The following is a 112997-nucleotide window of genomic DNA, read 5'->3' on the forward strand; positions in this document are numbered from 1 at the left end:
CTTTGGCAACAGCGTTGCCAAAGTGGGAGCCATGACAGCTGCCACTCCCCTCCGCGTCGGCCTCGTCGGCTACGGCCTCGCCGGATCCGTCTTCCACGCCCCCCTGATCGCCGCCACCGAGGGCCTCGCCCTGGACACGGTGGTCACTTCGAACCCCGAGCGGCAGGCGCAGGCGAAGGCCGAATTCCCCGAGGTCCGTACCGTCGCCGCCCCCGACGAGCTGTTCGACCGGGCCGACGGCCTCGACCTGGTCGTCATCGCCTCGCCGAACAAGACGCACGTCCCGCTGGCGACGACCGCCCTCAAGGCGGGCCTGCCGGTCGTGGTCGACAAGCCGGTGGCCGGCACCGCGGCCGAGGCGCGCGAGCTGGCCGCCCTCGCCGAGGAACGCGGCCTGCTGCTCTCGGTCTTCCAGAACCGCCGCTGGGACAACGACTTCCTCACCCTGCGCAAGCTCCTGGCGGACGGCGAACTCGGCGACCCGTGGCGCTTCGAGTCGCGCTTCGAGCGCTGGCGTCCGCAGCCGAAGGGCGGCTGGCGCGAGTCCGGAGACCCGGCAGAGATCGGAGGTCTCCTCTACGACCTCGGCAGCCATGTCGTCGACCAGGCGCTGGTCCTCTTCGGCCCGGCCACCGAGGTGTACGCCGAGTCGGTGATCCGCCGGGCCGGCGCCGAGACCGACGACGACACCTTCATCGCCGTCACCCACGCGAGCGGCGTCCGCTCCCACCTCTACGCCTCGGCGACGGCGGCCCAGCTCGGCCCGCGCTTCCGGGTGCTGGGTTCGAAGGCGGGGTACGTCAAGTACGGCCTGGACCCGCAGGAGGCGGCGCTGCGCGAGGGCGAGCGGCCGGGCGCCGGCTGGGGCGTGGAGCCGGAGTCCCTGTACGGCAGGATCGGCGCCGGGGAGTCCCCGGTGACCGGCGGCGGCCGTGCCGTGACGACCCTGCCCGGTGACTACCCCGCGTACTACGCGGCCGTCGCCAGGGCCGTGCGGGGCGAGGGCCCCAACCCGGTGACCGCGCTGGAGGCGGCCGCCGCCCTGGACGTACTGGAAGCAGCCCGCCGCTCGGCGCGAGACAAGGTGACGGTGACCCTCTGATGCACCACCCGCAGATCACCCCCAGGTCCACCCCCGAACTCACCCCGTCGGTGGACGAGCTGGAGAAGCAGGAACGCGTCCTGGTCTTCCGGCAGTTCACCTACGACGACGCGTGGGCCCTCGGCTCCCTGCTGGTGGAGATGGCCCGGGAGCGGCAGGCCCCGGTGGCCATCGACATCCACCGCGGCGGCCAGCAGCTCTTCCACGCGGCCCTGCCCGGCTCCACCCCCGACAACGACGCCTGGATCACCCGCAAGCGCCGGGTGGTGGAACGCTACGGCGCCGCGTCCTACCTGGTGGGAGCCCGCTTCCGGGCCAAGGGCACGACGTTCGAGGAGTCCTCGCGCCTGGACCCCGACACCTACGCGGCCCACGGCGGCTCCTTCCCGATCACCGTGGAGAACGTGGGCGTGGTCGGCTCGGTGACGGTCTCCGGCCTGCCCCAACTCCAGGACCACCGCATGGTGGTGGAGGCCCTGGAGCGCTTCCTGGACCTCTGACACCGCCAGGGTGCAGCGCCCCGTGAGGGGCGCTGGGGGCACCCCCGGCCGAAGGCTGGGGGAGGAACGGCGCGAGCGACCACGACGGCGTCGCACGCGCCCGCGCAGAACCCCGCCTCCCGGCGGAGCGCCTACGCGTTCTTGAACTCCTGCCGCTGCCGGCCGAGCCCCGCGATCTCCAGCTCCACCACGTCGCCGCCCCGCAGGAACGGCTTCGGCTCCGGCGCCCCCAGCGCGACCCCCGCCGGGGTCCCCGTGTTGATGACGTCCCCGGGGTGGAGGACCATGAACCGGCTGACGTAGCGCACGACTTCGGCGACCGGGAAGATCTGCTCGGCGGTGGTCCCGTCCTGCTTCAGCTCGCCGTTGACCCAGAGCTTCAGCGACAGGCCCTGCGGGTCCCCGACCTCGTCCGCCGTGACCAGCCACGGCCCGAACGGGTTGAACGTCTCGCAGTTCTTCCCCTTGTCCCAGGTCCCGCCCCGCTCGATCTGGAACTCCCGCTCGGACACGTCGTGCGCGACGGCGTACCCGGCGACATACGCCAGCGGGTCCTCGTCGTCGGTCAGATAGCGGGCCGTACGCCCGATGACGACGGCGAGTTCGACCTCCCAGTCGGTCTTCACGGAGCCGCGCGGCACCAGCACCGTGTCGTCCGGACCGACGACCGTGTCCGCGGCCTTGAAGAAGATGACCGGCTCGGCCGGCGGCTCGGCCCCGGTCTCACGGGCGTGGTCGTGGTAGTTGAGCCCGATGCACACGATCTTGCCGATACGCCCCACCGGCGGCCCGATCCGCAGCCCGTCCGCATCGAGTGCGGGCAGTTCGCCGGCCTCGGCCGCGGCCCTGACCCGCCCGAGGGCGGGCCCGTCGGAGAGCAGGGCCCCGTCGATGTCGTCGACGATCCCCGACAGGTCGCGCAGGACCCCCTCGGCGTCGAGCAGAGCGGGCCGCTCCGCTCCCGCCGTACCGACTCGCAGCAGCTTCATGGTCGTCACCATCTCCCTTGACAGCAGTCGTCCGGCCGATGGGTGCAGCCATCGGAGGACTGGTCGATCCTCCAAGATCCCGGTGCAGCGGGCAATACCCTGTTCACCCACTGGACCGTAGGCAGCGGTGGCCTCACCCGTACAGCACCGCCCGCTCGACCGCGCTCCACGTCGTACTGGTGACCACGTACAGCGCGGCGGCCAGCGGCACCACGGCCACGGTGAACAGCGTGAGATACGACAGGTAGGGCGCGACCTTGGTGACCGCGCCCAGCCCAGGCAGTTGCTCGCCCTCGGCGCCGCTCACGGGCGGCAGCCCCGTCCACGCCTGCGCCGCAGCCCTCCTGGCGCGCAGCAGGTTGAAGGTGGCGACCGCGGCGACGAGGGCGAAGAGCGCCGCGTAGACGAGTCCGGCGCCCGCGGACCCGCTGCCGAGGACGTCGGCCCACCGTCCGCCGAGCGGGGCGCCCAGCAGCGCGTGGTCCAGCAGGCCGTTGTCGTGGCCGCCGATCGTGGAGCTCGAGAAGAGGTGGTAGAGCAGGAAGAACGCGGGCAGTTGCAGCAGCCCGGGCAGACAGCCGGACAGCGGGGACACCTTCTCGGCCGCGTGCAGTTCCAGCACGGCCTTCTGCAACGCCTCCTGGTTCCTGCCGTGCCTCTTCCTCAGCTCCGCGATTCTCGGCTGGAGCGCGGCCCGGGCCCGCCGGCCGCGGGCGGCGGCACGGGAGAGGGGATGCACGAGCAGTCGTACCGACGCGGTGAACAGGACGATCGCGGCGGCGGCCGCGGAGGCGTGGAAGAACGGGTGGAGCAGGCCGGCGAGTTGCTCGACCAGGGCAGCGAAAACTGACATGGGGTGGGAGCCCTCCGGGGTCTCGTCGTGCCGTGGGTGAGGAGGTGGGACGGCATGACGACCCGCGCGAGGACACCCGACGGGTGCGAGGGGTGTCCTACGCGGCGGTCGCCGGGAGGGCGTGGCCGGGGGCCCGGGGGCGGCTGCGGCCCCTGGCGTCCGGGTCCCGTTGCGGCAGGAAGGCCGTACGCCGGGCCCGGTCGCGTATCGCCGTGCGGACCCGGGCGGGTGGCACGGCCGGTGCGGAGCGGGCGGCACGGAAGGCGGCGGCCGCGAGGGCCGAGCCGGCGGCCGCGGTCGCGGCGAGCGCGAGGGTGGTGAAAAGGCTGCCGGAGTCGAGCAGCAGGAGGGTGAGCAGGAACAGCAGCAGGGGGGCGGCCGGACGGGAAAGCAGGGCCCAACGGCTCTTCATCCGCATGCCCGTTCCCCCCTCCCTGTGGTCATTGCCGTTTACACCTGACCGGTTTCCAGCGGCTCCAGGAGCCGCTTGGGCTTCAGGAGCGCCCGGCTGACCGGATCGGCCGGGTCCGGGTCGAGCCCCGGCCCCGGTGTGATGACAACGTCCGAGACGGGCACCACGGTTCCGCAGGCGGGACATTCGCCGTACGACCCGAGTTCGGTGCCGCAGTCCACGTGCCGGAAGTAGCGCAGCCGGCGGTCCGTGAGGTGATCGCGCCCCCAGACGGCGAGGGCGCGCAGGGCGGGCCACAGCTCGGTCCCGCGCTCGGTGATGACGTACTCGTCCCGGGGCGGCGACTCCTGGTAACGGCGCTTCTCCAGGATGCCCTCCTCTGTGAGCGTCCTGAGGCGGGCCGACAGGACGGCGCGCGGGATGCCGAGGTGAACGAGGAAGTCGTTGTAGCGCCGTACGCCGTAGAGCGCGTCGCGGATGACGAGCAGGGTCCAGCGCTCGCCGACGACCTCCAGCGCGCGGGCGATCGAGCACTCCTGCGTCACGTAGTCCTTGCCCAGTGCCATGGAGCCACCTTAGCCAGTTCCCCCAGTGTAGATTCAATCATTGAACCTACCGTGCTACGGTACCACCATGCCTGAGTTCAATGAACGAACCCTTACGGGGGTCGAAGCGCCGAGTGGCCGGCACGAGCCCGTGGCACCCACTCCCGACGCGACGCCTCGCGCCCGCGCCACCCTGGCCCTGACCAGCGCGGCCACCGCCGTGAGCCTGATGACGTACACCGCCCCCGTGGTCACCCTCCGCGACACCGCGGCCGACCTGCACACCCCGTTGTCCGCCCAGGCCTGGCTGATCAACGGCACCCCGCTCGGCCTGGCCGCCCTCCTCCTGGTGGCCGGCAGCCTCGCCGACGACTTCGGCCGCCGCCGGGTCTTCCTGCTCGGCACGCTGACCCTGGGCATCACCACCGCGCTCGGCGCGCTGACCGACTCCACCTGGCTGTTCACGCTGGCCCGTGTCGCCCAGGGCGCGGCCAGCGCGGCGATCCTGGCGAGCAGCCTCGGCCTGCTGGTGCACGCCTTCCCGAGCCCGCGCGGCCGGCTGCACGCCACGGGCGTGTGGGGTGCCTTCGTCAGCGGCGGTATCGCGGTGGGCCCGCTCCTGGCGGCAGCGCTGCCCAACTGGCGGGTGGCCTACGCCGTCCTGGCCGCGGCCACGCTGCTGGTGGCGGTCCTGTCACCACGGGCGCTCACCGAATCCCGCTCCCCGCGGGGCGGCCGCCCGGACATCCTGGGCGCCCTCACCTTCGGCCTGGCACTGGTCTGCCTGGTGGCCGCGCTCACCCTGGGCCGTGACGGCTGGCTGCGGGCCGAGGTGGGCCTGCTGTTCCTGGCCGCGGTGGTCCTCATAGCCCTCTTCGTCCTGGTGGAGCGCCGCACCGGCACCCCCATGATCGACCTGAGCCTGCTGCGCCGCCCGGGCTTCCTGGCCTCCTCCGCCGGCGGCCTGTTCACGGGCTTCGCGGTGATCGGCCTCTTCAGCTTCCTGCCGGTCCTCTTCCAGCAGGTGCTCGGCCTGACCCCGCTGGACACGGCGTGGCTGTTCCTGCTCTGGTCGGGTCTGTCCTTCACGGTGGCACTCCAGGCCAAGCGCCTGGCGGGCCGCGTCCCGCCCCGCCGGCAGCTGGCGCTCGGCTTCACCCTGCACGCGGCCGGTGTCCTGACCATGCTCGGCGCCGTCGACTCGGGCTCCTGGCAACGCCTGCTGCCGGGCCTGGTCCTGGGCGGCATCGGCAGCGGCCTCCTGAACGCCGCCCTGCCCCTGCTGTCGGTCGAGTCGGTCCCGGCCGCCCGCGCCGCCATGGGTTCCGGCGCCCAGCAGACCTTCCGCTACATCGGCTCCTGCGCGGGCGTCGCCCTGACGATCGCCATCGTGACCTCGTCGGCCGCAGGCCCGGGCCACGGCGCGAACATCGCCCTCGCGGTGTCGGCGGGACTGGCACTCGTGGCGGCGGGGGCGGTGCTGGGGCTGCGGGAGCGGAGCTGACCGGTCCCGCCGACGCGCCTCACTGAAGACTGACGCGGTGTCCGTGTGCGGGGTCCGCCGAGCAGACGAAGACGAGGAGCGAGCCGCCCCTGCCGACCACCACCCGCGTGGGGGTCCTGGCGGCAGCCGAACCCGTCGCGCCGGCAGGAGGTCACGTCGCCGGCCTTCCGGCCGCGCCGGCGCGGTGTCGTACTGTCAGGGGCTGCCCGAGGCGAGATACGCGCGCGTTCCGGCCAGACGAACCGCAGGAGCACGGAATGTGATCCCGGAACCCTCCGTCCCCAGGATCACGTCGAAAACGCCTCCGTGACGGACCGAGATATCCACCTGCCGGGCTTCGGCGGCCCCCCACCCGGTGACTCGAAGACCATCGACCCCGGTGAAGACGAGGGAGAACGCGAAGGCGTTGAAGCCGTTGACTGTCCATTCCTCAGGGGAATTCACGGGGAGGTGTCTCGTATCAAAACCCAGAGTCACCGAGTTTTCTCGCTCGTCGATGTGCACGTAGGTCAGATCGATACGGTCCGGGGTAGGCGGCACATCGCCGTACAGTTCTCCCAGAAGATTCGAGGCCGTGAGCATCCCTGTCCAGTCACCGCTCATAGAACGTCCTCTCATCGGTTGGCGGGAGGGATACGTGACGCCGGGCATCGATCTTGCTCACGAACAGGTGCCGCCCGTCGTCCGAGTCACCGTGCTGGATTTTGAACGCGCTCACATGACCGACCCGTACGGACTCGTTGCAGTCGAATCGAAGGGCGATCCCGGCACCGGTGACGGCCACTCGCATGCGCCTCTCCTCGCCCCACGGCTCGAGTGTGACGGTGCCGACGGCCGGCGGAACCCATTCGGTAAGGGACACGTTCTCCACGGCCAGGAACTGAAACTGGCACTGCACCGTGTCCACCCCCGCATCGATCCAGTCCTGAGGTGCGGATTCGGGGAACGACAGCAGGTCGCCTCGCAAGGTCACCGTAGGCCCGCGCCAGTTCAGATTGACCGAACGAATCCTGACCTCGCTGATGATCGGGGTGCTCCCGTAGAGCGACTGGAAGACTTCCGGATTCACCAGAAATCCTTCAACGGTCATAGTAATAGTGCTCCTCGCAGCCTGGGACCTGACCATTTCGAGTGTCCTCGAACGGTCTCACATGAACGTGCGGCCCCTGGTAGCCGGGTTCTCCCGGCTTCTGGTGTCCGAACCAGTGGTCCTGGAACACGACGAAGTCCTCGCCGTTGGGATGCTCATAGACTTCTTCCGTGTAGTAGATGGGCTGGTAGTCGTCCCCCATCAGTTGTTTCGAGCCCTGCCACTCGGGCGTCGTGGCAGGAACATGGTTGTTGACTTCGATGGGCGCGGCGCCCTCCGGAATCCCTGCGTCCCGCAACGCCTGAGCCTTCGCCTCCGCCAGAGTGCGCCCGACAGGTTCACCACATCCGGGGGCGAGGCCAAGCGGATCGATCCAGGTGTGCGGGTTGTGGACGTAGGCGACCGGGTTGGGAGCGGGCCCCAGACCAAGCGGGTCGAGGGTGAGATAGCGGGCCGTTTCGGGGTCGTACGTGCGGAAGTAGTTGTGGTGAAGGCCTGTTTCGGGGTCGTAGTACTGGCCTGGGAAACGGAGTGGCGTGTACGCGGTCGCATCGCTGTTCCAGGTGGTGGTGCCCCAGAGCGTCGCGCGGGTGCGCCAGGCGATGTCACCCTCTTCGCCGACGAGTTCGGTGGGCGTGCCGACGAGGTCGGTGACGATGGCGAAGAAACGCTGGTCGACGACGCGTTGCGGAGAGTCCATGGTGATGACGCGTTCCGTCTGGACCAGTGGACGTCGGCCTTGGTGGTCCCAGGTGAGGATGACACGGTGGGACTCGTTCACGGCCGCGGTGGACTGTTCGCACAGGACGTGCCCGTCCCAGGTGAACAGGGTCTCCTCGACAACGCTCTCACCGTCGCCGGCGAGGCGCTGTTTGGCGATACGGCGGCCCAGCGGGTCGTACTTGTAGCGCCAGCGGGTGCCGTCAGGGGTGACGACGGAGGTCAGACGGTCCTCGACGTCCCAGGTGTAGTCCCAGGTGTCGGGCTTGCGGGACAGGCGGGGTTTCTGGCGTCGCACGATGCGTCCTGCGTCATCCGACTCATAACGGACGCCTCCGGCACGGGTGATGCGAGTGCCTACGTAGGTGCGTTGCCCCGTGGACTCCTGTCCGGGGTGTCCGGCGGGCCAGCTCGCCGTGGTCATGTTGCCCGCGTCGTCGTAGGCGTAGGACTCGGTCCACTTCTCCGCACGCACCGCGGTCACCCGGCCACCGGTGTCGAGATCGTAACGCCGGGAACCGTTCAGCAAGTCGTCGAGACCGATCAGTGAGCCGTCCGCGCTGTAGGTGAAGGCGCGACGCTGAATCAGATCCGCGTCCGCGAGGACATTCTGGGTGGTGAGACGACCTCGTACGTCGAACGTGTGGGCCAGAGTGACTGTCTCGCCGAAGTGGCAGGCGATTTCCCGGCCGACTTCGTCCCGGTCGAAGCCGATGGAATGTCCTGCGGTGGCGAGTTCGGCCGGCCGGCCCGCGGCGTCGTACCGCCACGCGCTGGTCGCACCTCCCGGAGTGGTACGCCGGATCCTGCGCCCCAAAGCGTCGTACACGTTGTCGAGTGTGCGGCCGTTGACCGTCTCGGACGTGCGCAGACCCCGTTCGTCGAGTTCCAGCGAGAGCACGGCGTCCGGGCCGGCGGCCCCGACAAGGCGACCCGAAGGAGCGAAGTCGAACCTGGTGACGTGTCCCTCGGCGTCCTTGCGGACCATCTGCCCGAGAGCGTTGCGCTCGTACCGCACCGTCTCACCAAGGGCGTTGGTACGACAGCTCACACGGCCTGCGGCATCCAGGGTGTAGGCGCGGACCCTGCCGTCGAAGTCGGTTTCGGAGGCCAGACGACCGGCCGGATCGTATGCGTAGGTCCATCTCCGCCCGGCCGGGCCGAGAACCTGGACGAGGCGGAGCTCGGTGTCGTGGACGAACTCGTGGCGCACCCCGTCCGGACCGGTGCGTGCCGCCACGAGGTCGAAGTGGGTGTACTCGAACGACGTGACGGCCCCGGCCGGATCAATGTGGCTGAGGCAGTTGCCTTCACCGTCGTACGACCATGATTCGGACCCGCCGTCCGCGGTCGTACGGCGGAGCGGTCTGCCTTCGGCCGTCCATTCCAGTCGCGTGGTCGCGCCTGCCGCGTCGGTGACGGAGACCGGGCGCCCGAACAGGTCCCGCCGGTAGCGGGTGACCGCACCCAGAGAGTCCGTGACCTCCACGAGAACCCCGGCGCCGTTGCGGCGCAGCCGCGTGACGTGCCCGAGCGCGTCGGTGACGGAGACCAGATGCCCGGCCCCGTCGTAGGCAAAGCGCGTCACCGCACCTGCGGGATCCGTCACAGCGGTGCGATTGCCTCGCTCGTCGTGCACCTGCCGCCACACGGCACCGCCCGGCAACGTCACTGTGCTCGGCTGACCCGACCGGTCGTACTCGGTCCTGATCTCGTGACCGTCAGGGCGCGTGATCGCGACTGTGCGTCCGTTCTCGTCGAGTCTGTACCGGGTGGTGTGGCCCAACGGGTCGGTGACAGCCCTCAGCCGTTGGTCGTCGCCCCACTCCCGCACAGTGACATTGCCGAGTGGATCTGTCTCCTGGATCAGGCGCAGCGCCTCGTTGTGCTCGTAGACGCGGGTGTGGCCGAGGGAGTCGGTGACCCTGGTGGTGCGGGTGTCCTCGTCGTAGGTGAGAGCGGACGCGAGGGCGCCCCCGGTACCTCCGGTGGCGACGACTCGGCCCCGGTCGTCGTACCGGTACCAGTACGTGGTGTCGTTCCGGTCGGTCCAGGAGGTGATACGACCCTCGGCGTCGTACGTGTACCGCATCGGCAGGCCGGAGGAGTTGGTCTCCTCGGTCAGGTGGCCGTGCTCGTCGTAGCCGAAGGCGAGCAGGGTGGTACCGGGCCGGTCCGGCCGGGCGGGGTCGAGCAGCCGCAGGCCGGTGATCCGGGAGCGGGTCGAGTCGTGGTCGAGGGCGATGCGGTAGCCGCCGGAATGCACGACGGCTCCGGGGATGTCGCCTTCCTTGTACTCGACGGTGATGCGGTTGCCGTTGCGGTCGAGGATGTGCTGGAGGGGCAGGTCGACGGCGGTCTCCCCGGCCGCCGCGACCGGGGAGTGGAAGACGTGGACCAGGCCGGTGTCCGGGTCGGTGACGCGGACCGCGCCGTCGGTCTCCTCGTCCCAGGACAGGGTCAGCCGGGAGCCCGGCGTCAGCGGGTGCACCGGGCCCGGGTTCTCCGAGTCCAGCGGCGGGAAGCACAGGCGGGCGCCGTCCGCCGCCGCGTACACGAAGCCTTCGTCATCGGCCTGGACACGCTGGTCGAGAGTGGACGCCCAGGACGGCCCGAACCAGCCGCCGTGGCGGTACGACGAGAGGTGCGTGCGTTCCAGGACCAGCGGCAGCACACCCGGCAGGGACACGTCGGTGCGGGGCAGCACCATGTCACCGGTGGCCACGTCGATCGGGTCCCGCACGAACGTCTTGACCATGTTGCGGATCGAGGCGGGCAGCTTGTCGAACCCCGGGTTCAGCTTCAACCGCTCGAAGGCCGCGCAGTCCAGCCCCATCGACTTGCTGAGCCCGGCCAGCGCCGCCGGCCCCAGCGCCTTCAGTCCCTTGCCGAGCGCCTTGCCCAGCACCCCGAAGCCGACGCCCAGCACCGCACCCTCGGCGAGGATGCCGGCCAGCTTCTCCGGGTCCTTGAACGCGCCCGGATCCTCCAGCAGCGTGGTGAACGCGGTGAACGTCGCACCCTCCTTGGCCAGTTTGGCCACCGCCGCGACCCCACGGATCTCCTTCAGCGCCTTCAGCGCCCGCTCCACCCCCCGGATGACCTCCATGATCCCGCGCACCGCGGTCCCGAGAGCGGTCCCCTCCTCCTCGATCCGCCCGACCAGCGCCACCACCTTCAGCGCCCGCTCGCCGGCCATCAGCGTCGAGGCGACCTCCGAGGCCCCCGCCGTCAGCACCGACAGCGCCAGACCCGCGATCTCGAACTCGACGATCTCCGCCAGCATCACGCCGATCTCGGACAGCAACTCGTGTGCCTGGTCCGCGAAGTCGTCCAGCGCCTTCGCACCCTCCCGCAGCGCGTGCGCCATCTCGGTCGCCTGCCTACGGGCCGCCTTGGAACGCCTGCCGAACTCCCTGGCGGTCTTCCCCTCCCACTCCACGCCCCGCAACGACCGCTCCGCCGCCGTCGCCGCGTCGTCGAGCCCCGAGGCCAGCCCCCGCCACTTCTTCGCGATCTCCCGCACCCCGTCCGGGTCCACCGCCGGATCCGAGATGCCCAGGAACTCAAGACCACTGGCGACCGAGTCGCCGAACATGTGGTTGAACTTGCTGATGTAGTGCAGAGGATTGAGATCGACCACGCCCGGTTCAGCCCTTCCCGCCCCGAGCCGCCGACGCGATCAGCACGTCCAGCAGATCGAAGGCGTCGGACACCCCACCGATCAGCTTCGCCTCCGCGTCCCACTCCTCACCCAGCTGCCTGGTGAGCTTCGCCAGGGTGGCCATCCCCTGCTCTATCTCACCCTTCGCCCCCAGCAGCGAACCCAACGCCCCCAGCGCGCCCAGGTCATGGGACTGCGCCTCGAACTGCTGCAACGGTTTCGCCGTGTGCTGCCCCACGCCCCGCAGCCCCGAGGCCGCCTTGTGCATGGACGCCGCTTCCTTCTTCAGATCCGACATGCCACCACCCCCGTACTTCACTCTGTGCACATGCCAACCCCAGACCCTAGGGAGAGTGATTATGCGGAAGGTATGGGCAAATTCAAGGGACGGCAAAGACCACGAACGCGCTACCCCCGCGGCCGCATCGACACCAGCCTCCCCCACACCACCATCCGGTACCGCGAGGTGAACTCGGGCGTGCAGGTGGTGAGGGTGATGTAGTGGCCGGGCTCCTCGTATCCGTACGACGGCTTGACGATCGACCGCGGCACGGCCCTGATGACCCCCGAGTCGCGGGACGAGGTCCGCGGCAGGATCTGGTCCACGGCGTAGGTGTAGGTCGCCGCCTCCGTCTCGACCTCGACCGTGTCCTTGACCCGTAGACGCGGCAGGTAGCGGAAGGGTTCGCCGTGCGTGTTCCGGTGCCCGGCCAGCGCGAAGTTCCCGGCCTGCCCCGGCTGTTGGGTGCCGGGGTAGTGGCCGACGTACCCGTGGTTGAGCACGTTCGGCTTGCTCACGCCCTCCGCGACCGGGACCCGCAGCCCGAGCCGGGGGACGACGAGGATCGCGTACGCCTGGGAGGCGACGACCGGGGTGGGGTACGACGTCCGCCGCCGGCCGGAGCCGGAGGACCCGGAGGCCACGCCGGACGAAGAGGGCCCGGCCGTCGCCGCACCACCTGAACTCCCCGCACTCTCGGAGCCCCCGGAGCCGCCCCACTCCCGCTCCAGCGCCGCCACCTTCCGCTCCGCCCCCTGCTTCGCCTCCCGGTTGGTCCACCACAGCTGGTGCACGACGAGCAGCATCAGCACCACGCCCACCGTGACGAGGAGTTCGCCCCCGCTCCACAGCACCCGCCGCCGCCGAGCCCGCCACCGCCGGTCACCGTGCCCCACGACCCGTCGCACCGCACACCTCCCGCCGCCCGCCGCCCGCCGCCCGCCGCCGCCCGGTTGGGCACGCACGATAGGTCGGCCGCCGCCAAGTCACCAGAGCCGTACGGCCCCCCGCCACAGCACCTCCCCGTCCCCACTTCCTCCACGGGTTTTAGAAAGCGCTGTCGCAACCCTCGACAACCTCACGCACCACACCCGATGCTTCCTGTTGGCATGCGGGGGGACGAGTCAACGTCGTTACGGGGAACGGCGTTTGAGCCGCACGGAGAGGTTGAGAGACAGCCATGATCCGACGCAGAACACTCCTGGCCGCCGCGGGAGGCGGCCTCCTGGGCGGCGTCCTGGCCACCGGCACGGCCCGCGCCGACGCCACGATCACCGTCAGCCCGTCCACCTCGTACGGCACCTGGGAGGGCTGGGGCACCTCACTGGCCTGGTGGGCGAACGTCTTCGGCGCCCGTGACGACTTCGCAGACATCTTCTTCACCACCAAGTCCACCACCTACAACGGCACTTCACTCCCCGGCCTCGGCCTGAACATCGCCCGCTACAACCTGGGCGGATGCAGCTGGAACAGCGTGAACGGCGAATCGATGGCCGCCTCCGCGAACATCCCCGCGTTCAAGCAGATCGAGGGCTACTGGCAGGACTGGAACAACGAGGACCCCACGTCCTCGGCCTGGGACTGGACCGCGGACGCGATCCAGCGAGCCATGCTCACCAAAGCCGTCAACCGCGGCGCGACAGCCGAACTCTTCGCCAACTCCCCCATGTGGTGGATGTGTTACAACCACAACCCGTCCGGAGCCGCCGACGGCGGCAACAACCTCCAGTCCTGGAACTACCGCCAGCACGCCTCCCACCTGGCGGCCGTCGCCCTGTACGCCAAGAACCACTGGGGCGTGAACTTCGCGACGGTCGAGGCCTTCAACGAGCCCTCGTCCTCCTGGTGGACGGCGACCGGCACCCAGGAGGGCTGCCACATCGACGCCACGGTCCAGTCGGCCGTACTGCCCTACCTCCGCAGCGAGTTGAACACCCGGGGCCTGACGGGCACGAAGATCTCGGCCGCGGACGAGACCAGCTACGACCTGGCCCGCACCACCTGGAACTCCTACTCGTCCACCACCAAGGGGTACGTGGACCGCGTCAACGTCCACGGCTACCAGGGCTCCGGCGGCCGCCGCGACCTGCTCTACACGGACGTCGTCACCACGGCCGGCAAGGCCCTGTGGAACTCCGAGACCGGCGACAACGACGGCACCGGCTACACCCTCGCCTTCAACCTCCTCTACGACTTCCGCTGGCTGCACCCCACGGCCTGGGTCTACTGGCAGGTCATGGACCCGTCCACGAACTGGGCGATGATCGCGTACGACGCGGACACCCTGGCGGCGGGCGCCGTGACCACCAAGTACTACGTGATGGCCCAGTTCAGCCGGCACATCCGCCCCGGCATGAAGATCCTCGACACGGGCGTGAGCAACGCGGTGGCCGCCTACGACGCGTCGGCCAAGCGCCTGGTGATCGTGGCCTTGAACACCGCCACCTCCGCCCAGACCCTCACCTTCGACCTGTCCGGCTTCACCACGGTGACCGGCGGCACGGGCGGCCTGGTCCCCCGCTGGAACACGGTGACGACGGGCGGGGACGCGTACAGGGCGTACTCGGACACGTACGTCTCGGGAAAGACGGTGGCGGTGCCGGTCCCCGCGAAGGCGGTGCAGACCCTGCAGATAGACGGCGTGACGCTCTAGCCGTACCCGGGCGGCGCCGGGGCCCACCGCACCCCGGCGCCGCCCCTATGACAACCGAACCCGCATCTCCACACGCACCTCGTCCCCCGCCCCCAGCCCCTGCGGCCCGCGCACGGCGTTCTTCAGCGGCAGCAGATACCCGCCGTCCCGGGGAAACAAGGACGTCTCGAAGGCCACCCCACCGACCCTCGCCTCGACGGGAATCACGCCCCACCCGTACGAGGCCATGGCCGCGACGCCCCGGATCTCCTCGGACTCCTCCTCGGGCACCGGCACGAAGTAGTAGGGAGCGGGCCCCCGCCACTCGACGACCTGCCCTCCGAACACGAACTCCACGCAACGACTCCCCTCGCTAAGGACTGTCCTCCATCTCTATCTCTTCTTTGTCACCGACGGGCAGTACGGTGTCGTTCATGCGCCCCGACACGCCTGCCGAGAACGTCGACCACTCCGCCGAAGCGGCACGCCTGGAGCGGACCGCCGGCCTGTACCCGGAGGACGCGGAAGCACTGCTCCTGCAGGCCGCGGCCCACCTGGAACTGTCCGACGACCGCCCCGCCGCGACCGCGCTCTACGACCGCCTGCTCTCCACCCCGGACACCCTGGAGAACGCGCCGCTGGTCCGAGCCCTCAAGGCCTCGAACCTGTGGGAGTACGACCACGAGGCCGAGGCGCGCGCGATCATCGACGGCATCCGCGTCACGGCCCCCCGGGACCCGGCCCCCTGGGTGATCGTCGCCGAGTCCCTGGAGTCCCACGACGAGCTGGAGGCGGCGCACGACACGTTCACGGAGGCGGCCACCCTCCTCCTCGCGAACGTGACCGAACCCCCTCGCGCCACGCACCCGGTGCTGTTCGGCCGCCACCGGGTCCGCCGCATGCTGGGCCTGCCCCACGACGACTGGGACGCCCGCGCCGACACCCTCCACTCGTCCTCGGTCTCCCTGGACGAACTCCACGACCCGAAGCGCGTGTGGTCGCTGGGCTCCGACAACCCGCAGGAACTGGAAGCGGAGATCTCCCGCCTCCGAGCGGAGCTGGGCACCTACCGCGAGGCCCTCTCCCGCCCCTTCCCGGTGGCGGTCCTGCACTGGCCGGCCCAGGAACTGACGGAACTCCTCACCGCCTACCCGGACCTGTCCACGGAGTACCCGTCCCACCCCGAACACCTCGCGACCATAGAGTCGTCACTGCGCGAACTCTCCGCCTCCGGCACGGCGAACCTGGGCATCGTGACGGCCACGGTCCCCTCCTACGAGGCCTTCGCAGCCTCGGAGGGCTCGTCCCCGTCGGACATGACCCTCCTCCCCCAGTACGCGACGACACTGGCGGCCCGTGGACGGGCGGTGGCCTGGCCGCCGCAGCGGACGTCGGACTGCTGGTGCGGGGTGGGGCAGGCATACGCGGAGTGCCACGGAATTCCCACCGCCTGAGGCGACCTCCTCGCCGACGAGGTCAGGGGCGGCCGTCACCGGAGAAACGCAGACTCCGCAGAATGCCGGCGACGACCGGGGCGTAGCACTTCTCCCAGTGGGCGACCTGAGGCGTGGAGAAGGCCACCAGGCACATCTGCAGGCCCTCTCCACCCACCTCGGGCGGCGGAACCGGGATCATGGCGTGGAACTGCGCGGTGGGTACCTCCGCGCGCCCGGTACCGCCGTCCGAAGCGAGCGGAGCGGGGAGGACTTGGGTCCGGCCACCGGTGAAGACGGCGGCCGGACCGCACGGAGCATGGAAGACCCCGCCGCTCCAGCCCTCCCCCCTCGATTCGAGGACGGCCTGCACGGTTCCTCGTGCCGCCGTGGCGGCACTGTGCCCGTACGGATGGTCGACGACTGCGACGGCCAGCGACCCGAGCGAGGGTCGGCCCTCGACGGTGTGCAGGCAGTTGGCTGCGTACACCACGCCGACATCGCTCAGGAAACGCGAGATGCGCCGCAGGATCCGAGCCGTCTCGTTCGTCTGCCCCTCGCCCTCACCGGCCGTGGCGACCGCCTCCAGAGGGATCTCCTGGAACTCGGCGGGCAGCGTGAAGTCGACCCGTATCACCGCTCTATCCCCCCTGGCCGTAGTGGCTGGGAGGGAATCCGGGAGGCGGTGGCGGAGGCCCCACACCGCCGGCTCGCTGCTGGTCGTAGAGATCCACCAGCCGCCGGTTCTTCTCGTACCAACGCCTCGTCAGAGAGGGAACGAACGCCGCCAGGACCGCCAGGGCCACGGCGAACAGCGCCGCCAGCACCACAGCTGCGAAAGGTCCGTGGCGCAGCGCCCACGCGAGGACGAGGCAGCCCACGCTGAGCACGGCGACGAGGACGACCAGCCCGCGGATGCCGTTGCTCTCGTAGGCGGCGAGGCCCCGGCGTTTCGACGCCAGTTCGACGGCGGTGAGGGTGGTCTGCGGCGCCGCTTGCCCCTCGCCGGGCGCCTGAACCGCCCACGCCATGAGAAGCGGTCCTCCGGCACGGAGTCGGTCATGGGTCTGCACTGCCCGTTGACGAGCTGTCGGAGAGTCGTTCCGTACGAAGACCAGGCTCATCGTGCTCCTGCTCCGTACTTCGGTCCCCACGAGGTCGTAGCCGAACTCGAACCCGATCGCGGTGATCGTGTCGGACTGTCCCGCCTCCAGACCGCTCAGGCCGAACTCGACGCGGCCCCGCCCGTCGAAATGGCCCGGAATCTCCGCTTCCTTCATCGCGACGCCTGCTCCTTCTCCCGAGCCGCCCTGTCCTTCTCGCCACCGGCGTGCCAGGCGTTCTCGAAAGCCACCAGCAGCGCGCCACCGGGAACGACCACGTCCTCCGCGACCTGCCGCCCGCTCTCCGGAGCCCAGTATCCGAGTGCGGTCGGATCCCCCATGAATGCCGCAACGGTGTCCACGAGGCCGAAGTTGGCCGCTCCGACAGCCAGACGGCTTTCGGCGGCCACACGCGAGGCGCCTTTGAGAACGCCACCGAAGGGAAGCACACCCAGAGCGTCCTCGGCCAGCGTCCGGTTCGAGACCACGTCACCCCCACCGACGGCACGTGCCGCGCCGTGCACCGCCAGCGCACCGAGGGAGAAGCCGCCCGAGGCGAGCCCGAGCACCTCGGCCCCACCGAGAAGCAAAGGCGCCAGCGGGCCCGTCTCCGGAGCGGCGAAGGCAAAGCCGAGCGAGATCGCGCCGAGGGCCGCACTGACGGTCCCGAGTACGTCGCCGAGCGCGGCGATGGAGTTCGCATGCTCAGTGAGCCATTCGACGGCATCGCCCACGGCCGCGCTCACGGCATCGGCGGCGGCTCGATTCATCGAATCCAGAGCCTTTCCGATCCCGACGACCGCGTCTCCCAGCTTCTCGAACACACCGGGCTCGTCCGGGGCGATGTTCATCGCCTTGTCGAGGCGTCTCGCGACGGCCCGGCCTTCGAGGTCGAAGTCGACCGCGAGATTGCGTGCCTCGGCGAGCACCCGGTCGAAGTCTGCCCGGGCGGTCGCGATCGCGAGCTCCGCCGAGGCCCTGTCCTCCTCGTTCTTCTCCAGCTTGCCGCCCCCGGCGCCGTCCTCGGTCTTCGGCTCGACCAAAAACGAGGGCGGCAACCCTGCCAGCCGCTGCTCGGCCGTGTGCCGGGCATCCAGAGCGTCCTGCGCCCGCCGTTCCAGAACAGCCGCCTTGCGCTGCCACTCGGGCATGGCATTGGCCCAGCCGCTCAGCGCCGTCGCCGCCTTGCCGAACGATCGCCTCGCCCGGTCCACCCGGGGCCGGAAATCGGCGTCGAACCGCTCCCGGAAGGCCTCGGCGTGACGCCCCTTCCAGTCACCCTCCCCGGTGCCGTGCAGCACGTCGGACATCTCGTGCAGGGCGTCGGCCGTACGCCGCACGATGTCCGCCACGTGCAGCGCAGCATGTGGATCACCAGGACAGGGGACGAACCCGAGGGCCAGGAACTCACCCCGCAAGGGCGAGGACTGGGTAGGAGAGGTCCACGAGAAGAGGTCGCTCATACCGAGCCGACCTCCCGTGATCTCCGCAGTTCCTCGGCCACCCGGTCATCGAGGCCCTCGAAGGCCTTCCGTATCCCGTCGAGCGCTTTGACGGCTGCGTCGGAGAACTTCTCGATCTGTTTGATCCCGTACGACCACTCGTCGCCGAAGTCATTCATCCTCGTGGCCAGAACGAACACGCCCATGGCCGCGCCGTCGACCTCATCCATCTCCCGGCCGGGCCGCTGCATGATCTCGCCGATGCGCTGGATGTCGTGCCGAACGCGCTGAAGCACATCGAAGTCGACGAATATGTCACTACCGCCGCCGCTCATCCCCCTCCTCCGCCCCCTGCCGCGCCCCCTGGCCACCAATGAGACGCAGGACGACACGAGTGACTCGACGCCAGCGGCCCGGCAAGGTCCGACTCCAGCCGGATTTCCGTCAAGATCCACTCAACGTTTCGCATTCGCGGGAGTTTGCGCCGGCGTCACCACCAGCTCCGCCTGCGGTACTCGCGGGTGGCAAACACCGACCGTCCTCGCCTCGTAGTGCACTCAATCGCTCGCACCCAGCACTCATCTCGGGGCAGACGGCCGGCACGTCCACCAGTCCGTGGCCGGCCCCAACTGCACGCCACGCCTGTCACGGCCCACCACCACAGGCGCGCCCGGACCGCCGCCCAGCCACCCGGCGTGCCCCAACCCCGGCCGCGAGCCCACCCCAAGCACAATCCGGCAAGCCGCCCACTCTCCCCGGGCCGCCCGCTCGCTTCTACCCCATGCTGGAGCACCCTTGAGGCGGGACGCGGAGGCACGACACCAAGAAAGAAGCGGGCGACCCCTCTGGCAACGTCACCCACCCCAGTGGGGTGAGTTCTTCCCTGGCTACACGCAGGTCCGCCTACGCCGGCAAGATGATCCCGTGCCCAATCTCGCCCCCTCCTCTCTTGCCGTCTCCGCCCGCATGAGCAAGCAGGCGAGCAAAGACACGGAGGCCGAGCTGGCCGTACGACGGCTGTTGCACGCGGCCGGACTGCGTTATCGCGTGGAGTACCCCGTGCCGGGCATGCCCCGGCGACGCATCGACGTGGCCTTCACCCGGGCCAAGGTCGCGGTTCTCATCGACGGCTGCTTCTGGCACGGCTGTCCCCAGCACGCCACTCACCCCAAGGCCAATGCGGACTGGTGGCGCCGAAAGCTGGATCGGAACATGGCCCGCGACCGGGAGACGACCGAGCATCTGATCGCGGAAGGCTGGACGGTGCTGCGATTCTGGGAGCACGAGGCTCCTGGGAAAGTGGCCGTACGCGTGGCGGCGGCTGTGCAGCAGCGTCGGACGGAAGCGACCCGGGGGAGAAGAGTATGAGCGGACTGACCTTCGTCGATGTGTGCTCGGGGGCGGGAGGGCTCGCCCTCGGACTGGAGCGGGCGGGTTACGAGCCACGTCTGTTGCTGGACGAGGACATCCTCGCTGTCGACACCCTGCGGGCCAACCGACCGCACTGGAATGTGCTTCACGCCGACCTGATGGACTTCGACCCGGCGGAGCATCCCGAGAGCCTCGACGTGGACCTCCTCTCGGCCGGATTACCGCGGGTGAAGTCGAGTGCAACCGTCGGGCGCGCGGATTCGGGAGCCGAGGAGCACCTGCTGACGGCCACGGTCTACCTCGTTCATGCGATCAGGCCTCGCGCGGTGCTCATCGAGAACGTGCCCGGGCTCGCGCACTCGGACGCCTACCAGCAGTTTCGTGATTTCGCGCGAGCCGAACTGGCCCACCTGGGATACGAGTTCAGCTGGTTCGTCGTGAACGCGGTCGACTTCGGCGTGCCGCAGAACCGTAAGCAGGGCGTCCTCGTCGCCATCGAGCGGCAGTGGGCCGCGGCATTCCGGCCACCGGCACCGACCGTGCAGCAGCCCACGACGGTCGGTGCCGTTCTGGGACCGACCATGGCGTCACGAGGTTGGCCGGACGCCGCCCGCTGGGTCGCTCAGGCCGATCGACCGGCCCCCACTCTGGTCGGCGGCTCGAAGAACCGGGGCGGCGCGGATCTGGGACCTACGGGAGCCAAGCGGACCTGGGCGACCATGGGTGTCAACGGTCACACTGTGGGCGACGTTGTGCCCGACGCCGATTTCGTCTGGAACCCCGAGCTCGGCAAGGACAACATGGTGAAGATCACGGTTGAGCAGGCCGCGCTGCTACAGGGCTTTCCCGAGACGTGGGAGATCACAGGGCGCAAGACCGCCCGCTACCGCCAGGTCGGACACGCGACACCACCGCCGGTGGGAGAGGCACTGGGGAGGGCTGTCGCCGCAGCCCTGATTCGGGATCCAGCAGTCCCCGCTGCCGGCTAGACTTCGGCCACATGACCAGCACGGCGTCCCACAAGCCCATCCTCGACCAGCCTTTCGTCCTTGACCTCTTCGCAGGTCCCGGAGGGCTGGACGTCGCCGGTCACTCGCTCGACATCCCGAGTCTCGGTGTCGAGTGGGACAGAAACGCCTGCCTGACCCGGTACGCCGCCGGGCTGGACACCCTTCACGCCGACGTGAGCGCGGTACGCAGGGATGCCTTCGAGTCGTTGCCGCCGGAGATCAACGTGCTCGCCGGTGGCCCTCCGTGCCAGACGTACTCGGTGGCCGGGCACGGCGCCGGGCGCCAGGCCCTGGACAGGGTCAAGAAGTACATCGATCGTCTGATGCCAGGTGACTCCGACAACCAGATCGACGAAGAACTCAAGGATCTCCCCGATCCACGCACCGCCCTGGTCCTCGAACCTCTCCGATACGCGATTCAGGCAACGCGGAGTCCCAATCGTGAGAACCGCCCGTACGACGTGATCGTCCTGGAACAGGTCCCCGCAGTAGCTCCGCTCTGGGAGCACTACGCCAAGGTACTGGCCGAGACAGGACTCCCCGATGGGACCAGATACGAGGTTGTCGTCGGCGTTCTGGACACAGAGACCTACGGGGTACCGCAGACGCGCTCTCGCGCGGTGTTGATCGCTCGGCGCGAAGGGCTCGGCAAACCCTCACTCCCCTCTCCTACACACCGTTCCTATGATGCGAAGGAATGGAACCGGACCAACGGGACGAGCGCACCCGACCAGGACCTTCAGCCGACCCTTGATAAGGGCAGCGCGTCGAGCAGCAACAACAACGACGACAAGCTCCCCTGGCGGTCCATGCGTGATGCCCTCTCGGACCCGGTGGGCTCACATCCCGGACGTGTCATTCCCTTCTTGGTCCGCTCGAACTACGGCAGTTCGGGTCATCCGGGAAGGCGTGGGGTACGGACCGACCAGCAGCCCGCCACCACCGTCACCGGCCGCATCTCCCGCTTCGTGGTTTTCGAGCACCTGGACGAGAAGATCGTCTACGAAGGACCGCGGTTCAGTATGAACGAAGCGGGCATGCTTCAAAGCTTCCCGCCGGACTATCCGTGGTCCGGTACGGCGCAGGCTCAGCAGGTGGGCAACGCTGTACCGCCCCTGTTCGGTGCGCACCTGCTGAGTTCCGCTCTCGGTCTACCCAAGCCGGACCCGGAGGCGCTGAGGAAGCCGTGGCAGCCGGCCACCGAGGAACAGCGGGCCAAGCTTCGAAGCGATGGCTGCGGCGCGGCCGACCACTGCACCGGCAGGTGCCCGCAGGCCAAGGACCAGGTGCCGCCGCCTTCTTCCATGCGCCCACGCAAGAGCAAGAAGGCGGCGACGAAGTAGCCCGGCCGCCGCGCCAGGTCAATCCGCGGTCTTCCGGCCCCTGACCGGGGCGGTCTCAAACAGCTCTGCGAAGTAGCTGGTGAGCGCGTCCACAGACTCCTCCGGGACTGGGTCCTCGTCAGGACCCTTCGGGAGTTCGTACCGCTCGACCGGTGGTGCTGATTCCGCTTCTGCGATCCAGTCCCGCAGATGGACGGGGTTGCGGGAGTGATCCGGCGCGAGGATGTCATAGATCAGGGTTGCACCGGCCGCGTTGATCGCGACACTGAGGCCGTCGACCTCTCGCCCAGTGGTGACCAGTCCGCTCTTCAACAGGCGGATCATGGCCTGCGCAGTTGGACGGTGGTCAATCATCTCCTTCTTCAGAACGCTGTGGATGAGGTCCTGGTTTCCGCAGGCTGCCTCGACCGGCTCGTAGTCCGCCCCGTTCCTGAACAGCTCCGCCGCCCACCACAGACGTGAAAAGCACTGCCGATCGGCAGGCCCTCGGAAGCGCTCCGCGGCGACACGCCTTTCCGGCTTCTTCGCCGTCGGTTCCGAAAGGTGACGCCAGACCACATAGTCGGGGGCCACCGCCAACGCCAGGTGATTCCACAGGCGCTTGTCCGCCGCCTCTCGCCGTGTCAGGCGCAACGTGGCATGGAGCCGTGGCGCGAGCCATGCGTCGGCTCGGGTGCGGTCCTCCCGGAACTCGAACATGGCGTCTTCCACCAGGCTTCGGATCGGCTCGACCCACCATCTGGCGTCATCCTCGGGAAGCGGCTCGACGACCTTGGCGAGGTCGATGCCGCCGTGAATCTGCTCGCCTCTGAGCAGCTCTTCGGTGAGGAACGGATCGACCGCCGAGGTGGCGAGCAGCGCCAGGCGCTCCGGTACGTGGTTCGGTTGGGTGATCACGTCTCGCTCTCCCGGTTCATCTGTTCCAGACTGCGGATCACATAGGCAAGCGCCTTGGTGGCATCGGCACGGCGGACCGCCGCGTAATGGATACGAGTCTGCAGTTCGACCCAGCCCGATTCACCGGTACGCCGACGGTGCACCTGCCGTAGGGCCTCCTCGACGTGTACGCCGGGAACGACGTCCGGGAGCATCTCCCGGAGCACTTCACCCTGCCAGTCGGTGGGGAAGACGGGGCTCCCACCGGGTTCCACCTCCAGATCGCCGATGGCACCGTGGAACACCGCGGTCCAGACGTCGGTGGCCATCTGGGCGACCAAGAGGTCACGTACCTTGCTGTCCACTCCCGAGCCGTTGCTGTCCAGCAGCCCGATGACACCCTCGACGTCGGTGTTCACGAACACCGTGGGAACTCGGGCCGAGACGTCCACGATCCAGGGCGCGTCCGCGTAGGTCTGAAGCCACTCCCGGGAACTTCTCTTGAAGGATGCCGTCTGGACCTCCAGTTGGAGTCCACGGACCGGCTCGTCGGAGACCGTGTCGACGATCCAGCTCCGGTCGGTCTCGGCGATCGACCGTCCGCGCACTCCGTCCACCGTTCCGACGGCGTAGACGGCGAGGGAGGCCCGCCCCAAGTGGTCGTCGCGGAGCACCTCCAGTGATCCCGACCAGTCCCGTCCGCCCTCCGCGTCGAGCGTGAGATCCGCAGAGGTGCGGACGTTGGTCTCGCCGTCGGTCAGCACGGCGAGGACACGCAGATCGGACCAGGCCGCGTCCGGCGCGTTCGCCCCGGGTGGAAGCGTCGCCGAGAGGCCGATCGTGGCGCTCACCCAGTCGGTATGGCCCGCGATGCCGAGCGCGACGGACTGCTGCTGGGCCGAGTAAGCGGTGGTCTCCAGTTGGTCGCGGGTGCCGTCCGAAAGCTTGAGGGAGACCGAGGTCACTCTCAGAGTGACCGGCCGGTTGAGCCGCTTGTACGGGTAGATCTTCACGCGTCACTCCCCCTTTCCAGCACGGAGTTCGACGACGAGGCGGGTGAGCGTGGTCCTGACCGGGTGACTGTTCACATCGGTAAATCCTTGGAACTTCGCGCGACGCGCGCCGGGAGAGAAGCGCAGGGTCCCGCCCTCCACCTCGCAACCCTCGACAGCCACGAGTTCCGCCCACTCCAGCTTCGGACGGCCTCCGGACCGCACATCCAGTTGCGCGACCGGCACCATCGGGACGATCTCGTCGCCACGCGGGATGCTCACTTCCGCGGTGATCCGCCACTCTCCGTCGTCGCCGACTGTCGCCTCGAGCGTGTCCAGCACCGGAACCACCGGCCCGGCGGGTGCCTTGGCCTTGGGCCTCGATTTCACGGTCAACGCCTTGCGCACGGCCTCACCGCCCTCGCGGCTGCTGCTGCGCTTCGGACGCGCCACAAGTTCCCTGACGGCATTGTTCACCTCAGCCGTCAGCGCGCTGATCCGTCGATACGCGGACGGGGACCAGCGCAGAGTCAGTTCCTCCGTCTGTCCCCAGCGGTCATGCTCAGGCGGTTCCGCCGCGCGCAGGAATTCCTCGGCCTCCTTCGCGAAGGGAGCGGTTTCTCCGGCCGCCTCACCCACCAGTAGAACGGCCTGGAAGGGGTTGGTCCCGAGCGGCAGTCTCGGAACGCCGGCCCTCTTGACGGTCATGCGGTTGCCGCGCAGCGAGTGCACCTGGTTCTTTCCCCCGTCCCCGTCCCTGTCCCCGTCGGCCTCGGTGACGAGCAGGACCGCCTGGTGCGTGCCGAGCGTCCCATGGGAACCACCGGAGAGCGGCAGCTTCAGCGGGACGTTCCGCGCCGCGACCTGCCCGGCCTCGGTGAGGCGGTCCACTGTGGTGCCCTCGTAGTGCGCCCTGAGGGCACGAGTCCGGGTGGCCTGCTCGACAGACGGGTCGACCTGCTTCTCCGGCACGACCTCCTTGCCGTTCTGGAAGGCACGGACAGAGACTTCCAGGAGGGGAAGCCTGCTGCCGCCGCCGGTCATCGCGGCCCAGAAGTCACGTCCCAGCGCCTCCACCAGGCGGCCGTGCATCTTGCGGATGTCCCGCGTGTCCTCGTCGCCGTCCTCGACACTTCCGGCCTCCTCGTCGGCGTCGGACCTGCTCTCAAGGCTGGCGACGTCGTGCGCGCCGACGATGAGGAAGGAGGTACCGGGTTCGTCGCTCTCCCTGGTCAGATGCAGGCGTGCGACGGTCTCCTCGTCCGCCCACCAGGAACGGGCGACCAGCGCACCGGGCGAATCGGGATCGGGGCGCCCGAACCAGGCCGGGCCCGCGTACGGCTCGCCGTCCACTTCCCGCCACGGCAGTTCGAGACGGCCGATGACCCTTCGCTCGGTTCGTCCCTCGTGAGGCACGGACAGAGTGGAATTGATGAGTACGAGTCCGAGGGCGCTGGTGGCCCACAGCGTCGCCTTGCCCAGACCGTACGAACCACCCGCGCCGGGACCGGACTTGAGACTCTCCAGCTGGCGCCGGACAACGGCGGCGAACTTGCCGTCCGCGTAATCGTCGCCGATGAGCCCGGAAGCGTTGTAGTCGTCCACGCGCAGCAGGACCAAGCGGCCCTTCTCGTACATGTCGCGCACACCGGCGTCCACGACCCGGCCGACCTTCTGATTGGCGGCGGCCTCCGAGACGGCGGAGTAGTGCGGGAAGAGATCGTTCCAGAGAATCGCCTCGCGGAAGGAGTCCAGGGCTTCACCGGTGAGCTCATGCAGGGTGTAACGGACGCGGACCGGGCGACCGTTCTCCGTAAGACGCTCGTCCAGGCTGTTCTGACAAGTCTCGCGGGCGAGGACCTGCACGTCGGCGTCGAAGGCGAAGGCCGCGGCATTGCCCATGTCGCGGCCACCGTCGTGGTAGCCGGGGCGGTGGTACCAGGTGACCGGGAGGCCGGCCTGGGTGTCAGTGGTGCGGGTGTGAACCGTCCCCACGTCCGTGCCGAGCGCCTTGGCGATGTCCGTCATAACAGTGGGGCGAGGCGTCGATCGGCCCGTGATCCACGCGGACACGGCGGCCCGAGTCAGCTGGAGCTCGTCGGCCAGTTCGGCCTGCGTCTTCCCCGCGAGCTTGAGCTGTCGGGCCAACCAGGGCCCGAACTCCTCGCCTGTATCCACGTGCCACCTGCTCTTTCCCTGGAGCCGCGTACAGCTCGCATGCCGTAGACCAGGAGGCTAATTTGACGCATTGAACACTGTCAACCAGCAGTTGATCGAGCACTGACCTTCGCCAGCCCATACACATCGACAAACTTGTTCAAGGCAGTTCGGCTTCCATCAGCGCCTGAGCGAGCGTCTCCAGCAGTTACGGACACTCCAACTTCTCCGTCAGCATGCCCCGCGTCATTGCCTCGTGCCCAGCATCCGCGAGTATCAGCGCCGGGCAGCCGCCACCCGCAGGCCCGCTCGGCACGAACGTTCGTGATCACGGTGCCCGTTCCCGCGCCCACACCCCGCCGCCTGACCTGTACGGATACCTCAACGAGGTCAACTCTCCCACATCCGGGGCCAGTTGGTTGACTCCGAGATCGGCACCAGATAATATGAGTAACGGTGAAAAATTCGCCCCGCCGGTGAACCTGAATGCGAATTCAAGGAGATCGGGCGGCCGGGATACCCCCTTGTCCAAAATCGACCGAGGGTCAAAAGCCACAGGTCCATCCTAGCCCCGAACGAGCCTTTGCTCAATCAAAATTGAGGAACTGGTCACACGGGTTTGCAAGCTGCTACGCTCATTCGGCAAGAGTATTTCGCACGCCTAATTTTCCACGGGGGGCATTTGGGCTTCACTGCACCCCTGCGACAACGAAACCGACAGGGGTATCTTTCAATGGATGAGTACTACGGATATGACTTGGATTCGGACCGGGGGCGGCACCATCTCGAACTTGAAATTGCAATGGGGGAGGTGGAGATGAAGACTGCGGCGGACATTCTCAAGGGTCACCCGTGCGCAGATGATTTTGTCAATAGATTTCCTTGTATGGCTCAATACTTTCAGGAACCCCCCGACGGCACCACGCCCTCTGTCTGACCGCCCTACAACGTCACCTGTGGCCAGGAGCCTCTCGGACCCAAACCTGATTGCGCGCGCCCTCACCAGCAGAAACAGATTCGCAGGCCATCGCCGCCAGGCTCTTCGGACTCGCACGTCCACGGGCCGGCTGTTACGACATCGACAGCCGGCCCGTCACGGCACACATCTTCGTCCTACCGCTTGACACCTCAGGAGTGCTGGACAATGCCATCTTCTTTCCCTCCGGTCATTCAAACCGTGATTGAGCAGTCTTCGCGCGTCCTGCAAACTTATGCCGTAGACCCCGGGCTCGTAGCCGAACATGCCAATGGAGAGCGCCGCATCAGTCAGGGCGGGTATGGCGATCGCCAACTCTTTGAGCTTATTCAAAATGCCGCCGACGAAATCGCGGATGAACCCGGAGGTCGAATCCAAGTCGTCCTCACAGCGACACATCTTTACTGTGCGAACGAAGGAAATCCAGTCACTCCCGAGGGCGCGGAAACAATTCTTCGAATGAGTATGTCGAAGAAGCGTGGAGGCCAGATCGGAAGATTCGGAGTAGGCGTTAAGTCAGTCCTCGTGGTAACCGACGCTCCGGAGTTCTTCAGCAGCACCGGAAGTTTCGGGTTCGACCGCGCCTGGTCGTTCGAGCAAATCAAAAACGTGCCCGGCGTGGCCGCTCGTTACGGTCAGAAATTCGACGCCCCTGTGCTGCGGATGGCCCGTCCACTCGACATGCAGGCCGAGCGAACCGCCGACCCTGTCCTGCACGAGCTGCTGACCTGGGCAACCACCGTCGTACGCCTGCCCTTGCTGTCGAAGGCGGACCGACGGCTCGGGCTGGACATGCACGGCGGTCGCGCCAAGGAAAACGGCGAGCCGCGCGACGAGTTCCCCGTGGGCTTCCAGCTCTTCTCCCCGCATGTCGCTCGGGTCGTCCTTGAGGACCGTCGTCATCTCCCGTCAGCTCGCCGAATTCTGACGTCTCGACAGGTCGGCGACCTGCACACCGTGACCGAGGAGCGGAACGCGGCAACCAACACCATCCGCTGGCGGGTGTTCACCACCACCCATACTCCCGGTCCGGCGGCCCGGGAGGACGCCGGCGAGCTCCACGGCCGGCTCTCACTCGACCTTTCATGGGGTGTTCCGGCCTTGGAGAAGGATCCGGAAAGTGGCTTGTACATCAATTCGCGGACCCGAGGCCGCGGTACGTTCTGGTCCTTCTTCCCGACCAAGTACGAGATGTCGTTGAGCGGCATCCTCAACGGAGCCTGGAAGACGAACGAGGACAGGCAGAACCTCCTCGACTCCTCCCCGTTCAACCAGGAGATGATCCGGGTGGCGGCGCAGCTGGTCGTCGACTCCCTTCCTGCCCTGGCACCCGCCGAGGACCCCGCCGCTTACCTCCCCCTACTGCCCGGCCGTGTCAAGGAATCGATCAGCTGGGCCGACGAGTTTCTGACCCGGGAGATCTGGGCCCGCACCGCAGACCGGCCGTCCCTGCCCGACCAGGACGGCGTCCTGCGCGTCCCCACGCAACTGCGGATCCACCCGCGGCTCGACAGGGACCTGAAGAAACTGTCCAGTTGGCTGCGGATGTGGAACCAATGCCCCGGGCGCCCCTCGAACTGGCTGCACCCAAGCGTCGAAGCAGACGCACTACGTTCCGGAAAGGTCGAGCACATCATCGGCGCGGCCGGGCACGAGAGGACGCACGTCCGCGAGTGGCTGGAGGCCTTGGTCGAAAGCAAGACCCCCGAGTCGTCGGCGGTGGCTGTGCGAATCCTCGCGAACATGATCGAGGCTCGGTCCCCTTACGCCGAGGAAGCCCGCAAGTCCCACATCGTGCTCACCGAGGAGCACGGTCTCGTCGCCCCGGTGCCCGGCAGGGTGTTCCGCCGGGCCGACCAGGGTGGGCTGCGTGAGGCCTTGGTGTACGTGGTCGACGAGCTTGCCCAGGATCCGTCACTCGCTCATGCCCTCAACACCCTGGGCATCCGCGAGGCCGATGTCGAGGGCAGGTTCGTCAGTGTCCTCGACCAGGGCTTCGATCACTACAGCGACTCGGACTGGGAGCGCTTCTGGGAGTTGTTCCGCCAGGCGGGGGTCCGTCGGCTGGCCCACAAGGTCCTGGAGCGGGTGCCCGCTCCGCGCTCGACGCTCCGAGTGCAGACCTCCGATGGGCGGTTCCGGCCAGTCGAGGACTGCATGCTGCCGGGTGACGTCGTCGATGCGAAGCGTGACCCGAGCGTCGCCGTCGACATGAAGTTCCACTCCGACGACACCCCGTTCTTCCCCCAGGTCGGTCTACGGGAGCGACCGTCCGGTGGGGTGCAGCCCCAGGCGGGCGAAGAGTGGTTCGAGGAGTACCGCGAAGCCGTCCACTCCGGCTACCTGCGTGGGTTGGACAGTCGCGCCCCGCGCCCGACACTGAGTCGGATGAAGGTCGAGGGCGCGGCGATCGGTGGTCCGCTCCACCTCTTCCGCGCCCTCTCCGAAGAGTCCCGCGCGGCCTTCTTGAAGGTGTTGCCCGACGACGCAGTGGTGGACAACTGGATCCGCCAGATCGGCGCGCAGAGCAGCACCCGCCAGGCGGTAGCCTCGCCGATCCGGTGGATGTTGTGGAAGCACGGCACGGTCGCCACCTCCCAGGGGATCAAGCCGCTGAAGGAGGCCGTCGGCCCCCAGCTCGCCGATTACCGGGACGTGCTGCCGGTCGCCGACATCTCCCCTGAGAAGGCTCGCAGGCTGCGGCTTCCGACCACCGTCGACGAGGTCCCCGCCGACCGCTGGGACGCGCTCCTCGACGAAGTGACCCGTAGCGAGGACGACTCCTTCGTCGGCGCCACCTACGTGATGCTGACCCGGTTCGGCGCGGACTTCCCCGAGGACTCCCTGACGCGTTGCCGGATCGGCGACGTCTGGGGAACCCGTCCCGACGGCGAGATCACGATCGCCGTCGGAACCGCTCAATACCGGGCGCTCCGTGCCGAGCAGCTCCCCGCACTCCTCGTACCGACCGCCGAGGATGCCGAGCTGATGATCGAGAAGTGGGGGATGCTCCGCTATGCCGACGTGATCAGCCGAGAGACCCGGGAGGAACCGGAGGGTGACGCCGTTCCGCTCGTCGAGCTGTTCCCCGCCCTGCGGCAGCGCCTGAACAGCGGACAACGGAACAGCATGGTGCAACGGTGCACTGAGCTGGAAGAGGTCATCCGCACACCCAACGGCACGCATGCCTCCCCTCTGGACGCCGTGCGCCAGGACGGCACCGTCAAGGTCCGCATGCCGCTGGAGCCCGAGCCGATGCTGCTTCTCATCGATCGCGAACTCGGTCTCGGTCTCGGCGCCGCCGGTTGCCGCGCGGTCCTGGAGCACCAGGACCGCATGGCTCGTGACAGCGAGCTGAAGGCGGCACAGAATGCGGTGCGCGAGGCCGCGGACGTGGTGACCAAGATCGAGCTGCTGATCGGTGCCGACGCGCTCCGGGCCGGTCTCCCCGAGGGATTGATGGACGCCGAGATGCAGGCGACCGACGGCATGGAGCCGTCCGGGCGCCGCATCGCGCAGATGGCGTTCAACGCGCACGGTGACGGAGTACTCCAACAGCACGCCCGGGACATCCAGGCGCGCTTTCCCAATGCGCCTGTCGCGTACGGGGGTTCGTCGGCGGCCATCGCGTTCGTGTCGGAGATGAGGCTGCCCGTCTCGTTCGCCGGTTCGAAGACTCCCTCCCTGCCGCCGTTCGAGACAGTGGAGGGCCCGCGGGACTTCCCTCGCCTCCATGACTACCAGGAGGACCTGGTCCGGAACATCTCCACGATGCTCGACCGGCTGGCCCCGCAGCGCGGCATGCTGTCCCTTCCGACCGGTGCCGGCAAGACCCGGGTCACCGCCGAGGCCGTGATCCGTTGGGTGAAGCGGGTCGGAGACCTCAAGGGTCCACTGCTGTGGATCGCGCAGACCGAAGAGCTGTGCGAACAGGCCGTCCAGAGCTGGAAGTTCGTCTGGAGCAAGGTGGGGGCCGAACGCCCGCTCACCATCAGCCGGCTGTGGAGCACCAGCGAGGTCGGGAACGTAGTCGATCACCCGCACCTTGTCGTCGCCACCGATGCCAAGCTGGAACGGTGCCTGGCCACAGACCAGTACGCCTGGTTGCGCCAAGCCGCGTTGGTGATCGTGGACGAGGCGCACACCGCCATCTCCAAGCGGTACACCGAGATCCTGGGCCAGCTGGGACTCACCCAGTACGAGACCGGCCGGCATCTTCTCGGCCTGACCGCCACCCCGTTCCGGAACACCAATGAGGAGGAGACCCGCCGCCTGGTCAGCCGCTTCGGCAACCGGCGGCTCGACCAGGGAGTCTTCCCGTCGGGAGACCCGTATCGCGATCTCCAGGACTGGGGCATGCTCGCCCAGGTCGAGCACCGCACCCTTGAGGGCGGCCGTATCGAACTCACCAGGGACGAGAAAACACACGCCGATCGCATGGCGGTGCTCTCCCGTTCCGCCGAACAGCGGCTCGCCGACGACCACGCACGCAGTCGGCGCATCGTCGACTCTGTGGCCCAGCTACCCAACGACTGGCCGACTTTGCTCTTCGCCACCTCCGTCGACCACGCCAAATACCTGGCCGCCATGCTGAACGACCGTGGTGTCCCGTCCGCCGCCGTGGACTCGACGACCAGCACGCAAGACCGCCGTAATCGCATCGAGAGCTTCCGAAACGGACGCATCCGAGTCCTCACCAACTACGGTGTGCTCACCCAGGGATTCGATGCACCTGCCACTCGTGTCGTGGTCGTGGCCCGGCCGGTCTACAGCACCAACGTGTACCAGCAGATGATCGGTCGCGGACTGCGCGGACCACTCAACGGCGGCAAGGAAAGCTGCCTGATCCTCAACGTCAGCGACAACATCGCCAACTTCGACACGCACCTCGCCTTCACCCAGTTCGAGCACCTCTGGAGCCGGAAGTGACCGACGTCTACCAGGACAGCCCTCCGCTCACCGACGAGCAACTGGCCGTAGTCGAGCAGCCTTGGGATGCGCGCGTCCTGGTCACCGCGGGCGCCGGAGCGGGCAAGACGCACACCCTGGTGCGCCGGCTCGACTCACTGTGCGGCCACGAGGACTCAGAACAGGCGCTGGAGGCAGCCGAGATCCTGGTGCTCACCTTCTCGCGAGCGGCGGCCCGGGAATTGCGCGAACGAATCACCCGGCACGGCGAACGAGCCCACCGGGTACGCGCCCGTACCTTCGACGCGTGGGCCTACGAGGTGCTCCTTCAGGCGCACCCGGACGGCGAGTGGGGTGCGGTCGGCTTCGACGAGCGGATCGCCGCCGCGACCCGCGCGATCGAGAAGGGCGCGCTGGAAGTGGGCGATGCGGTGCCGCCGGCGCATGTCGTGATCGACGAGGTGCAGGACCTGCTGGGCGGGCGCCGTGAGCTGGTGGAGACGCTTCTCGACCGGTACCAGGACAGCTGCGGGTTCACCGTCGTCGGAGACGCCGCCCAGTCCGTGTACGGCTTCCAGATCGAGGACCTGGGCGAACGCGCAGACGAGACCGGTCGGTTCTTCGACTGGCTGCGCTGTTCCTACCCCGACGACTTGGTGGAACTGCGTCTCACCCGGAACTTCCGGGCCACCACCGCCGAGGCTCGGGTAGCACTGTCGCACGGCCCCCTTCTCCAGCAGGTCACCGACCCGGACGAGGCCGGGCGTCTCTACGACGAACTGCGCGATCTCCTGCTGGATCCGGCCAACGGCCTGGGCGACCTCGACGACGAGTTCACCCTGGACGGCCTGCGGGACCTCTCCGACACCTGCGCCGTCCTCACCCGCGACAACCAGCAGGCCCTCGTGGTCTCCAGCCTGCTGCACGCGCACGGCATCGACCACCGGCTGCGACGCCCGCTGGAGGAGCGTCCGGTGCCGTACTGGGTCGCCGAGTTGCTGCGGCGCACGGAGGCGACCGGCCTCACTGACGACCGGTTCCGTAGGCTCCTCTCGGAAATCCCTCTTCCCTACGAACCTGACGCCACCGCCCTGTGGACGGTTTTGCGTAGGGTCGCGCGCGGCGCGGGGCGCGGCGTGCTCGATCTGGACCGGCTGCGCCGCGCGGTTGCCGAAGGCAGGTTTCCGGACGAAGCGGCGGACCCGGAGAACGCCCGCATCGTCGTCTCGACGGTGCACCGGGCCAAGGGCCTGGAATTCGACCGGGTGATCGTCCTGACGCCGCCGCCCCTCGCCGAGCTCCACAAGCGGTACGAGGACGAGTTGGACCTTCCCGCCGAAGCCCGCGCCCTGTATGTGGCCATGACGCGCGCCCGCCAGGATCTGTACCACGTGGCCGCTCCTGAACTGCCGCTCTTCAGGAGGGCGGGGGGCCGGCAAGGCGGCCGCCGCTACCTCGGATCGTGGAGGTCGTACGACCGGTACGGGATCGTCGCCGAGTCGGGCGACGTGTGCCGGATCGACCCGCCAGACCATCAGGGGGACGCCATCGCCACCCAGACGTATCTACTGGAACAGGTACGCCCCGGCAACGAGGTGCTGCTGCGCAAGCGCCACGACCTGCCGATGAGCGAGGTCGAGAGCCCGCCGTACGCCCTGATGCACGACGGCAACGAGATCGGGGAGGCCTCGCAGCGGTTCCGCGAGGATCTTTTCCAGGTACAGAAGGTGAACCGCACCTGGGATCCTTGGTGGCCTGACGAGATCCACGACCTGCGGATCGACACCCTGGAGACAGTGACGGGCAGCACCGCCGCCGGCACGAACGCAGGACTCGGCGAGCGAGGCGTCTGGATAGCCCCGCGCATCACCGGCATCGGCCGGTACCGAAGAGCCGACAACTACGAGGAGCAGCGCGCATGACGCAGGTGCCAGGCCCACACTCCGAGCACTACCGCGTCCGGGACGACGAACTCCTGGTGGGGCTCCGCCGTGAACTTCTCGGCCCCGCCACGGATGCCGCGCCGGACGATCGGGGCGAGGTGCTCACCCAGGACGCACCGATCGACCGGTACCTGACCGGTGTGCTGTATCCGCGTGCCGCGGACAGGGCCGCGAAGGAACGGAAGGACGAGGACGCCGCCGAGCAGGAAGGCCTGGACGCCGCGCCTCTGCTGACCCGGGAAGACGTCGAGGAGTCCGGCACCGCGCAGGAGGTCGGTGCTTCGGGGGACAGGCGGCCTTCCTCGATGGGGCTCACCTTCGCGGTCCGCCCGACCATAAGCCGTGTGATCGTGATCTCTGCACGCGCGGCTGTCTACGAACCCACCGACGCCGACGGCAGGCTCGTGCCGCCCCGCCGCGCCGAAGCCCGTACTACCGCCTCCCAGCGGGAGCAGTGGCGGCGCAGGGAACTCGTGCTTCCTGACCAGCACGTCGACGTGACCGAACCCGATCCGAAGAAGACAATCGAGCTCACCCCGGAGGCCGCGTTGCACGTCAACGTCCGGCCTTTGGATCGGGTCAACAACACGGTCACCGTCACGGTCACCCTGATCAATACGCAGAAAATCGGCGAGCGGGACCTCCAGGACGCCTTCTCTCTGTTCCAGTGTGGTCTGACCGTCCGGGCCGCGGACGACTCCAGCGCGTTCGTCGAACGTCCAGCCCCCGCCGCCGCCCATGACCCGGAGATCGCCACGAGCCGGTTGCTGCACCGCCACGCCCCGACCTTCGTGGTCGGCCACGGATGCGCTGCCGAGTGGGACTGGACTCCCCAGCCGATCGGTATGACCGAAACCGTCACGCCCGCTGTCCCGGAGGTGCGAAGCCAGTTCGTGCCCACCGTGGAGGTGCTGCTCACCGACTCCAATCCGGAGATCGACAGCTCGGCGCTGTCCATGCTGGGGCTGGCCGAGCAGTCCGATGCCGAGGTCCTGGCCGCTCTGGAAGGGCTGGCCACGGGATACGAGCACTGGATCGCCCGTAAGTCGGCCGAAGCGAACGCTTTGACAGGCACCGTCCACGAGAAACCCGCACGGGACCAAGTGAAAGCCTGCCACGAGGCTCTCGACCGTATCCGTGAAGGCATCGGGCTGCTGCGGATCAAGCCCGACCTCATGCGTGCTTTCCGCCTCGCGAACCGCGCCATGGCGGACCAGCGGGCCCGGAGCAAGTGGGTGAAGGACGGACGGGTAGGCGCCCCCACCCCGGCCGCCGGCCGCTGGCGCCCCTTCCAGATCGCTTTTCTGCTGCTTTGTCTGGCCGGCATCGACGACCCTGAGCACGACGATCGGCAGGTTTCCGACCTGCTGTGGTTCCCCACCGGAGGTGGCAAGACGGAGGCCTACCTCGGGTTGATCGCCCTCACGTCGTTCTTGCGTCGCATCCGCAAGGGCGCGGACGGCGGCGGCGTCACCGTCCTCATGCGTTACACGCTGCGGCTGCTCACCCTCCAACAGTTCGAACGGGCGGCGATTCTGCTCTGCGCCATGGAGCACATGCGACGCCGGACGCCCGAGCTGGGTCATGAGGAGTTCTCCGTCGGCATGTGGGTGGGGCGTTCTGCGACCCCGAACACGCTGACCGCCGCCGGCATGAAGCTCGACGAACTGCAGAGGAACCTCGACAAGCGCCTCGCCACGGAGAATCCCGTCCAGATGCACGCCTGCCCCTGGTGCGGGACCCGCCTCGACGCACGCAACTACGAAGTCGACGAGGACGCCAAGAGGATGCATGTCCGATGCCCCGGCGTGGGCTGCGACTTCGCCGACGGCCTGCCCGTCCACCTGATCGACGAGGCAGTGTACGACGCGCGGCCGACCCTGGTGATCGCGACCGTGGACAAGTTCGCTTCGATGCCGTGGCGTCCGGCCACCTCCGCGCTCTTCAACCGAGACGACCCGACCGACGGCACTCCTCCCCCGGAGCTGATCGTCCAGGACGAACTGCACCTGATCTCCGGGCCGCTGGGAACTCTCACCGGCCTCTACGAGACCGCCGTGGACGCCCTCGCCGACCGGCCCAAGGTGATCGCCTCCACAGCGACCATCCGCCGCGCCGCCGACCAGGGACGCCACCTCTTCGCCCGCAAAGTACGGCAGTTCCCACCCGCCGGCCTGGATGCCCGCGACTCGTGGTTCGCCGTGGAGACGCCCCGCGAGGAAAAAGCCAGCCGACGCTACGTCGGCCTCCTGGCCCCCGGCACCAGCCAGTCCACCTTGCTGATTCGTACGTACGCCACCCTCCTGCATCGGACCAAGCAGGCGAAGACCGAGGACGAGGTGCGCGACGCGTACTGGAGTCTCGTCGGCTACTTCAACAGCCTCCGGCTGCTGTCCGCGGCCGAACTCCAGGTGCACGACGACGTGGTGGCCTACCTGGAGCTGCTCGCCGAGCGTGAGGGGGTGGAGGTCCGCTCGGTCGCCAACTACTCGGAGCTGACGAGCCGTGTCGACGCCAGCGAGATCCCCACCCGTCTCAAGCGCATCGAGAAGCGCTGGCCCGACGACGACGCCGTGGACGTCCTCCTGGCCACCAACATGATCGCGGTCGGCGTGGACGTGGACCGGCTCGGTCTCATGGCCGTGATGGGACAGCCCCAGACGACCGCCGAGTACATCCAGGCCACCAGCCGGGTAGGCCGCGCGCACCCCGGCCTGGTCGCGGTCATGCTCAACTCAACGCGATCCAGGGATCGTTCCCACTACGAGAGCTTCCAGCACTTCCACTCGGCCCTGTACCGCGAGGTCGAGTCCACCTCCGTCACCCCGTTCTCAGCCCGCGCCCGTGACCGGGGCCTGCACGCGGTGATCGTTGCCCTCGCCCGCATCATGATCCCCGCCGCACGACCCAACGAGGGCGCGGGCCAGGTCGAGTCCTATGAAGACGTGCTTCGCGGCCACATCAAGTCGATCCTCCTGGAACGCGTCGAGGCGGTCACCCCGGAGGAGAGCTACGCCGTGTCCCGGGCCTTCGACGAGTTCGTCGAGTGGTGGTGCGAAGAAGCCGACATCCACAGCGGCCTGCTGTTCGAACCCCAGAGGGGTCGCCGTACTCCTTCGTTGCTGAAGGCGTACGACGATGAGTCCGAAGACGTGGACGCGTGGTCCACGTTGTGGAGCCTGCGTGATGTCGACGCCGAGACCGCCCTGTTCATGGAGGGAACCCGATGACCCCGCCTCCCGCCCGCCGTCGCCGGACCAGTACGAACGGCGCCGCACCCGCCCACAGCTTTCCGCGGCGGGGCGCGGTCCGTCGCGCCCAGGCGATCACCACATACGGCGTCGGCTCGCTGATCGCCGTTGATCACGAGTCCTTCATCGTCTCGGGGCTCGACGAGGCCGAGCAGAGCTGGAGTCGTGACGAGTCCCCACGGATCCACGAACGGCGCCTGGCCCGCCTTCTCGACGTCGACTACTTCCGGCTGCCGCCCGCTTCCGACGACACCAGCAGGGACGGGCTACGGGTCCGACGGTTCCCGTTGATGCACTCCTGCCCCGAGTGCAACGACCTACAGCGGCATCGCGATTTCAACCCGCCTACCGGTAGAAGCGTCTGCGGCACCTGCGAGGTCGACCTGGTCCCCTCCCGTTTCGTCGTCGCCTGCGAGGCCGGACACCTCGGCGAGTTTCCGTACTGGCCGTGGGTGCACCGCTCCAAAGAACGTGGTGCCTCGCCGACGGCACAGTGCGGGGGAAAGCTCAAGCTGCGCACATCAGGGCACACTGCCTCGCTCCGCTCCATCCTGGTGTCCTGCACCTGTGGGCAAGCTCCCGAGGTCTCGATGGAGGGCTCCTTCCGCAGGAACGCGCTCAAGGACCTGGGCCTCAAGTGCCGAGGTCCCCGCCCATGGCTCGGTGCCTCCGCGCCCGCTCAGGAGTGCGGACTCCCGATGCGCACGTTGCAGCGCGGTTCTTCGGCGGTATGGCAACCGGTGCTGAAGTCGGCGCTCTCCATCCCTCCATGGAGCGACGGTCGCGCGGATCCGCTCGCCGAACACTGGGACGCGCTTCGTGAGTACGACGAGCGCGACCATGTCGAGATCTATCTCAAAGGTGTCTTCAAAGGAAATTCTCCCGTACCGCTTGACGAGGTGATGGCACTGCTCGACGCGGAGCGCGAGGAGGACCCCGACGGAGAGGTGGCTCCCACCTTCGACCACCGCTACCGCGCCCTGCGCAACAAGGAGTACGAGCGTCTCCGGGCGGGCAACGACGAGAGCGAGCACACCCGCGACGAGCAGTTCGTCTGCGAGACCCCGTTGGGCGACCAGAGCATGCTCGATCCACTTGGTGTCACGGGCCCGATGCTGGTCAAGAAGCTCCGCGAGGTGCGCGCCCTGAAGGCGTTCACCCGGCTCGTCGACGCCGATTCGACGACCGACACCAAGGAAATGCCACTGTCCGAACACACCCTGCGCTGGCTCCCGGCCATGGAGGTGCGTGGCGAGGGCGTCTTCCTCCGGCTGGACGAGGACCGGCTGGACGCCTGGGAGAAGGCCCCGGCGGTGGCAGCCCGGATCGAACGGATGCGTACCGCCCACCAGCGGGTGCTGGAGCAGCGGGCCGACGACCCGAGCCGTGTCATCACCTCCCCGGCCACCCCCCGCATGGTGCTGCTGCACACCCTGGCCCACGTCCTCATCAACGAGTGGAGCCTGGAAGCGGGCTACCCGGCCGCGTCCCTGCGCGAGCGTCTGTACTCCGCCGACGACATGGCGGGGGCGCTCATCTACACGGCGACTAGCGACTCCGCAGGCAGCCTGGGTGGTCTGGTCGCCCAAGGCGAACCCGAGATTCTCGCTCGCACGGTCCGTTCGGCCGTCCGCCGTGCCGAGTGGTGTTCCTCGGACCCGCTCTGTATGGAGACCGAGGCGTCCGGCGCCGGTGGAGTCAACCTGGCGGCCTGCCATGCCTGCGTGATGCTCCCGGAGACGAGTTGCGAGCACAACAACATCCTCCTGGACCGCGCGTTGCTCGTCGGAACCCCTTACGACCCCGAAGTGGGCTTCTTCGCCGGCATCCTGAATCCCTGACGTCCGCGCCGCCCTGGTGAAGACGCCGCCACGGATCGGCGTCTTCACCTGTTGCGCGAGTCAGAGAGCCTCCCGTCACCGTGCGGGTCGTAGCGTGTCCGCCTCGAACTGCATCTGGGCGCGGTCGAGCGCCTCATCGGCGTCATGGCCATGGGCTCGAAGCCAGTGGAGAAGATCGGCGATGACGTCGATCGCCAGCTCCTCCGCGGCGGTGGCGCTCAGCCTGCTCGATCCCGGCAAGGGGGTCAGCAGCCCGGCGTTGTAGAGCTGCAGGCAACTCGTGGCTCTGGAGACCCGGACGTCCTTGCTGTGGCCCTTCGTCTCTGGCAGGCCCGACGCGAGTTCCACCCACGTGATCTTGCGGTCGGGACGGAGCTGAACGCCCCAGCAATCGGACATCGCGGCCACAAGGGCCATACCGCGCCCCGCCTCGGCATCGCGGGCAGAGTCGAGCAGCCGCGGTAAGGTCCGGGTGTCGGGATCATGGACTTCGATCCGCAGACATGTACCGCTGACGGAGACCGCGAGGGTCGTCGGGGTACCGGGGCCCACGTGAGTGATCACGTTGGAGACGAGTTCGCTCAGGCAGAGCTGAGCCGGCTCCGTCAGCTCCGCCAGGCCCCAGAGGCCCAGACGAATCCCGAGCAAGCGTCGCAGCGCCGCGATTTCCGCCGGCTCGGCGGAAAATGAAAGATCCCATGGCCTTCTCGGCGTACATCCACTGCAATCCATGTTCCAGCCTCTTCGTCTCTGTCTCGTTGCGCTGCTCGGTGCGGCAGCGGCCTGTCGCCCTGGCGCAGGCCCCCCTCCCAGGGCAGGAGAGAACAGGGGGCATACGCGATGCGCTTCTGCTCGCTGTACGTGAGCGCCGCGATGTCCAAGCTAGAAGACGGCATGGCAAATTTGTCACTCTCTTCGGCAAATTAGCTCGATCGTGGCTTGCGAGCCGCCCAGCACGGCAGACTGCCGTCCGAGTTCGAAACGGAAGGATCGACATGTCCGCGAGGGCAGTACCGACGCAACGCCAGAGGCGCCTCGGTCACGAGTTGCGCAGGATGCGGGTGGCCGCAGGAGTGTCCGCGGAGCAGGCCGCGAACCTCCTCGGCGTGGACCGCGGAAAGATCTCCAACATGGAGTCCGGGGTCCGGGGCATCAGCGAGGAGCGTCTACGTGCCCTCGCCCACCACTGCCGTTGCGACGACGCGAAGTACGTGGCCGCCCTGGTCGAAATGTCCTCACCCAGCACCTCGGGCTGGTGGGAGCGGTATCGCGGAACTCTGCCTCAAGGCCTGCTGGACATCGCGGAGCTGGAGTGGCAGGCCATTCGTATGCGTACCGCATGCACGGTGCACATTCCCGGCCTGTTCCAGACGACCGACTACGCCCTCGCGGTCTTCCGCGCAGTCCTTCCGCAACTGCCCGAACATGAGGTGGCGTTGAGAACGGCACACCGCAACCACCGTCAGGAGGTACTCGTCTCCGAGGCCGCGCCCACCTTCACCGGAATCGTGCACGAGGCGGCGCTACGGATGCAGTTCGGAGGCCCCAGCGTCATTCGCGCGCAACTCGAACACCTACTGGACCAGTCCGAGCTCGACGCGCGAACGGTTCTGGTGGTCCCTTTCACCAGCGGAGCCTTCCCAGGTGCAGGACAGACCGTTCTGTACGCGGAAGGACCGACGGAACAGCTGGACACCGTGCAGATCGACAACTCCCACGGCCCGGATTTCCTCTACGGAGAGGCAGAATTGACCAAGTACCGCACTCACTTGGACCGGATGGAGGAACTGGCGCTGTCCCCCGACGACTCAAGAGCCTTCATCCACGCCATCGCACGCGAACTCTAGGAGACGTAATGCCGGAGATCCAGTGGGAAGAGCCGTTCTGCGGGGAAGGCAACTCGTGCTTCCGACTGGGCGTGGACGGCTCAGGCAATGCGTTCATAGCGGTGAACGGCCAGGAGGACCGTTTCATCACAGACAGCCGAGACGCTCTTAGGACCATGATTCTCGACATCAAGGCTGGTAAGGCGGACCACCTGCTGAGGTGAGTCCTCGGAGCGAACGCAGGCTTGTGGCGGTGGAATGACTCGCCCCTTGAGTACCAACTGCTGTTGGCAACACCCGCGTGCCCTGCGACAGTTGGTGACGACGGGCGAGCCGCAGGGGATGAGCGGGGGCTGTGGTGCAGAGGCGTCGGCAGGTCGTGCTGTGCGTGTGTGCTGTCGTACTCGCGGTCGTGGCACTCCTGTATCCGCGCGGCGCCGACGACGTCGTGGCCGCCACCCAGTTCAGCATCGCGTTCTTCGCCACGCTACTGACCGGCGAGGCCGTGATCTTCGCGCTCACCTTCTCGGCGGCCAGTTCCTGGCCCTCCTTGCAGGCGATAGACAGCCATATCGCCTTCCGGGAGTGGGTACTCATCGGCTGGTTCGCCGCGCTTTTCACCGCCTGTGGGTTGCTGGGCGACAACAGGGTCAGCGCGACCTACGGCGCGCTGCTGTTCCTGTTGGCCAACATCTTCGGGATCTTCTCCTTCGTCCAGCTCTTCGGCCTGGCCAGCGTCGGCGGGCGTAACCGGCTGCTGTGCCGGACGCTCGCCGGGGAGCTCGGACAGGCCGTTGCCGGAGGCGGCGCGTCGGGCGGCGACTTCGAGAACGGTTCCGTCGTCAACGCCTACCTCAGTGCCATCAGCCAGGCCGTGACCAGCAACGATCCGACGGCTGTACGGAATCTCGTGGACCAGTTGGTCGGGGCGGAGGTGAGTGTGGCGGCGGCCGAGCGTGCGATCACGCTTCATATCGACGTTCTGCACCGGCTCGCCCACGCCGCTCTCGTCAGCGGGGCCGATCCGATCCAGGCGACCGCCTGCGCCGACGTCCTGGTCGACTCCGTCGTCCGGCTGTGCCGGCGGCTGCCCGATCCGGCCTCACCGCTCGGCGCCCTCAGCCGCTATCTGGCCTGGCTGGCCAACACCGCGCTCCTGATGTCGGTCCGGGGCGTCGCCTCCAACAGATCCGCCCGTGAGCTGGTCGCGCTGAGCACGGACGCCCGGTCGCGGATCCTGCGTTGTGTCGACCCGGACCCGAAGTCGGCCAGTGGCCCGGACGAACTCGGGACCCTGCTCCCGAGGCCACTCCAGGTCCTGATGTGGAGCGCGGACTTCGCCGAGTTCCATGGCGCGCACCAGGCCGGTGCCTTGTACGGCGTGTACGAGATCCTCACCGGCACGAAGTTCATGGGGAACTACTGGGACGGTGCGTCGATCCTCACGCAGTTACGGCTGGCGCTGTTCGGGGGCGAGGACGCCGTGACGACGTCGGCGGCGGACGCTGCGCGTGCGGCCTTCGAGAGCGTCGAGGAGTACGACCACTTCTGGGCCCTGACCTCGGTGACCGCGCTCGCGACCCTGCGGGACTGCCGTGTTCCCCACCCTCCGGAGCTCGTGCGGCCCGAGTTCACTCCGGATCATCAGCTGCTGGGCGCCTACCTGCGGACGTTCGCGACTCACCGCTACTTCGGTACGGCCGATGAGGCGCGTACGGCCCTGCTCGGGCTCATCTCCCGTACGGCCGTGAGCGGATCGGCGAGTGAACGTGTGCACCATGGGCGGGTCGGCCGTGCCTACCGGGTGCCTGCCCCTCATGTGGAGCCGCAGCTCCGGCCGGCCGCCGTGATCCTGGCCGTCGCGTGTCGGCTGGCTCCGCTCGCGCCCGGCGGGGACGACACCGAACTGCGTGTTTTCCTCGCCGCGCTGCCCTCGGTCAGTCTGAGGATCACCGCCGGTCTGGCCGCCCGCGTCCTGCCCGGTGCGGCCGAGGTCACGCAGACGGATCCGGTCGAGGCCATCATCGTAGGCCTGAAAGTCCTGACGCTGGTCGGGTCTCACACCCGGGAGGGAGCATGACGGATCCGGCGATAGACCCGGCCGTCTGGCGTGAGCGCATCGCCGCGCTGGAGTCGGATGCGGTGACGGCCGCCGTGATCGTGCAGTGCGATCTGGCGTGGCTCCGGCCCGGTCTCCTCGGCGTGCGCAACGACGTCGACCAGGCCGTCATGAGGGCCCAGCTGTGTCGCGGCGATCGCCTCACCGTGAACCGCGTGGTCCTGCACAGTCTGCCGGTCGAATCCGCGGCCGCTGCGGGGGCGTTCGAGGAATGGCAACTCCGGATGTCGGCCGCCGCTCTGCTGCTCTGCGCGGACGGCCGGCCGGCGCCCAGGATCCACCGTCTCATCCTCGGGGGTGACCAGTCGTCCGCACCCATCCCGGATATGGTCGAAGTGCTGGACAACGGCGACTGGACCGACCGCCAGCGGGCCGGGCTGGCGCTGGACATCATCCATACGATCGGTGCGACCACGCCCCTCACTGGCTATGACATGGATCTGGACGGCCCTTTCGGCGACGCCGATCCCTCCATCTACATGTGAACGTGGTCGCGAGCCGCCCGCCAGAGACTTGGAGACCAGGTGCCCCTCTCCCCCGAGATCCCCGAGGACCACGCCTTTCTCGCGCAGGCCATCGAAATCTCCCGTCGTGCCCTGGAGGACGAGGGCAAGACTCCGTTCGGTGCCCTCGTCGTCATCGACGGCGAGGTCGTGGCCACCGGCACCAGTTCGGTCGTCGAACTCCGTGACCCGACCGCGCACGCCGAGGTCATGGCCCTCCGTGCCGCCGGCGGTAAACTCGGCCGGCACCTCATGGAGGACGCTGTGATGTACTCCAGCAGCGAGCCGTGCCCCATGTGTCTGGTGGCCTGCTACTGGGCGCGTGTCCCGCGTCTCGTCTATGCCGCGACCAGCCATGACGTCGCGCTCAGCGGGTTCGAGGACCTCCAGTACTACCGAGAACTCAGTGTCCCGAACGCGGGGCGGACCCTGCTTCAGGAGACCTCGGTCGGTGGTGAGACGCGGGAGGTCGCTGCGGCGGCTCTGGCCAGTTGGGCCGACAAGCTGCCCTTCCCCGTGGAACCCAAGCTCTGAAGTACGGTCCGGCGGGGCCTGTTTGAGCCGGCACGGTGAGGACCGAGCTGGTTCACGGCCGCGGGCCCACTCACCTCCCCCGCAACCCCCGGTCCGCGAAGTCGATCAGCCAGTCGAAGCTCTCGTCGATGTCCGTGCTCAACTGGAACGCGTTGCCCGCCTGCAGCATGGCGAAGCCGTGGCAGAGGCTGCGGAGGGTGCGCAGGGCGTGGTCCACGGCGGGCTCCGGGACGTCGTAGCCGCGCAGGACCGCCTGGAAGGCGTCGAGGAGGCGTCTGCCCGCGGCGGCCAGGGGGTCGTCGGGGGCGGACGGTTCCAGGCCGATCGTCGCGGCGTACCGGCCGGGGTGCTCCAGGACGAACGTGCGGAAGGCGCGGGCCGCGGCGGCCAGGGCGTCTCGGCCCGCGTAGCCCTGGATCGCGCCGCCGACCGCGTCGGCCGCCTCGTTCAGCGCCAGGACCGCGATGCGGCGGTTGAGGTCCTCCTGGCCGGCCACGTGCTTGTACAGGGACGGGGTGCGTACACCCACCCGTTCCGCCAGTAGCCCCATCGTCAGGTTGGCCAGGCCCACCTCGTCGGCGAGGGCGGCGGCGGCCGCGACCACGGAGGCCGGGTCCAGACCGGCCCTAGGCACGGGCCGCGTCCGACGGGAGGGATCGGAGGAAGGAGAGCATGAGGGTAACCACCTGGTCGGGGAACTGGTCGTGCGGGTAGTGCCCGGCGCCCTCGATCATCTCAAGGCTGCCGAGGCCGGACGGCAGGGCCGCGACGACCGCCGAGCCCTCGGCGTGCGGGTCGGCCCAGTCGGGGTCGAGTGTGCCCATCACGACCAGGACCGGGCAGCGGACGTTGCCGAGCTGTGCGCCGGCGTCGGCGGGGGTGGTGCGGCCCATGCCCTGGAGGGCCTTCATCCGGCCCGGCTCGTGCAGCAGGGCGTCGACACGGCCGAGCCGTTCGGTCCAGTCGGCGGGCCGCGTACCCGGGTAGGCCACGTCGAGGTAGGAGCGCCAGAGCCGCGCGCTGCCGAACACGCCCGTGCCGGCCAGCCGCAGCATGCCCTTCCGGAAGCGCTTGACGCGCAGGTCGCCGAGGCGCACCGACTGCTTGCGGGTGAACGGCGCCAGTTCGACGACCGCGCTGACCAGCGCGGGCTCCTGTGCCGCGGCGATGGTGGCCGCGCCGCCTGAGATCGAGTGGCCGACGAGCACGGCCGGGCCGCCCAGGTGGCGGATCACGGCGAGCAGATCGCCCGCGATGGCGGTGCGGTTCCAGGCCGGCCAGTCGGCGCCGGACTCGCCGCAGCCGCGCAGGTCGACGGCGGCGACCCGATGGCCCGCCGCCACCAGCCGCGGGATCACGGCACGGTACGCGGCACGGCTGTCGCCCATGCCGTGGGCGAGAACGATCAGCGGGCCCGACCCCGCCACCTCGTAAGCGATCGTGCCGCCGTCGACGGCAAGGTACTCGGTCATGTCATTCCTCCGGTTCGGTCCCACTGGCTAACGGTGTTAGCTAAAAGCTAATGGAATTAGCCTGCGCTGTCAAGGGCCGGGTTCGCGGCGCGGCCGGGAGGGCGCAGGGTGCGCGGGGTGTGCTCCCAAGTCACCTGTGCAGAACCGAGGTTGACTTGACCTGGCCTGGGGCGAGAGGGTCGCTGAGCCGTGCGCGTGCCGGCCGGTCGATGAACCGCCGACGACCCGGCGCGCACATCTCACATTCCGCCAAGACCATTTGATCCTCCGAGGTCCGGGGACCCTTTCATGAGTTCAAGCAATTCCAGACGCGGAGACGGCATGTCGAAGCGTCGCCGTCCTACCCTGCTGACCGCCGTCGCCGCGCTCGCCGTCGCGGGTGGGGCGGCCGTGCCGGTGCCGGCGCTGGCCGCCGCCGGAACCACGGACGAAACAACCACCCTGCAGGGGGACTTCGCCGCCGCCGCCGACGCGTACCACGTCCCGCGTCAGGTGCTGCTGGCCGTGGCGTACCAGGAGTCGGCCTGGGACACCCACAGCGGGCAGCACAGCACGGACGGCGGCTACGGCCCGATGCACCTGACGGACGTCACCCCGGCGATGATGGCCGGTGGCGACGCGGGTGCGGCGGGCCGCGGCGATCTGCGGCGGATGTCCGCCGCTCCGGCCCTGCACACCCTTCAGGCCGCCGCGAAGCTGACCGGTCTGCCGGCCGAGAAGCTGCGCAGTGATCCGTCGGCCAACATCCTCGGTGGCGCGGCCCTGCTCGCCTCCTACCAGAAGGCCGTGCACGGCTCCACCGTCACCGACCCGGGCAACTGGTACGGCGCCGTGGCCCGTTACAGCCAGGCCGACGACCGGCAGGGTGCCACGGCCTTCGCCGACCGCGTCTTCGCCACCGTCCGCAAGGGCGCCCACCGCACCACCGCCGACGGCGAGCACGTACGGCTGGCCGCCGACAGCGATGTCACCCCGGCCACCGGCCAGTTGGCCTCGCTCGGCCTCAAGGCCGCGGCGGACACCGCCACCGAGTGCCCGGCCACCGTCGCCTGCACCTTCGTACCGGCGGCGCCGTCCAACGGCCAGGTCTCCGACCGGCCCGCCAACGGCATCCGGATCGACAGCATCGTCATCCACGACACGGAGACGTCGTACGACACCGCCGTCAACCTCTTCCAGCAGCCCGGCGGCTCCGCCGCGCACTACGTCATGCGGTCCTCGGACGGCGCGGTGACGCAGATGGTGCCGACGAAGGACCTCGCCTTCCACGCGGGCAACTACTCCACCAACATGCACTCGATCGGCATCGAGCACGAGGGCTACGCCGCGCACGGAGCCACCTGGTACACCGAGGCGCAGTACGAGGCCACGGCCGAGTTGGTGAAGTACCTCGCCGCGCGCTTCGGCATACCGCTGGACCGGCAGCACATCGTCGGCCACGACAACGTCGCCGGGCCGAACTCGTCCCTCGTCTCCGGCATGCACTGGGACCCGGGCCCGTCCTGGGACTGGAACCACCTCATGAGCCTGCTCGGCGTGCGCGCCGGGCGGCACGGCGTCGGTCCCGTCGGCTCGGTGGTCACCATCGCCCCGCGCTTCGCCGACAACCAGCAGACCGTCCAGATCTGCCCCTCCGACGACCCGACCGGCGCCACCACCGCGTGCGCCGAGACGCGGCAGGCGTCGGACTTCCTCTACCTGCGCACCGGGCCCAGCGACAGCGCCCCGCTCTTCGGGGACCAGGCACTGCACCCCGGCGCGGCCGGCACCGACCGGATCAACGACTGGGGCGCCATGGCGGCGGCCGGACAGCAGTTCGTGGTCGCCGACAAGGACGGCGACTGGACGGCCGTCTGGTACGGCGGCTCGAAGGTGTGGTTCCACAACCCGCACGGCTGCAACACCGCGCCCGCCCACGGGGTGAAGGTGATCGGAGCGGCCGGCACCTCACCGGTGGCGGTGTACGGCTCCAGCTATCCGGACGCCGCCGAGTACCCCGCGGGCCTGTCGCCGTCCACGCAGGCCCCGCTGAGCATGTACTCCGTCCCGCCCGGCCAGGCCTACGTGGCCACCGTGGCGCCGTCCCTCACGGACGACTTCTTCCCCTCCAGCGGCAGGGTCGTCACCGGCGCCAAGGCGATGTACACCATCCAGTACAACCACCGGGTCGGCCTCGTGTACGCCTCGGACGTCACGGCCACGGACTCGTGACGATCCTCTGACCGCGGCACTCCGGAGGACGGGTGGTGCCCAGGAGCCCCGGGCTCCTGGGCACCACCCGTACGACGAGGGCATGGACAGGCACGACCGCGGTGCCAGGATGAGGACATGACGACGATCTACGGGGAAGCCGCGGCCGGGTTCGAGGGCGTACGGGAGGCGTTCCGCGCCAACTTCGAGCGGCGGGGCGATGTCGGGGCGGCCGTGTGCGTGTACCGGGACGGGCGGCCGGTGGTGGATCTGTGGGGCGGGGTCGCCGACCCGGAGACCGGGCGCGCGTGGGAGCGGGACACCTTGCAGCTCGTGTACTCCGCCACCAAGGGGGCCACCGCGACCCTCGCGCATCTGCTCGCCCAGCGCGGGGAGTTGGATCTCGACGCGCCGGTGGCCGCCTACTGGCCGGAGTTCGCCGCGAACGGCAAGGCGGAGATCCCGGTGCGATGGCTGCTCTCGCACCGGGCCGGGGTGGTGACCGTGGAGCCGCCCGTGCCGTTGGAGAAGGCGCTGGGGTGGGAGGCGATGGCCGCCGCCCTGGCCGCTCAGCGGCCCGACTGGGAGCCGGGGACCGCGCACGGATATCACGGGCGGACCTTCGGGTGGCTGGTCGGGGAGGTGATCCGGCGGGTTTCCGGGCGGACACCGGGGCGGTTCTTCGCGGAGGAGGTCGCCGGGACGCTCGGGCTCGACTTCTTCATCGGGCTGCCGGCCGCCGAGCGTGGCCGGGTCAGCCGGATGGTGTATCCGAAGCCGGAGTTCGACCTGGGCGCCCTACCTCCGGCGGCCGTTCCGCCGGAGCTCAGGGAGTTGGTGGCCGCGTTGCAGGATCCGGACTCGCTGAGCAACCGGGCGTTCGCCGTCACCGATCCCGCGGAGATCGACTTCAACTCGGCCGAGGTGCAGGCCGCGGAGCTGCCCGCGTCCAACGGGATCGGTACCGCGCGGGGGCTGGCGCGGATGTACGCCGCGTTGATCGGGGAGGTGGACGGGGTGCGGCTGTTCACGCCGGAGACGCTCGCCTCGGCCACCGCGGAGCAGGCCGCGGGGGTGGACAGGGTCATCATGATGCCGACCCGGTTCGGGTCCGGTTACATGCTGCCCGTCGAGACCAGCCCGCTCACCGGGCCCCGGGCGTTCGGGCATCCAGGGCGGGGCGGGTCGCTCGCCTTCGCCGATCCCGAGCACGGCGTCGCCTTCGGTTACGTCATGAACAGCATCGTCGAGGGAGGCGAGGACACCCGCGCGTCCTCGCTCGTCGAGGCGGTGCGGGAGGCACTGGCCCAGTGACCCGGCGCAGACGGCAATGAGGTTTCCCTGATAATGCTGTGAAACATTTCCCGGGGTCCACCGCATCAGTGAAGTGGAACGGCACAGCGCCGGGCACGGGACGGGGGAGAACGCGGATGGGGCAGCGGCCTGGGGAGGACTTCGCCGAGTTCGCCGCGGCGCGGGCCGGGCACATGTACCGGTCCGCCTGTCTGCTCACCGCCGGGGACACCCATCTCGCCGAGGACCTGGTGCAGGAGGCCCTCGGGCGGATCTACCTGCGGTGGAGCCGGGTCTCCCGGGTCGGGAATCCCGCCGGGTACGCGCAGACCGTGCTCACCCGGACGTTCCTCGCCCACCGGCGGCGGTTCAGCAGCGGCGAGCGGGTCAGGGACTCGCTCCCCGAGTCCGCCGACACCGGCACCGATCCCTCGCTGCGGCTGACCCTCCTCGACGCGCTCGCGCGGCTGCCCGCCAAGGACCGGGCCGTCGTTGTCCTGCGGTACTGGGAGGACCGGTCGGTGCACGAGACCGCGGACGCGCTCAACGTGACGTCGGCCGCCGTCCGTACGCGGTGCGTTCGCGCCCTCGCCCGGTTGCGTGAGCTGCTGGGCGAGGACCTCGCCGAGTACGCCCGCCCCTGACATCAAGCGCATCAACCTTGTGGAAACGGTGGTTCGTCATGCCCATCGACCGACAGAACTCAGAGGAACCGGACTTCGAACGGCGTCTCTCCGACGCCCTGCGCGACACCGGCGGTGCCTTCGACACGGACCGGGGCGGCCTCGCCGCTGCCGGTACGGCACGGGGACGGCGGCTGCGGCTGCGGCGCCGGGCCGCCGTGCTGGGTGGCGTGGCCGGCGTCGCGCTGGTGGGGGTGGGCGGCGCCCTGGTGGTGGCGGACGGCGGGTCCGCCGACCGGTCCCCCGCGTCCGTGGCCGGGTCGCCGAAGCCGACCGGCTCGTCCTCCTCCGCGGCAACCGCGCCCGTCACAGCGGACCAGATGATCCGTACCCTCGAAAAGCTGCTGCCGAAGGGCGGGTTCAGCAATGCGGTGGGGCGGGGGGTGGACAAGAAGGGTCCGCTCGTGGCGCCGTACGCGCAGGTCGTGTACGACGACGGTCATGGCGCCGCCGCCATCAGCGTCGCGGTGAACCGGGTGGCGCCCGGCGGGTACGACGCCCGGCAGGCCGTCCGCTGCCCCGACAAGGTCTACACCCCGTACGACAGTTGTGTGACCAGCCATCTGCCGGACGCGTCCGTCGTGACCGTCGTCAAGGGGTATGAGTATCCCGACCGGCGGGTGGACACCAAGCTCTGGACCGCGAACCTCGTCACCCCGGACGGCCACCATGTCTCGGTGAGCGAGTGGAACGCCGCCGCGGAGAAGGACGCGCCGATCAGCCGGAAACAACCGCCGCTGTCCGCGGCGCAGTTGAAGTCGCTCGCGGCCGCGAAGGCGTGGCGTGGGGTGGTCGACGCCATTCCGGAGGATCCTCGGCAGACCCAGGAACCGCCCCTTGCGCAGGGCGACGGCAAGGCGGTCCGGGGGACCCTCGCCTCGTTGATCCCCAAGGGGCTGAAGGTCGTGGCGCACGCGGCCGACGACGACGAGCAGTTCACCTACCTCGTTCTCGACGACGGCAAGGGCAGGAGTCTCGTCCAGGTCAACGTGCAGCCGGACATGTCCGATGTCAGGGAGCAGTTGTTCGGGGCCGGGTCCGAGACGCTCCCCGACGGGACCCAGGTCGCCGAGCGGAAGGGGCCCGGGGAGAAGGGTGGCGACGGGGTCGTCATGTGGACCGCGGACACCATGCGCACCGACGGGTTCCGAGTGGTGATCAGCGCCTTCAACTCCGGCTCCCAGCAGACCGCCGCGACCCGCAGCGCGCCGGCACTGACCATGAAGCAGCTGCGCGCCATCGCCCTCAGCCCCAGGTGGAGGTCCTGAAGGCCCCGGCCGTCTTCTTGGCCGTCTCCTCGAGGCACCAGGGTTGACACGGGTCGACTCAGGTTCGGTCGGTGTCGACGGCTTCGGGCTAGCCTCGAAGAATCCCGCCAAACGTGGCAGAAGGAGACAGGCATGGCCAGGGTTCCCAGTTCGGTGATCGCCGCGAGCGGGCTCGTCGGAGGGTACGGCGTGGCCCGGTGGACGAAGAAACGGCCGCTGGGCGGAGCCGTACTGGCCGTCGCCGGGGCCGCCGCCGCGCAGCAGTGGCGGCAGCATGCGGGTGGGAAGGCCGCCGGGGCGCTGTCCGTCGCGTACGTCGCCGCGTTCGCGGGGTCGCATCCGCTGGCCAAGAAGGTCGGCGCCTGGCCGTCCGTCTTCGCGGTGGCCGGTGCGGTGGCACTGGCGTCGTGGGCGGTCGCCGACCGGCGCGCCTGAACGGCATCCGGGGCGAGCGCTCCGCGGGCGGGGCCGCACCCGGGCCGTCGCCAGGCTGCGGCGCCGTCGTGGCTCTCGCGCAGTTCCCCGCGCCCCTTCCGGGCAGGACCAGCCGTCAACCCGCTGCGACACCGTCGTCGCTCGTCGCGCAGTTCCCCGCGCCCCTTCCGGGCAGGACCAGCCGTCAACCCGCTGCGACACCGTCGTCGCTCGTCGCGCAGTTCCCCGCGCCCCTTCCGGGCAGGACCAGCCGTCAACCCGCTGCGACACCGTCGTCGCTCGTCGCGCAGTTCCCCGCGCCCCTTCGGGGCGGGGTCTGGCGTGGGCCTCGTCAGGAGGCGCCTGCGCTGCGGAACGCTCGGCGGTATGCCTGCGGGCTCGTGCCGACCACCCTGCGGAAGCGTTCCCGGAAGGCCGTCGGGGAGCCGAAGCCCGACTGGGTCGCGATGCGTTCGACGGGGTGCGCGGTGGTCTCCAGCAGGTGCTGGGCCCTGCGTACCCGCGCCCGGTGCAGCCACTGCAGCGGGGTCGTGCCGGTCTGGTCACGGAAGCGGCGGTTGAGGGTGCGGGTGCTCATGCCGGCCCGGGCCGCGACCTCCTCCAGGGTGAGGTCACGGTCGCAGTTGTCCTCCAGCCAGGCCAGCAGCGGCTCCAGGGTGGCGCCCGCGGGGGCCGGCGGCTGGTCGTGGACGATGAACTGGGCCTGGCCGCCCTCCCGTTCCAGCGGCATGACCGACATCCGGGCCGTGTGCGCGGCGACCGCCGAGCCGTAGTCCGTGCGGACCATGTGCAGGCACATGTCCATGGCCGCGGCCGCGCCCGCCGAGGTCAGGAACTGGCCGTTGTCGACGTACAGGACGTTCGGGTCGACGTCGATGCCCGGGTACAGCGCGGCCAGGGTGTCGGCGGCGGCCCAGTGCGTGGTGGCACGCAGGCCGTCCAGCAGGCCGGTGGCCGCGAGGACGAACGCCCCGACACACACCGACGCGATCCGCGTGCCGTTCGCCGCCGCCGCGCGCAGCGCGTCGGCGACCTCGGCCGGGAGCACGTAGGCGGGATCCGCGACGCCCGGCACGATGATCGTGTCCGCCTCGGCCAGCGCGTCCAGCCCGTATGGTGCCTGCACCGTGAACGCGCCGCCGGCCGCGGTCACCTCGCCCCCCTGCCCGCACACCCGGACCCGGTAGGCGTCCCGGCCGTCGGGCAGCCGGGCCCACCCGAAGGTGTCGATCGGGACGGTGAAGTCGGAGGGGATGACCTGGTCCAGGACGAGTACGGCCACGGTGTGCATGGCAGAAAAGTAGTCCTTCGACGGGTTGTCGCCAAAGGAAGGTGGACATCCGCCGGAATTGGCACCCGGGGCTGGCGAGAATCTGTTGAGTAGTGGCACTGTCGCCGCTTCTGCAAGATCCTCCGGCCGCCTAGCGTCGAGGCCGTGACCAAGTTCCTCCTCGCCGTCCATGTCCTCGCGGCGATCGTCGCGATCGGTCCCGTCACCGTCGCCGCCAGCATGTTCCCGCCGGCCGCCCGCCGCGTCCTGGAAGCACCGGACGACGTCCGGGCCGCCGAGACCCTTCAGCTGCTGTACCGGATCTGCCGGGTGTACGCCGTCGTCGGCGTCGTCGTCCCCGTGTTCGGGTTCGCCACCGCGAGCAGCATGCATGTGCTGGGCAGCGCCTGGCTGATCACGTCGATCGCGCTCACCGCACTCGCGGCGGTCGTCCTCGCCCTACTGGTGCTGCCCCGGCAGGGCGCGCTGGTGGAGGGCGGCGGTACGGGGCGGGCCACCGCCCGACTCGCCATGTTCACGGGGGTGTTCAACCTGCTCTGGGCCGCCGTGACGGTCCTGATGATCATACGGCCGGGGTCGACGACCGGCGCCTGATCCCCTCTCCCTCCCGGTTTCCGGCGGAGCGGCCGCCGGGACCCGGGTGGGCGCCGGGCTTGCTCCACCCGTGGGTCCTGATCACGCGTTCGGCCGTATGCGGGCCGCTCAGGGCTTCTCTCCCCGCCCCGAGCCGCCAGGATGGCCCAAGGATCACGCCATGGTGCGGGCGAACCGCGAGCGTCTGGAGACACACACCGGTGACCGTTCTCAACGACCCCGAGCCCTCTGCCGTCCCCCATTACGACAGCGAGGTGCCGCTGCGAGGCCGGCAGCCCGGCAACGCCGTGGTGAAGTGGATGACGACCACCGACCACAAGACCATCGGCACCCTCTACCTGGTCACGTCGTTCGCGTTCTTCCTGATCGGTGGCGTGATGGCGCTGCTCATGCGCGCCGAGCTCGCCCGGCCGGGCCTGCAGATCGTCTCGAACGAGCAGTTCAACCAGGCGTTCACGATGCACGGCACCGTGATGCTGCTGATGTTCGCGACGCCGCTGTTCGCCGGCTTCACGAACTGGATCATGCCGCTGCAGATCGGTGCTCCGGACGTCGCCTTCCCGCGGCTGAACATGTTCGCCTACTGGCTGTACCTGTTCGGCTCGTCCATCGCGGTGGGCGGCTTCCTCACCCCGCAGGGCGCCGCCGACTTCGGCTGGTTCGCCTACTCCCCGCTGTCGGACGCGGTCCGCTCGCCGGGCCTCGGTTCCGACCTGTGGATCATGGGTCTGGCCTTCTCCGGCTTCGGCACCATCCTCGGCGCGGTCAACTTCATCACCACGATCGTCTGCATGCGCGCCCCCGGCATGACCATGTTCCGCATGCCGATCTTCGTGTGGAACGTGCTGCTGACCGCGGTCCTGGTCCTCTTCGCCTTCCCCGTCCTCGCCGCCGCGCTGTTCGCGCTGGAGGCGGACCGGAAGTTCGGGGCACACGTCTTCGACGCGGCGAACGGCGGAGCGCTGCTGTGGCAGCACCTCTTCTGGTTCTTCGGCCATCCGGAGGTGTACATCATCGCGCTGCCGTTCTTCGGCATCGCGACCGAGGTCATCCCGGTCTTCTCCCGCAAGCCGGTCTTCGGCTACATGGGCCTGGTCGCGGCGACCATCGCGATCGCCGGTCTGTCCATCACCGTCTGGGCGCACCACATGTACGTCACCGGCGGTGTGCTGCTGCCGTTCTTCTCCTTCATGACCTTCCTGATCGCGGTCCCGACCGGGGTGAAGTTCTTCAACTGGATCGGCACGATGTGGAAGGGCTCGGTGTCCTTCGAGACGCCGATGCTCTGGGCCACCGGCTTCCTCGTGACCTTCCTGTTCGGTGGTCTGACCGGTGTCATCCTGGCCTCGCCGCCGATGGACTTCCACGTCTCCGACTCGTACTTCGTGGTGGCCCACTTCCACTACGTGGTCTTCGGCACGGTCGTCTTCGCGATGTTCGCGGGCTTCCACTTCTGGTGGCCGAAGATGACGGGCAAGATGCTCGACGAGCGGCTCGGCAAGATCACCTTCTGGACGCTGTTCACCGGCTTCCACGGCACCTTCCTGGTCCAGCACTGGCTGGGCGCGGAGGGCATGCCGCGCCGTTACGCCGACTACCTGGCGACCGACGGCTTCACCGCCCTCAACACGGTCTCGTCGATCGGTTCGTTCCTGCTCGGCCTGTCGATCCTGCCCTTCCTCTACAACGTGTGGCGGACCGCCAGGTACGGCAAGCCGGTCGGCGTCGACGACCCGTGGGGCTACGGCCGTTCGCTGGAGTGGGCGACCTCCTGCCCGCCGCCGCGGCACAACTTCGTCACCCTGCCGCGGATCCGCAGCGAATCCCCGGCGTTCGACCTGCACCACCCCGACATCGCCCTCGCCGAGGCCGAGGCCCACGGCATCCACTCGTGACCGACGCGGAACACCAGGTGGGCGGCAGACCGCAGCAGGGAGCCGACGGGGACCTCTCTGACGAGGTGGCCGGGTACCTGCTGTGGCAGGCCAGGATCGCGGAGGCCGAACGGCGGGCCCGGGAGTTCACCGGCCGCATGGACTGGCTGACCACGTCCCAGCGGGACGAGGTCGAACGCCACTACGTCGAGGACAGCCTCAGGCAGGCCCGGCAGGACCTCGAACGGATCGCCGCCCGGTGCGTCTCCCTGCGGGGCGAGTACGAGCGGCGCTACCGCACACTGCGGACGCGCTGCGCGGGCTGGGCGCTGGCCGTGTGCGGGAGCGCCGCCTTCCTGGCGGCGGCGGTGTCACTGGGCCGCTGAGAGCCCCTTCTTCCCGCCCTGCGCCGCCGCCGTCAACGGGGTGGCGACGTCCTCCAGCGACCGGCGCTCCGCGCTCACCGCGCACACCACGGCCACCAGACCCGCCGCGCACATCAGGCCCGCGCCGATCTGGAAGGCCAGGACCGTGTCGGACACCTTCCCCGTCCCCGTCAGGTCGGCGAACAGGAGCGGGCCGCTGATGCCGCCGGCCGCCGTGCCCAGCGCGTAGAAGAAGGCGATCGACATCGCCCTCGTCTCCATCGGGAAGATCTCGGACACCGTCAGATAGGCGCTGGACGCTCCCGCCGACGCGAAGAACAGCACCCCGCACCAGCACGCCGTCAGCGTCCCCGCCGTGAGCACGCCCTGGTGGAACAGCCACGCCGTGAGGAACAGCAGCAGCCCCGACAGGAGGTACGTCGACGAGATCATCACCCGCCTGCCCACGGTGTCGAAGAGCTTGCCCAGCAGCAGGGGGCCGAGGAAGTTCCCGACCGCGATGACCACGAAGTAGTAACCCGTGTCGGCGGTCGGCACGTCGAAGAACTTCGTGAGGATCGTGCCGAAGCCGAAGGTGATCGCGTTGTAGAGGAACGCCTGGCCGACGAAGAGGGAGAAGCCGAGGACGGCCCGGCGCCGGTAGTCGTGGAAGACGGTGCGGGCGATCTCGCGGAAGGTGACGCCGGAGCGCGGGTGGATCACCAGTTCGCCCGCCGGTTCGGGCAGCGGCTCGCCCTTCTCGGCCTCCACCTGCTGCTCGATCGAGGAGACGATCTCCTCCGCCTCCCGCTCCCTGCCGTGGATCAGCAGCCAGCGCGGACTCTCCGGGACGTTCCGCCGTACCAGCAGGATGACCAGGCCGAGGACCACCCCCAGCGCGAAGGTCAGGCGCCAGCCCAGGCCCTTCGCCAGGAAGTCGGTGTCGAGCGCGACGATCGACAGCAGCGACCCGCCGACCGCGCCCACCCAGAAGCTGCCGTTGATGATCAGGTCGACCCGGCCCCGGTGGTAGGCCGGGATCAGTTCGTCGATCGCGGAGTTGATCGCCGCGTACTCGCCGCCGATGCCGAAGCCGGTCAGGAAACGGAAGACGAAGAACCACCAGGGGGCGAACGAGATCGAGGTCAGCGCGGTGGCCGCCAGATAGACCACCAGGGTGATCATGAAGAGCTTCTTGCGGCCGTGCCGGTCGGTCAGGCGGCCCCAGAAGAGGGCTCCGACGCAGGCGCCGGCCACGTACAGCGCGGCGGCCGTGCCGGTGACCTGGGAGGCGGAGATCGCCAGTCCGCTGCCCGGCTCCGACAGGCGGCTCGCGATGTTGCCCACGACCGTGACCTCGAGGCCGTCCAGGATCCAGACCGTGCCGAGGCCGATGACGATCGTCCAGTGCCAGCGCGACCAGGGCAGGCGGTCCAGGCGGGCCGGGATCCGGGTGGTGACCGTCCGGTCGCGGCCGGAGCCGCCGTCCGCCCCGTGCACACCCACGTCGGCACCCGTAGCCATCCGCGCCTCCTCGGCCGGGAAGTGAATCGAAACCCCCGTCGAGTGCCCCATCTCGGCCGGTCGAAGCGCCCTACGCGCCCAGCGCCCGCGACACCGTGAAGATCAGCACTCCGGCCAGCGACCCCACCACCGTGCCATTGATCCGGATGAACTGCAGGTCACGCCCGATGTGCGCCTCGATCTTCCGGGTGGTGTGCTCGGCGTCCCAGCCCGCCACGGTGTCGGTGATCAGGGAGGTGATCTCCTTGCGGTAGGTCGACACGACGTGCACGGCCGCGCCCTCGACCCAGCTGTCGACCTTGTCCTGCACCTTGGTCTCGCTCGCCATCCGGGCGCCCAGGGAGATCAGGGAGGCGCGGACGCGCAGCCGCAGCTCGCTGCGTTCGTCCTCGGCCGCGGACACGATCATGGACCGTACGGCCGTCCAGGCGGACGCGATCAGGTCCTGCACCTCGCCCCGGCCCAGGACCTCGCCCTTGAGCCGCTCGACCCGGGCCCGGGTGTCGGTGTCGGACTGGAGGTCGTTCGCGAAGTCCGAGAGGAAGCGGTCCAGGGCGCCGCGCGCCGGGTGCGAGGGCATGTCCCGCATCTCGGCGCAGAAGCGCAGCAGTTCCCTGTAGACGCGCTCGCCGACCTTGCGGTCCACGAACCGGGGCGTCCAGCCGGGCGCCCCGCCCTGCACGGCGTCCATCACCGAGTCCCCGTGCTGCACCAGCCAGTCGTACGCCCGGCTGACGACCAGGTCCACGGCCCGCCGGTGACCGCCGTCGGCCACGACCCGGTCCAGCATCTTGCCGATGCCCGGGGCGATCTCCTGGGCGTCGGCCCGCCGGGTGATCGCCTCGCCGACCACGGCCTGCACGTCGGAGTCGCGCAGCACGGTCAGGGCGCCGCGCAGCGCGGTCGCCAGCTCCGCCGTCACCCGGTCGGCGTTCTTCGGCTCCGCCAGCCACGCGCCGAGCCGGCCCGCGATGCCGACGGCGTGCAGCCGCTGCCGCACGACGTCCTGGGAGAGGAAGTTCTCGCCGACGAACTCGCCCAGCGAGACCCCCAGCTGGTCCTTCTTCGTCGGGATGATCGCGGTGTGCGGGATGGGCAGGCCGAGCGGGTGCCGGAACAGGGCGGTCACCGCGAACCAGTCGGCGAGCGCGCCGACCATGCCCGCCTCGGCCGCCGCGGCCACGTAGTCCGCCCAGGAGCCGGCACCCGCGCCGGACGCCCACTTGGCCAGCGCGTACACCAGGGCGACGAGCAGCAGCAGGCCGGTCGCCGTGGTCTTCATCCGCCGCACCCCGCGCTGCCGCTCCTCGTCGGCGGGTGTGAAGGCGTTCATGGACTTGTAGGACGGGGTGCTCCCCACGCGCCCCTCGGCCCGGCCCCCGGCCCGGCCGTCCGCCCCTCCGCCCACCCGGCCGTCGGTGTCCGGCGTTTCCGTGCGTTCCTCCATCTGCTCCACCCGTTCGCAGCCGGTCTCACCCTCTCGGTGATCCCGCACATATTGTCCCTTCCTGACCTACTCCTGGAACGGAACAAGAGTTCCCACCGTCTGTCTCTTCGGGAAACTCCGGCAGGCCGCCCGTCCGGGTCCTGCCCGTCGTTCGAGGAGAACTGAACACACATGCCCCGGCGTCACCACGGTTACGCCCTGCTCGGCGCGGTCCTCGCGCTGATCGTGGCCCTGTCCGCCGCCCTCTACGCCGGCGTCGCCGCCGGCGGTACGTCACGGAACGCCGTCGTCCCGGGCGGCCGCCCGCACGGCGTCTCGGCGGCGCCCGTCTCGGCCGGCACCTGGGTCGGCGCCTGGTCGGCGTCCCCGGTGGGCGGCGAACCCGGCACCGGGACCGACGGGCTGGCGGGCCGCTCGGTACGCAACGTCGTGCACACGACCGCGGCCGGCACGAGCGCCCGGATCACGCTCTCCAACCTGTACGGCCGGTCGGCGCTCACCCTCGGCCACGCCTCGATCGCCCTCGCGGCCGGCCATGACACGGCGGCGGCGCAGGCCGGGACGGTACGGCGGCTCACCTTCGGCGGCTCCACGTCCGTCGTGGTCCCGGCGGGCGGCCAGGTGGTCAGCGACGCGGTGCCGATCCGGGTGGAGCGGGGCGCGGACGTGCTGGTCACCACGTACTCCCCGACGCCGTCCGGGCCGGTGACCTATCACCCGAGGGCCCGCCAGGTGTCGTACGTGGCGGACGGCGACCGTACGGAGGACGCGGGGGCGGGCGCGTACACCGGGCAGACGCCGTACTGGCGGTATCTCACCGCGCTGGACGTGCTGAGCGGCGACTCCGAGGGCACGGTCGTGGTGTTCGGGGACTCGCTGACCGACGGGATCACCTCGACGGTGGGGGCGAACCGGCGCTGGCCGGACGTGCTCGCGGGGCGGCTGCGGCGGGCCGTGGCGGGGGGTTCCGGCGTGCCGCGCTACAGCGTGGTCAACGAGGGGATCAGCGGCAACCAGGTCCTCGCGGACGGACCGGGGCGGCCGGCGGAGAACGAGAGCGGCGTCGGGCGCTTCGCCCGTGACGTGCTGTCCCGGCCCGGCGTCAAGGTCGTCGTCGTCGACCTCGGGATCAACGACATCCTGCGCGAACGCCGGCCGACCGACCCCGACGCGGTCGTCGCGGGGCTGCGCGCGCTCGTCCGCGCGGCGCACGGGCGGGGGATCAAGGTGGTCGGGGCGACACTGATGCCCTTCCAGGGGCACCGTGGCTGGTCGGCAGCGAGGGAAACGGTTCGCCAGGAGATCAACGAGCGGATCCGGTCGGGGCGGGTGTTCGACGCGGTGACCGACTTCGACAGGGCGCTGCGGGATCCGTACGCGCCGGAGCGGCTCCGGCCGTACTACGACTCCGGCGACCACCTCCACCCGAACGACAGCGGGTTCGCGAAGATGGCGGAGACGTTCAGTCTGGCCGACCTGGGGGGCGGTGGGTCGGCGGCGCTGTGAGGCGGGGGCGGTGGTTGCCCGCGGGCCGGCGGGGGCTGGTCGCGCAGTTCCCCGCGTCCCCGGGCCCGACACCCCGCCGCCGACCGACAGGCACCCCCCGGGATCAGAGCCGGCCGTGCCTGCGCCGGTCACATACCTCGCGGACGGATACGGCCAGTGATCCCCCGCAGGCCGACGGGGGCTGGTCACGCAGTTCCCCGCGTCCCCGGGCCCGACACCCCGCCGCCGACCGACAGGCACCCCCCGGGATCAGAGCCGGCCGTGCCTGCGCCGGTCACGTTCCTCGCGGACGGATACGGCCAGTGATCCCCCGCAGGCCGGCGGGGGCTGGTCGCGCAGTTCCCCGCGTCCCCGGGCCCGACACCCCGCCGCCGGCCGACAGGCACCCCCCGGGATCAGAGCCGGCCGTGCCTGCGCCGGTCACGTTCCTCGCGGCGCTCCTCGCGCCACTCCCGGCGGGCCGCGTGGAGTTCGTGGCGGGAGGGGGTGCGGTCGAGTCGTTCCTGGCGGCGTTCCTCCTTGAGGCGTTGGCGTTCCGCCCGGGTGACCTTGTGCTCCACCTGGACGCCGCCCCAGAAGGCGAAGCCCGTCACGATCACGCGCGGCGCGGCCGGGTCCGGCGGGGTGCCGTCCTCGCGGTGGTCGAAGCCGCCCATGATGCCGATGCCGCGCATCACGACCTCGACACCCGGCGGCACGATCACGCTCATCCCGCCCATGATCGCGACGCAGTTGATCTCGATCTCGCGGTCCGCGAAGTTCGCCTCGCGCAGGTCGATCTCGCCGCCGCCCCAGAACGCGAGGCAGTTGAAGCGTTTGGGCGCCGTCCAGCGGCCCTTGCGCTGGAAACCGGACATCACGGCCACCGCCCAGGAGGACGAACCCTCGCCGCCGACGATCCGGCCCGCCCAACCGCCGCTCTCCGCCGGTGGTTTGCTCAGTGACACCGGCGCGGGCACGGCCGCCGAGGGGAGGTCCCTCGTGATCGGCGTCAGCTCACCGTACGTACGGGCCTTGTACGTCGCCTCCAGTCGCTCCTCGAACTCCGCCATGTCGAGCCGCCCCTCCGCGAGGGCGTCCCTGAGGATCTCCGAGACTCGTTCGCGGTCGGCGTCGGAGGCACGCAGCTCCGGGGCTTCGTCGGTCATGAGTGCAGACTACGAGTTCCGCTCGCCGGGCACTATGCTCCTGGGCGTCTCCAGGGACCGCAGCATCTTCGCGATCACCGTCTCGATGTCCGGTTCCCGGACGGAGAGGTCCACCAAGGGGTAGTCCGCCGCGATCCGCGCCACCAGCGGCGCCGCCGACTGAGACGCCGGGAACGCCAGCCACTGCCGCGGTCCCTCCACCTTCACCACCCGCGCCGACCCGCCGGCCTCGACCGGCGGCAGCTCCCGCTCCAGGTCCACCACCAGGGTCCGCTCGCTCTCCCCCGCCTCGTGCAGACCGGCGAGCGCACCGTCGTACACCAGCCGCCCGTGGTCGATGACCATCACGCGCGAGCACAACTGCTCGATGTCCTGGAGGTCGTGGGTGGTCAGCAGGACCGTGGTGCCGCGCTCGGCGTTCAGCTCCCGCAGGAACTCCCGGACCTTGGCCTTGGAGATGACGTCCAGACCGATCGTCGGCTCGTCCAGGTAGAGCACCTCCGGGTCGTGCAGCAGCGCGGCCACGATGTCGCCGCGCATCCGCTGGCCCAGCGACAGCTGCCGTACGGGTACGTCCAACAGGCTCTCCAGGGAGAGGAGTTCGACCAGCCGGTCCAGGTTCTCGCGGTACCGCGCGTCGGGGATGCGGTACATGCGGTGCATCAGGCGGTAGGAGTCGACGAGCGGCAGGTCCCACCACAGCGTCGTGCGCTGACCGAAGACGACACCGATGCGGTGGGCCAGTCTCGTGCGCTCGCGCGACGGGTCGATGCCCGCCACCCGCAGCCGGCCGCCGCTCGGCGTCAGGATCCCCGTGAGCATCTTGATCGTCGTCGACTTCCCGGCGCCGTTCGGGCCGATGTAACCGACCATCTCGCCACGCTCCACCGTGAAGGAGAGCGCGTCCACCGCCCGTACCTGCCGGCGCTCCCGTTTCAGGAAGCCGGTCTTGCGCCGGACCTCGAAGACCTTCTCGACCCGGTCCACTTCGATGAACACTGTCAACTCCCCGTGCTCCGATACGACCTGAGCCCCGCCCGCCACGCCAGCCCCGCCAACGCGCAGCACACCACCGCCACCACCGGCGCAGACCACGCCGTCCACTCCGGGAGCCGCAGCGGATACGGCCGCCCCAGCACGTACGCGGCCGGCACCCAGTTGACGAAGGCCAGCGGCACCAGGAAGGTCACCCCGCGGACGAAGTCCCTCCCGAACACCGTCGGCGGGTACTGGAGCAGCGTCGTACCGCCGTAGGTGAACGCGTTCTGCACCTCGGCCGCGTCCTGCGCCACGAACTGGAAGGTCGCGCCCACCAGGAACAGCGCGCAGAAGATCACCGCGCCGCTGAGCACGGACAACGGCACCAGCAGCACCTTCGCCGCCGTCCACTCGACGTGCACGGCGCACAGCGCGTACCCGAGCACCAGCCCGCCCTGGACCACCCGGCCGAGACGGCGCAGCGCGAACCGGTCCGCGCCGAGCTGCGCGAGCACCGGAGCCGGGCGCACCAGCAGGGTGTCGAAGGAGCCGTCGCGGATCCGCGCGCCCAGCACGTCCATCGACCCGAAGACCAGATCGGCCAGGCCGAACGCGGTCGTGGACAGCCCGTACAGGAAGGCCACCTCGGGCATGGTCCAGCCGCCGAGCCGGTCGACCTGCGTGAACATCAGCAGGATCGTGGCGAAGTCCAGGCCGGTCACCGTCAGATTGCCGACCAGCGTGAGGACGAAGGACGCGCGGTAGGTCAGGGAGGAGCGGATCCACATCCCGGCGATCAGCCGGTACGCCCGCACACCCTCCACCGGCCGGGACGCCCGCGGCCCGGCGGTGCCTTCCAGGACCCGCTCAGCCACCCTGCACCACCACCCGCCGGGTCGCCGCCGTCTGGATCAGCCGTCCCGCCGCCAGCAGCGCCACCGCCCACGCCGCCTGGAACGCGTACGCGCTCAGCGGAGCCGACTCCCCCAGCAGCACGTCCGCGGGCACCTGGAGCTGCGCCGCCCACGGCAGGGTCCGTACGACATCGCCCAGGGCGCCCGGGAAGACGTTCAGCGGCAGGGTCATGCCCGAGCAGAAGATCCCCAGGACCATCAGGACCTGGTTGACGCCCATGCCGTCCATCAGCCAGAACACGCTCAGCGCGGCCAGGTAGCGGATGCCGAAGCTGACGGTCATGGCCAGGAGCAGGGCGACCGCGAAGGCCACCCAGGTCGTCACGTCCCCCGGCAGGGCCATCGGGAAGAACAGCGCGCCGAAGGCGAAGGGGACCACCCCGCGGCCCAGCAGCTGGAACAGCGACCGGCCCAGGTCCGTCGCCAGCCACCACAGCTGGAGATCGGCCGGACGGTACAGGTCGATCGCGATCTCACCCGTACGGATCCGCTCCATCAGGTCCTTCTCCACGCCCCCGCCCTGGATGGCGAGCGTCGCGTAGAGGCACTGTCCGAGCCACACGTAGGTCACCGCCTGGGCCTGGTCATAGCCTCCGAGGTGCGGTTTCTCGTTCCACAGCGCCAGGTAGGTGTACACGAGGATGATCCCGAAGACGGTGTTGGTGAACACCCCGGCGGCGGTGGCCGTCCGATACGTCGCATACCGCCGGAAACCACCCACCGCGACGGCACCGTACAACCGTCCCGCACCCACGCCACAGCCCTCCTCGGCCGGCCGACCCGAAGCGCCGAAGCCTATGCGGAGGCAGGGCGCCCGCGCCTGCCGTTTTCCGGCACGCTCCCCTCTGCCCGCACGGGAGGAGCGATCACGACGACCGAGCGCGGCTGCCCGAACGAGGGACGGGCCCACGATGCCGCGCGGCCACCGTGCGCGAACTCACAGCAACCGGTCCCGCAGCCGAACTCCTCTAACAGGCTGACCAGTTCATCCGCACGGCACCCGTCCGTCCCGCCCGACACGTTTCGGCCACCCCGACGCGTGCCGTGGTCAGGGAACTGAACGACGGATGGGACAGTCTTCATCAAAGGAGGCATGAGTAGCCTCCGGTAACGAAGGCGCCGTAAGCGCCGAAGGCGTACCGGCCCCCGGGACGTACGACGCACCGCACCACAGGAGTCCGCGCACACCATGAGTGACGAGCCGCAGCCGCAGCAGCCGAACCAGAGCGGCGAAGGCCCGACGGACCCGCCCACGGCGGTCCAGGAGACGGAGGGGGGAGAGAAGAAGATGAAGCGGCCCAAGCGGACCGGATGGCGACGGATCGTCCCCACCTGGCGCATGCTCCTCGGCACCTTCGTGATCGGCGTACTCCTGCTGATCGGCCTGTTCTTCCTCGGCTACTCGATGGTGCAGATCCCGACGGCCAACGCGTTCGCCACCAAACAGAGCAACGTGTACCTGTACGCCGACGGCTCCCAGCTGGCCCGGGACGGCGAGGTCAACCGGGAGAACGTGGACCTCTCCCAGGTCTCCGTGGACGCCCAGCACGCCGTGCTCGCCGCCGAGGACCGCGACTTCTACACCGAGTCCGCCGTCGACCCCAAGGCGATGCTGCGCGCCGCCTGGAACACCGCCACCGGCAAGGGCACCCAGTCCGGCTCGACGATCACCCAGCAGTACGTGAAGAACTACTACCTCGCGCAGGAGCAGACCGTCACCCGAAAGGTGAAGGAGTTCTTCATCTCGATCAAGCTGGACCGCTCCGAGTCCAAGGCCCAGATCCTGGAGGGCTACCTCAACACCAGCTACTTCGGCCGCAACGCCTACGGCATCCAGGCCGCCGCCCAGGCCTACTACGGCAAGGACGCCGTCGACCTCGACCCGGCCCGCGCCGCCTACCTCGCGGCCCTGGTCAACGCGCCCAGCGAGTACGACGTCGTCGCCCACCCCGAGAACAAGGCCGCGGCCGTCGCCCGCTGGAACTACGTCCTGGACGGCATGGTCAAGAAGGGCTGGCTCAGCGAGTCGAAGCGGGCCGGCATGAAGTTCCCCATGCCCAGGGAGCAGACCGTCTCCACCGGCATGTCCGGGCAGCGCGGCTACCTCGTCGAGGCCGTCAAGAGCTACCTGATCAAGAACAAGATCGTCGACGCCGACGCCCTGGAGGCCGGCGGCTACCGCATCACCACCACCATCGAGAAGGACAAGCAGAACGCCTTCGTCAAGGCCGTCGACGACAAGCTGATCTCCCAGCTCGACAAGAAGAACCACAAGGCCGACACCTACGTGCGCGCCGGCGGCGCCTCGGTCGACCCGAAGACCGGCAAGGTCGTCGCCATGTACGGCGGCATCGACTACGTGAAGCAGTACACCAACGGCGCCACCCGCGGTGACTTCCAGGTCGGCTCCACCTTCAAGCCGTTCGTGTTCGCCTCCGCCGTCGACAACGGCTCCACCACCCAGTCCGGCCAGACCATCACCCCGAACACCTACTACGACGGCACCAACAAGCGCCCCGTCCAGGGCTGGCCCGGCGACAGCTACGCACCGGAGAACGAGGACGAGAAGTCCTACGGCGAGATCACCGTCCGCAAGGCCACCGACCTGTCGGTGAACGCGGTGTACGCGCAGATGGCCGTCGACGTCGGCCCGTCCAAGGTCAAGCAGACCGCCGTCGGCCTGGGCATCCCCTCCGACACCAAGGACCTCCAGCCCTACCCGTCCATCGCGCTCGGCACCGCGACCGCGAGCGTCCTGGACATGGCGGAGGCGTACGCCACCCTCGCCAACCACGGCAGGCACGGCACGTACACGATGGTCGAGAAGGTCACCAAGGACGGCACGCAGGAGATCGAACTGCCGGCGTCCGCCACCAAGCAGGCCGTCAGCCGCCAGGCCGCCGACACCACGACCTCGGTCCTGCAGAGCGTGGTCGACAACGGCACCGCCACCGCCGCCCAGGCCGCGGGCCGGCCCGCGGCCGGCAAGACCGGCACCGCCGAGGAGGACACCGCCGCCTGGTTCGCGGGCTACACCCCCGACCTCGCCACCGTCGTCTCCGTGATGGGCCAGGACCCGGTGACCGCCGCCCACAAGCCGCTCTACGGCGCGCTCGGCCTGGAACGCATCAACGGCGGCGGGGCCCCGACCGAGATCTGGGCGCAGTACACCAAGGCCGCCCTCAAGGGCGTCGTGGCCTCCGCCTTCGACCTCGACCTCCAGCCCGGGGCCGAGACCGTGGCCCCGGCCACCCAGAACCCGGCCACCCCGGGCACCGGCGGCCAGGACAACGGCGGCACCACCGGCGAGAACCAGGACAACGGCGGCACCACCGGCGGCGAGCAGGACAACGGCGGGACGACGGACGGCAACACCACCGCGGGCACCACCGACGGGGGCACCACCGACGGCTCCACCACCGACGGGTCCACCACGCCCGGGACGACGACCTCCGGCACCGACTCCGGCACGACGACCTCGGGCACCGACTCGGGCACGTCCACCGGCACCACCACCGACGGCACCAGTACCGGCACGACGGCCGGAACCGGCGACGGCGGCGCCACGACCGGAACGACGGCGGGCGACGGCGGCGGCGGCTTCGGACTCCCCTAGGACCTGTGCCCCGCCCGGTCAGTGACCGCCGGTCGCCTTGAGCCCCACCACCGCGACCAGCAGCAGGCACACGAAGAAGATCCGCGCGGCGGTGGCCGGCTCCCCCAGCACCAGCATGCCGAACACCGCCGCCCCGGCCGCCCCGATCCCCACCCAGACGCCGTACGCGGTACCGATGGGCAGGCTCCGGGCGGCGTACGAGAGCAGCAGCATGCTGGCGACGATCCCGCCGCCGGTGAGCAGGCCGGGGACGAGCCGGGTGAACCCGTCGGTGTACTTCATCCCGACCGACCAGCCGACCTCCAGCAGACCGGCGACGACGAGCAGAACCCAGGCCATGACGGACACCTCCGAGACGTTCGCGGAACGGGGTGCGTCGTCTTTGCCTGCACGGTCCCGGTACGGCGCGTCTCGTCGGGCTGGCTCCTTCGAACTTAGCAAAGGAACGACAAGGGGGCCTGGTGACCGCAGTCACCAGGCCCCTTCGGTCACTGAATCACAGATACAGGCCGGTCGAGTCCTCCGAACCCTCGAACCGGTCGGCGGCCACCGCGTGCAGATCGCGCTCACGCATCAGCACATAGGCCACCCCGCGCACCTCGACCTCGGCACGGTCCTCCGGGTCGTACAGCACCCGGTCACCCGGCTCCACCGTACGCACGTTCTGCCCGACCGCGACCACCTCGGCCCAGGCCAGCCGGCGCCCCACGGCCGCCGTGGCGGGAATGAGGATGCCACCGCCGGACCGCCGCTCACCCTCGCCGGTCTCCTGCTTGACCAGCACACGGTCGTGCAGCATCCGGATGGGCAGCTTGTCGTGATGGGTGTCGTTTCTGTTGGCGCTCACGCCTTTGAACCTACCTGCTTCCGCTCAGCGCTTGCGTCGTCGGCCACGGAACACGAGCAGACCGACCACGCCCACGGCGACCAGCGCGACGGGCACGACACGCTCCAGGCGCGGCGCGCCCTCCTCGTCCACGAACTGCGCCCGCACATCGCTCACGGCCCGGTTGACCTGGACGTAGGCCCGCCCGAGCGTGTGATCGACGTTGGCCGCCACCTTGGCCTTCGCATCGCCGACGATGGTCTTCGGGTGCACCCGCACCCCGATCTCGTCCAGCGTCTCGGCCAGCACACCGCGGCGTCGCTTGATGTCCGCCTCGATCTGCGCCGGGGTTCTGGTGTCCGACGTGTCCGCCACCGTGGGCCCTCCGAAGTCTCCCGTGCTCCCTGTCCTGGACAGTCTGTCAGCTCTCGCCGCCACCGCACTGTCAGGACCCCCCGTTACGCTGGACCGATGAGCGAGCGACTCCAGCCCGGGGACGTAGCCCCCGACTTCACCCTCCCCGACGCCGACGGCAACGAGGTGTCCCTCTCCGCCCGCAAGGGCCGCAAGGTCATCGTCTACTTCTACCCGGCGGCGCTGACGCCGGGCTGCACGAAGCAGGCCTGCGACTTCACGGACAACCTCGACCTGCTGGCCGGCGCGGGCTACGACGTCATCGGCGTCTCCCCCGACCAGCCGGAGAAACTCGGCAAGTTCCGCGACAAGGAGAACCTCAAGGTCACCCTCGTCGCCGACCCCGACAAGAAGGTCCTGGACGCGTACGGCGCGTACGGCGAGAAGATGAACTACGGCAAGACGTACCTGGGCGTCATCCGCTCCACGGTCATCGTGGACGAGCAGGGCAAGGTCGAACGGGCCCTCTACAACGTCCGCGCCACCGGCCACGTAGCCAAGATCATCAAGGACCTGGGCATCTGACAACCCCCTGTTCCGCCCAACGGCCCGCCCCGGAAGCCCCGGCGCGGGCCGCTCCCCCTTCTGCGGGCGTGACTGTCCGACAACCGGTTCATTACTCCGTACGGGCTGCGACCGCGCAGCCGGAACGGAGGGGACTCGATGGGAGCGAGTGCGTACACCAGGGAGCGGCTGGAGGGGGCGGCCCGGCTGTGCTCCAGCATCGATGAAGTGATCGCCCACTCCGGCAGCGAGCCCGGTGCCAGACTCGATCGCTGCCTCCGCAAGCGCTTCGCCCACGTCGGGATCGGCATCTCGCATTCTCGTGACTCCGGCCGTCAACCATGCCCCGGGGCCGACGACTTGCGCGCGGCGGTGGCCGAGTCGGTCTCCATCGCCGGGACACCGCGCCTGCCGCGGCGCCCGGATACCGGCACACGGCGTGCGCTGCTGACGGGGGTGGATCGCCGAGGAAGGACTCGCCACCACGCACTCCGCTGTGGCCGAACTGCCACGCGATCACCGGCACCTGGTGCAGAGGTGGCAATCAACGCCGTCCACATTCCGGGTAGCATGGGCGACCACGCGGCCGTTGCTGAATGGTATAAGCAGAGGTTTTAGGTGCCTCGGGGCATTTGCCCATGTGGGTTCGACTCCCATCGGCCGCACCCACAGAGGGGCCGCCCTCCCGGGCGGCCCCCGCGCGTCTCAGCCCAACAGCTCCCGCACCACCGGCACCAGCCCGCGGAACGCCTTCCCCCGGTGACTGATCGCGTTCTTCTCGTCGGGGGTCAGTTCCGCGCACGTCCGCGTCTCGCCCTCCGGCTGGAGGATCGGGTCGTAGCCGAAGCCGTTCGTGCCGGAGGGGGCGTGGCGGAGGGCGCCTCGCAGTTGGCCCTCGACCACGCGTTCCGTGCCGTCCGGCAACACCAGCGCCGCCGCGCAGGCGAAGTGGGCGCCCCTGTGCTCCTCGGCGATGTCGGAGAGCTGGGCCAGGAGGAGGTCCAGGTTGGCCTTGTCGTCGCCGTGGCGGCCGGCCCAGCGGGCGGAGAAGATGCCTGGGGCGCCGCCCAGGACGTCGACGCAGAGGCCGGAGTCGTCGGCGACCGCCGGGAGGCCCGTCGCCCGGGCGAGGGCGTGGGCCTTGAGGAGCGCGTTCTCGGCGAAGGTGACGCCCGTCTCCTTGACGTCGGGGATGTCGGGGTACGCGCCGGCGCCCACCAGTTCGTGGGGCAGTCCCGCCTCGGCGAGGATCGCGTGGAGTTCGGTGATTTTGCCGGCGTTGCGGGTGGCGAGGATCAGGCGGGTCGTCATGGTGGGAAGTATCCCAAGGGCCGGGCCCGGCGGTTACGGGGTGCAGACCTTGGTGAGTTCGCCGGCCGCGTCGGTGACCGGGGTGACGTCGGGCGTCGAGTCGCCGTTCCTGATGGCCGTACGGACGTTGTCGACGGCCTTGTCGAGGTCGTCGACGGCCTTGTTGACGTCGGCGTCGTCCGTCTTGTCGCCGATCTTCTTCAGGTTGGTCTGGATCGAGTCGAGGGAGGCGTCGGCCCGGGTGGGGTCGTTCGCCGCGTTCTCCACGGCCTGCTGCAGGTCGGTGACGCTGTCGGCGATGGAGTCGGCGGTCTGGACGCAGTCCAGGGCCTTGTTCACGGCGTCGCAGCCGGTGAGCAGTGCGCCGGCGAGTGCGGTGGTCGCGGCTACGGCGGCGATGGCGGTGCTGCGGCCTCGGCGTCGGCTGGCGGCCATGACGGTGTTCCCCTCCCATTGGGTACGACTGGCCGAGCGCACGGTTGTTCACGCCGTGCGCCCGTACCTATGGGGACGCGGGGCCGCTCGCCCTGGTTGCCCCGCCGTACCTCGGCTTTTTGGTCTCCCTTTACTTTGCCGGGAGGGTGGCTTCGAGCGCGGCCCGCTGGATGGCGGCGAGGTCGGTGCAGCCGGCGACGGCGAGGTCGAGGAGGGCGTTGAGTTCGTCGCGGGCGAAGGGTTCGGCCTCGGCGGTGCCCTGGACCTCGACGAAGCGGCCGTCGCCGGTGCAGACGACGTTCATGTCGGTCTCGGCCCTGACGTCCTCCTCGTAGCAGAGGTCGAGGAGGGGGACCTTGCCGACGATGCCGACGGAGACGGCCGAGACGGTGCCGGTGAGGGGCTGGCGGCCCGCCTTGACGAGCTTGCGCTCCTTGGCCCAGGTGATGGCGTCGGCCAGTGCCACGTAAGCGCCGGTGATCGCGGCGGTGCGGGTGCCGCCGTCGGCCTGGAGGACGTCGCAGTCGAGGACGACGGTGTTCTCGCCGAGGGCCTTGTAGTCGATGACCGCCCGCAGGGAGCGGCCGATGAGGCGGGAGATCTCGTGGGTGCGGCCGCCGATCTTGCCCCTGACGGACTCGCGGTCGCCGCGGGTGTTGGTGGCACGGGGAAGCATGGAGTACTCCGCGGTGACCCAGCCCTCGCCGCTGCCCTTGCGCCAGCGGGGGACGCCTTCGGTGACGGAGGCGGTGCAGAAGACCCTGGTGTCGCCGAAGGAGACGAGGACGGAGCCCTCGGCGTGCTTGCTCCAGCCGCGTTCGATGGTGACCGGGCGGAGTTGTTCGGGGGTGCGGCCGTCGATTCGAGACATGGCGAAGAGCCTATCGGGAGTGGCAGAAGGGGCTCGTCCCCAGGAGGGGGGAGCCCCTTCGGGTGAGCCCGGGGCTCACATCATGTCTTCGATCTCCGCGGCGATCGGGTCGGCGTCGGTGCCGATGACGACCTGGATGGCGGTGCCCATCTTGACGACGCCGTGGGCTCCGGCGGCCTTCAGGGCGGCGTCGTCGACCTTCGAGGCGTCGTGCACCTCGGTGCGCAGCCGGGTGATGCAGCCTTCGATCTCGTCGATGTTCTCGATTCCGCCGAGGCCGGCGACGATCTTCTCAGCCTTGCTGGCCATGTTCCTTCTCCCTGATCCGAACCGCTTTGTCGCAGTAACCCACAGTTGGCCCAACTTTTCGAGCGGCCGTGCCGCGCCTGCCGAATGATGGCGAGCACTGCGGCGGAACCGTCGTCAACTGGTCTACACCAGCGGATGCGCGGTCGCCAAACCCCTGGGGTGGAGCCGAGCGGCCCGGAGGACGTGTCCATGAGTGCCGAGAGCGCCGACAGCACGGTCAGTCCCGGACGGGAGCGGTGGAACGCTCTTTTCCAGGGGTTGCAGAAGATGGGGCGGAGTCTGCAGCTGCCGATCGCGGTGCTGCCGGCGGCGGGGATCCTGAACCGGCTGGGGCAGCCTGACGTCTTCGGCGACCAGGGGCTCGGCTGGACCGATGTCTCCAAGGTGATGCAGGGCGCGGGCGGCGCGCTGCTCGACGGGTCGGTCGGGCTTCCGTTGCTCTTCTGCGTGGGCGTCGCGATCGGGATGGCGAAGAAGGCGGACGGGTCGACGGCGCTGGCGGCGGTGGCCGGCTTCCTCGTCTACTACGGGGTGCTGCACCAGTTCCCGCAGGACTGTCCCGGCGGGTCGAGGGCGCTGCCGGGGATCGGCTGCCAGGTGAGCGACGGCTCGGTGTCGACGTTCACGTTCCAGAACCCGGGGGTGTTCGGCGGGATCGCGATGGGGCTGCTGACCGCGTACTTCTGGGCTCGTTTCCACCGTACGCGGCTGGTGGACTGGCTCGGTTTCTTCAACGGCCGGCGGCTGGTGCCGATCATCATGTCGTTCGTCGCGATCGTCTTCGCTGTGCTGTGCCTGTGGGTGTGGCCGCCGGTCGGTGACGGGCTGGAGAGTTTCAGCGGCTGGCTGCGGGACGCGGGCGCCTGGGGTGCGGGGGTGTTCGGGGTCGCGAACCGGGCGCTGCTCGTCATCGGGCTGCACCAGTTCCTGAACGTGCCCATCTGGTTCCAGTTCGGCAGTTACACCACGCCGGCGGGTCTGACGGTGCACGGGGACATCAACATGTTCCTGGCGGGCGATCCGGATGCGGGTCAGTTCACGTCGGGGTTCTTCCCGATCATGATGTTCGCGTTGCCGGCCGCGGCGCTGGCCATCACGCACTGCGCGAAGCCGCACCGGCGCAAGGAGATCGGCGGTCTGATGCTGTCGGTGGCGCTGACGTCGTTCGTCACGGGGATCACCGAGCCGCTGGAGTACTCGTTCCTCTTCATCGCGCCGTTGCTGTACGCGGTGCACGCGGTGCTGACGGGGGTGTCGATGGCGGTGACGTGGGGGCTCGGGGTGCACGACGGGTTCAGCTTCTCGGCGGGGCTCATCGACTACGTCATCAACTGGAACCTGGCGACCAGGCCGTGGGCCATCGTCCCGATCGGTCTGTGCTTCGCGGTGGTCTACTACGTGATCTTCCGGTTCGCCATCACGCGGTTCGATCTGAAGACCCCGGGGAGGGAGCCGGAGGACGAGGTGGAGGACGTCACCAAGGCTTAGCCGGAGCGTCCCCGGACGGAGTACAAATCGTGACTCTCCCGTTGCGGAATTGACGGGTTCCTTATAACGCCCCCATCGTGTACAACAGGTCTACACCACTGAGTGGTGTAGACCACCACCGATGGAGGAAGTATGACAACCGCCACCACGACGGCGGCTCCCACAAAGAAGTGGGGATCCGGTCTGTTCCAGGGCCTGCAGAAGGTTGGCCGCAGCCTTCAGCTCCCGATCGCCGTACTCCCGGCCGCGGGTCTGCTGCTCCGCTTCGGTCAGCAGGACATCCACGACAAGCTGCATCTGCCCGACAAGGTCACCGCGGTGTTCGCGACGGCCGGTGGCGCGATCTTCGACAACCTTCCGATGCTGTTCTGCATCGGTGTCGCGATCGGCTTCGCCAAGAAGTCGGACGGCTCCACCGCACTGGCCGCCCTGGTCGGCTTCCTGGTCTACGCCAACGTCCTCAAGGCGTTCCCGGTCACCGAGGCGAAGGTGCAGGCCGGCGCCGACATAGCGGCGACCTACAACAACCCCGGCGTGCTGGGCGGCCTGGTGATGGGCCTGCTCGGCGCGGTGGTCTGGCAGCGCTTCCATCGGACCAAGCTGGTGGACTGGCTGGGCTTCTTCAACGGCCGCAGGCTCGTCCCGATCATCATGGCCTTCGTCGGCACGATCATGGGCGTCTTCTTCGGCCTCATCTGGGAGCCGATCGGTGAGGGCATCTCGAACTTCGGCGAGTGGATCACCGGTCTCGGTGCCTTCGGTGCCGGTCTGTTCGGTCTGATCAACCGCGCGCTGATCCCGGTCGGCATGCACCAGTTCGTGAACACCGTCTCCTGGTTCCAGATCGGTGACTTCAAGGACGCCTCCGGCCAGATCGTCCACGGTGACCTCACCCGCTTCTTCGCCGGTGACCCGACGGCCGGTCAGTTCATGTCCGGCTTCTTCCCCATCATGATGTTCGGCCTGCCGGCCGCCGCCCTCGCCATCGCGCACACCGCCCGCCCGGAGCGCCGCGCGGCCGTGATGGGCATGATGATGTCGATGGCGCTGACCTCGTTCGTGACCGGTGTCACCGAGCCGATCGAGTTCACCTTCATGTTCATCGCGCCGCTGCTGTACGTGATCCACGCGGTGCTGACCGCCCTGTCCATGGCGATCACCTGGGCGCTCGGGGTGCATGCGGGCTTCACCTTCTCGGCGGGTGTGATCGACTACGCCCTGAACTGGAACCTGGCGACCAAGCCCTGGCTGATCATCCCGATCGGCCTGGTGTTCGGAGCGATCTACTACTTCGTCTTCCGGTTCGCGATCGTCCGGTTCAACCTCCCCACCCCGGGCCGCGAGCCCGAGGAGGAGGTCGAGGACCTCACGAAGGCCTGAGTCCGGCCTTGTCATGACGAGGCCCCCGCAGCCCGGCGGCTGCGGGGGCCTTTGCCGTACCTACGGGCCTGAACTCCGTGGTGCGACGTCGTACGGCGTGTCAGATCTCGTAGACGACGCGTGGCGCCGCCAGGCCCACCGGCCCGTCGAAGACCTCGCGTGCGTGGGCGAGGTTCACGGCGGGGTCGGTCCACGGCGGGATGTGGGTGAGAACCAGCCGGCGGGCACCGGCGCGGGCGGCGGTCTCGCCGGCCTCGCGGCCGGTGAGGTGCAGGTCCGGGATGTTCTCCTTGCCGTGCGTGAAGGCCGCCTCGCACAGGAACAGGTCGGTGTCCCGGGCCAGCGATTCGAGTGCCTCCGTGACGCCCGTGTCGCCCGAGTACGTCAGGGACTTCCCGGCGTGTTCGACGCGGACGCCGTAGGCCTCCACGGGATGGCGGACCCGCTCGGTGTGGACCGTGAAGGGGCCGAGGTCGAACGTGGACGGCTTGACCGTGTGGAAGTCGAAGACCTCGCTCATCGAGGAGGCGGTGGGGGTGTCGGCGTAGGCCGTGGTGAGACGGTGCTCGGTGCCCTCGGGGCCGAAGACCGGGATCGGGGGGCACGGGCCGCCGTCGTGGCGGTAGTAGCGCGCCACGAAGTAGGCGCACATGTCGATGCAGTGGTCGGCGTGCAGATGGCTCAGGAAGATCGCGTCGAGGTCGTAGAGACCGCAGTGGCGCTGCAGCTCGCCGAGGGCGCCGTTGCCCATGTCGAGGAGCAGCCGGTAGCCGTCGGCCTCTACGAGGTAGCTCGAGCAGGCCGATTCCGCGGACGGGAACGACCCCGAGCAGCCGACGACGGTGAGCTTCATGAAGCAGAAACCTCCGTGGGCGGAACACCCGGATCAACCGGGAACTGGAGTCGGAGAACAGAGAGGTGAGCGGGGGTCGTGCGGTTCGTCGAGCGTAAGGCGCAAAAGGGCCGGTCGCTCCTCCGCCAGGGGCCGTTGTGGGCGAACTCACCTGTGCTGTCACCGGTTCGGCTGGACCAGGGGCGCACAAGGATCGCGCAAGGGCGCGCATCGATTATCTCGCGCCGGTAACGTCGTCGTATGGATACGTCATGGTGGCTCGCGCTCGCGGCAGTCGTCCTGCTGGCGCTGGTCGCCACGCTCGTCGACGGATGGGGCCGGGGGCATCGTCCGCGCGGACCCCGCACCCGCCCGCCGGGACGTCCGCGGGGCCCGCGCGCGGGGACCGGCCGGCCCCATCCGGGGGACATCTGGTGGGCCAACGTGCCCTACGAGGACGGTCCGGGCGCCAAGGACCGGCCCTGTCTGGTGCTGGCGGTGCGCGGCAACCACGCGACCGTCGCCAAGATCACCAGCAAGTACCACGACGAGCGGGCCGGGGTGATCCCGCTGCCGCCGGGCTCGGTCGGGGACGCCCACGGCCGGCCGAGCTTCCTGGAGACGGACGAGCTGCGCGAGGTGTCGGTGTGGGAGTTCCGGCGCCGGGTGGGCGTGGTCGACCCGGTGCTGTGGGACCAGGTCCGGCACCTGGCCCCCTGAGGGTCACTTCACCCTGACGGTGACCTGCCACTCCTGGATTCCCTTGCAGGAGACCCCGCCCGGCGCGGTGGGCTCGGCGCACAGCGGGCGGGACGAGGTGAGGGTGACGGTTCCGGAGGCTACGGCGGTGTAGGCGGCGGAGGCGTCTCCGGGCTGGAGGACGATCCCGCCGTTGGTGGCCCGCAGCGCCTCGCCGCTCACGGTGACCGTCTTCCAGGGGCGCTGCTTGGTGCCGTCGAGGGTGAGCCGGAGCGTGCCGCCGACCGCCACGCAGACCGTGGCGCGGTCGTCGGCGGCGGTGAGTTCGGAGGTGGCGGGCGTGCAGCCGCCGGTGGAGCCGCTCTGACTGGGGCTCGCGGCCGGACCGCCGGGGGTCGGCGAGGACGGCGAGGACGGCGAGGAGGACACCGTGCCGCTGCCCTGGTCGGTGCTCCCGCTCTGCGAGCCGCAGCCCGCGAGCAGGAGGAGGGTCGCCGCGGCGAGCGACGCGCGGTGGACCGTCGTACGGCGCATGGGGTGTCCGCCTTTCGGTGGGGGAACGGAACCCTTGATGCCGATGTGACGTATCTCCCGGACATACGGATCCCGCACCCGGACGGCTTCCGGGTGCGGGATCCGGTCGGTCGGCGGCCGGGATCAGCCAGTCGTGACGGCGGTGTCGTCGACGACGAAGCTGGTCTGCAGGGAGGAGTCCTCGGCACCGCTGAACTTCAGGGTGACGGTCGAGCCCGCGTACGACGACAGGTCGAAGGACTTCTGTGCGTATCCGGTGGCCTTGTTGAGGTTGGAGTAGGTGGCCAGGGTGGTCGAACCGGCGGTGACCGTCAGCTTGTCGTACTGGCTGCTGGTGGTGGTCTCCGCGGTGTCGACGTGCAGGTAGAAGGTGAAGGTCGCCTTGCACCCGGACGGGATCGTCACCGACTGGGAGAGAGTGTCGGTGTGGGTGGAGCCGTAGCCGTCCAGCCAGGCCTTGTAGGAGCCGGCGTGCGCCGCCTCACCGGTGTCGTTGGTGATGACGCCGCTGGAGGCGGTCCAGGTGGTGCTGCCCGACTCGAAGCCCGGGTTGCCGAGCAGTTGGGCCGAGGTGCAGGTGCCGCCGCCGGTGCCGACGGTCCAGCTGAACGACGCCGAACCCGAGGCGCCGGTGGAGTCCTTCGCCGTCACGGTGACCTGGTAGGTGCCCGCGGTGGACGCCGTGCCGGAGATCAGGCCCGAGCCGCTGATCGACAGCCCGGTGGGCAGGCCGGTCGCGCTGTAGGTGAGGGCCGCGCCCGCGTTGTCGGTCGCCGAGATCTGCAGGCTGACCGAGCCGCCGGTGGCGGTGGACTGGCTGCCGGGGTTGGTGACGGTCACCGTGTTGCCGGAGGTGCTGCCGGCGGTGAAGGCCGTGGTGCCGTTCGGGGTGCCCCAGCCGGTCGGGCCGTCGTAGCCGGTGCCGGCGGTGCAGAAGTACGACGTCGAGCAGGAGCCGTTGTTGCCGCTGGTGACGTCGTACAGGTTGCCGGTGTGGGAGTAGGGGTACTTCGCCGGGTAGTCGCTGGAGCCCGGGGTGCCCGCGAGGGCGTAGACGCCGGCGATGATCGGCGAGGAGGCGCTGGTGCCGCCGTAGACCGCCCAGCCGGAGCCGCCGTAGGTGTCGTAGACCGCCACGCCGGTGGCCGGGTCGGCGACCGCGGAGACGTCGGACTCCATGCGCTTGGTGCAGCCGGTGTCGGTCTGCCAGGTGGGCTTGGCGTCGTAGGCGGAGCAGCCGGAGCCGGTGCCCTCGGACGAGCTGGTCTTCCACACGGACTCGGTCCAGCCGCGGGAGTTGGACGAGGTGGACAGCGCGGTGCCGCCGACGGCGGTCACGTACTGGGAGGTCGCCGGGTACTCGGCGCCGTAGTCCTCGTCACCGGCGGAGACGGTGATCGCCACGCCCGGGTGTTTGAAGTACGAGGTGTCCTCGCTGGTCTGGGAGGAGGACTCGGAGCCGCCCCAGCTGTTGGAGACGAACCTGGCGCCGAGGGTGACGGCCTCGTTCTCGGCGGTGCCGAGGTTGGCGTCGGTGGGCGAAGTCGCCTCTACGAGGATGATGTTGCAGTTCGGGCAGACGGCGCTGACCATGTCGATGTCGAGCGCTTCCTCGCCGGCCCAGCCGGAGTCGTTCGTGGGCAGCGAGGTGGTCGAACCGGTCTGACTGACCTGCTTGAAGCAGCCGTTGGCCTTGGTGCAGGCGGACAGGCCGAACTGCGAGCGGTAAGTGGCCAGGTCCGACTCGGCGTTGGGGTCGTTGTAGGCGTCGACCACGGCGACGGTCAGGCCGGAGCCGCCCGTCGAGGGCAGGTTGTAGGCGCTGTGCAGGTTCGAGGGGCTCAGGCCGGAGGGGGCGGCGGCGAGCGCGGAGGCCAGCTGCTGCTTGATGTCGGTCCGGCGCTGCGCGAAGCAGGAGACCTGGCCCGCCTTGGTGGCGGTGGCGCACAGGTGCTCGGTGGGCACCTTCTGGCCCGCCTTGCCGGTGCTGTGCACGGCCTGGCGGCCGGGGTCGGTGAGGGCCCTGGCGTTCTGGGTGGCCTTGGTGGTGGCGTGGGGCGCCGCGGTCGCGGGCTGGGCGGCCCCGGCGGTGGGCGCCGCGACGAATCCGGAGACGGCGAGGGCGAGGGCGGGGAAGGCGACGGCCAGGAGTCTTCGCAGGCTCCGTCGTGATTCACGCATGGGGGTACTGCCTCCATCGGTGGGGTTACAAGGCAGGCCCGTGACGCGCGTAGCGGCGGCAGAGTGCGCGCAGTCATGAGCATGACATTTCGAACACCCTGCGATGCCGACATGCATGGCATGAACAGGACGAAGGAGAAGCTAGTCGGGTTCGGTGGGGCCCGGTCCCCCCGGAGGAAGATCCTTGCACCGGCATGGACAGCGCTTAGCCCCCTCATAGGAGGGGGTTGGCGCGTGCATGATGAGCGCTATGCCCAGAGCTGACCCTGGAGGGTCTCGATGGCTTCCTCGGTCGTGGCGGCCGTGTAGACCCCGGTCGACAGGTACTTCCAGCCGCCGTCGGCGACGACGAACACGATGTCCGCGCTCTCGCCGGCCTGCACGGCCTTCTTCCCCACGCCGATCGCGGCGTGCAGCGCGGCACCGGTGGAGACGCCCGCGAAGATGCCCTCCTGCTGGAGGAGCTCCCGGGTCCGGGTCACCGCGTCCGCCGAGCCCACCGAGTAGCGGGTGGTGAGCACGGAGGCGTCGTACAGCTCGGGCACGAAGCCCTCGTCGAGGTTCCTGAGCCCGTACACGAGGTCGTCGTAGCGCGGTTCGGCGGCGACGATCCGCACGTCCGGCTTCTGCTCGCGCAGGTACCGGCCGACGCCCATGAGGGTGCCGGTGGTGCCGAGCCCGGCGACGAAGTGCGTGACGGAGGGGAGGTCGGCGAGGATCTCCGGACCGGTCGTCGCGTAGTGCGCGCCCGCGTTGTCGGGGTTGCCGTACTGGTAGAGCATCACCCAGTCCGGGTGCTCGGCGGCGATCTCCTTGGCCACCCGCACGGCGGTGTTGGAACCGCCGGCCGCCGGACTGGAGATGATCTCCGCGCCCCACATGCCCAGCAGGTCCCGGCGCTCCTGCGAGGTGTTCTCGGGCATCACGCACACCATGCGGTAACCCTTGAGCTTCGCCGCCATCGCCAGCGAGATGCCGGTGTTGCCCGAGGTCGGCTCCAGGATGGTGCAGCCCGGGGTGAGCCGGCCGTCCTTCTCCGCCTGCTCGATCATGTGCAGGGCGGGACGGTCCTTGACCGAACCGGTCGGGTTGCGGTCCTCCAGCTTGGCCCAGATCCGGACCTCGGCGGACGGCGAGAGCCGCGGCAGGCGCACCAGGGGGGTGTTGCCGACCGCGGCCAACGGGGAGTCGTAGCGCATGCCGATCTCAGGCCATGCCGCCGGCGACCGCCGGCAGGATCGTGATCGTGTCGCCGTCGGTCAGCTTGGTCTCGATGCCGTCGACAAAACGGACGTCCTCGTCGTTCAGGTACACGTTGACGAAGCGGCGCAGCTTGCCGTCGTCCACGATGCGGGCGTGGATGCCGGCGTGCCGGGTCTCGAGGTCGTTGAAGAGGTCGGCGAGGGTCTCACCGCTGCCCTCCACCGCCTTCTGACCGTCGGTGTACTGGCGGAGGATGGTCGGGATGCGGACCTCGATGGCCATGGCTCAGGGCTCCTGTCGGAAAGTCTGGGTGGGTGGGCGCGCGGCGGCACGCCGCGGCTCACGGCCGTGCGGCGGCAGGAGAACGTCAACAGATGGCGCTGTTCAGCCTGCACAGGTCGACGTGCAGCCGCGCCACGAGCACGATGCCCCGCGCCTTCTCGCTCACGTCGTTCAGAACCATGGGGTCATCGTATCGATTCCCGGTGCGCATCCCCGAGTGTGATCTCGGATGACGGACACTTTCTGGCCGAGGATTGAGACACCCCAGGGGCGCCGGGGGTACCCCCGGCCGAAGGCCGGGGAGGAACGGCGCGACCAGCCCCCACCGGCCCGCGGGCGACCACCGGCCGGTCCGGCACCGCCGGAATCCCCGTCGTGGCCGGTCACCGTCGCGGCCGGTCACCGTCGCGGCCGAGAAGTCCGCGTGAGCCGCTGAGAGAAGGGGGGCGGCGGGCCACCGGACGTCAGTACGCCTCGACGGTCCTGACCTCCTCCTCCGTCACCTCGCCGTCGACGATGCGGAAGGACCGGAACTGGAAGTCGCCGAGGCCGTCGGTGTCGGCCGTCGAGACCAGGACGTAGTGCGCGCCCGGCTCGTTCGCGTAGCTGATGTCCGTCCGGGACGGGTACGCCTCCGTCGCCGTGTGGGAGTGGTAGATGACCACCGGCTCCTCGTCGCGGTCGTCCATCTCGCGGTACAGCTTGAGGAGGTCGCCGGAGTCGAACTCGTAGAAGGTCGGGGACATCGCCGCGTTGAGCATCGGGACGAACCGCTCGGGGCGGTCCGAGCCGGCCGCTCCCGCCACGACGCCGCACGCCTCGTCGGGGTGGTCCTCGCGCGCGTGGGCGACGATGCGGTCGACGAGTTCCTGGGTGATGGTCAGCATGTCGGCCAGGATAAGCAGAGGGCCGTCCCGTACCGAAGACTGGTACGGGACGGCCCATATGCCGGACGTCCTGAGCGGCTGTCGCAAGGGGCGCCACGAGTGCTCCCTGCGACGGGACGTCCTGAGGGGGTGGCGAGGGGGTCAGCTCACCTTCTCCAGCGAGGTCCGTTCGTTCCGCTCGCCGATCTGCGGGTCGCGGTTCTTGAGGACCAGCCAGCCGATGCCGAGCGCGGCGGCCCAGCCGGCCATCACGTACAGGCAGACCCGGGAGTCACCGTCGTACGCGATCAGGCCGGTCACGAAGAGCAGGAAGACGATGGCGATCCAGCTGCACACCGCCCCGCCGGGCGCCGGGAAGGAGGACGCGGGCAGCCGGCCCGCGTCGACCGCGCGGCGGTAGAGGACGTGGCTGATCAGGATCATCAGCCAGGTCCAGATGCCGGCCGCGGTGGCGACCGAGGTGACGTACCCGAACGCCTTCTCCGGTACGACGTAGTTGAGGACGACGCCGATGCCCATGAAGAGCACCGAGACGGTGATGCCGAGCGCCGGGGTCTTCGACGCGGACAGCCTGCTGAAGACGGCCGGGGCCTCGCGGCTGTCGGCCAGGTTCCGCAGCATCCGGCCGGTGGAGTACATGCCGGAGTTGCAGGAGGACAGCGCCGCGGTCAGGACGACGAAGTTGACGATGCCGGCGCCGGCCGGGATGCCGATCTTCGCGAAGGCCGCGACGAACGGGGAGACTCCCGGGGCGAACTCCGTCCACTTCACGACGCAGAGGATCACCGTGAGCGCACCGACGTAGAAGAGGGCGATACGCCAGGGGAGAGTGTTGATCGCCTTGGGGAGGGTCTTCTCCGGGTTCTCGGACTCGCCGGCGGTGACGCCGACCAGTTCGACCGCGAGGTACGCGAACATGACGCCCTGGAGGGTCATCAGGGAGGAGCCGACGCCCTTGGGGAAGAAGCCGTCGAACTGGTAGAGGTTCGCTACCGACGCGGTGTCACCGGCGGCGCTGAAGCCGAAGGTGAGGACGCCGAGGCCGATCACGATCATGCCGATCAGGGCCGTGACCTTGACCATGGAGAACCAGAACTCCAGCTCCCCGAAGACCTTCACCGAGATCAGGTTGACCCCGAAGAGGATCACCAGGAAGACCAGCGCGGTCACCCACTGGGGGACGGACGGGAACCAGTAGTTGACGTAGATCGCGGCGGCCGTCAGTTCCGCCATGCCGGTGACGACCCACATCAGCCAGTAGGTCCAGCCGGTGAAGTAGCCGAAGAACGGGCCGAGGAACTCCCGGGAGTACTCCGCGAAGGAGCCGGAGACCGGCCGGTAGAGCAGGAGCTCGCCGAGGGCCCGCATGATGAAGAAGATGATGCCGCCGGCGAGGGCGTACATCAGGATGAGGCTGGGACCGGCCTTGGCGATGTTCGCCCCGGCGCCCAGGAAGAGGCCGACGCCGATGGCGCCGCCGATGGCGATCATCTGGACCTGGCGGCTGCCGAGTCCGCGCTCGTACCCCTCTTCCGAGGCCTCGGAGGACTGCTCCGACGTGTCGACCTGAGCGGAGGTCATGTGTGGTGTGCGCCTTTCTCCATGCCGACCCGGGCCTCTGGTCGGCCGCGGATCGGGTTTCGATCCCCCCGGATTGCTGGAGTGGTGCCTGGCCGACGATGGTCGGCTCGGTGGCGCACCCGGACGGACACATGGGTGGTGTCGCCGGGCGGTCGTGAAGATTTATCACGGCGGCCATACTGATCACAGAGTTCCGCCGGGAGCGATTGTGGCGCACACCACTGGAAGAACCAGACAAAGCGCCACCGGAACGGGACATACCAGGCCGCAACGGTGACTGGATCGTTATCCGGATTTGAGCGTCCTCTGAGCGAACGCAAAATCGGGGCGAATTACGGCATAAGGGTGGTGACCAGGGTCTCCTGGAGGCCGCCGAGCCACAGATAGGCCATCACCATCGGCTTGCGCGCGTCCTCGTCGGGGAGCTGGTAGAGCAGGTCGGTGTCGTCCTCGTCGGTGATGTCGAGGCGGGAGCCGATGGCCAGGCGCAGGTCGTTCAGGGCACCGAGCCACTGCCGGGACTCCTCGGGCGCCAGCTCGAGGACCGCGCCGCCCTCTCCGACGGGAGCCAGCGCGTCCAGGGAGCGGATCACCGCGAGGGCGCTCTCCCGCTTGCCGGCCCGGAGGTCGTTCTCCGTGTAACGGCGGAACTCGGCCGAGTGGGCCTGCTGCTCCTCGGCCTCCCGCGAGGAGCCGGGCAGCCGCTCCGGGTCGCCGTAGGCGTCCGGGAAGAGCCGGCGCAGCACCGGGTCGGTGGGCGCCTCGCTCGGCCCCTCGGCGAAGAGCTCGGCGAGCGGGTCGTCGGGGGCGTCCTCGGCGGGACCGGGGCCGATGAGCTCCAGAAGCTGGACGGCCAGCGTCCGGATGATCGAGATCTCGACGTCGTCGAGGGCGACGGCCGCGCCGCCGCCGGGGAGCGGTTCGAAGATTCCTGGCATGGAGAGGGTTCGCTGCTTCCGGTCCTGGTCGCGGGGTCTGGCTACGTCCGGTCCTGCGGGCAAGGGGTCACGTCCGGTCCTGCGGGCGAGGGGCACGCCCGGTCCTGCGGGGTCATTTCCGGTCCTGCTGGAGGGTGGCCCACAGGCCGTAGCCGTGCATCGCCTGCACGTCGCGCTCCATCTCCTCGCGCGTGCCGCTGGAGACGATCGCCCGGCCCTTGTGGTGGACGTCAAGCATGAGCTTGGTGGCCTTGTCCTTGGGATAGCCGAAGTACGTCTGGAAGACGTACGTCACGTAGCTCATGAGGTTGACGGGGTCGTTGTGCACGATCGTCACCCAGGGGACGTCGGGCTCGGGTACGGCGAAGACCTCCTCCGCCGACTCGGTGCGTTCGATCTCTACGGGAGCGGGTGACGTCACAAGGCCCATGCTGCCACGCGCCCCATAAATCGTCACACTGACGAGATGGGGGTAGCATCTCCAGCCATGAACACAGCGGACCTTGGGCTGCCGGTGGACGTTCCCTCGACGGCGCTCTTCACGGACCAGTACGAGCTGACCATGCTGCAGGCCGCGCTCAAGGCCGGTACGGCCGAGCGGCGCAGCGTCTTCGAGGTCTTCACCCGGCGGCTGCCGGAGGGGCGCCGGTACGGCGTCGTGGCGGGAACCGGGCGTGTCCTGGACGCCGTGGAGAACTTCCGGTTCGACCCGGACGTGCTCGGCTTCCTGGCCGAGCGGAAGATCGTCGACGAACCCACCCTGCGCCGGCTCGCCGGCTACCGCTTCAGCGGTGACATCTGGGGCTATCCGGAGGGCGAGGTCTACTTCCCCGGCTCGCCGATCATGCGGGTGGAGGGCTCCTTCGCCGAGTGCGTGCTGCTGGAGACCGTGATCCTCTCCATCCTCAACCACGACTCGGCGATCGCGGCCGCCGCCTCCCGGATGGCCTCGGCCGCGGGCGACCGTCCGCTGATCGAGATGGGTGCCCGCCGCACCCACGAACTGGCCGCCGTCGCCGCCTCCCGCGCCGCCTACGTCGGCGGTTTCGCGACCACCAGCGACCTGGCGGCCGGCTTCCGCTACGGCATCCCCACGGTGGGCACCTCCGCCCACGCCTTCACCCTGCTGCACGACCGCGAGCGCGACGCGTTCCAGGCCCAGGTCGACTCGCTCGGCCGGGGGACCACCCTGCTGGTCGACACCTACGACGTCGCCGAGGCGGTCCGTACGGCCGTCGAGGTGGCCGGGCCCGAGCTGGGCGCCGTCCGCATCGACTCCGGCGACCTGCTGCTGGTCGCCCACCGGGTCCGCCAGCAGCTGGACGAGCTGGGCGCCCGGGACACGAAGATCGTCGTGACCTCCGACCTCGACGAGTACGCCATCGCCTCGCTGGCCGCGGCACCCGTGGACGCGTACGGCGTCGGCACCCAGCTGGTGACCGGCTCCGGCCACCCCACCTGCTCCATGGTCTACAAACTGGTCGCCCGCGCCGGGTCCGCCGACCCGAAGGCTCCGCTGGTGCCGGTGGCCAAGAAGTCCACCGGCGGCAAGACGTCCGTCGGCGGCCGCAAGTGGGCGGCACGGCGGCTGGACGCCGACGGGGTGGCGGAGGCCGAGGTCGTCGGCACCGGCGAGGTGCCGGCCGAGCTGGTCGACCAGCAGCTGCTGACCGAACTGGTCAAGTCCGGCCAGGTGGTCGCCCGCGAACCGCTGGACGCGTCCCGTGCCCGTCATGCCACGGCCAAGGCCAATCTGCCCCTGTCCGCGACCCAGCTCTCGCGCGGAGAAGCGGTCCTTCCGACGGAGTACGTCCAGGGGCGCTCGGGTAGCTAGAGCGGGTGCCCGCGTACGCGCCCCGCAAAGCCCCCTCCCCTACGCCCCCGTAAGTCTCTACGCTCGGAGGTTCAGGCCGGGCCCGCACCCCTCTCTCCTGCGTCTCCCCCCTCGACAGACCCGACACCGAACGCGAAGGACACCGACCATGCGCCGCGCCTTGATCGTCGTTGATGTGCAGAACGACTTCTGTGAGGGGGGCAGCCTCGCGGTGTCGGGCGGCGCCGACGTGGCCGCCGCGGTCACGGAGCTGATCGGACAGGCACCCGCCGGCTACCGCCATGTGGTGGCCACCCGCGACCACCACATCGCGCCGGGCGGCCACTTCGCGGACAACCCCGACTATGTGCACAGCTGGCCGGCGCACTGCGTGGCCGGCACCGAGGGCGTCGGCTTCCACCCGAACTTCGCCCCTGCGGTCGCCTCCGGCGCGGTGGACGCCGTGTTCAGCAAGGGGGCGTACGCCGCGGCGTACAGCGGCTTCGAGGGCGCGGACGAGAACGGGGTCGGGCTGGCGGACTGGCTGCGGGCCCGCAAGATCGACGAGGTGGACGTGGTGGGGATCGCGACGGACCACTGCGTGCGGGCGACCGCCCTGGACGCCGTGCGGGAGGGCTTCCGCACCCAGGTCCTCCTGGACCTGACGGCGGGGGTGGCCGAGGAGACGACGGAACGGGCGCTGGAGGAGATGCGTGAGGCGGGCGTGGAGCTGACGGGCAAGCCGGTGGTGTGAGGGCCGCGCCCTACGGGGTGCCCGCCGGTTGCACGCCGCGCCGGCGGACTTCGGCGGTGCCGAGCCGGGTGGTGTCCTGGCGCGCGCCCGGTGGGGGCTGGTCGCGCAGTTCCCCGCGCCCCTGAGGTTGGGAGTCGCACCCCCGCCTGCTGAGAGACCCGCCACTCAGAGCAGGCTCGCGGTGGGCCGGGCGCACGCCCGGTGCGGGCTGGTCGCGCAGTTCCCCGCGCCCCTGCGGTTGGGAGTCGCACCCCCGCCTGCTGAGAGACCCGCCACTCAGAGCAGGATCGCGGGCTCGCGGTGGGCCGGGTGCACGCCCGGTGGGGGCTGGTCGCGCGGCATCCCCGCGCCCCTGAGGCTGGGGGTCGTGGGCCAGTGGTGGGTCGGTTATGCGACTGCCGATCTTCGTAGCAGGGATCTGATCGGATGCCACAGTTCCGTCGCCGTGACACCGTTGTCAGGGGCCGTTCTCCATATGAGGCCGTCGGGGTGGTGAAGGACGGCCGTGATCTCGTCCGGGGTCGGCGGGGCGGCGTTGCCCCGCAGGTAGACGGCTCGCATGCCCAAGTTGCGGAGCCTGGTCAGGGCGCGGGCGCGGTTCTGGGCGAGGACCAGCACCCGGACCCCGGCGGTGCCCCCGGCAGGGGCGGGGCTGGGCAGGTTCAGTGCCACCACCACGCTGCCGTTCGGCAGCTTGCAGAACCCTCCTGCGGCCATGCGGTCATACCCCCGTACGAGTCGGTGTCAATAAGAGAGCCACAGGACGCACCTAAACACGATCGGCGGCGACCCGCCAGGGGGTCGCCGCCGATACGTCTCTGACCTGCGAAGATGCGAGTTACTTCACCGCAGGACCGACCTGGAGGGACATCGTCGAGCCGTCCTTGGCCTCCGTGACGATGTTGATCTTCGTGTTGGTGTCAGTGATCTTGACACCGCCGGCCGGGTTGGAGGCGTCGTAGTAGGTGCTCTTGTGGTCGTTGAAGACCGACACCCCGGACGACTGCCTGATCTTGGTCGCCACGTCCGCGCTGTGGAGCGTGATCCCGTCGCTCGCGTAGAGGCTGAACGGCGAGTCGTAGGCCTGGATGCGGTTGCGCATCAGCGTGCCGTTGGACCACTTCAGCGCCGTCGGGTGCGAGTCGATCGGCAGGATCAGACCGGTGCCCGGGTGGACACCGGTGTTGTTGTCCGCCTCGGAGGTGTCCCACTTCCAGATCAACAGGCCGTTCTGGTACGGGTAGTGCTCCACCCAGTCCGGACGGGTCGTCGAGAAGCCGAAGTTGTACGGACCGGTCTTGAGGGTCTTGTCGTACGACACGTACTGGCGGTTCTCCGCGATGTAGTACTGCGCGTAGTCCTTGGTGAAGGACGCGCCGATCCGGGAGAAGCCGGACGCCGTCCACGCCGGGTCCGCCGACTCCGCGTTGTCGGAGAAGAGGGCCGAGCCGTCCGCGGTCACCGTGATCTCGTCCGCCGCGAAGCCCTTCAGGGCGACCCCGCCGTCGGTCTGGTAGCGGAACCGCAGCTGGATCTTCTGGCCCGCGTAGGCGTTCAGCGGGTACGACAGCTTGGTGTAGGCGTCGACCGAACCGGTGAGCGCCGGCTTGTCGCTGCCGTCGCGCGGGATGGCCTGGCCGTCGGCCGTGCCGTCCAGGGCGGTCCAGTTGGCACCGCCGTCGGTGGACACCTCGGCGTAGAGGTAGTCGTAGCCCGACTCGATGTCGTACCAGCCGTCCAGGCTCAGCGCCGCCGAGGACTTGCCGGTCAGGTCGACGTCACGGGTCAGCGTGTTCTTGAGGTTGTCACCGCTGCCGCTCCACCACTGGGTCGCGCCCTGGGCGGGGGCGACGACGGTGGTGGTGACCGCCTTGTCGGGCAGCGAGACCACCAGGGCCTGCTTGTCCTTGGTGTTGTACTCGGCCACGCCCAGCTTGTGCGAGGACTTCGTGCCGGCCTTGGCCACGCCGTAGTTGAGCCAGCCGAGCTGGAGCTTGTCCCAGGCGTTCATGTCGCCGGGCAGGTCACCGATCGCGTTCTTGCCGGTGCCCAGCCAGGAGCCGGAGGACATCAGGGTCCAGAAGCCGGTGGAGTTGTCGCCGCCATTGGTGTCGTACTCGTCGGGCAGACCGAGGTCGTGGCCGTACTCGTGGGCGTAGACGCCGAGTCCGCCGTTCTCCGGCTGCATGGTGTAGTCGCCGACCCAGATACCGGTGTCACCGACCTGGGTGCCGCCGAGCTTGTTGCCCGCGGGACCGGTGGCGCCGGCGTCCGTGCCGAAGGCGTACCAGCGGTGCGCCCAGATGGCGTCGGTGCCCTGGGCGCCGCCGCCCGCGGACTCGTCCTCACCGGCGTGCACGATCTGGAAGTGGTCGACGTAGCCGTCGGGCTCGTTGAAGTTGCCGTCGCCGTCGTAGTCGTAGCGGTCCCACTGGTCGTACTGGGCGAGGTCGGCCTTGATGGCGGCGTCGGACTCGCCTGCCGCCTTCTGGCCGGCGACCCAGGACGTCAGGCCGTCGCGGACCAGGTTCCAGACGCTGGAGCAGGTGGTGGAGCCGCAGGCGTTGTTGCCGTAACGGGCCTCGTTGTAGGGGACCTTGACCCAGTCGGTGACCTCGCCCTCGACCGAGTAGCGGCCCGAGGACTGCTTCTCGTAGTACTTCTTCAGCGACTCGGTCTTCTTGCCGGTGCCGAAGTAGAGGTCCTGGAAGTGGGCCTGGTTGTAGTCCGCCTGCCAGGCCGTGGAGTTGTCCTTGGCGCGGTCCGGCTCGGCTATCTGGTTGTGCAGCGGTCCGACCGTGCCGCCGTAGCGGGGGTCGCTCTGGTCGCCGAACTCCACCAGGATGGTGAAGATCTTGTCGGTCTTCTCCCGGCCGAGTTCGACGTACTTGCTGTCACCCTTCTTGCCCTTGAGCTGGACGACCTTGGAGCCGTCCCGTTCCTTGACCTGGGCCTTGCCGGATATGACCTGGTCGAGGGCTTCCTGCCGCTGGGCCTCCTGGGTCTTGCTCAGGGGGCCGTCGAGGTCGTGTTCGTCCTGCTTCGTCGCCGGGTCCTTCCGGTCGACGGTGGAGCTCGCCGGTTTCGTCGCGGCCTGGGCCGTCGCGAAGGTGGTGAAGCCCGCGGACGCCGTCGCGAGTGTCACCCCGATGGCGAGCGCTCTCAACGTCCAAGATCTACTGGTCACTTGAGGTCCTCCCCCGCGTCCGCGCACACGGAAGGGGGGTCCGGATTCATGGAAGGATCCGTGCGCGCACGTTCAACGCGTCGATTCAAGTGACGTCATTTGACTACTGGTTTACGAGAAAAGACAGACCTTGACTTGGACAGTTCAACTGCACTATGCGGAGAGGAAGTTCGCTTTACGGACGCCGTGGTACCGGTCGGCCCCTGACGGACCTCGCTCAACCGGCGCGCATATGCCTCGGGTTGCCGTATGCCATGCGACCGTGCGCCCCCTGTGCACCGGTACCGTGGGTTAGGTCACGCTTACCGGACGTTCCGCTCGGGCATGCACGCGAATAGAGTCGAACGGTGGAACGCCAGGACGCCGGTGGAAAGCAAGGCCGGCTCCCCGTCTCACCCCCACACCTTCCGAGGACACGATTGCCATGCCTCGTCCGACCCCGGCACAGCTCGTCTACGGTTCGTGCACCGTGATCTGCTCGACGCTCGCCATGCTGCTGCTGTCACAGACGAGTTCGGGCATCGGGATCGCGGTCATCGCGCTCGCGGCGCTCGGTCTGGGACTGCTGGTCGCCATGACGGTTCCGCTCCCCCGGCCGCACGCGGTCGCACAGTCCGAGCCCGCCCCGATCGCATCACCCGAGGTGCGGGTGCCCCTGCACCGGGAGACCGTGGCCGCCGCCGCGGCCGAGTCCGTCCGGGAGCACTCCGCGCCCTGACGCCCGTACACCCGAGAAGCACCGGAAAGTCGGCGGGTCCGTGAGACTGACGGACCCGCCGACTGCTTGTGCGCCCCCGGTGTCAGTTCCTCGTACTCACCACGACCGTCTTCGCGGCCTTGTCGTGCAGGCCCTGCTTGTACGGCTTGTCGAAGTAGCTCCAGCCACCGCAGATGACCGTCCACACGCAGGCGCAGCAGAAGGCGAACGGCAGCCACAGCACCAGGGCCCGCACCAGCGAGGTCTGGGCCGAGGGCGTGGCGCCGTCGGCCAGGTCGGCGACCCGCATGCCGAGCCACTTCTTGCCGAGGGTCCGCCCCGCCTTGGCGGTCATCAGGGTGTCGTACCCGATGAACAGGACGGCGGCGACCAGCGACTGCGCGAAGGACTTGCCGACCTCCATCTTGTCGCCGTTCACCTCGTACTCGCGCACCCCGAAGGCCCAGGTGAGCAGCCAGACCACGATGAGCACCAGGACCATGTCGATGATCCGGGCCAGGGTGCGCCGGCCGCTGTCGGCGAGCGGCGGCATCCCGGCGAGCGGATCGGCGGGATAGCCGCCGGCACCACCGCCGTAGGGTCCGCCGCCCGCGCCGTCGTAGGGGCCGCCACCGCCCGCTCCGTAGGGGCCGCCGCCGGAGGAGGGCGGCGGGGGCTGCGCGCCGCCGTAGGGGGTGTCGTACGGCGAGCCCGGCCCCCGGCCCCCGTCCGGCGGGCCGGACGGGGGCTGCTTCCTGAACGGGTCGTCCTCCGGCGGCTGTCCGGAGCCCGGGGGCGGTTCGGTGCTCATGGCCCGAGTGGACCGCGAAGCCGCCCCGGCCGCATCCGGCGCGGGGCCGTACGGGGTAGGACGCCCCGTCAGCCGGCGACGAAGGTGTGCGCCGCCTTGTCGTGCCAGCACTGGCGCCAGGGCCGGTCGAACAGGCACCAGGCCACGCCGACGATCCCGATGCCGAGCAGAGCGGGCACGGTGTACACCAGCCAGCGGCGCAGCGCGGCGCCGAAGGCCGGGGGCTCGTGGCCCTCGATGTCCCGTACCTCCAGGGCGAACAGCTTCTTGCCGAGCGTGCGGCCCCACTTGGCGGTGGGCAGCACCTCGTAGAGGAGGCCGGCGAGGAGCAGGACGGCGAGCACGACGCCGAGGTACAGGCCGGTCGTGCCGTCGAGCAGCCAGACGGTCTCGGTACGGCCGGAGAGCTTGGCCGCGTCGATCTTGTCCTGCACGTGGTCGGCCGCCCGGGTGCCGAACGGAACGGCGGCCGCGGCGGTCACCACGCCGACCACCAGGTTGTCGACGAGCCGTGCGGCGAACCGCTTGCCGAGCCCGGCGGGACGGGCCGCCGCCTGCCGCCGGGCGGCCGCCTGGAAGACGTCCTCCACCGGCGGCTTCCAGGGCGCGGCCTGCTGCTCACCCGCGAGCCGGTGCACCTGCTGCGCCCAGGAGGACTGCCCCCCGCCGGGCCCGGAGGTCATCGGGGCGCCGGCCCCGGGCTGGGACCCGGCGGCCTGCGGGGGTACGGCGGGAGCGACGGCCTGGGACGCGCCCGGAGCGGGGGCCGCGGCCCGTTCCGCGGCGGCCTTCCCGGCGCCGAAGCCGGGGCGGCCGCCACCGGGAGCACCGGCCGGGCCCTGCGCGCCGAACCCGCCCGGACCCGCCGCGCCGGGGCCCGGACCGCCCGCCGGGGCCCCTGCGTTCGGGGGGTTGTCGGCGCGGACCGCGCGGAAGGTCATCGTGCCCTCGTCCACGGGCGGCCGGTCGGCCGGCGGGGTGCCCGCGGGGCCCGGCGTCGGCCTGCGGAAGATGAACGTGCCGCCGGAGTCGACGTCCCCCTGGTCCGCCGGCGGGATCGTCGCCGAGCCGTCCGTGTGGGACGACCGGCCGTCGGGCTGCGGCGGCGAACCCGCCGCAGCCCGGGGGTCGGTGCCCCAGGCACGCCCCTCGGCCGTCCAGTCGGAGGCACCCTGCTGCGGGTCCTCGTCGAAGAAGTGCGGGCCGGTCTCCTCCACCACGGGGGTAGCGGGGCGGGAACCGGGCGGCGGTGCGAGCTGCTCGCCGCCGGACGGCGCCGGACGGCTGGTGCCCGGCACCCACGCGGCGCCGTTCCAGTAGCGGACGTAGCCGGGGATGGACGGGTCCGGGTAGTAGCCCTCGCGGGGCCGTTCGTCACCGGGTGCCGGGGTTGGGGCGGTCATGTCCGTCATCCCGTATCTGCTCGGGGGTCGTGTGGGAGGCTCCACATCTATCAGACGCGCGTGCCCACCACCGCCAGTCCCGCAGGACCCGCCCCTTTCCGGGCATTCCCGTGCGCCCCTCCGGCACGGTGGAAAAAATCTCCCGGAACCCGCGTAATGCGAGCGGCTCCCGCTCCTCTCCCTCGTACGGGGCCGCCCACCGGCGCCCGCACGACCGACGGAGAGGAACGAACGTCATGCAACACACCGTGGTGGAGCGCGAACTGGAGCTGCGGCTCATCCTGTCCCCCGAGCGGAGCATCCCGGTCCCGGCACGGCTCCTCTACCGCTCCGACGACCCGTACGCCGTCCATGTCAGCTTCCACGTCACCTCGGACTCCCCGGTCCACTGGACCTTCGCCCGCGACCTTCTGGTGGAGGGGGTGTTCCGCCCGTGCGGGCACGGCGACGTGCGGGTGTGGACGACGAAGGCGGAGGGCCGCAGTGTCGTGCTGATGGCGCTGAGTTCACCCGACGGGGACGCCCTGCTGGAGGCACCGGTCCCCCAGGTGTCCGCCTGGCTGGAGCGGACGCTGCGGGTGGTGCCGCCGGGGACCGAAGGCGGGCGGCTCGGGATCGACGACGCGCTCGACCAGTTGCTCGCCCGGTGAACGCGGTGACGGATGACGGATGACCGTTCTAGAACAGCTTGCCGGGGTTGAGGAGGCCCAGCGGGTCGAAGGCGTCCTTCACGGCCCGCTGCATCTCCACGCCCACCGGCCCGATCTCCCGGGCCAGCCACTCCTTCTTCAGGACCCCGACGCCGTGTTCGCCGGTGATGGTGCCGCCGAGCTCCAGTCCGAGGGCCATGATCTCGTCGAAGGACTCGCGGGCGCGGCGGCACTCGTCGGGGTCCCGCGCGTCGAAGCAGACCGTGGGATGCGTGTTGCCGTCGCCCGCGTGAGCGACCACCCCGATGGTCAGCCGGTGTTTCTCCGCGATGCGCTCGACCCCTTCGATCAGGTCACCGAGCCGCGAGCGGGGCACGCACACGTCGTCGATCATCGTGGTGCCCTTGACGGCTTCCAGCGCGACCAGCGAGGTCCGCCGGGCCTGGAGGAGGAGTTCGGACTCGGCCGCGTCGTCGGCGGGGACCACCTGGGTGGCGCCCGCCTCCTCGCAGAGCGCGCCGAGCGCGGCGAGGTCGGCGGCCGGGTCCGGGGTGTCGAAGGCGGCCAGGAGCAGCGCCTCGGTCGACTCCGGCAGGCCCATGTGGGTGAGTTCGTTGACCGCTTTCACGGTCGTACGGTCCATCAGTTCGAGGAGGGACGGTATGTGCCCGCCCGCCATGATCCGGCACACCGCGTCGCAGGCGGCGGCCGCGGAGCCGAACTCGGCGGCCAGCACCAGCTGCTGCGGCGGCTTGGGCTTCAGGGCCAGGACGGCCCGTACGACGACACCGAGCGAGCCCTCGGAACCGACGAACAGCCGGGTCAGGTCGTATCCGGCGACGCCCTTGGCGGTGCGCCGGCCGGTGGACAGCAGCCGTCCGTCGGCGAGGACGACGTCCAGGCCGAGGACGTACTCGGCGGTCACCCCGTACTTCACGCAGCACAGCCCGCCCGAGGCCGTGCCGATGTTGCCGCCGATCGTGCACATCTCCCAGCTGGAGGGGTCCGGCGGGTAGGAGAGGCCGTGCTCCTCGACCGCGCGGGAGAGGGTGGCGTTGACGACGCCGGGCTCGACCACGGCGATCCGGTCGACCGGCGAGATCTCCAGGATGCGGTCCATCCTGGTCAGGGACAGCACGATGCAGCCGTCGGTGGCGTTGGCGCCGCCGGACAGGCCGGTGCGGGCGCCCTGCGGGACGACCGGGACCCGCAGCTCGGTGGCGGTGCGCAGGACGTGCTGGACCTGCTCGACCGTGCGCGGCAGTACGACGACGGCCGGGGCGCCGGCCGGGCAGAAGCTCGCCATGTCGTTGGCGTAGGAGCTGGTCACGTCGGGGTCCACGAGGACCGCGTCGGCCGGCAGACCCGCAAGGAGCCGGTCGGTGAGGTTGCCGGTGGTCTCGTCCCGGGGGGCTTCGATTCGGCTCATGATCACAGCGTCGCACCCGGGGCCATCGGTGTGAACCCCACCGGCGCCCTCCTTGGGCCGCCGGGGCGCGGTCGTCGTATTGACGCACAGTGTCCGGCATGTGCTCGCTCGATAACCGACCGTCAGGGCCCACCGCCTCGCTGCTCACGGAGCCGCAGCCGCCGCGCCGCCGCAGGGTGCTGCGGCGGCTGCTGGTCGGCTCGCTGGCGGGCGGGGCGGCGGCGGGCGCGGTCCTGCTGCTGTGGCCGCAGCACCCGGCACCGCGCGGCGCCGCCGCGCCCCCGGCGGCCGGGTCCCGGGCCCAGGGGGCGGCCCAGGCGAAGGCACAGGCGGCGGCCCAGGCGGCGACGCAGACGGCCGTCCTCGACGGCCTGCCCGCCGCGCTGCCCGACCTCACCTCGCTCATCGGCGCGCGGGAGAGCCGGGTGCGGGCGCAGCCCAAGGACGCGCGGGCCTGGGCGGTGCTCGGAGCGGCCTACGTGGAGCGGGCGCGCCGGACCGCCGACACCGCCGACTATCCGCGGGCCGAGCGGGCGCTGCAGACCTCCCTCCGGACGGCGGCCAAGGGCAACACGGACGCGCTGGCGGCTCTGGCCGCGCTGGCGAACGCGCGCCGGGACTTCGCGACGGCCAGGCAGTTCGGCGAGGCGGCGCTGAAGGCGGCGCCCAAGCGGTGGTCGACGTATCCGGTGCTGATCGACGCCTACGACGGGCTCGGCGACTACAAGGCGGCCAGGTCCGCGCTCGACAAGCTGATGGCCCTGAAGCCCGGAGCGGCCGCGAAGCCCGCCGTGATGGCCCGGGCCTCGGCCGTGTACCGGGACCGGGGCTGGCGGGAGGACGCGGTGGCGCAGGTGACGGACGCGGCGGCGGCCGCCGGTACCCCCGCCGAGCAGGCCGCGTACCTGACCCAGGCCGGGCAGCTGGCCTTCGAGCGGGGAGAGCGCGACGACGCGCTGCGGCACTTCACGGCGGCGGTGCGCCTGGACCCCGACCAGCCCGCGGCGCGGGCCGGGCAGGGCCGGGCGCTGGCCGCGCTGGGCCGCACCCAGGAGGCGCTGACCGCGTACCAGGGGGCGCTCGGACACCGGCCGACTCCGGACGTCACCCTGGAACTGGCCGAGCTGTACGAGGCGCTGGGGATGGGACAGCAGGCGGAGGCGCAGTACGCGCTGATGCAGACGCGGGTGCGGCGGGAGGCGGACGCCGGGGTCGACGACGAGTTGCTGGTGGGGCGGTACGAGGCGGACCACGGGGACGCCCAGGAGGGGGTGCAGCGGCTGTCGGCGGAGTGGGACCGGCAGCCGGGCATCGAGGTCGCGGACGCGCTCGGGTGGGCGCTGCACCGGGCCGGCGACGACAAGGAGGCGCTGCGCTACGCCTCGATCGCGACGGACTCGACGAAGGGCGGCGGGGTCCGCAGCGCGTCCTACGCCTTCCACCGGGGCATGATCGAACGTGATCTGGAGCTGGACGCCTCGGCCCGTCGCCATCTCCAGGACGCCCTGCGCATCAACCCGTACTTCTCCCCTTTGCAGGCCCCGGTGGCGCGGGCGACCCTGAGCACCCTGGGCGACCAGCCGCCGGACGAGGAGGCCCCGCAGTGACCGGCCGGCGCCCGTCGGCCGGTGGCCCGCCGTGGCGGCGGGCCACCGCCTCGGCGGTCCGTCGGCTCACAGGTTGCCGCGGCGCTCCTGCTCGCGCTCGATCGCCTCGAAGAGGGCCTTGAAGTTGCCCTTGCCGAAGCCCATGGAGCCGTGACGTTCGATGATCTCGAAGAAGACCGTCGGGCGGTCCTGGACCGGCTTGGTGAAGATCTGCAGCAGGTAGCCGTCCTCGTCCCGGTCGGCGAGGATCTTCAGTTCGCGCAGGGTGCCGAGGGGCACCCGGGTGTCGCCGACCCACTCACCGAGGGTGTCGTAGTAGGAGTCGGGGGTGTCGAGGAACTCGACGCCGGCCGCGCTCATGGTCCGTACCGTCTCGACGATGTCGTTGGTGTTCAGCGCGATGTGCTGGACGCCCGCCCCGCCGTAGAACTCCAGGTACTCGTCGATCTGGGACTTCTTCTTCGCGACGGCGGGCTCGTTGATCGGGAACTTGACCTTGAGGGTGCCGTCGGCGACGACCTTGGACATCAGCGCGCTGTACTCGGTGGCGATGTCGTCGCCCACGAACTCCTTCATGTTCGTGAAGCCCATGACCTTGTTGTAGAAGCCGACCCACTCGTTCATGCGGCCGAGTTCGACGTTGCCGACGCAGTGGTCGACGGCCTGGAAGGTACGGCGGGCGGGCGGCTCGACGATCGGGGACGAGGCGACGAAGCCCGGCAGGTACGGGCCGTCGTAGCCGGTCCGCTCGACCAGGGTGTGGCGGGTCTCGCCGTACGTGGCGATCGCGGCGAGGACGACGGTGCCGTGCTCGTCCTTGAGTTCGTACGGCTCGGCCAGCGGCCGGGCGCCGTGCTCGACGGCGTACGCGAACGCGGCCCGCGCGTCGGGGACCTCGATGGCCAGGTCCACGACGCCGTCGCCGTGCTCGGCGACGTGCCGGGACAGGAAGGTGCCCCACTCGGTCTCCGGCCGGACGACGGAGGTGAGGACGAACCGCGCCGAGCCGTTCTCCAGGACGTAGCTCGCGGTCTCCCGGCTGCCGTTCTCCGGTCCGGAGTAGGCGACCAGCCGCATGCCGAAGGCGCTGGAGTAGTAGTGCGCCGCCTGCTTGGCGTTGCCGACGGCGAAGACGACCGCGTCCATTCCCTTGACCGGGAAGGGGTCGTCTTGCCGGGTGGTCGTGTCGGGAGTGTGCTGTGTGGTCTGCGTCATGGTCGAAGGGTGGCCCTGGCACACAAGGTGCGCAATAGTTCCGGTTTCGAGTGGGCAATATGTTCAGCGGTACGGCCGTACCGCCGGACTTTCTGTGCAGGATGACCATCCGGAGGCGGGTATGGCGATCGATCATCTTGACGGGCGGATCCTGGTCCTGCTGGCCCGGGAGCCGCGGATCGGTGTGCTGGAGATGTCCCGCCGGCTGGGGGTGGCGCGCGGCACCGTGCAGGCGCGTCTCGACCGGCTTCAGTCGAATGGAGTGATCCAGGGATTCGGCCCGCAGGTGGACCCGGCGGCCCTCGGCTACCCGGTCACCGCGTTCGCCACGCTGCAGATCAGGCAGGGCCAAGGCCCGGACGTACGGGCCCACTTGGCGACCGTGCCGGAAGTGCTGGAACTGCTCACCACCACGGGCACCGGGGACATGCTGTGCCGGCTGGTGGCCCGCTCCAACGCCGACCTCCAGCGGGTGATCGACCGGGTCGTCGGTTTTGATGGCATTGTCCGGGCCTCCACGGCGATCGTCATGGAGAACCCCGTTCCGCTGCGGATCATCCCGCTGGTGGAACAGGCCGCGACGGACAGCGAAGGGACGACCTGACCGTCCGGAGTCCGGGGTGAGCGCACGTGAGCTTCTGGGAGTACCTGGGCAACCGGCACCAGACCCTGCTCACGGACGCCTACCAGCACGCGAGCGCGGTCTTCCAGTGCATGGTCGCGGCGACCCTGATCGGCGTGGTGACCGGTGTCGTCACCTACCGCAGCGAGTGGGCGGGCAACCTCGCCACCACCGCGACCGCCACCGTCCTCACCATCCCCTCCCTCGCCATGATCGGTCTGCTGATCCCGGTGGTGGGCCTCGGCGTCCCGCCGACGGTGATCTCCCTGACGCTGTACGGGCTGCTGCCGATCGTGCGGAACTCCATCGTGGGCCTGCGCGGGGTGGACCCGATGCTGGTGGACGCGGCCCGTGGCATCGGCATGTCCCGGGCCGCGCGGCTGCTGCGGGTGGAGCTGCCGCTGGCCTGGCCGCCGATCCTGACCGGCATCCGGGTCTCCACGCAGATGCTGATGGGCATCGCCGCGATCGCCGCCTACGCCTCCGGTCCCGGCCTCGGCAACGAGATCTTCCGCGGACTGGCCTCACTGGGCAGCAAGAACGCGCTGAACCAGGTGCTCGCGGGCACCGTCGGGATCATCATCCTCGCGCTGCTGTTCGACGCGGCCTACGTCCTGATCGGACGGCTGACCATTCCGAGGGGGATCCGTGGCTGAATCCCATGGCGCCGCGATCGAGCTGGAGAACCTGACCAAGCGCTACCCGGGCAGCCCGCAGCCGGCCGTGGACAACGTGAACATGGAGATCGGGGCGGGCGAGACGGTGATCTTCGTCGGCCCGTCCGGCTGCGGCAAGTCCACCACCCTGAAGATGATCAACCGGCTGATCGAGCCGACCTGCGGCCGGATCCGGATCGGCGGCGAGGACGTCACCGACATCGACGCGGTGCGGCTGCGCCGCAAGGTCGGCTACGCCATCCAGTCCGCCGGGCTGTTCCCGCACATGACGGTCGCCCAGAACATCGCCCTGGTCCCGAAGATGCTGCGCTGGCCGAAGGCCCGGATCCACGCCCGAGTCGAGGAACTGCTCGACCTGGTCGGCCTGGACCCCGGCGAGTTCCACGGCCGCTATCCGCGCGCCCTCTCCGGCGGGCAGCAGCAGCGGGTGGGCGTGGCCCGGGCACTGGCCGCCGATCCGCCGGTGCTGCTGATGGACGAGCCGTTCGGCGCCGTCGACCCGATCACCCGCGACCACCTCCAGGACGAGCTGATCCGGCTCCAGCGCGAACTGCACAAGACGATCGTCTTCGTCACCCACGACTTCGACGAGGCAATCAAGCTCGGGGACCGGATCGCCGTCCTGCGCGAACGCTCGCACATCGCCCAGTTCGACACCCCGGAGGCGATCCTCACCAATCCGGCGGACGACTTCGTCTCGGGTTTCGTCGGCGCGGGCGCGGCCCTGAAACGGCTGAACCTCACCCGGGTCCGGGACGTCGAGATGGGGGACTACCCGACGGTCACCCTGGACACCCCGCTCCAGGAGATCTTCAACAAGCTGCGGGGCAGCGGCACCAACGAGATCCTGCTGCTGGACAGGCGCGGCCGCCCCTACAAGTGGCTGCGGCGCGGCGACCTGATGCGGGCCAGGGGCTCGCTGGCCCGGGCCGGCACGCTGGTGCACGACACGGTGACCCGGGACGCGACCCTGCGGGACGCGCTGGAGGCGGTGCTGACCGACAACGCGGGCCGGGTCGCGGTGACCGGGCGGCGCGGCGAGTTCATCGGGGTGGTCGACATGGAGACCCTGATGAACTCGGTGCACGAACTCCTGGAGGCCGACCGCCTGGAGGCGATGGAGCACCAGCACGAACTCGAGGAGGCCAGGGCCGCCCAGACCCATGCCGAACAGGAGGGCGAGAGAGGGGAGCAGAAGGCGTGAGCACGTCTCCCGGCATCCGCCCCGAGGGCGAGCACGAGGTCAGGGACCTGGCCTTCCTCGACGAGGGCGGGGGCGAGGCGGATCAGGAGACCCCGCCGCCGCGGCAGGGGCCGCCGGCCCGCCGCATCACCTGGCGGAAGCTGACGTTCCTGCCGGCGTTCCTGGTGGCGCTGCTGCTGGCCACCTGGCTGTGGTTCCAGCAGGCCCACCTGGACACGATCTCCGCGAACGCCCTCTCCCACGGCCAGGTCTCCACGTGCCTGTGGCAACAGGTGAAACTGACCGCGATCTCGACGTTCTTCGTGCTGATCATCGCGATCCCGCTGGGCATCCTGCTGACCCGCAGGGCCTTCCGGAAGGTCACCCCGGTGGCGATGGCCTTCGCCAACATGGGCCAGGCGACCCCGGCGATCGGCCTGCTGGCCCTGCTGGTCGTCTGGCTGGGCGTCGGCGAGAGGCCGGCCCTGATCGGCATCATCGTCTACGCGATCCTCCCGGTCCTGTCCAACACCATCGCGGGCCTGAGGGCGAACGACCCGACGCTCCTGGAGGCGGCGCGCGGCATCGGCATGTCCCCGCTGGGCGTGCTGCGGAAGGTGGAGCTGCCGCTGGCCGTCCCGCTGATCCTCGCGGGCGTGCGTACGGCCCTGGTCCTCAACGTCGGCACGGCGACGCTGGCCACCTTCGGCGGGGGTGGCGGCCTGGGCGTACTGATCACCACCGGCATCACCAACCAGCGCATGCCGGTGCTGGTCCTCGGCTCGGTCCTGACGGTGGCCCTGGCCCTGCTGGTGGACTGGCTGGCCTCACTGGCGGAGATCCTGCTCCGGCCGCGGGGTCTGGAGGTGGGCCGGTGAGAACGCCCTGTGTGCCGCTGGCGCTGCTGCTGGCCCTGCTGCCGGCCGCCGGCTGCGGTCTGATGAGCGGCTCCCCGATGGTCGACGACGTGACACCGGGCTCGATCGGAGCCGGTGAGCCCCTCAAGGGCGCCCATCTCACCGTCACCTCCAAGGAGTTCACGGAACAGCTGATCCTCGGCGCGATCATGGGCATCGCCTTCGAGGCGGCGGGCGCGCAGGTCCTCGACCGCACCGGCATCCAGGGGTCGGTCGGGGCCCGTGAGGCGGTCAAGTCCGGTGAGGCCGACGGGATGTACGAGTACACGGGCACCGCGTGGATCACCTACCTGGGCAACAGCCGTCCCATCCCCGACCCGCGGCGGCAGTGGCAGGCGGTCCACGACGCCGACCTCGCCAACGGCCTGACCTGGCTCCCGCCCTCCCGGCTCGACAACACCTACGCACTGGCCATGAACCAGGCCGCCTTCGAGAAGTACGGCACGAAGACACTGTCGGACGTGGCCGCGCTGGCGAGATCGGACCCCGGGGCGGTGACCCTGTGCGTGGAGGGCGAGTTCGCCAACCGCGCCGACGGTCTGCCCGGCATGGAGAAGGCGTACGGCATGAGCGTGCCGGCCAGGAACGTCACGCAGATGGACACCGGGATCATCTACACCCAGGTGCAGAAGGGCAGTTGCACCTACGGCGAGGTCTTCACGACCGACGGCCGCATCAGGTCCATGAACCTGGTGGTGATGCAGGACGACCGGAGGTTCTTCCCCAACTACAACGCGGCTCCCGTGATCAACACCAAGGCCCTGAAGAAGTGGCCGGCCATCGCGGCGGTCCTGGACCCGGTCACGGCGAAGCTGGACAACACGGTGGCCCAGACACTCAACGCGAAGGTGGACGTGGCCGGGGAGGACCCGCACCAGGTGGCGCTGGACTGGATGAAGGCGGAGGGGTTCGTCAAGTAACGGCACGTCCACAGGAGTTCCCGAGAACCCGGTACGGAAGACGATGCAAAAGAGTGGTTGCAAAGCATCCTTTGCATCGATACCTTTGTACGCATGACGGAGCACGAGGACCGGAGACAGCGCCGGCTGGACGCACGATCACTGCGCGGGCTCGCCCACCCGCTGCGCATGCAGCTGCTGGACGCCCTGCGGCAGCACGGCCCCGCCACCGCGTCCCAACTGGCCGAGCGGCTGGGCGAGTCCAGCGGCGCGACCAGCTACCACCTGCGCCAGCTCGCCGAGCACGGCTTCGTCGAGGACGCCCCGGAGCGCGGCAAGGGCCGGGAGCGGTGGTGGCAGGCGGTGGACCAGGGCCTCCGCTTCGACAGCGCCGACTTCGAGGACGCGAGTCCCGAGGTGCGGGGGCTGACGGAGGTGTTCCTCCAGGAGGGCGCCGCACGTCATGCCCGCGAGCTGTCCGCCTGGCTCGGCACCCGCGACCGGTGGCCGCAGGCCTGGGCCCGCTCCAGCGACATGAGCGACATGAGCCTGCGGCTCACACCGGAGCTCGCGACCGAACTGATCGGCAGGATGCACGACCTGATCGACGGCTACCGGGACCGGGCCCCCGCGGCGGACGCCCCTGACGCCGAGCACGTACGCGTCCACACGCACCTCTTCCCCATCGAGACGGACTGAGAGGCACGACATGCACACGCAGAACCAGCTCGCCCGGCACCGGATGACCCACCTGCGCACGCAGGCGGACGCGTACCGTCTGGCAGCCGCGGCCACGCCCCCGAAGCAGGAGCTCCGCACCCGCCTCGGCTGGACCCTGGTGGAAGTCGGCCTGCGCCTGGCGGCGCCGACGCCCGCATAGACACCCCTTCACCCCGTCAGGGGCGCGCAGAACTGCGCGACCGGTCCACCCCTCACCCGCACGCGGAACTCAACAGCTGGGAACCTTCGTTCCCTTCTCCAACGCCACCAGGTCGGACACCGCCCCCTTGAGCGTCGCCACCGGCACCAGCCGCAACCCCTTCGGCAGCTCGGCCTTCGCATCGGCGCACTCGTCCTTCGGCACCAGAAAGACCGTCGCCCCGTCCCGCCGCGCCGCCCGCGTCTTCAGCGCGACCCCGCCCACGGCCCCCACGGTCCCGTCGGCGGTGATGGTTCCGGTACCGGCGATGTTCCTCCCGCCGGTGAGGTCGCCCCCGCTCCCGTCCCCGTCCAGCTTGTCGACGATCCCGAGCGAGAACAGCAGCCCCGCGCTCGGGCCGCCCACGTCCGCCAGCTTCAGGGTCACCTTGACCTTGTCGGCACCGAGGTTCAGGTACTTCAGCGCGGCCTGCGTGGCCGCGTCCTGCGACTGCTCCATCTGTTCGGTGTTGTGCTGCTCGATCTCCTTGACGTTGTCGCCGCTCGGATACACCGAGTCGCGCGGCATCACCGCCCGGTCCGTACGGAACCAGTTGCCGATGACGTCGCCCAGCGACACCCGGGTCTCCGGCCCGGTCGCCTCGATCGTCGTCATCCGCAGCTGCCCCCCGGTCGTCCGGGTGGGCGCCCCGGAGATGGTGATCACCGGGGTGCCCTGGTTGTCGCCGAGCACGTTCGCCGTCATCCCGGGCTGGGCCACCGAGAACGGCAACGGCGCGAAGACGGCCGTACCGATCAGAGCCACGACGGGAACCGCACAGACGGCGACGGCCTGGAGACGCGTGAGACGTGAGAGCACGGAGTCAATCTAACGCGGCAACCCGGCAACCACTTCAGGCCATCGCTCCCAGCTCCGCACCCACCCCGCCCCGGCCCCTCAGCGCAACGCCTCCGCGACCTCCCGCGCCGCGTCCATGACCCGCGTCCCCACTCGCTCGGGCACCGCATCGGCCAGCATCACGACCCCGACGCTCCCCTCGACCCCGGTGACCCCGAGCAGGGGGGCCGCCGCACCGCTCGCGCCGGCCTCGAGTTCGCCGTGGGTCAGCGTGTACCCGGGGTCGTCCTTCGGCGAGTGCCGCGCGGAGAGGATCGCCTTCCCGGCGGCCCCCCGGTCCAGCGGGTGCCGGAACCCGGCCCGGTACGCCACGTGGTAGTCGGTCCAGGTCGGCTCCACGACCGCGACGGCGAGCGCCTCGGTCCCGTCGACCAGCGTCAGGTGTGCCGTCGCCCCGATGTCCTCCGCGAGCGACCGCAGGGCCGGCAGGGCGGCCTCCCGTACGAGCGGGTGCACCTGCCGTCCCAGCCGCAGTACCCCGAGGCCGACCCGGGCTCGCCCGCCCAGGTCACGCCGTACCAGCGCATGCTGCTCAAGCGTGGCGAGCAACCGGTACACCACGGTCCGGTTCACGCCCAGTTTGTTGGATAGCTCGGTGACGGTCAGCCCGTGGTCCGTGTCGGCCAGCAACTTGAGGACCCTGAGGCCCCGGTCGAGCGTCTGAGAGGTCTCCGCGGTCACGACGCCCACTCCTTAAGTGGTGAGGTCGGCAGCCTCCGACGCGGCGGATGCGTCGCCGAGTCCCGTCAGCGACGCGCTTCAGAGGCCGCCGATCGGCAGGACGGTCCGGCGGCTCCGGACCCAGTCGCTTCACGGCTGCGCTCCGCGGCGGCGCTGCCACGGGGCGTGTGCGTAGCCGGACAGTAGCGAAGGGGGTTCGCTGAGCGGAAGCCTCCGTCCAGAATCCGGTCACGCTCCGGTACGGAGTACTTCGGTATGTGGCGGTATATACGCCGCACACTCCCGGTGTCACCACGGTGTCGCCGGGGTGTCACCGCATCCGGGTGGCCCACTCCTGCACCTTGGCGATCCGCTGCCGCAGCTGTCCCGCCGTGGCCTCCGCGCTCGGCGGCCCCCCGCACACCCGGCGCAGCTCGGTGTGGATCACCCCGTGCGGCTTGCCGCTCTGGTGCACATACGCGCTGACCATCGTGTTCAGCTGCTTGCGCAGCTCCATCATCTCCTTGTGGGAGACGACGGGCCGCCGTTCCGCGGGCAGTTCCAGCAGGTCGGCCTCGTCGTCCGGCTTCTTGCGACTGTGCGCGATCTGCCGGGCCTGCCGCTTCTGCAACAGCAGCTGCACCTGGTCGGGCTCCAGCAGCCCCGGGATACCGAGGTAGTCCTGCTCCTCCTCGCTCCCCGGGTGCGCCTGCATACCGAACTCGGCCCCGTCGTACAGCACCCGGTCGAAGACGGCCTCGGACTCCAGCGCCTCGAAGGCGAACTGCTCCTGCTCGCCGGTGTCCTCGTCCTGCTCCTTGTTCGCCTCCTCCATCTCCTTCTCGGACTCGGCGTACGGGTCCTCCTCGCCGTCCTTCCTCGGCTTGTCGAGGGCGTGGTCCCGCTCGACCTCCATCTCGTTGGCGAAGGTCAGCAGGTCGGGAACGGTCGGCAGGAACACGGACGCGGTCTCGCCGCGCCGCCGGGACCGCACGAAACGCCCGACGGCCTGGGCGAAGAAGAGGGGGGTCGAGATGGTGGTGGCGTAGACCCCCACCGCCAGCCGGGGCACGTCGACGCCCTCGGACACCATCCGCACCGCGACCATCCACCGGTCGTCACTGCCGCTGAAGTCGTCGATCCGCTTGGACGCGCCGGTGTCGTCGGAGAGCACCACGGTCGCCTTGGTCCCCGTGATCTCACGGATCAGCTTGGCGTAGGCACGCGCCGACTCCTGGTCCGAGGCGATGACCAGGGCCCCGGCGTCCGGAATCCCCTTGCGTACCTCCGTCAGCCGCCGGTCGGCGGCGCGCAGCACGGCCGGCATCCACTCGCCGCGCGGATCGAGCGCGGTACGCCAGGCCTGGCTGACGGCGTCCTTGGTCATCGGCTCGCCGAGCCGCGCGGCGATCTCGTCACCGGCCTTCGTCCGCCAGCGCATGCTGCCGCTGTAGGAGAGGAAGATGACCGGCCGCACGACGTGATCGGCGAGCGCGCTGCCGTACCCGTAGGTGTAGTCGGCGGCGGACCGCCGGATCCCGTCCTGCCCCTCCTCGTACGTCACGAAGGGGATGGGGTTGGTGTCGGACCGGAACGGCGTACCGGTCAGGGCCAGCCGCCGGGTCGCCGGCTCGAACGCCTCCAGGCAGGCCTCGCCCCAGGACTTCGAGTCACCGGCGTGATGGATCTCGTCGAGGATGACGAGCGTCTTGCGCTGCTCGGACCGGTTGCGGTGCAGCATCGGCCGCACCCCGACACCCGCGTACGTGACGGCGACCCCGTCGTACTCCCGGCTCAGCGGTCCCGCGCTGTACTCGGGGTCGAGCTTGATCCCTATCCGCGCCGCCGCCTCCGCCCACTGCTTCTTCAGATGCTCCGTGGGGGCGACGACCGTGATCTGCTGCACGACGTGGTGGTGCAGCAGCCAGGACGCGAGGGTCAGCGCGAACGTCGTCTTGCCGGCGCCGGGCGTGGCGACGGCGAGGAAGTCACGTGGCTGCTCCTGGACGTACTTCTCCATGGCGCCCTGCTGCCAGGCCCGCAGCTTGCTGGCGGTACCCCAGGGTGCCCGGCCAGGGAAGGCCGGCGAAAGGTGGTGGGAGGAAGCGGCGGTGGTAGTCACGGTCTCCGTAGTAGGGGGTCGGGCGGCTACGCATGCGTATGACAACCGGGCCACCCTACCGGCGGCCCGGGGCGGTCAACGCGCAGACAAGGCCGCCTCACCCCCGGGTGGGACTCACGTCACAGATCACGGAGCCGGGTCGTCACCCAGACCCCGACGAGCGCCACGGCGGCCATCGGCAAAAAGACGACCGTGAAGGCGACCGGGTGCGACCCGGCACCGGCCGTCCCCGTCATGCTGCGGCCGCCCAGGGAGGCGAAGGCCGCGCCGGCCGCGGCGAGCAGGACGGCGTTCGACAGTCCGTCGGAGATCTGCAGGGCGGCCGAGTTGGCGCCGGCCTCGTGCGGGGCGGAGAGCCGGAGCATCAGCACGCTCGACGAGGCGATCACCAGGCCCATCCCGAAACAGCCGAAGGCCCAGGCGACGGCCACGGTCCACACCGGCACGCCGTGCACGAGCACGCTGGGCGCGGCGGCGATCGCCGCGGCGACCAGCACCATCCCGAGGGTCATCAGCCGCTCCCGGTACGGCGCCACCCGAGGCCGCGCCTGGACCCAGGAACCCAGCGCCCAGGTGACCCCGCCCGCGGCCAGGGAGAACCCGGCGAGGGTGGGCGAGAGCCCCCGCTGGGTCACCAGCATCAGCGGCACGAAGGACTCGGCGGAGACGAACGCACCGGCGGCGACCCCGCGCAGCAGGACCACCGACGGCAGCCCGCGGGCCGCGCGGCAGGTTCCGCGCGGCAGCAGCCCGAGTACGGCGGGAACCAGCAGCGCGCACCCGGCGGCCCCCGGCAGCAGGGAGACCCACCGCAGGTCCTGAGCCGCGTACTGCAGCAGCCCCGCGCCGACGGAGATACCCAGCGCGAGCCGGATCCGCCGCCGCCCGAAGGGCTCCGGCGTCCCCTCCGCGACCGGGCCGCCGGCCCGCCGCCGTATCTGGGGAAGGGCGAGCGCGACCGGGAACACCACGAGCACCGGGATACCGACGAACACCCACCGCCACCCGAGGTGCTCGGTCACCGCGCCGGCGGCCAGCGGCCCGACGACGGACGGCACCACCCAGCCGGCGGCGAAGGCGGCCATGATCGCGGGCCGCAGCCGCTCCGGGTAGGCCCGCCCCACCACCACGTAGAGCGCGACGATGACCAGCCCGCCCCCGAACCCCTGCACGGCCCGCCCCGCGATGAACACCCACATGACCTGCGCGGTCCCGGCGACGACGAGCCCCGCGGCGAAGGCCCCGATCCCCGCCGTCAGCGCCCCCAGCGGCCCTCTGCGGTCCGACCACTGCCCGGCGAGCACCATCCCGAACAGGCTCGTCGTGAAGTACCCGGAGAAGGCGAACGCGTACAGCGACACCCCGTCCAGCTCCCGGGCGGCCACGGGCATCGCCGTCCCGACCGCGGTCGCCTCGAAGGCGATCAGCAGCACCACGGACACGATCCCGACACTCAGCGCCCGGTACGACCGCCCGAGCACCCCTTCGCCATCGGCTCTGCCGGCGTTCTCGGCGTTCTCGGCGTTCTCATCCGCGACAACGGCGTCGCTGGGCTCCAGGGCGGTCATATCGACCAAGGTAAGCCCCATTCCCCGCCTTGGCCCCTGTCCCGAGCCCCACCCCGCCTCGGACCTTGGTCGTAGACCCCCCGCCCCTTCATGAACGCCACATGGCAGTCCCATTGCAGCCCCGCCGATCCCCTTGAGCCCCTCCCCCACCCCCGCCTACCTTCAGATCACCGACCCGGCCGCCAAGGACACGGTCGGCGACGGCCGTGTGCCCGAGTGGTTCAGGGGCTCGCCTGCAAAGCGAGTTACGTGGGTTCGAATCCCGCCATGGCCTCCAGTGCAGTACCTCGGTGTCGGTGGGCCCGGGGCGACGGCGTTGACGGTGATCCCGTGGGGCGAGCTCGCCGGCCCAGACTCGTGCCAGGAACTCGTCGGCGGCCTCGGCCGCGCCGTAGGACGTGCGGTCGGGCAACCCCAGGATGACCAGACTGCCGACGTTCACCACGCGGCTCCAGGACCGTGGACCGCGATGCGCACGTTCATGTCGAAGACGGCGCGTCGAGGCCGGAGAGAGCGACCTCCAAGAGGGGCGCGGGGCGCACCGCTCCCACGTTGTGGACCACGGCGTCGACAGGTCCCGCCGCCGGCACGTCCGCGAGGAGCCGGCCGGTGGCCGTGCGGTCGGCGAGGCCGGCTTCGTGGAACTCGCCGGGAAAGGAGCGGGGCGCGCTGCGGGCCACGCCCACGGGTGCGTGGCCTCCGCCGCCAGGTGGTCGGCGAGCGCGCGGCCGATGCCTCGGGACGCGCCCGGGATGAGCACCCGGCTGCCGGTCACGAGTTTGCTCCTTTGCTGCACTGATCTGCGCAACGGCCGGTTCGCCCGTCCATTTCCTGGACGAGGACCGACTGCGGCACAGCGGTGTGCCGGCGCTGTCCCCCGTGCGAGCTACGCGCAGGTGTCCACCGTGCGGTGACGACTCCGGGGCGCCCGCTCCGTAGCGTTCGGGCCAGTTCCGCGGCGGTCGGTCCGCGGGTTGCGAGGAGGAGTCGACATGAGGCTGATCTGGCAGTTGTTGGCGGTGGCGGCGGTCGCCTTCGCCGGTGGGCAGGCGGTCGCCGCGGTGGCGGGGAACTGGTTCCTCACCCTGGTCCTCGGCGTGCTGACGGCCGCGGCCGCGGTGGCCGTCTACGGCTGGGTGGTACGGCGGACCGAGCGCCGGCCGAGCACCGAGGTGGCGCGGGACGGCGCCCGGGCGGCGTTCGGACGCGGTGCGCTGATCGGCGTGGTGACGTTCGCGTGTGTGATTGCGAACATCGCCTTCCTCGGGGACTACTCGGTGCACGGCCTGGGGTCGGTGACGGTCGCGGTGGGGCTGATCGGATCCATGGCCGGCGCCGCGGTGACCGAGGAACTGCTGTTCCGGGGCGTGCTGTTCCGGATCCTCGAGGAACGCACCGGCACCTGGATCGCGTTGACGTCGACCGGTGTGCTGTTCGGGATGATGCATCTGCTCAACAAGGACGCGACCCTGTGGGGCGCCCTCGCCATCGCGATCGAGGCCGGCGGCATGCTCGGCGCCGCGTACGCCGCCACCCGCACCCTGTGGCTGCCGATCGGCCTGCACTTCGGCTGGAACTTCGCCGAGTCGGCGATCTTCGGTACCGAGGTCTCCGGCAACGGAGCGCAGAAGGGCCTGCTGGACGCCTCCACCTCGGGGTCGCAGCTGATCACCGGCGGCGAGTTCGGGCCGGAGGCGAGCGTGTACGCGGTGCTGTTCGGGGTGCTGGTGACGATCGCCTTCCTGCGGCTGGCCAAGCGGCGGGGGCACCTGGTGCCGCGCCGGCGCCGGGACACCCCGGCCGGCTCCGTCGCTACACTGCCCCGGTGATCAGTCCTCGGCAGGTGTCCGGGTGGTGGCACCGGCTCGACGTGACGGTCCGGGATCTGCCCCTCGGGCTGCTGATCCTGGCCGGTTCCTTCGTGCCGGTGCTGCACGGCAACGGGACCCAGGTCGGTGATCTGCCCACCCGTCCCTTCGACGCGGCAGCCGGCCTGGCACTGGGCCTGGAGTGCCTGCCGCTCGCCGTGCGCAGGCGGTGGCCGGCCGTCTCGCTCGCCCTGGTGTCGCTCGGCTTCGCCGTCGACCAGGTCCGCGCCTACCACTCGGTCGCCGGTGTCGCGCTCCCCCTCGCCCTGCTGAGCGCAGGCGCCCATCTGGACCGGCACCGGCGCACCGCCGCGCTGCTGTTCTCCGCGGCCTATGTGCCGTTGGCGGTCGCGCTGCACCGGCTGGGGTCGGGGGGCGAGACGGTAAGCGAGTTCGTGACGTTCTATCTCGCGCTGGTCCTGGCGTGGGGTGCCGGGGCGTGGCTGCGGGCCACCCGGGCCGCCGAGGCCGAACACCGGCTGCGGGTCGCCGAGGACACCCGCGCCGCCGAACGCACGGCGATCGCCAGGGAGTTGCACGACGTGGTGACCCACCATGTGACGGCGATGGTCGTGCAGGCCGAGGCGGCGCGGTACCTCACCGCGGCGCCCGACCGGCTCGACCAGACCCTGACCGCCGTCACCGACACCGGGCGCCTCGCCATCGCGGACCTGCGCCAGTTGCTCGACCTGCTCAACCCCGACCACGGCACCGGCACCGCCGGCACCAGGACGCCGCCCGCAGGGAGGCTGGCCTCGCTGGTGGAGCAGACGCGCCGGGCCGGGCAGCCGGTGGAGTTCACCGAGGAGGGCACGTCGGCGCAGTCGGCCGGCAGCGCCGACCTGGTGGCCTACCGGGTGGTGCAGGAGGCCCTGACGAACGCCCTCAAGTACGCCCATGGCAGCCGTACTTCGGTACGCGTACGCCATGGCGAGAAGGAGATCACCGTGGAGGTAGGCACGGACGGGTCCGGCTCGGCCGCCGCGTCCCTGGGCGGGAGCGGGCGGGGCCTGGCCGGCCTGCGGGAGCGCGTGGCCGTGCTGGGCGGCGAGTTCAGCGCGGGGCACGCGGGAGACGGCGGCTTCGTCGTACGGGCCCGTATACCCGCCGGGAACCCGTCGTGACCGCGGCCCGCCGGGAACCCGCCGTCGCCGGCCCGGGCGAGGCGCCGATCCGGGTCCTGGTCTGCGACGACCAGGTGCTGATCCGCACCGGGCTGGCGACGATCATCGACGCCCAGCCCGATCTGGCGGTGGCCGGTGAGTGCGGGGACGGGCGGGCCGCGGTCGACCTCGCCGGCCGGCTGCGCCCGGACGTCGTCGTCATGGACGTCCGCATGCCGGTGCTCGACGGCATCGAGGCCACCCGGCTGCTGGCCGGGGCCGGGGTGCCGCATCCCGTGAAGGTGCTCGTGGTGACCACGTTCAACCTGGACGAGTACGTGTACGAGGCGCTGCGCGCGGGCGCGAGCGGGTTCCTGCTCAAGGACGCGCCGCCGGACCGGCTGCTGCACGGCATCCGGACCGTGGCCACCGGCGTGGCTCTGCTGGACCCCGAGGTGACCCGCCGGCTGGTGGGCCGGTACGCCGCCCGGATCCGGCCCGCCGACGGCGGCACCCCCGAGGACATCCCGCTGACCCCGCGGGAGCTGGAGGTCCTGCGGCTGATCGCGGACGGCCTCTCCAACGGCGAGATCGCCGCGACCCTGCTGATCAGCCCGGAGACCGTGAAGACCTTCGTCTCCCGCATCCTCACCAAACTCGACCTGCGCGACCGGGTCCAGGCGGTCGTCTACGCCTACCGCCGGGGGTTGGTGGTCTGACCGGGGCCCGGCCGGAGCGCCCCGCCGCTCAGAGCACCCCGCCCGCCTCGTCCTGGAACAGGTCCGTCCAGTAGTGCCACTGGGCGTCGGTCGTGGTGGGGGTGGGGTCGATCGTCGCCAGGGTGTGGAGCATGGTCGCGGCGAGCTGGTCGTAGGCCTCCGTGGTGAGTTCGTGGTTCAGGTGTTCGTCGATGGTGCGCTCGTGGTGGAGGAGCCACAGGGTGAAGGCGAGCGTGGAGATGTCGGTGTTGAGGGGGTAGAGGGTCGCCTCGGGCTCGGAGAAGTTGAGGATCGCGCCCGTGGTGCCGTCCACGACCAGGCTGTTCTCCTCGACCAGGTGGCCGAGGCGTATGAGCCGGCCGGCGTGGGGCGGCAGGGCCTCCAGCGGGAAGTCGCCGGTGTGGACGTCGGTGAAGTACTCCCGGAGGGTGGGGAGCGGGGCGTCCGGGTCGAGGTGGAAGAGGACCGCGTCCTCCGGGAGGCCGGTCTCGCGCAGGAAGCGGCGGGTCGGCTCGTGGGTGAGCGTGGGCGGGAAGTCGACCTCCTCGAAGCGGGCCACCCGGCCCTGCCCGAACTCCTGGTCCAGGAGCCGGGCCGGCAGGTCGACGGCGAGCCCGGAGTCCGTGCCCGGGCCCGCGACCAGGCTGAGAGGGCGGATCAGCGCCGCCGCCTTCCAGTACGGCGGGACCCGGCCTGCCGTGCCCTCCTCGAAGAGCTCCAGCAGCCTGCGGGACGCCTCGGTGGCCGTCTTGGTGCCGTAGGTGCCGGCGAGAGCGGCGAAACGGCCGCGCAGGCCCGTCAGTTCCTCGGTGACCGCGGCGAACCGCAGCAGCGTCTCCAGGGAGGGCGCCAGCGGGCGCGGGTCGGCCGGGTCGACCAGGTAGGCCGTGCTGATCTCGCCGGTGCCGCCGTCGAGGAGGATCGACTCCGTGTCGAGGCCGGCCGGAGCCAGCAGTTCGCCTATCACCAGCCGGTCCCGGAGGTCCTCCGCGAGCCGGGACGGGCCGGCCGTGAGGTCCGCGACGTCGGCGAGCGTGCGCAGGCCGGCCGTGCGGAGCGGTTCGAACGTCAACAGGCCGCCGGTGTCGGGGAGTCCGGGGCCGGAGAGCCACATGCGGGTCGGTTCGTGCGTGATGTAACGGTCCAGTTCTGCCTCGGTCAGCGTGATCGCCGCCGCACCGCTGCCGGTCGTGCTGGTCGTGCTCATCGCTGCCCCCGCGATCAAAGAGTCCAGGAAACGCAAGTGGTTCGGAGTGGTGTGCCGTTGGCCGCCCTGAGCAGGGCACGGTGTGCCGTTCGGGCTTCCCCTCCGAAACGGCCGTCCCCACTGCCCAGAACACTACGCCGCACCACTGACAACGCCCCGTGGACAAGAGACGTCAGACGGCCCTCGCCCGTTCCGTCCCGGTGACAATCGCCGCCACCGTCTGTTCCACGGTCAACGCCGAGGTGTCCAGCCACGGACCCAACGCGTCGGTGCGCAAACGTAGTTCCGCGTCCAGGCCGGCGATCGTCCACGCGGGTCCGTACCCGGTCTTCGGCCGCCCCGCCTCCCGCCCCGCCTCCCGCTTGGCCACCGCCTCGGGGCTGGGGGCGAGGACGACGACGTGCAGCGGACGGGTGCGGATCCGTTCGGCGTAGGACGCCGGCTCGGGGCCCAGCAGCACGTCCTGGACGACCGCCGCGGCCTCGGGTGTGCACTCCGCCCGGCCGGAGACGATCATCCGGCGGGAGGCGTCACCACGGACGTGCGCCGCCCGCGGGAGCCTCTTGGCGAGCGCCTGCGCGACCGTCGACTTACCCGACGCCATGGTCCCGGTGATCACGACGACCCCGGACAGGCTCACTGACCGGTGACGACCGCCGCCTGCGGGCGGATCGGGAGGCGGTTGACCGGGCGGCCGGTGGCGGCGCGGACGGCGGAGGCGATGGCCGCCGGGGACGTCACGACCGGTACCGCGCTGACCGACTTGGCGCCGAAGGGCGCGACCACGTCCCGTTCCTCGACCAGCTTGACGATCCGGATGTCCGGCGCGTCCAGGGCGGTCGGGAGGGCGTAGCCGGTGAGGTCGGGGTGGCGGATCAGCCCGCGCGGGGTGCGCAGGTTCTCGGTGAGCGCGATGC

At 70.0% G+C, this 112997-nt stretch carries 104 protein-coding genes, 2 tRNA genes and 1 riboswitch (1 of these 107 cut by a window edge); of the genes, 48 read left to right on the forward strand and 58 right to left on the reverse strand.

What is annotated here, in order from left to right:
- Positions 1-31 precede the first annotated feature (31 nt).
- Together ACFXI4_RS06760 and ACFXI4_RS06765 are read left to right on the forward strand one after the other, a co-directional pair.
- A complete protein-coding gene (locus ACFXI4_RS06760) occupies positions 32-1102 on the forward strand; it encodes a Gfo/Idh/MocA family oxidoreductase (protein ID WP_384988688.1) in 1071 nt (356 codons plus the stop codon).
- A complete protein-coding gene (locus ACFXI4_RS06765; RefSeq protein ID WP_362729907.1) occupies positions 1102-1602 on the forward strand; it encodes a heme-degrading domain-containing protein in 501 nt (166 codons plus the stop codon). Before ACFXI4_RS06760 ends, ACFXI4_RS06765 begins: the two co-directional genes overlap by 1 nt.
- A gap of 131 nt (positions 1603-1733) precedes the next feature.
- Here the strand turns inward: ACFXI4_RS06765 and ACFXI4_RS06770 are convergent, their stop codons facing one another.
- The 4 genes from ACFXI4_RS06770 to ACFXI4_RS06785 form a co-directional block, all read right to left on the reverse strand.
- Positions 1734-2591 (reverse strand): fumarylacetoacetate hydrolase family protein, encoded by an 858-nt coding sequence (locus ACFXI4_RS06770; RefSeq protein ID WP_384988689.1) that lies wholly within the window; start codon positions 2589-2591, stop codon positions 1734-1736.
- Between the two features lie 133 nt (positions 2592-2724).
- Positions 2725-3444 carry a membrane protein insertase YidC gene (gene yidC / locus ACFXI4_RS06775; protein ID WP_384988690.1) on the reverse strand — a complete coding sequence of 240 codons (720 nt, stop codon included), beginning with the start codon at positions 3442-3444 and terminating at the stop codon, positions 2725-2727.
- A gap of 97 nt (positions 3445-3541) precedes the next feature.
- A complete protein-coding gene (locus tag ACFXI4_RS06780) occupies positions 3542-3856 on the reverse strand; it encodes a DUF6412 domain-containing protein (RefSeq protein ID WP_384988823.1) in 315 nt (104 codons plus the stop codon).
- 38 nt (positions 3857-3894) lie between these two features.
- Positions 3895-4422 carry a winged helix-turn-helix transcriptional regulator gene (locus ACFXI4_RS06785; RefSeq protein WP_384988691.1) on the reverse strand — a complete coding sequence of 176 codons (528 nt, stop codon included), beginning with the start codon at positions 4420-4422 and terminating at the stop codon, positions 3895-3897.
- Between the two features lie 67 nt (positions 4423-4489).
- On the opposite strand from ACFXI4_RS06785, the gene ACFXI4_RS06790 reads away from it, so the two are divergent.
- Entirely contained in the window at positions 4490-5905 is a 1416-nt protein-coding gene (locus tag ACFXI4_RS06790) for an MFS transporter (protein WP_384988692.1), read from the forward strand.
- 195 nt (positions 5906-6100) lie between these two features.
- On the opposite strand, the gene ACFXI4_RS06795 is transcribed toward ACFXI4_RS06790, so the two are convergent.
- The 5 genes from ACFXI4_RS06795 to ACFXI4_RS06815 form a co-directional block, all read right to left on the reverse strand.
- Positions 6101-6508: an Imm50 family immunity protein gene (locus ACFXI4_RS06795; protein WP_384988693.1), complete on the reverse strand. Its 408-nt coding sequence runs from the start codon at positions 6506-6508 to the stop codon at positions 6101-6103.
- Complete coding sequence (locus tag ACFXI4_RS06800; protein ID WP_384988694.1) at positions 6498-6995, reverse strand: Imm50 family immunity protein; 498 nt, start codon at positions 6993-6995, stop codon at positions 6498-6500. The genes ACFXI4_RS06795 and ACFXI4_RS06800 overlap by 11 nt, the downstream gene beginning before the upstream one ends.
- Positions 6985-11358, reverse strand: coding sequence for a DUF6531 domain-containing protein (locus tag ACFXI4_RS06805; protein ID WP_384988695.1), 4374 nt, complete (start codon positions 11356-11358; stop codon positions 6985-6987). Before ACFXI4_RS06805 ends, ACFXI4_RS06800 begins: the two co-directional genes overlap by 11 nt.
- A 7-nt stretch (positions 11359-11365) precedes the next feature.
- Positions 11366-11677, reverse strand: a complete 312-nt coding sequence (locus ACFXI4_RS06810; RefSeq protein WP_384988696.1) for a hypothetical protein — start codon at positions 11675-11677, stop codon at positions 11366-11368.
- A 110-nt stretch (positions 11678-11787) separates the two neighbouring features.
- On the reverse strand, positions 11788-12567 hold the full coding sequence (locus ACFXI4_RS06815) for a class E sortase (protein WP_384988697.1): 780 nt from the start codon (positions 12565-12567) through the stop codon (positions 11788-11790).
- Between the two features lie 272 nt (positions 12568-12839).
- Between ACFXI4_RS06815 and ACFXI4_RS06820 the strand changes: the two genes are divergently transcribed.
- Positions 12840-14312, forward strand: a complete 1473-nt coding sequence (locus ACFXI4_RS06820) for a beta-1,6-galactanase (RefSeq protein ID WP_384988698.1) — start codon at positions 12840-12842, stop codon at positions 14310-14312.
- A 45-nt stretch (positions 14313-14357) separates the two neighbouring features.
- On the opposite strand, the gene ACFXI4_RS06825 is transcribed toward ACFXI4_RS06820, so the two are convergent.
- The gene (locus ACFXI4_RS06825; RefSeq protein ID WP_384988699.1) at positions 14358-14648 is read right to left on the reverse strand and encodes a DUF1905 domain-containing protein; all 291 of its coding nucleotides are present in this window, start codon (positions 14646-14648) and stop codon (positions 14358-14360) included.
- 77 nt (positions 14649-14725) lie between these two features.
- Between ACFXI4_RS06825 and ACFXI4_RS06830 the strand changes: the two genes are divergently transcribed.
- Positions 14726-15745, forward strand: coding sequence for an SEC-C domain-containing protein (locus ACFXI4_RS06830; RefSeq protein WP_384988700.1), 1020 nt, complete (start codon positions 14726-14728; stop codon positions 15743-15745).
- A gap of 22 nt (positions 15746-15767) precedes the next feature.
- Here ACFXI4_RS06830 and ACFXI4_RS06835 read toward each other — a convergent pair whose 3' ends face one another.
- The 4 genes from ACFXI4_RS06835 to ACFXI4_RS06850 all read right to left on the reverse strand — a co-directional run bounded on the left by ACFXI4_RS06835 (position 15768) and on the right by ACFXI4_RS06850 (position 18604).
- Positions 15768-16361, reverse strand: coding sequence for a hypothetical protein (locus ACFXI4_RS06835; protein ID WP_384988701.1), 594 nt, complete (start codon positions 16359-16361; stop codon positions 15768-15770).
- Positions 16362-16365: 4 nt separating this feature from the next.
- Positions 16366-17004: a hypothetical protein gene (locus ACFXI4_RS06840; protein WP_384988702.1), complete on the reverse strand. Its 639-nt coding sequence runs from the start codon at positions 17002-17004 to the stop codon at positions 16366-16368.
- Positions 17001-18179, reverse strand: coding sequence for a hypothetical protein (locus ACFXI4_RS06845; protein ID WP_384988703.1), 1179 nt, complete (start codon positions 18177-18179; stop codon positions 17001-17003). The genes ACFXI4_RS06840 and ACFXI4_RS06845 overlap by 4 nt, the downstream gene beginning before the upstream one ends.
- Before the next feature lie 107 nt (positions 18180-18286).
- Positions 18287-18604 carry a hypothetical protein gene (locus ACFXI4_RS06850; RefSeq protein WP_384988704.1) on the reverse strand — a complete coding sequence of 106 codons (318 nt, stop codon included), beginning with the start codon at positions 18602-18604 and terminating at the stop codon, positions 18287-18289.
- Positions 18605-19235: 631 nt separating this feature from the next.
- Here ACFXI4_RS06850 and ACFXI4_RS06855 point away from each other — a divergent pair.
- Genes ACFXI4_RS06855 through ACFXI4_RS06865 form a run of 3 tightly spaced genes read left to right on the forward strand, consistent with a single transcriptional unit; the run spans position 19236 to position 21993 of the window.
- Positions 19236-19637 carry a very short patch repair endonuclease gene (locus tag ACFXI4_RS06855; protein WP_384988824.1) on the forward strand — a complete coding sequence of 134 codons (402 nt, stop codon included), beginning with the start codon at positions 19236-19238 and terminating at the stop codon, positions 19635-19637.
- Positions 19634-20629 (forward strand): DNA cytosine methyltransferase, encoded by a 996-nt coding sequence (locus ACFXI4_RS06860; RefSeq protein ID WP_384988705.1) that lies wholly within the window; start codon positions 19634-19636, stop codon positions 20627-20629. The genes ACFXI4_RS06855 and ACFXI4_RS06860 overlap by 4 nt, the downstream gene beginning before the upstream one ends.
- Positions 20630-20640: 11 nt before the next feature.
- Positions 20641-21993, forward strand: coding sequence for a DNA cytosine methyltransferase (locus ACFXI4_RS06865; protein ID WP_384988706.1), 1353 nt, complete (start codon positions 20641-20643; stop codon positions 21991-21993).
- A gap of 18 nt (positions 21994-22011) precedes the next feature.
- On the opposite strand, the gene ACFXI4_RS06870 is transcribed toward ACFXI4_RS06865, so the two are convergent.
- The 3 genes from ACFXI4_RS06870 to ACFXI4_RS06880 are packed head-to-tail and all read right to left on the reverse strand — an operon-like array spanning position 22012 to position 26039.
- On the reverse strand, positions 22012-22890 hold the full coding sequence (locus ACFXI4_RS06870; RefSeq protein ID WP_384988707.1) for a DUF6339 family protein: 879 nt from the start codon (positions 22888-22890) through the stop codon (positions 22012-22014).
- The gene (locus ACFXI4_RS06875; RefSeq protein ID WP_384988708.1) at positions 22887-23882 is read right to left on the reverse strand and encodes a hypothetical protein; all 996 of its coding nucleotides are present in this window, start codon (positions 23880-23882) and stop codon (positions 22887-22889) included. The genes ACFXI4_RS06870 and ACFXI4_RS06875 overlap by 4 nt, the downstream gene beginning before the upstream one ends.
- 3 nt (positions 23883-23885) lie before the next feature.
- Positions 23886-26039 carry a helix-turn-helix transcriptional regulator gene (locus ACFXI4_RS06880; RefSeq protein WP_384988709.1) on the reverse strand — a complete coding sequence of 718 codons (2154 nt, stop codon included), beginning with the start codon at positions 26037-26039 and terminating at the stop codon, positions 23886-23888.
- 1123 nt (positions 26040-27162) lie between these two features.
- Between ACFXI4_RS06880 and ACFXI4_RS06885 the strand changes: the two genes are divergently transcribed.
- From ACFXI4_RS06885 to drmB, 4 genes are read left to right on the forward strand one after another with little or no spacing between them, the layout of a single operon-like run.
- The gene (locus ACFXI4_RS06885) at positions 27163-31923 is read left to right on the forward strand and encodes a DEAD/DEAH box helicase (RefSeq protein WP_384988710.1); all 4761 of its coding nucleotides are present in this window, start codon (positions 27163-27165) and stop codon (positions 31921-31923) included.
- Positions 31920-33824, forward strand: a complete 1905-nt coding sequence (locus tag ACFXI4_RS06890; protein ID WP_384988711.1) for a UvrD-helicase domain-containing protein — start codon at positions 31920-31922, stop codon at positions 33822-33824. Before ACFXI4_RS06885 ends, ACFXI4_RS06890 begins: the two co-directional genes overlap by 4 nt.
- Entirely contained in the window at positions 33821-37075 is a 3255-nt protein-coding gene (locus tag ACFXI4_RS06895; protein WP_384988712.1) for a helicase-related protein, read from the forward strand. The genes ACFXI4_RS06890 and ACFXI4_RS06895 overlap by 4 nt, the downstream gene beginning before the upstream one ends.
- The gene (gene drmB / locus ACFXI4_RS06900; protein ID WP_384988713.1) at positions 37072-38937 is read left to right on the forward strand and encodes a DrmB family protein; all 1866 of its coding nucleotides are present in this window, start codon (positions 37072-37074) and stop codon (positions 38935-38937) included. Before ACFXI4_RS06895 ends, drmB begins: the two co-directional genes overlap by 4 nt.
- A gap of 75 nt (positions 38938-39012) precedes the next feature.
- On the opposite strand, the gene ACFXI4_RS06905 is transcribed toward drmB, so the two are convergent.
- Positions 39013-39669 (reverse strand): ATP-binding protein, encoded by a 657-nt coding sequence (locus ACFXI4_RS06905; protein WP_384988714.1) that lies wholly within the window; start codon positions 39667-39669, stop codon positions 39013-39015.
- A gap of 263 nt (positions 39670-39932) precedes the next feature.
- Between ACFXI4_RS06905 and ACFXI4_RS06910 the strand changes: the two genes are divergently transcribed.
- The 5 genes from ACFXI4_RS06910 (at position 39933) to ACFXI4_RS06930 (ending at position 43919) form a co-directional block, all read left to right on the forward strand.
- Positions 39933-40784: a helix-turn-helix domain-containing protein gene (locus ACFXI4_RS06910; protein WP_384988715.1), complete on the forward strand. Its 852-nt coding sequence runs from the start codon at positions 39933-39935 to the stop codon at positions 40782-40784.
- Positions 40785-40792: 8 nt separating this feature from the next.
- Positions 40793-40987, forward strand: a complete 195-nt coding sequence (locus tag ACFXI4_RS06915) for a hypothetical protein (RefSeq protein WP_133021681.1) — start codon at positions 40793-40795, stop codon at positions 40985-40987.
- A 131-nt stretch (positions 40988-41118) separates the two neighbouring features.
- Positions 41119-42843, forward strand: coding sequence for a hypothetical protein (locus tag ACFXI4_RS06920; RefSeq protein WP_384988716.1), 1725 nt, complete (start codon positions 41119-41121; stop codon positions 42841-42843).
- On the forward strand, positions 42840-43367 hold the full coding sequence (locus ACFXI4_RS06925) for a hypothetical protein (protein WP_384988717.1): 528 nt from the start codon (positions 42840-42842) through the stop codon (positions 43365-43367). Before ACFXI4_RS06920 ends, ACFXI4_RS06925 begins: the two co-directional genes overlap by 4 nt.
- A 39-nt stretch (positions 43368-43406) precedes the next feature.
- Entirely contained in the window at positions 43407-43919 is a 513-nt protein-coding gene (locus tag ACFXI4_RS06930; protein ID WP_384988718.1) for a nucleoside deaminase, read from the forward strand.
- Between the two features lie 70 nt (positions 43920-43989).
- On the opposite strand, the gene ACFXI4_RS06935 is transcribed toward ACFXI4_RS06930, so the two are convergent.
- Both ACFXI4_RS06935 and ACFXI4_RS06940 read right to left on the reverse strand, forming a co-directional pair.
- Positions 43990-44523, reverse strand: coding sequence for a TetR/AcrR family transcriptional regulator (locus tag ACFXI4_RS06935; RefSeq protein ID WP_384988825.1), 534 nt, complete (start codon positions 44521-44523; stop codon positions 43990-43992).
- 22 nt (positions 44524-44545) lie between these two features.
- Positions 44546-45391, reverse strand: a complete 846-nt coding sequence (locus ACFXI4_RS06940; protein ID WP_384988719.1) for an alpha/beta fold hydrolase — start codon at positions 45389-45391, stop codon at positions 44546-44548.
- Positions 45392-45712: 321 nt separating this feature from the next.
- Between ACFXI4_RS06940 and ACFXI4_RS06945 the strand changes: the two genes are divergently transcribed.
- The 5 genes from ACFXI4_RS06945 (at position 45713) to ACFXI4_RS06965 (ending at position 51260) form a co-directional block, all read left to right on the forward strand.
- Positions 45713-47602: an N-acetylmuramoyl-L-alanine amidase gene (locus tag ACFXI4_RS06945; RefSeq protein ID WP_384988720.1), complete on the forward strand. Its 1890-nt coding sequence runs from the start codon at positions 45713-45715 to the stop codon at positions 47600-47602.
- A gap of 117 nt (positions 47603-47719) precedes the next feature.
- On the forward strand, positions 47720-48895 hold the full coding sequence (locus tag ACFXI4_RS06950) for a serine hydrolase domain-containing protein (RefSeq protein WP_384988721.1): 1176 nt from the start codon (positions 47720-47722) through the stop codon (positions 48893-48895).
- Between the two features lie 116 nt (positions 48896-49011).
- Entirely contained in the window at positions 49012-49518 is a 507-nt protein-coding gene (locus tag ACFXI4_RS06955; protein ID WP_362731714.1) for a SigE family RNA polymerase sigma factor, read from the forward strand.
- Positions 49519-49556: 38 nt separating this feature from the next.
- Positions 49557-50825, forward strand: coding sequence for a hypothetical protein (locus tag ACFXI4_RS06960; RefSeq protein ID WP_384988722.1), 1269 nt, complete (start codon positions 49557-49559; stop codon positions 50823-50825).
- 132 nt (positions 50826-50957) lie between these two features.
- Positions 50958-51260, forward strand: a complete 303-nt coding sequence (locus tag ACFXI4_RS06965) for a hypothetical protein (protein WP_362732411.1) — start codon at positions 50958-50960, stop codon at positions 51258-51260.
- Positions 51261-51591: 331 nt separating this feature from the next.
- Here ACFXI4_RS06965 and ACFXI4_RS06970 read toward each other — a convergent pair whose 3' ends face one another.
- On the reverse strand, positions 51592-52551 hold the full coding sequence (locus ACFXI4_RS06970; RefSeq protein ID WP_384988723.1) for a GlxA family transcriptional regulator: 960 nt from the start codon (positions 52549-52551) through the stop codon (positions 51592-51594).
- A gap of 144 nt (positions 52552-52695) precedes the next feature.
- Between ACFXI4_RS06970 and ACFXI4_RS06975 the strand changes: the two genes are divergently transcribed.
- From ACFXI4_RS06975 to ACFXI4_RS06985, 3 genes are all read left to right on the forward strand, one after another.
- Complete coding sequence (locus ACFXI4_RS06975; protein ID WP_384988724.1) at positions 52696-53145, forward strand: hypothetical protein; 450 nt, start codon at positions 52696-52698, stop codon at positions 53143-53145.
- Positions 53146-53345: 200 nt separating this feature from the next.
- Positions 53346-55040, forward strand: a complete 1695-nt coding sequence (gene ctaD / locus ACFXI4_RS06980; protein ID WP_384988725.1) for a cytochrome c oxidase subunit I — start codon at positions 53346-53348, stop codon at positions 55038-55040.
- Positions 55037-55405, forward strand: coding sequence for a cytochrome C oxidase subunit I (locus tag ACFXI4_RS06985; RefSeq protein ID WP_384988726.1), 369 nt, complete (start codon positions 55037-55039; stop codon positions 55403-55405). Before ctaD ends, ACFXI4_RS06985 begins: the two co-directional genes overlap by 4 nt.
- Here ACFXI4_RS06985 and ACFXI4_RS06990 read toward each other — a convergent pair.
- Positions 55391-56908 carry an MFS transporter gene (locus ACFXI4_RS06990; protein ID WP_384988727.1) on the reverse strand — a complete coding sequence of 506 codons (1518 nt, stop codon included), beginning with the start codon at positions 56906-56908 and terminating at the stop codon, positions 55391-55393. The genes ACFXI4_RS06985 and ACFXI4_RS06990 overlap by 15 nt on opposite strands.
- Before the next feature lie 70 nt (positions 56909-56978).
- Entirely contained in the window at positions 56979-58355 is a 1377-nt protein-coding gene (locus ACFXI4_RS06995) for a DUF445 domain-containing protein (protein ID WP_384988826.1), read from the reverse strand.
- Positions 58356-58526: 171 nt separating this feature from the next.
- Here ACFXI4_RS06995 and ACFXI4_RS07000 point away from each other — a divergent pair, with 171 nt between their 5' ends.
- Entirely contained in the window at positions 58527-59861 is a 1335-nt protein-coding gene (locus ACFXI4_RS07000) for an SGNH/GDSL hydrolase family protein (RefSeq protein WP_384988728.1), read from the forward strand.
- Positions 59862-60256: 395 nt separating this feature from the next.
- Here the strand turns inward: ACFXI4_RS07000 and ACFXI4_RS07005 are convergent, their stop codons facing one another.
- The 4 genes from ACFXI4_RS07005 to ACFXI4_RS07020 form a co-directional block, all read right to left on the reverse strand.
- Positions 60257-61009 carry a DUF1707 domain-containing protein gene (locus ACFXI4_RS07005; RefSeq protein WP_384988729.1) on the reverse strand — a complete coding sequence of 251 codons (753 nt, stop codon included), beginning with the start codon at positions 61007-61009 and terminating at the stop codon, positions 60257-60259.
- Between the two features lie 9 nt (positions 61010-61018).
- On the reverse strand, positions 61019-62053 hold the full coding sequence (locus ACFXI4_RS07010; RefSeq protein ID WP_362713292.1) for an ATP-binding cassette domain-containing protein: 1035 nt from the start codon (positions 62051-62053) through the stop codon (positions 61019-61021).
- Positions 62011-62775, reverse strand: a complete 765-nt coding sequence (locus ACFXI4_RS07015; RefSeq protein WP_384988827.1) for an ABC transporter permease — start codon at positions 62773-62775, stop codon at positions 62011-62013. Before ACFXI4_RS07015 ends, ACFXI4_RS07010 begins: the two co-directional genes overlap by 43 nt.
- Before the next feature lie 79 nt (positions 62776-62854).
- Positions 62855-63655 (reverse strand): ABC transporter permease, encoded by an 801-nt coding sequence (locus tag ACFXI4_RS07020; protein WP_384988730.1) that lies wholly within the window; start codon positions 63653-63655, stop codon positions 62855-62857.
- Positions 63656-64090: 435 nt separating this feature from the next.
- On the opposite strand from ACFXI4_RS07020, the gene ACFXI4_RS07025 reads away from it, so the two are divergent.
- Positions 64091-66517: a transglycosylase domain-containing protein gene (locus ACFXI4_RS07025; RefSeq protein WP_384988731.1), complete on the forward strand. Its 2427-nt coding sequence runs from the start codon at positions 64091-64093 to the stop codon at positions 66515-66517.
- A gap of 18 nt (positions 66518-66535) precedes the next feature.
- Here ACFXI4_RS07025 and ACFXI4_RS07030 read toward each other — a convergent pair whose 3' ends face one another.
- The 3 genes from ACFXI4_RS07030 to ACFXI4_RS07040 all read right to left on the reverse strand — a co-directional run bounded on the left by ACFXI4_RS07030 (position 66536) and on the right by ACFXI4_RS07040 (position 67718).
- Positions 66536-66856, reverse strand: a complete 321-nt coding sequence (locus tag ACFXI4_RS07030) for a DMT family transporter (RefSeq protein WP_384988732.1) — start codon at positions 66854-66856, stop codon at positions 66536-66538.
- Between the two features lie 31 nt (positions 66857-66887).
- Positions 66888-66956, reverse strand: a riboswitch (guanidine-III (ykkC-III) riboswitch).
- A gap of 57 nt (positions 66957-67013) precedes the next feature.
- Positions 67014-67316 (reverse strand): GroES family chaperonin, encoded by a 303-nt coding sequence (locus tag ACFXI4_RS07035; protein WP_382536575.1) that lies wholly within the window; start codon positions 67314-67316, stop codon positions 67014-67016.
- Positions 67317-67388: 72 nt separating this feature from the next.
- The gene (locus ACFXI4_RS07040; protein WP_362713299.1) at positions 67389-67718 is read right to left on the reverse strand and encodes a DUF3618 domain-containing protein; all 330 of its coding nucleotides are present in this window, start codon (positions 67716-67718) and stop codon (positions 67389-67391) included.
- A 96-nt stretch (positions 67719-67814) separates the two neighbouring features.
- On the opposite strand from ACFXI4_RS07040, the gene bcp reads away from it, so the two are divergent.
- Positions 67815-68282 carry a thioredoxin-dependent thiol peroxidase gene (bcp, locus tag ACFXI4_RS07045; RefSeq protein WP_362713301.1) on the forward strand — a complete coding sequence of 156 codons (468 nt, stop codon included), beginning with the start codon at positions 67815-67817 and terminating at the stop codon, positions 68280-68282.
- A gap of 561 nt (positions 68283-68843) precedes the next feature.
- Positions 68844-68926 (forward strand) — tRNA-Leu (locus tag ACFXI4_RS07050).
- Between the two features lie 40 nt (positions 68927-68966).
- Here the strand turns inward: ACFXI4_RS07050 and rdgB are convergent.
- The 4 genes from rdgB to ACFXI4_RS07070 form a co-directional block, all read right to left on the reverse strand.
- Entirely contained in the window at positions 68967-69572 is a 606-nt protein-coding gene (rdgB, locus tag ACFXI4_RS07055) for an RdgB/HAM1 family non-canonical purine NTP pyrophosphatase (protein WP_384988733.1), read from the reverse strand.
- Positions 69573-69605: 33 nt separating this feature from the next.
- Positions 69606-70007, reverse strand: coding sequence for a hypothetical protein (locus ACFXI4_RS07060; protein ID WP_384988734.1), 402 nt, complete (start codon positions 70005-70007; stop codon positions 69606-69608).
- A gap of 130 nt (positions 70008-70137) precedes the next feature.
- Entirely contained in the window at positions 70138-70878 is a 741-nt protein-coding gene (rph, locus tag ACFXI4_RS07065; protein WP_384988735.1) for a ribonuclease PH, read from the reverse strand.
- Positions 70879-70953: 75 nt separating this feature from the next.
- On the reverse strand, positions 70954-71187 hold the full coding sequence (locus tag ACFXI4_RS07070) for a glucose PTS transporter subunit EIIB (protein ID WP_234544142.1): 234 nt from the start codon (positions 71185-71187) through the stop codon (positions 70954-70956).
- A 189-nt stretch (positions 71188-71376) separates the two neighbouring features.
- Here ACFXI4_RS07070 and ACFXI4_RS07075 point away from each other — a divergent pair, with 189 nt between their 5' ends.
- Both ACFXI4_RS07075 and ACFXI4_RS07080 read left to right on the forward strand, forming a co-directional pair.
- A complete protein-coding gene (locus ACFXI4_RS07075) occupies positions 71377-72675 on the forward strand; it encodes a PTS transporter subunit EIIC (RefSeq protein WP_384988736.1) in 1299 nt (432 codons plus the stop codon).
- 132 nt (positions 72676-72807) lie between these two features.
- Positions 72808-74055 carry a PTS transporter subunit EIIC gene (locus tag ACFXI4_RS07080; RefSeq protein WP_384988737.1) on the forward strand — a complete coding sequence of 416 codons (1248 nt, stop codon included), beginning with the start codon at positions 72808-72810 and terminating at the stop codon, positions 74053-74055.
- Between the two features lie 100 nt (positions 74056-74155).
- Here the strand turns inward: ACFXI4_RS07080 and ACFXI4_RS07085 are convergent, their stop codons facing one another.
- Positions 74156-74908: an MBL fold metallo-hydrolase gene (locus ACFXI4_RS07085; RefSeq protein ID WP_384988738.1), complete on the reverse strand. Its 753-nt coding sequence runs from the start codon at positions 74906-74908 to the stop codon at positions 74156-74158.
- Positions 74909-75148: 240 nt separating this feature from the next.
- Here ACFXI4_RS07085 and ACFXI4_RS07090 point away from each other — a divergent pair, with 240 nt between their 5' ends.
- Positions 75149-75607 carry a type II toxin-antitoxin system PemK/MazF family toxin gene (locus ACFXI4_RS07090; protein WP_384988739.1) on the forward strand — a complete coding sequence of 153 codons (459 nt, stop codon included), beginning with the start codon at positions 75149-75151 and terminating at the stop codon, positions 75605-75607.
- Between the two features lie 3 nt (positions 75608-75610).
- Here ACFXI4_RS07090 and ACFXI4_RS07095 read toward each other — a convergent pair whose 3' ends face one another.
- From ACFXI4_RS07095 to clpS, 9 genes are all read right to left on the reverse strand, one after another.
- Entirely contained in the window at positions 75611-76120 is a 510-nt protein-coding gene (locus ACFXI4_RS07095; RefSeq protein WP_384988740.1) for a hypothetical protein, read from the reverse strand.
- A gap of 123 nt (positions 76121-76243) precedes the next feature.
- Positions 76244-78301 carry a putative Ig domain-containing protein gene (locus tag ACFXI4_RS07100; RefSeq protein WP_384988741.1) on the reverse strand — a complete coding sequence of 686 codons (2058 nt, stop codon included), beginning with the start codon at positions 78299-78301 and terminating at the stop codon, positions 76244-76246.
- A gap of 248 nt (positions 78302-78549) precedes the next feature.
- The gene (locus ACFXI4_RS07105) at positions 78550-79500 is read right to left on the reverse strand and encodes a cysteine synthase (protein ID WP_362713321.1); all 951 of its coding nucleotides are present in this window, start codon (positions 79498-79500) and stop codon (positions 78550-78552) included.
- Positions 79501-79507: 7 nt separating this feature from the next.
- Entirely contained in the window at positions 79508-79786 is a 279-nt protein-coding gene (locus tag ACFXI4_RS07110) for a MoaD/ThiS family protein (protein ID WP_362713323.1), read from the reverse strand.
- A gap of 85 nt (positions 79787-79871) precedes the next feature.
- A complete protein-coding gene (locus ACFXI4_RS07115) occupies positions 79872-79967 on the reverse strand; it encodes a putative leader peptide (RefSeq protein WP_362713325.1) in 96 nt (31 codons plus the stop codon).
- Between the two features lie 283 nt (positions 79968-80250).
- Positions 80251-80673: a M67 family metallopeptidase gene (locus ACFXI4_RS07120; protein WP_362713326.1), complete on the reverse strand. Its 423-nt coding sequence runs from the start codon at positions 80671-80673 to the stop codon at positions 80251-80253.
- 141 nt (positions 80674-80814) lie between these two features.
- Entirely contained in the window at positions 80815-82254 is a 1440-nt protein-coding gene (locus tag ACFXI4_RS07125; RefSeq protein WP_384988742.1) for an amino acid permease, read from the reverse strand.
- 332 nt (positions 82255-82586) lie between these two features.
- Positions 82587-83192: a DUF2017 domain-containing protein gene (locus tag ACFXI4_RS07130; protein WP_384988743.1), complete on the reverse strand. Its 606-nt coding sequence runs from the start codon at positions 83190-83192 to the stop codon at positions 82587-82589.
- 112 nt (positions 83193-83304) lie between these two features.
- Positions 83305-83622 (reverse strand): ATP-dependent Clp protease adapter ClpS, encoded by a 318-nt coding sequence (gene clpS / locus ACFXI4_RS07135; RefSeq protein ID WP_362713332.1) that lies wholly within the window; start codon positions 83620-83622, stop codon positions 83305-83307.
- Between the two features lie 57 nt (positions 83623-83679).
- On the opposite strand from clpS, the gene ACFXI4_RS07140 reads away from it, so the two are divergent.
- Entirely contained in the window at positions 83680-85026 is a 1347-nt protein-coding gene (locus ACFXI4_RS07140; protein ID WP_384988744.1) for a nicotinate phosphoribosyltransferase, read from the forward strand.
- 148 nt (positions 85027-85174) lie between these two features.
- A complete protein-coding gene (locus tag ACFXI4_RS07145; RefSeq protein WP_384988745.1) occupies positions 85175-85759 on the forward strand; it encodes a nicotinamidase in 585 nt (194 codons plus the stop codon).
- Between the two features lie 387 nt (positions 85760-86146).
- On the opposite strand, the gene ACFXI4_RS07150 is transcribed toward ACFXI4_RS07145, so the two are convergent.
- Positions 86147-86476, reverse strand: coding sequence for a hypothetical protein (locus ACFXI4_RS07150; RefSeq protein WP_362713337.1), 330 nt, complete (start codon positions 86474-86476; stop codon positions 86147-86149).
- A gap of 121 nt (positions 86477-86597) precedes the next feature.
- The gene (locus tag ACFXI4_RS07155) at positions 86598-88946 is read right to left on the reverse strand and encodes an immune inhibitor A domain-containing protein (protein ID WP_384988746.1); all 2349 of its coding nucleotides are present in this window, start codon (positions 88944-88946) and stop codon (positions 86598-86600) included.
- A gap of 424 nt (positions 88947-89370) precedes the next feature.
- On the opposite strand from ACFXI4_RS07155, the gene ACFXI4_RS07160 reads away from it, so the two are divergent.
- Positions 89371-89664: a hypothetical protein gene (locus ACFXI4_RS07160; RefSeq protein ID WP_384988747.1), complete on the forward strand. Its 294-nt coding sequence runs from the start codon at positions 89371-89373 to the stop codon at positions 89662-89664.
- Between the two features lie 82 nt (positions 89665-89746).
- Here ACFXI4_RS07160 and ACFXI4_RS07165 read toward each other — a convergent pair whose 3' ends face one another.
- Positions 89747-90454, reverse strand: coding sequence for an RDD family protein (locus tag ACFXI4_RS07165; RefSeq protein WP_384988748.1), 708 nt, complete (start codon positions 90452-90454; stop codon positions 89747-89749).
- A 68-nt stretch (positions 90455-90522) separates the two neighbouring features.
- On the reverse strand, positions 90523-91857 hold the full coding sequence (locus ACFXI4_RS07170) for an RDD family protein (protein ID WP_384988749.1): 1335 nt from the start codon (positions 91855-91857) through the stop codon (positions 90523-90525).
- Positions 91858-92093: 236 nt separating this feature from the next.
- Between ACFXI4_RS07170 and ACFXI4_RS07175 the strand changes: the two genes are divergently transcribed.
- Positions 92094-92507 carry an SsgA family sporulation/cell division regulator gene (locus ACFXI4_RS07175; protein ID WP_362730765.1) on the forward strand — a complete coding sequence of 138 codons (414 nt, stop codon included), beginning with the start codon at positions 92094-92096 and terminating at the stop codon, positions 92505-92507.
- A gap of 28 nt (positions 92508-92535) precedes the next feature.
- Here ACFXI4_RS07175 and ACFXI4_RS07180 read toward each other — a convergent pair whose 3' ends face one another.
- Entirely contained in the window at positions 92536-93942 is a 1407-nt protein-coding gene (locus ACFXI4_RS07180; protein ID WP_362730762.1) for an FAD-linked oxidase C-terminal domain-containing protein, read from the reverse strand.
- Positions 93943-94034: 92 nt separating this feature from the next.
- Here ACFXI4_RS07180 and ACFXI4_RS07185 point away from each other — a divergent pair, with 92 nt between their 5' ends.
- On the forward strand, positions 94035-95543 hold the full coding sequence (locus ACFXI4_RS07185; RefSeq protein ID WP_384988750.1) for a tetratricopeptide repeat protein: 1509 nt from the start codon (positions 94035-94037) through the stop codon (positions 95541-95543).
- 66 nt (positions 95544-95609) lie between these two features.
- On the opposite strand, the gene hppD is transcribed toward ACFXI4_RS07185, so the two are convergent.
- Entirely contained in the window at positions 95610-96758 is a 1149-nt protein-coding gene (gene hppD / locus ACFXI4_RS07190; protein WP_384988751.1) for a 4-hydroxyphenylpyruvate dioxygenase, read from the reverse strand.
- Positions 96759-96879: 121 nt separating this feature from the next.
- On the opposite strand from hppD, the gene ACFXI4_RS07195 reads away from it, so the two are divergent.
- The 7 genes from ACFXI4_RS07195 (at position 96880) to ACFXI4_RS07225 (ending at position 101936) form a co-directional block, all read left to right on the forward strand.
- Positions 96880-97362, forward strand: coding sequence for an Lrp/AsnC family transcriptional regulator (locus ACFXI4_RS07195; RefSeq protein WP_384988752.1), 483 nt, complete (start codon positions 96880-96882; stop codon positions 97360-97362).
- Positions 97363-97388: 26 nt separating this feature from the next.
- Entirely contained in the window at positions 97389-98036 is a 648-nt protein-coding gene (locus ACFXI4_RS07200; protein WP_384988753.1) for an ABC transporter permease, read from the forward strand.
- Positions 98029-99261, forward strand: coding sequence for a betaine/proline/choline family ABC transporter ATP-binding protein (locus ACFXI4_RS07205; RefSeq protein WP_384988754.1), 1233 nt, complete (start codon positions 98029-98031; stop codon positions 99259-99261). The genes ACFXI4_RS07200 and ACFXI4_RS07205 overlap by 8 nt, the downstream gene beginning before the upstream one ends.
- The gene (locus tag ACFXI4_RS07210) at positions 99258-100118 is read left to right on the forward strand and encodes an ABC transporter permease (protein WP_384988755.1); all 861 of its coding nucleotides are present in this window, start codon (positions 99258-99260) and stop codon (positions 100116-100118) included. Before ACFXI4_RS07205 ends, ACFXI4_RS07210 begins: the two co-directional genes overlap by 4 nt.
- A 62-nt stretch (positions 100119-100180) precedes the next feature.
- Entirely contained in the window at positions 100181-101077 is an 897-nt protein-coding gene (locus tag ACFXI4_RS07215; RefSeq protein ID WP_384988828.1) for a glycine betaine ABC transporter substrate-binding protein, read from the forward strand.
- A 93-nt stretch (positions 101078-101170) separates the two neighbouring features.
- Positions 101171-101755, forward strand: a complete 585-nt coding sequence (locus ACFXI4_RS07220; protein ID WP_362719696.1) for a helix-turn-helix domain-containing protein — start codon at positions 101171-101173, stop codon at positions 101753-101755.
- Positions 101756-101765: 10 nt separating this feature from the next.
- A complete protein-coding gene (locus ACFXI4_RS07225; protein ID WP_362719698.1) occupies positions 101766-101936 on the forward strand; it encodes a hypothetical protein in 171 nt (56 codons plus the stop codon).
- Between the two features lie 69 nt (positions 101937-102005).
- Here the strand turns inward: ACFXI4_RS07225 and ACFXI4_RS07230 are convergent, their stop codons facing one another.
- The 4 genes from ACFXI4_RS07230 to ACFXI4_RS07245 form a co-directional block, all read right to left on the reverse strand.
- Positions 102006-102794 (reverse strand): S16 family serine protease, encoded by a 789-nt coding sequence (locus ACFXI4_RS07230; protein ID WP_384988756.1) that lies wholly within the window; start codon positions 102792-102794, stop codon positions 102006-102008.
- 78 nt (positions 102795-102872) lie between these two features.
- On the reverse strand, positions 102873-103514 hold the full coding sequence (locus ACFXI4_RS07235; RefSeq protein ID WP_362719705.1) for a helix-turn-helix domain-containing protein: 642 nt from the start codon (positions 103512-103514) through the stop codon (positions 102873-102875).
- Between the two features lie 310 nt (positions 103515-103824).
- On the reverse strand, positions 103825-105615 hold the full coding sequence (locus ACFXI4_RS07240) for a DEAD/DEAH box helicase (protein ID WP_384988757.1): 1791 nt from the start codon (positions 105613-105615) through the stop codon (positions 103825-103827).
- Positions 105616-105734: 119 nt separating this feature from the next.
- Positions 105735-107183, reverse strand: coding sequence for an MFS transporter (locus ACFXI4_RS07245; RefSeq protein ID WP_384988758.1), 1449 nt, complete (start codon positions 107181-107183; stop codon positions 105735-105737).
- Between the two features lie 202 nt (positions 107184-107385).
- On the opposite strand from ACFXI4_RS07245, the gene ACFXI4_RS07250 reads away from it, so the two are divergent.
- Positions 107386-107460: transfer RNA gene (locus ACFXI4_RS07250), tRNA-Cys, on the forward strand.
- A 202-nt stretch (positions 107461-107662) separates the two neighbouring features.
- On the opposite strand, the gene ACFXI4_RS07255 is transcribed toward ACFXI4_RS07250, so the two are convergent.
- Positions 107663-107869, reverse strand: a complete 207-nt coding sequence (locus ACFXI4_RS07255; RefSeq protein WP_384988759.1) for a hypothetical protein — start codon at positions 107867-107869, stop codon at positions 107663-107665.
- 306 nt (positions 107870-108175) lie between these two features.
- Between ACFXI4_RS07255 and ACFXI4_RS07260 the strand changes: the two genes are divergently transcribed.
- The 3 genes from ACFXI4_RS07260 to ACFXI4_RS07270 are packed head-to-tail and all read left to right on the forward strand — an operon-like array spanning position 108176 to position 110873.
- Positions 108176-109012: a CPBP family intramembrane glutamic endopeptidase gene (locus ACFXI4_RS07260; RefSeq protein WP_384988760.1), complete on the forward strand. Its 837-nt coding sequence runs from the start codon at positions 108176-108178 to the stop codon at positions 109010-109012.
- Complete coding sequence (locus ACFXI4_RS07265; RefSeq protein ID WP_384988761.1) at positions 109009-110175, forward strand: sensor histidine kinase; 1167 nt, start codon at positions 109009-109011, stop codon at positions 110173-110175. The genes ACFXI4_RS07260 and ACFXI4_RS07265 overlap by 4 nt, the downstream gene beginning before the upstream one ends.
- A complete protein-coding gene (locus ACFXI4_RS07270; protein WP_384988762.1) occupies positions 110172-110873 on the forward strand; it encodes a response regulator in 702 nt (233 codons plus the stop codon). The genes ACFXI4_RS07265 and ACFXI4_RS07270 overlap by 4 nt, the downstream gene beginning before the upstream one ends.
- Before the next feature lie 28 nt (positions 110874-110901).
- Here the strand turns inward: ACFXI4_RS07270 and ACFXI4_RS07275 are convergent, their stop codons facing one another.
- From ACFXI4_RS07275 to ACFXI4_RS07285, 3 genes are all read right to left on the reverse strand, one after another.
- Positions 110902-112080 carry an SUKH-4 family immunity protein gene (locus ACFXI4_RS07275; protein WP_384988763.1) on the reverse strand — a complete coding sequence of 393 codons (1179 nt, stop codon included), beginning with the start codon at positions 112078-112080 and terminating at the stop codon, positions 110902-110904.
- Between the two features lie 172 nt (positions 112081-112252).
- On the reverse strand, positions 112253-112714 hold the full coding sequence (locus tag ACFXI4_RS07280) for an AAA family ATPase (RefSeq protein ID WP_384988829.1): 462 nt from the start codon (positions 112712-112714) through the stop codon (positions 112253-112255).
- A gap of 2 nt (positions 112715-112716) precedes the next feature.
- Positions 112717-112997, reverse strand: the end of a protein-coding gene (locus ACFXI4_RS07285; RefSeq protein ID WP_384988764.1) for a xanthine dehydrogenase family protein molybdopterin-binding subunit. 2032 nt of this gene lie beyond the right edge of the window; the window shows 281 of its 2313 coding nt (coding positions 2033-2313); the start codon falls outside the window, past its right edge — the gene reads right to left on this strand; the stop codon is at positions 112717-112719.

Origin of the sequence: Streptomyces sp. NPDC059224 (genome assembly GCF_042754285.1) — a bacterium.
Taxonomy (GTDB): Bacteria; Actinomycetota; Actinomycetes; order Streptomycetales; family Streptomycetaceae; genus Streptomyces.

Coding starts and splice junctions, on each gene's coding strand:
- yidC (WP_384988690.1), bottom strand. CDS start 3,444: ATGTCAGTTTTCGCTGCCCTGGTCGAGCAACTCGCCGGCCTGCTCCAC.
- ACFXI4_RS06790 (WP_384988692.1), top strand. CDS start 4,490: ATGCCTGAGTTCAATGAACGAACCCTTACGGGGGTCGAAGCGCCGAGT.
- ACFXI4_RS07195 (WP_384988752.1), top strand. CDS start 96,880: ATGGCGATCGATCATCTTGACGGGCGGATCCTGGTCCTGCTGGCCCGG.
- ACFXI4_RS07140 (WP_384988744.1), top strand. CDS start 83,680: ATGAACACAGCGGACCTTGGGCTGCCGGTGGACGTTCCCTCGACGGCG.
- ACFXI4_RS06885 (WP_384988710.1), top strand. CDS start 27,163: ATGCCATCTTCTTTCCCTCCGGTCATTCAAACCGTGATTGAGCAGTCT.
- ACFXI4_RS07000 (WP_384988728.1), top strand. CDS start 58,527: ATGCCCCGGCGTCACCACGGTTACGCCCTGCTCGGCGCGGTCCTCGCG.
- ACFXI4_RS07215 (WP_384988828.1), top strand. CDS start 100,181: ATGAGCGGCTCCCCGATGGTCGACGACGTGACACCGGGCTCGATCGGA.
- ACFXI4_RS06865 (WP_384988706.1), top strand. CDS start 20,641: ATGACCAGCACGGCGTCCCACAAGCCCATCCTCGACCAGCCTTTCGTC.
- ACFXI4_RS07170 (WP_384988749.1), bottom strand. CDS start 91,857: ATGACCGCCCCAACCCCGGCACCCGGTGACGAACGGCCCCGCGAGGGC.
- ACFXI4_RS07145 (WP_384988745.1), top strand. CDS start 85,175: ATGCGCCGCGCCTTGATCGTCGTTGATGTGCAGAACGACTTCTGTGAG.
- ACFXI4_RS06840 (WP_384988702.1), bottom strand. CDS start 17,004: ATGAAGGAAGCGGAGATTCCGGGCCATTTCGACGGGCGGGGCCGCGTC.
- ACFXI4_RS06800 (WP_384988694.1), bottom strand. CDS start 6,995: ATGACCGTTGAAGGATTTCTGGTGAATCCGGAAGTCTTCCAGTCGCTC.
- ACFXI4_RS06795 (WP_384988693.1), bottom strand. CDS start 6,508: ATGAGCGGTGACTGGACAGGGATGCTCACGGCCTCGAATCTTCTGGGA.
- rph (WP_384988735.1), bottom strand. CDS start 70,878: ATGTCTCGAATCGACGGCCGCACCCCCGAACAACTCCGCCCGGTCACC.
- ACFXI4_RS07220 (WP_362719696.1), top strand. CDS start 101,171: ATGACGGAGCACGAGGACCGGAGACAGCGCCGGCTGGACGCACGATCA.
- ACFXI4_RS06770 (WP_384988689.1), bottom strand. CDS start 2,591: ATGAAGCTGCTGCGAGTCGGTACGGCGGGAGCGGAGCGGCCCGCTCTG.
- ACFXI4_RS06820 (WP_384988698.1), top strand. CDS start 12,840: ATGATCCGACGCAGAACACTCCTGGCCGCCGCGGGAGGCGGCCTCCTG.
- ACFXI4_RS06915 (WP_133021681.1), top strand. CDS start 40,793: ATGCCGGAGATCCAGTGGGAAGAGCCGTTCTGCGGGGAAGGCAACTCG.
- ACFXI4_RS07150 (WP_362713337.1), bottom strand. CDS start 86,476: ATGGCCGCAGGAGGGTTCTGCAAGCTGCCGAACGGCAGCGTGGTGGTG.
- ACFXI4_RS07060 (WP_384988734.1), bottom strand. CDS start 70,007: ATGGCCGCCAGCCGACGCCGAGGCCGCAGCACCGCCATCGCCGCCGTA.
- ACFXI4_RS06955 (WP_362731714.1), top strand. CDS start 49,012: ATGGGGCAGCGGCCTGGGGAGGACTTCGCCGAGTTCGCCGCGGCGCGG.
- ACFXI4_RS07090 (WP_384988739.1), top strand. CDS start 75,149: ATGGATACGTCATGGTGGCTCGCGCTCGCGGCAGTCGTCCTGCTGGCG.
- ACFXI4_RS07030 (WP_384988732.1), bottom strand. CDS start 66,856: ATGGCCTGGGTTCTGCTCGTCGTCGCCGGTCTGCTGGAGGTCGGCTGG.
- ACFXI4_RS07225 (WP_362719698.1), top strand. CDS start 101,766: ATGCACACGCAGAACCAGCTCGCCCGGCACCGGATGACCCACCTGCGC.
- ACFXI4_RS06940 (WP_384988719.1), bottom strand. CDS start 45,391: ATGACCGAGTACCTTGCCGTCGACGGCGGCACGATCGCTTACGAGGTG.
- ACFXI4_RS07105 (WP_362713321.1), bottom strand. CDS start 79,500: ATGCGCTACGACTCCCCGTTGGCCGCGGTCGGCAACACCCCCCTGGTG.
- ACFXI4_RS06905 (WP_384988714.1), bottom strand. CDS start 39,669: ATGGATTGCAGTGGATGTACGCCGAGAAGGCCATGGGATCTTTCATTT.
- ACFXI4_RS06925 (WP_384988717.1), top strand. CDS start 42,840: ATGACGGATCCGGCGATAGACCCGGCCGTCTGGCGTGAGCGCATCGCC.
- ACFXI4_RS07245 (WP_384988758.1), bottom strand. CDS start 107,183: ATGACCGCCCTGGAGCCCAGCGACGCCGTTGTCGCGGATGAGAACGCC.
- drmB (WP_384988713.1), top strand. CDS start 37,072: ATGACCCCGCCTCCCGCCCGCCGTCGCCGGACCAGTACGAACGGCGCC.
- rdgB (WP_384988733.1), bottom strand. CDS start 69,572: ATGACGACCCGCCTGATCCTCGCCACCCGCAACGCCGGCAAAATCACC.
- ACFXI4_RS06855 (WP_384988824.1), top strand. CDS start 19,236: ATGAGCAAGCAGGCGAGCAAAGACACGGAGGCCGAGCTGGCCGTACGA.
- ACFXI4_RS07110 (WP_362713323.1), bottom strand. CDS start 79,786: ATGGCCATCGAGGTCCGCATCCCGACCATCCTCCGCCAGTACACCGAC.
- ACFXI4_RS07130 (WP_384988743.1), bottom strand. CDS start 83,192: ATGCCAGGAATCTTCGAACCGCTCCCCGGCGGCGGCGCGGCCGTCGCC.
- clpS (WP_362713332.1), bottom strand. CDS start 83,622: ATGGGCCTTGTGACGTCACCCGCTCCCGTAGAGATCGAACGCACCGAG.
- ACFXI4_RS07095 (WP_384988740.1), bottom strand. CDS start 76,120: ATGCGCCGTACGACGGTCCACCGCGCGTCGCTCGCCGCGGCGACCCTC.
- ACFXI4_RS06950 (WP_384988721.1), top strand. CDS start 47,720: ATGACGACGATCTACGGGGAAGCCGCGGCCGGGTTCGAGGGCGTACGG.
- ACFXI4_RS07165 (WP_384988748.1), bottom strand. CDS start 90,454: ATGAGCACCGAACCGCCCCCGGGCTCCGGACAGCCGCCGGAGGACGAC.
- ACFXI4_RS06810 (WP_384988696.1), bottom strand. CDS start 11,677: ATGTCGGATCTGAAGAAGGAAGCGGCGTCCATGCACAAGGCGGCCTCG.
- ACFXI4_RS07160 (WP_384988747.1), top strand. CDS start 89,371: ATGCCTCGTCCGACCCCGGCACAGCTCGTCTACGGTTCGTGCACCGTG.
- ACFXI4_RS06945 (WP_384988720.1), top strand. CDS start 45,713: ATGTCGAAGCGTCGCCGTCCTACCCTGCTGACCGCCGTCGCCGCGCTC.
- ACFXI4_RS07005 (WP_384988729.1), bottom strand. CDS start 61,009: ATGACCGACGAAGCCCCGGAGCTGCGTGCCTCCGACGCCGACCGCGAA.
- ACFXI4_RS06765 (WP_362729907.1), top strand. CDS start 1,102: ATGCACCACCCGCAGATCACCCCCAGGTCCACCCCCGAACTCACCCCG.
- ACFXI4_RS06850 (WP_384988704.1), bottom strand. CDS start 18,604: ATGAGCGGCGGCGGTAGTGACATATTCGTCGACTTCGATGTGCTTCAG.
- ACFXI4_RS07120 (WP_362713326.1), bottom strand. CDS start 80,673: ATGCTGACCATCACCCAGGAACTCGTCGACCGCATCGTCGCCCACGCG.
- ACFXI4_RS07275 (WP_384988763.1), bottom strand. CDS start 112,080: ATGAGCACGACCAGCACGACCGGCAGCGGTGCGGCGGCGATCACGCTG.
- bcp (WP_362713301.1), top strand. CDS start 67,815: ATGAGCGAGCGACTCCAGCCCGGGGACGTAGCCCCCGACTTCACCCTC.
- ACFXI4_RS06785 (WP_384988691.1), bottom strand. CDS start 4,422: ATGGCACTGGGCAAGGACTACGTGACGCAGGAGTGCTCGATCGCCCGC.
- ACFXI4_RS06760 (WP_384988688.1), top strand. CDS start 32: ATGACAGCTGCCACTCCCCTCCGCGTCGGCCTCGTCGGCTACGGCCTC.
- ACFXI4_RS06860 (WP_384988705.1), top strand. CDS start 19,634: ATGAGCGGACTGACCTTCGTCGATGTGTGCTCGGGGGCGGGAGGGCTC.
- ACFXI4_RS07025 (WP_384988731.1), top strand. CDS start 64,091: ATGAGTGACGAGCCGCAGCCGCAGCAGCCGAACCAGAGCGGCGAAGGC.
- ACFXI4_RS06895 (WP_384988712.1), top strand. CDS start 33,821: ATGACGCAGGTGCCAGGCCCACACTCCGAGCACTACCGCGTCCGGGAC.
- ACFXI4_RS06965 (WP_362732411.1), top strand. CDS start 50,958: ATGGCCAGGGTTCCCAGTTCGGTGATCGCCGCGAGCGGGCTCGTCGGA.
- ACFXI4_RS07070 (WP_234544142.1), bottom strand. CDS start 71,187: ATGGCCAGCAAGGCTGAGAAGATCGTCGCCGGCCTCGGCGGAATCGAG.
- ACFXI4_RS06780 (WP_384988823.1), bottom strand. CDS start 3,856: ATGAAGAGCCGTTGGGCCCTGCTTTCCCGTCCGGCCGCCCCCCTGCTG.
- ACFXI4_RS07125 (WP_384988742.1), bottom strand. CDS start 82,254: ATGACCTCCGCTCAGGTCGACACGTCGGAGCAGTCCTCCGAGGCCTCG.
- ACFXI4_RS06830 (WP_384988700.1), top strand. CDS start 14,726: ATGCGCCCCGACACGCCTGCCGAGAACGTCGACCACTCCGCCGAAGCG.
- ACFXI4_RS06995 (WP_384988826.1), bottom strand. CDS start 58,355: ATGGAGGAACGCACGGAAACGCCGGACACCGACGGCCGGGTGGGCGGA.
- ACFXI4_RS06970 (WP_384988723.1), bottom strand. CDS start 52,551: ATGCACACCGTGGCCGTACTCGTCCTGGACCAGGTCATCCCCTCCGAC.
- ACFXI4_RS07015 (WP_384988827.1), bottom strand. CDS start 62,775: ATGTGGATCCGCTCCTCCCTGACCTACCGCGCGTCCTTCGTCCTCACG.
- ACFXI4_RS06960 (WP_384988722.1), top strand. CDS start 49,557: ATGCCCATCGACCGACAGAACTCAGAGGAACCGGACTTCGAACGGCGT.
- ACFXI4_RS06990 (WP_384988727.1), bottom strand. CDS start 56,908: ATGGCTACGGGTGCCGACGTGGGTGTGCACGGGGCGGACGGCGGCTCC.
- ACFXI4_RS07075 (WP_384988736.1), top strand. CDS start 71,377: ATGAGTGCCGAGAGCGCCGACAGCACGGTCAGTCCCGGACGGGAGCGG.
- ACFXI4_RS07080 (WP_384988737.1), top strand. CDS start 72,808: ATGACAACCGCCACCACGACGGCGGCTCCCACAAAGAAGTGGGGATCC.
- ACFXI4_RS06910 (WP_384988715.1), top strand. CDS start 39,933: ATGTCCGCGAGGGCAGTACCGACGCAACGCCAGAGGCGCCTCGGTCAC.
- ACFXI4_RS07035 (WP_382536575.1), bottom strand. CDS start 67,316: ATGCTGCACGACCGTGTGCTGGTCAAGCAGGAGACCGGCGAGGGTGAG.
- ACFXI4_RS07100 (WP_384988741.1), bottom strand. CDS start 78,301: ATGCGTGAATCACGACGGAGCCTGCGAAGACTCCTGGCCGTCGCCTTC.
- ACFXI4_RS07175 (WP_362730765.1), top strand. CDS start 92,094: ATGCAACACACCGTGGTGGAGCGCGAACTGGAGCTGCGGCTCATCCTG.
- ACFXI4_RS07260 (WP_384988760.1), top strand. CDS start 108,176: ATGAGGCTGATCTGGCAGTTGTTGGCGGTGGCGGCGGTCGCCTTCGCC.
- ACFXI4_RS07185 (WP_384988750.1), top strand. CDS start 94,035: ATGTGCTCGCTCGATAACCGACCGTCAGGGCCCACCGCCTCGCTGCTC.
- hppD (WP_384988751.1), bottom strand. CDS start 96,758: ATGACGCAGACCACACAGCACACTCCCGACACGACCACCCGGCAAGAC.
- ACFXI4_RS07115 (WP_362713325.1), bottom strand. CDS start 79,967: ATGGTTCTGAACGACGTGAGCGAGAAGGCGCGGGGCATCGTGCTCGTG.
- ACFXI4_RS07085 (WP_384988738.1), bottom strand. CDS start 74,908: ATGAAGCTCACCGTCGTCGGCTGCTCGGGGTCGTTCCCGTCCGCGGAA.